The sequence below is a fragment of the Streptomyces sp. NPDC048659 genome (genome assembly GCF_040650575.1).
Classification (GTDB): Bacteria; Actinomycetota; Actinomycetes; order Streptomycetales; family Streptomycetaceae; genus Streptomyces.
Genome location: NZ_JBEZHM010000015.1, coordinates 1 through 113579 on the forward strand (window position 1 = coordinate 1; position 113579 = coordinate 113579).

Genomic DNA, 113579 nt, shown 5'->3' on the forward strand with positions numbered 1-113579 from the left:
TCTGCTCGACGGCCCGGGGGCTCTTCCCGAGCACCACCCCGGCCGCCACGCCCGACGGCCCGGATCCGTTTCCGGATCCGGGCCTTCGGGCTACTGAGTAGCGGGGACAGGATTTGAACCTGCGACCTCTGGGTTATGAGCCCAGCGAGCTACCGAGCTGCTCCACCCCGCGTCGGTGAACACAACCTTACGGGACCGTTCGGAGCAGGGCAAATCAGTAGTCCGGGTGACGGGTGTGGCGCCCGTTACGCCGTGAGCTCCTGGTGCAGCGCCTCGCTCAGCCGCGCCGCCCGCTCCGCGACCTCCGCCGGGCCGAGCTCCACCGCGCGGGCGCACCAGCGGCGCCCCTCGGTGAGCTCCCCGCGCCGCGCCGCGAGCAGGGCGAGGCGCAGCGCGGCCCGGCCGTGCCCGGCGTGCGCCGCGCGCGTCCACCACAGCGCCGCCTCCCGCTCGCCGCCCTCGCGCGCGAGCAGCAGCCCGAGGTTGAAGGCGCCGTTGCGGGAGCCCGCCTCGGCCGCCTCCCGGTACCAGCGGGCGGCCTCGGCGACGTCACCGCGCCCGGCGGCGAGCATCCCGACCCGCACCTGGGCGCGCCGGTGCCCCTGCTGCGCGGCCCGCTCGTACCACTCCTCGCACTCGCTCTTCTCCTCGCGCGGCGCGCCGAGCACCGGCGGGCCGGGCGCCGGGCGGCGCGCGTCGAGGACCGAGGCGAGCCGGAAGGCCGCCTCGGCGCTGCCGCCGCCCGCCGCGCAGCGCAGGTGGCGCTCGGCGCTCTGCTCGTCGCCGTCGCGCAGGCAGGCGATGCCGACCTGGAGCGCGGCCTCGGTGTGCCCGGCGGCGGCGGCCCGCTCGTACCAGCTCAGCGCGGTGCGGTCGTCGTCGCGGCCCGCGTGCAGGATGCCGAGGTTGAAGGCGGCGTCGACGCTGCCGGCCTCGGCCGCCTTGGAGAACCAGGGCTCGGCGCCGCCCGCGTCCCCGGCCTGCAGGAGCAGCACGGCGAGCGCGTTGGCCGCCTCGCGGTGCCCGGCGTAGGCGGCGCGGCGGTACCACTGCTCGGCCTGGGCGGTGCGCTCCTGCGCGGCGCAGAGCAGGCCCAGGTTGTAGGCGCCGTTGACGTCGCCCGCGTCCATGGCGGCCCGGTACCAGCGCTCGGCGGTCTGCTGCTCCCCGCGCGCGGCGTGCAGGGCGCCCAGCGCGTTGGCCGCGTTGCCGTCGCCGTCCTGGGCGGCGCGCAGCCACCACACGGCGGCGCTCTCCTCGTCGCCGGCGTCGCGCAGCAGGAAGCCGAGCGCGCAGGCGGCCTTGGCCTCGCCGTCCTTGGCGGAGGTCAGGTACCAGCGGCCGGCCTCCTTGAGCTCGCCGCGCCGCTCCAGGAGGACGCCCAGGTGCAGGGCGGCCCGCCGGTGGCCGCGTGCGGCGGACTGCCGGAACCACTGCTCGGCCTCGGTGAGCCCGCTCTTGGGCGCGGGCGCCCCGTCCCCGGCGGGTACGGAGCCGTCGGCGGCGGTGCGCAGCCCGGTGGCGGTGTCGTAGGTGTGCGGGCCGCGGACCGGCTCGGTGGCCCGCCGCTCCAGGGAGAGCGCCAGCCGGTAGGCGGCCTCGCGGTGCCCCTGCTCGGCGGCGGCGCGCAGCCAGCGCTCGGCGCCGACGTCGCTGCGGTGCTCCAGCAGGTCGGCGAGGGCGTACGCGCCGAGCGCGTGCCCCTGCTCGGCGGACTGGCGCAGCCAGTACTCGGCGCCGGGCTCGTCGCCGCGCTCGCGGTGGTGGCGCCCGAGGGCGTGCGCGGCGGGCGCGGAGCCGGCGACGGCGGCGACCCGCCACCAGCCGGCGGCCTCGTCCGGGTAGCCGCGCTGGTGCAGCAGGACACCCAGGTTGTTCGCGGCGGCGCGGTCGCCCTCGGCGGTGGCGCCGCGAAGATACGGCTCGGCGGCGTCCAGGTCGCCGCGGCGCAGCAGCAGTGCGCCGAGGACGCTCATCGCGGCGGCGTCGCCGTTCTCGGCGGCACGCCGGTGGCGGGCCTCGGTCTCGGCCTCGGTCTCGTCTGCGGCAGTGGTGTCGACGGCCTCATCGACGGCCCCCGCGGCCTCGATGATCTCGTCTGCGGCGTTTCTCGCGTGCCGCTGCACAAACCGCCCTGTCTCCAACAGAGTTGCCCTGTCCCCCATAAATACCATCGTCGCACCACCCGCAACCCGCGTACACCTGGTATAGCTCAGCCGGTGAGGTCACTTCAGCGTTTTGTCGACATGCCCACAGAGAGACAAGTCAAACACGAATCGCACCAACTCGCCCCCTCCGCACCGCTCTTCGGGGCACGCCGCTCCTCCCTGGACATGACGAAGGCCCGAATCCAGATGGATCCGGGCCTTCCTCTTCAGTAGCGGGGACAGGATTTGAACCTGCGACCTCTGGGTTATGAGCCCAGCGAGCTACCGAGCTGCTCCACCCCGCGTCGGTGAATACAACCTATCACGACGCGGGGGCGGAGCCTTCCGGGGTGTCAGCCGCCCGGACTCGCCGGCGGGGTCGTCGCCGGAGTCGCCGGCGGGCTCGCGGTGGAGCCCGGGGTCGTCTTCGGCGCGGGCTTGGCCCCGGGGGCCGGGGCCTGGAGCTTCGCCCCCGCGTCCGCGGCCCGCTGGAGCGCGTCCTGGAGGGCGTCCTGCGCCTTGCCGTAGGCCGCCCAGTCCTGCTTCTGCAGGGCCGCCTCACCGTCGTCGTACGCCTTCTGGGCGTCCGCGATGGCCTGCTTCAGCGCGGCGTCGTTGCTCGCCGGCGGGGTCGGCTGCGTCGGCTTGGTGGTGCCCGGCGGCTGGGTCGGCGGCGGGGTGTTGCCCTCGACCCCGAAGACCGCGTTCAGCGCCTCCGTGAGGGTGTTCTCGAACACCGTGGTGTCCTTGGTGGTGTCGCCGTCCGGCTGGTCCGCGTCCACATAGGACACCGCGACCTTCTTCAGCAGCGGGTACTGCGCGTTGCGGCCCTGGGCGTACACCGGCTCCACGTACAGGAAGCCGCCGTCGAGCGGCACCGTCAGCAGGTTGCCGTAGAGGATGTCGGAGTCGGCGCCCTTCATGTCCCGTACGAAGGTCGCCACCGACGGGAGGCTGTTGAGCTTGTTCTGCACCTGCTGGGGTCCTGGGACGTCCGAGGTGACTCTCAGCAGCCTTATCTTGCCGTAGTCCTTGCTGTTGGCATCGGCGTCCACCGCCATGAAGGCGCCCAGGTTGGGCCGGCCCGCCGGGGTGAACGTCGTCGTCAGCGAGAACTGCTCGGCCGACTCCCCGGGCATCTTCATGCTCAGGTAGTACGGCGGGACCGCGTTGCCGTCCTTGTTGGTCGGGTCGTCCGGCACCTGCCAGGCGTCCGAGCCGCTGTAGAACTGCGCCGGGTCCTGCACGTGGTAGCGGGTGAGCAGCTCGCGCTGGACCTTGAACATGTCCTGCGGGTAGCGCAGGTGCTTCATCAGGTCCTGGCCGATCTCCGAGCGGTCCTTGACCGTGCCGGGGAACGCCTTCATCCAGGTCTTGAGGACGGGGTCCTTCTCGTCCCACTGGTAGAGCTTCACCGTGCCGTCGTAGGCGTCGACGGTGGCCTTCACGGAGTTGCGGATGTAGTTGACCTGGTTCTGCTGGGCGACGACCGCGCGCTGCTGGTTGCCGACCGTCAGGGAGTCCGCCGTGGTGTCGCCGAGCGTGGTGCGCGAGGCGTACGGGTAGCCGTTGGTGGTCGTGTAGGCGTCGACGATCCACTGGATGCGGCCGTCCACGACCGCCGGGTAGGCGTCGCCGTCGATGGTCAGCCAGGGGGCGACCGCCTCGACGCGCTCCTTCGGCGTGCGGTTGTACAGGATCCGCGAGCCCTCGCCGATGGCCCCCGAGTAGAGGATCTGCGGCTCGCTGAAGGCGACGGCGTAGGCCGCGCGGTTGAACGTGTTGGAGAGGCTGACCCCGCTGTTGCCCTGGTAGCTGGTGGTCTTCTCGCCGTTCTCCTCGTAGTCGAGCTCCTTCTGGGGCCCGCCCACGATCGAGTACTGGTCGGTCTTCTCGCCGTAGTAGATGCGCTGCTCGTACGGGCCGAGCGAGCCCGTGGTCGGCAGCCCGGACTCGGTGAAGACCGGCGAGCCGTTGGCGTCCGTCTGGGTGCCCGCGGCCATGATCGCGCCGTAGCCGTGGGTGTAGGTGAAGTGGTCGTTGATCCAGTTCCGCTTCGGGATGCCCTTGATGTTGAGCTCACGCAGACCGACGACGGTGTCCTTGCCGTCGTAGCGGTCGACGTCCAGGGTCAGCGGGAACTGGTAGTACTTCCGCTTCTGCTCCAGCTGCTGGAAGGTCGGCGACACGACGTTCGGGTCGATCAGCCGGTAGCTGGCGGCCGTGTCGGCGTCCGCGCGGAGCTGGTCCTTGGCCTTGACCGTCGACTTGCCCGAGTAGTTCTCCGGCTCGGTGGTGTCGATGTCGTACGCCTTGCGCGTGGCGTCGATGTTCTTCTGGATGTACGGCGCTTCCTTGGCCTGCTCGTTCGGCTGGACCTGGAACTTCTGCACGATGGCCGGGTACAGGCCGCCGATCAGGATCGCCGAGAGCACCATCAGGCCGAAGCCGATCACCGGCAGCTGCCAGGTGCGCCGCCACAGGGTGGCGAAGAAGAGCAGGGCGCAGATGACCGCGATGCAGAACAGGATCGTCTTCGCCGGAAGGTAGGCGTTGGCGTCCACGTACCGCAGACCGGTCCAGTTGCCGGTGGCCTTGAAGTCGCTGGACTTCACCGCGAGGCCGTACCGGTCCAGCCAGTACGCCACGGCCTTCAGCGACACGAAGACGCCGAGCAGCACCGACAGGTGCCCGGTCGCCGCCGCCGTGGCGCGCGCGCCCGGACTGGTGACCCGCAGGCCGCCGTACAGGTAGTGCGTGAGGGCCGCCGCGATCAGCGAGAGCACCGTGGCGCCGAAGCCGAAGGCGAGCAGGAAGCGGTACCAGGGCAGGTCGAACGCGTAGAACGACACGTCCAGCTGGAACTGCGGGTCCTTCTGTCCGAAGGAGACCCCGTTCACCCACTGGAGCCAGGTGCGCCACTGCCCGGAGGCGGAGGCGCCCGCGATGAGGGCAACCAGGGCCGTGACGGCGAGCAGCACCCACTTCTTGAAGGGGGCCAGTCCCATCCGGTAGCGGTCGAGGCTCTGCTGCTCCAGCGACATCGCGCTCAGCGGCGGCCGCAGCCGGTAGGCCAGCCAGATGTTCAGCCCGACGGCCAGCCCCATGAGCAGGCCGAAGACCAGGAAGAGCCCGATCTTGGTCCACAGCGTGGTGGTGAACACGGACGAGTAGTGGACCGACCGGAACCAGAGCCAGTCCGTCCAGAACCCGGCGAACATCACGAACACCATGGCGAGGACGGCCAGCACGCCCAGCGTCATCAGCAGCGTACGGGCCCGCCGGGACGGCCGGCCGACTCTGATCCTTGGCCCGGACGGGCCTGTGCCGCCTCCGCGGTCCGGCATCTGGAAAGCCAACGTGCGCCCCTCGAGGTTGATGCGTCGATAAGCAGGCTCCGCGATCGTAGAGCCCACTGATGCAACTTACTGAGGCTTTACCGAGTTCCCGCGGGCCCCGGCGTTTCCCACTCCGGGGAAGTCCCGGAGGGATCCGGGGGGTGTCCGGAAGGAGCCCGGGAGGAGTCCGGGCGCCGGAGGAGGCAGGATGTTGCCCATGTCCAACGTTTCCCCCACCGGCCCCCAGATGGCCGCGAGCCCCCTCACCCGGGCCGTCCTCGAGATCGACGAGTACGCCTCGGGCCTCGGCTGGGACCGGCCGGCCCGGCTCTTCGCCCTGGTCGACACCGCCCGGCTGCGCGCCCGGGAGCCCTCGCTCGCCTCCCAGCTCGGGCTCGCCGCCGAGTCCGCCGGCTACACCCCGATCGAGCAGGACGAGGTGCCGACCTCCGTGCCGCTCGACAAGTTCCTCGGCACCGTCGTCTGGCCCGACGCGGTCGCCGGCTGCGCGCTGACCGTGGAGCGGATGATGCTGCCGCCGTCCGCCGAGGCCGCCGTGCCCAAGGACCTGGGCGGCGCCGCGCTCGCCAAGTGGGTGGCCCGGCACCCGGACCGCCAGGAGGTCCGGATGACCGTGGCCGTGCTGCGTGACGGCACGCGCGAGGCGGCCATCCGGCTGCGCGAGAAGGACTCGGCCACCGAGGTGCTCACCGGGCCCGACCTGGTGCCGGGCCTCGCCGAGGCGCTGGCGGCGACCTTCGTCTCCTGAGCCGCCCGCCGGGGTCAGCCCTTGGAGCAGCTGGGCAGGGACGCCGTGTCGCCCTTGCGCAGCAGCTCCAGGGACTTCGTCGCGTCGTCGATGGTGTTCACCTTGATCAGGGTGAGCCCGTCGGGCGTGTCGGCGGCGGCCGCGGCGCAGTTGTCCGCCGGGGTGAGGAAGTACTGGGCGCCCGCGTCGCGCGCGCCGACCAGCTTCATCTCGATGCCGCCGATCGGGCCGACCTTGCCCTTGTCGTCGATGGTGCCGGTGCCGGCGATGAACTTGCCGCCGGTGAGCGACTCCGGGGTGAGCTTGTCGACGATGCCGAGCGCGAACATCAGCCCGGCGCTGGGGCCGCCGACGTCGGCCAGCTTGATGTCGATGGTGAACGGGAAGACGTGGTCGGTGCCGGCCTGGATGCCGACGATGGCCCGGTCGCCCTCCTCCGACTTGGTGGTGGTGAGCACCACCTTCTCGGTCGTCTTCGCCTCCCGGTGGGCCTTCTCGGCCGCCGCCGCCTCCTTGGCGGGGACGATCGTGAACTCGACGTCCTGGCCGGGCTTGCGCTTGGTGACCTGCTTGGCGACGTCGCCGGGCTCCTTGACGGCCACGCCGTCCACCGCGCGGATCACGTCACCGGCGTGCAGCCTGCCCTCGGCGGGGGTGCCCTTGACGACCGTGGCGACGACGACCCGGGTGGTCACCGGGATCCCCAGCTCCGCGAGGGCGGCGACCTTGGCGCTCTCCTGGGACTGGCTGAACTCCTCGGCGTTCTCCTGGCTCGACTGCTCCTCGGTCTTCCCGTCCGGGTAGAGGGTGTCGTGCGGGACGACGACGCTGTCGTGGGCGAGCCAGCCGTAGACCGCCTCGACGGCGTTCATGTTGTAGTCCGCGCCGGTGACGCGCACCGTCGTCATGTTGAGGTGGCCGTCGGTCGGGTAGGTCTTGCGACCCGAGATCTGCAGGACCGGCTCTCCACGGGCCTCGCCGAGGGTGTTCACCGTCGGGCCGGGGCTCATCTCCGAGTACGGCACCGGGATGAGGACGCCCACGCAGAGCAGCGTGATCAGGACCAGGGTGGAGGCGAGCATCGTCGCGGTGCGGCGTGGCATGGAACGACAGTACGGGACCGGCCTGTGAGTGCGCCTTCGGGGCTCAGCCGGTGGTGGTGCCCGTGGCGGGGGTCGGAGCGGCGGCCGCGGGGGCCGGTTCGTGCTCCGGGCGGGACGAAGCGGAGGCGGGGGTGTGGGACCGCTCCATGGCGTCCCTGAACCGCGCGTAGCCCGCGAGCTCGGCGACGTCTCCTATGGTCTTGTTGCGTGAAGCCCAGCTTCCCCATATCGCCGCGCCGACGACTGCGAAAAGCGGAATCAGCAACCAGGCGAGCGCTGCCATCCCGACCTCCCATCCCCAGTGGTCCCCAGTGAGTTGATCAGCAGATTATTCATCCGTGGGACCAACGCTCACGCCTGGGGGACGGTTACGCAAATCGGGGCGTTCGACTACGTGTCGTCGGCGTGGCTCCTTGCGTTCGAGCCGTCACCCCTCGTATGCGCGCCCTTGATTCAGCAAGCGCCGACCCACTCCTCCGTACCGTCCGAGAAGGTCTGGTGCTTCCAGATCGGGACCTCGTGCTTGAGGTCGTCGATGAGCTTGCGGCAGGCCGCGAACGCCTCCGCGCGGTGCGGGCAGGAGACGGCGACGACGACCGCGATGTCACCCACACGGAGGTCACCCACCCGGTGGACGGCGGCCAGCGCGCGCACGGGGTAGTCGGCCACGACCTTCTCGGCGACCCGGCGCAGCTCCGCGTCGGCGGAGGGGTGGCAGGAGTAGCCGAGGCCGTCCACGTCGGCGCCGCCGTCGTGGTTGCGTACCGTGCCCACGAAGAGCGTCATGCCGCCGGCGGCGTCGTCGCCGACCGCGCGGAAGACCTCGTCGACCGAGAGCTCCGTGTCGCGGATCGCCAGCAGCCGGATCGGGTCGTCCGCGCCCAGCTCGCCGGGGTGGTCGCTCGGGAGCGTGTGCGTGTGTGCCATACCGTCCATCGTGCCGCACGGGCCGGACGACACGGAATAGCGTTTTCGCCCGGTCGCGCCGCGCCTCCCTAGGAGGGTCCTACAGGAGCCGCTCCCAGGCGGGCCCGGCGGCGCCTACAGGCCGCGCCGCTTCCGCATCTGCCGGACCAGGGCCGCCGTGCCCAGCAGGGCCACCGTGGCACCGGCCGCGCCCGCCGCCGTCGCGTCCTTGCGCCCGAGCCGGCGCCCGGCGACGGTGTGCCGGCCCTGCACCTCCTCCAGGAGCGCGGCCAGCACCTCCTCGTTGGTCCAGCGCGGCCGCCAGCCCGCGTCGTGCAGCCGCCCGACGCTGACGACCCAGGGGTGCATGGTGTACGCCAGGTCGCCCGCCGGGGACGGGGTGAGCCCGATCCGGTGCAGCCGGGCCGCGGCGCCCAGGGCGACGGCCGAGGGCAGCTCCATGCGCCGGATCCCCGACAGCTCCTCGACCTCCTCCTGCTCCAGCCACCCCTCGCAGCCGACCGCGAACTCCCCGTCGACCTTCTCCAGGGCCGCGTACTCCAGCGCGCTGACCAGGTCGTCGACGTGGCAGAACTGCCAGGTCGGCCGGGACCCGGCGACCACCAGCAGCCGGGGCGACTCGAAATAGCGGGTCAGCGCCGTGTCCGTACCGCCGATGAGCACGGCGGGCCGCACCACGGTCACGTGCAGTCCCGGGTGCGCGCGGGGCGCGCGGCGGCCGAGGCGCTCGATCTCCAGCAGGTCGCCGACGCCGGTGGCCTCGGCGGTGGCGCGCAGCTCGGCGTCCTCGGACAGCGGGATGTCGTTGTCGGGGAGCGCCCCGTAGACCATGGTGGAGGTGCAGAGCACCACCCGGTGCACCCCGGCCGCCGCGGCGGCCGTCAGCACCGTCTGGGTGCCGCGCACGTTGTAGGCGCTCCGGGCGGCCGGATCGGTCTCCAGGTCGAGGTCGACGGCCAGGTGCACGACCACGTCGGCGCCGCGCAGCTTCTCGGCGATGGCCGGATCGCGCACGTCGAGGATGTGCCACTGCGCCTCGGAGACCTCGCCCCGGCGCTCGTCGATGGCGATGACCTGCTTGATCTCCTCGGACGCGGCGAGGCGCCTGGTCAGGAGGTCGCCGACGCCTGTCGCGGCACCGGTGACCGCGACGACGGGCCCGCGCGCGGCGGACCTGGCCGAGTGGTTTCGCGCTGCGCGAACCTGAGGATCTGGGGAACTCACCGGGCGTCTCCAGCGGTTGTCTTCAGTACGTACCCGAATGACGCGTACGTACCAGGTGGCGTCCATCCTGCCGCAGCCCACGGCCCGGCGGAGCATCGAGCCCGGATCCGGCACGGATGTCTACGCTGGTGGTGTGGAGTCGGGGAGGCGAGCCGAGCCGAGAATCCGCCGTCGGACGTGAGACCGGCGGCCCTACGAGCCGAGGAAACCTGTGAGTGACACCCCATTCGGATTCGGCCTTCCGCCGGAGGAGCCGGAGAACGGCGACGAGGGCAAGAAGAAGGACCCCGCCGGAGGTGGCCAGGGGTCCGGTGGCCAGGGCGGAAACCCGTTCGGTTTCGGCGGGCTGCCCGGCATGGGCGGCGCGGGCGGGGACAACCCGTTCGCCGCGATGTTCGGGTCGCTGAACCCGCAGGACCTGGGCGCGGCCTTCCAGCAGCTCGGCCAGATGCTCAGCTACGAGGGCGGTCCGGTCAACTGGGACATGGCCAAGCAGATCGCGCGCCAGGTCGTCGCGCAGGGCACCCCCGACGGCGTCAAGGACGCCAGCGTCGGCCCGTCCGAGAAGGCGGCGGTCGAGGAGGCGGTGCGCCTGGCCGACCTGTGGCTGGACCAGGCGACCTCGCTGCCCTCGGGCGCGAACACGGCGGTGGCCTGGAGCCGCGCCGAGTGGGTCGAGGCGACCCTCCCGGCCTGGCAGCAGCTCGTCGACCCGGTCGCCGAGCGGGTCGGCACGGCCATGGGCGACGTGCTCCCGGAGGAGATGCAGGCCATGGCGGGCCCGCTGATCGGCATGATGCGCTCCATGGGCGGCGCCATGTTCGGCCAGCAGATCGGGCAGGCCGTGGGCGCGCTCGCGGGCGAGGTCGTCGGCTCGACGGACGTCGGGCTGCCGCTCGGCCCGGCCGGCCGCGCCGCGCTGCTCCCGCTGAACGTCGAGGCGTTCGGCAAGGACCTCGGCGTCCCCGCCGAGGAGGTCCGGCTCTACCTGGCCCTGCGCGAGGCCGCCCACCAGCGTCTCTTCGCGCACGTGCCGTGGCTGCGCTCGCACCTGTTCGGCGCGGTCGAGGGCTACGCGCGCGGCATCAAGGTGGACACCTCGAAGCTGGAGGAGGCGGTGGGCCAGCTCGACCCGACCCACCCCGAGCAGCTGCAGGAGGCGCTCCAGCAGGGCATGTTCCAGCCGGAGGACACCCCGGAGCAGAAGGCGGCCCTGGCGCGCCTGGAGACGGCGCTGGCGCTGGTCGAGGGCTGGGTGGACGCGGTGGTCCACGAGGCCGCGAAGTCGCGCCTGACCTCGGCGGACGCGCTGCGCGAGACGCTGCGGCGGCGCCGGGCGACAGGCGGCCCGGCGGAGCAGACCTTCGCGACCCTGATCGGCCTGGAGCTGCGTCCGCGCCGGCTGCGGGACGCGGCGCGGCTGTGGGCCTCGCTGACGGACGCGCGCGGGACGGACGGCCGGGACGCGCTGTGGGAGCACCCGGACATGCTGCCCACGGCGACCGACCTGGACGACCCGGACGGTTTCGTGCACCGCGAGCACCTGGACTTCTCCGAGCTGGACAAGATGCTCGGCGAGGCCGCGAAGGGTGACGCGGAGGGCGGCTCCGAGGGCGACGACAAGGGCAAGGGCGGTTCGTCCGAGTGAGCCTGTACGACGACGCGGTCCTCGTCCTGAAGGGGTACGAGGACCAGCCGGAGCTCCGCGACGTCTATCTGGCGCATCTGGCGGAGCACCCGGACGGCATGTACAAGCCGTGCACGGCCGGTCACCTCACCAGCAGCGCGCTGGTGATCGACCCCTCGCGCGGGCGGGTGCTGCTGACCCTGCACAAGAAGCTGAACATGTGGCTCCAGATGGGCGGCCACTGCGAGCAGGGCGACCCGACGGTCGAGGCGGCGGCGCTGCGCGAGGGGACCGAGGAGTCGGGCATCGCGGGGCTGACGCTGCTGCCGGGCGGTCCGGTGCGGCTGGACCGGCACCCGATCCCGGCGCCGTGCCACTGGCACCTGGACGTGCAGTACGCGGCGCTGGCCCCGGCGGGCGCGGAGGCGGCGATCAGCGACGAGTCGCTGGACCTGCGCTGGTTCGCGTACGACGAGGTGGCGGAGGTGGCGGACACCTCCGTGGTGCGGCTCCTGGAGAGCTCGCTGCGGCGGCTGTGACCCCCGCGCACGGGTAAGGGGCGGTCGCCGTGGCGACCGCCCCTTACCCGTGCCCGTCCGTGCCTCAGCTCCAGGCGTTGTTCTGGTTCTGCCCGTGGGCGCCGTGCTGGCCGACGCCGTACTGGGCGGCGAGGCCCTGGCCGACGGCGGCGTGCTGCGGCGGCATGACCTCGCTCGGCTGGACCAGGGCGAAGCCCTGGCCGAGGAAGCTGAGCTCCCAGCCCTCGCCGGTGCCGCCGCGGCGGCGGCGGACGCCCGAGTTGTGGGTCTGCGCCTGCATCTGGACCCGCAGCCCGGTGGACCAGGCGACGATCGCGTCGGCGTCGACGCTGACGTACTTGTCGGGCGTGACGAGCATCATCAGCGGCTGGCCGGAGGTCATCAGGGCGACCTTGCCCCGGCCGGAGATGTTCAGCTGGTACTTGCCGGTGCCGGAGACGCCGTACTGGCTGTCGACGGCGATGACCTCGGTGTGCAGCGTGGAGTCCAGGGCGAGGACGTACGAGCTGTCGACGGTGAGGCCCTCCTGCTCGACCTCCACGACGTGGATGTCCTGGGCGAGGTTGGCGAAGTAGACCGTGCCCTGGCCGGAGCAGCGCATGAGGTCGAGTCCCTCACCGGTGCGGGCGCGGGCCCGGCGCTGGCCGGAGGACTGGTACTCGCCGTCGAAGTCGACGAGCCCCTGGTAGGCGACCATCGCCCCCTTGCGGGCCAGGATGTCGTCCTGGCCGCCGAGGGTGACCCGCAGGAGCTGCGGGTTCTGGACGACGTACCGCTCCTGGCTCTGCTGTTCGGCGTGGTTGAAAAGCGGGCTCTGCATGGTGTTTTCTCGCTCCCCCTCAGCCCCGGATCCGCATCCGGTCGGTGCTGTCCTCGCTCGGCTGTACGACGACGATGCCCTGGCCCGAAAAGGCCATCTGGTACGCCTCGCCGCTGCCCCGCCCGATGAGGGAGGAGGCTTTGAAGCTGCGCTTGCCCTTGACCTTGAGCGCGGGCGACCAGGCGACGAGCGCGTCCGGGTCGACGTAGGTCTCGTCCTCGCCGCGCCCGCAGTCGACGACGACCGGCGTCCCGCGCGAGGTGAGCGCGACCCAGCCGGTGCCGGCGACCTGGACGTTGAAGAGGCCCTGGCCGGCGAACTTGGCGAGGCCCTTGACCCGCTCGACGCCCCACTGGAGGTGCGCGTCGAAGGCGAGCAGATTGCTGCCGTTCACCGACAGCGCCTCGCCGTCGAGGTTGATGACGACGACGTCGGCGCCGTAGTCGGCGAGGTAGAGCAGTCCGTCGCCGGAGCACTTCATGACGGGGGCGCCCTCGCCGGTGAGCCACTGGGAGGCGACCTGGCGGACGGCGGGCGGGTTGGGCTCGTAGGTGATGAAGCCCTCGTAGGCGACCATCGAGCCGCTGCGCGCGTAGAGGTCCTGGCCGGTGGCCATGGCGACCTTGAGCATGGAGCGGCCGTGGTTCTCCATGCGGGCCGTGACGGGGGTCGGGGCGTAGCCCGCGAGTTGCTGGTTCATGGTTCCGGGCTCCCTCAGACCTCGTAGGGCTGGACGACGATGAAGTTGCCGGGGGCGCCCCGGAACTGCAGGTTCACCGTCTCCCCGCTGTGTCCGGGGTACGCGTTGCGGCGCAGCCGGACCTGGCTGGAGAGGATGACCTGGGAGGCGGCCGACCAGGCGACGACGGCGTTGCAGTCGGCGAAGGTGGTCGGCGTGACGGGCAGCACGACGGGGACGCCGTGGGTCTTCACGACGACGGTGCCGGTGCCCTGGAACTGCATGGTGAACAGGGCGCCGCCGGGGATGCCGTGGCCCTCGATGCGGCGGACCTCGTGGTGGAGCGACTCGTCGAAGGCGAGGACGTTCTCGGCGGAGACGCAGATGCCGTCGCCCTGGAGCTCGATCGGGTGCAGATGGGCGCCGTTCTCGGCGAGGAAGACCTGGCCGCGGCCGGTGCAGCGCATCAGCTGCATCTCCTGGCCGGTGGCGTTGCCGACGATCCGGCCGGCGAAGCCCGCGCCCTTGTAGCCGAAGTCGACCTTGCCCTGGTACATGACCATAGAGCCCTGGCGGGCGAGCACGGGGGCGCCGCCCATGGCGAGGTCCACCCGCATGAGCTGCTGGTTCTGCGGGGTCCAGCGGGCGCCGGTCGCGGCCTCCTTGTACGGCGCGAGCGCGGCGGCGAGCCCGGCACCGGTGGCGGGGGCGCCCTGGGGGACGCCCGGCTGCGGGGCGAATTGCCCGGGGACCTGGCCGAACTGCGGCTGCCCGTACGGGGCGGGGGCCGGCTGCCCGTAGCCGGGCGGCGGGGTCTGGCCGGGGACCTGCCCGTACGGGGCGGAGGGCTGCGGCGGCTGCCCGTACGGCGCGGGGGCCGGGGCGGGCGGAGCGGGCGGGGCCGCGGGCGCCAGCGGCGCGACCATCGTCGGCGCGGTGTGCACCGGGGCGGGCGCGGGCGCCGGGGCGGGCGGCTGCGGGGCGCCGAAGGAGGGCGCGGGAGCGGGGGCCGGGACCGGGGCCGCGGGCGCCGCGGGGACGCCGAAGACGGGCGGGGCGGCGGCCTGCGCGGGCGGGGCGAAGCCGGGGGCGGCGGCCGGGGCCTGCGGCGCGGCGGGCTCCTCCTCGGCGACCTCGCCGCCGAAGTTCCTCAGCAGCGCCTCCAGGCCGCCGTCGAAGCCCTGGCCGACGGCGGCGAAGCGCCAGACGTCCTTCAGGTAGAAGTCGCCGAGCATGACCGCGCGCTCGGTGGAGAACTCCGCGCCGGTGAAGGCGTAGCGCGCGACCTCCTCGCCGCCCGCGACGATCCGGATCCAGCCGGGGCCGACCTGCGACATCTGTCCGGCGCCGTCGATGGTGGCGGTGAAGGACAGCTTGTGGATGTGCGCGGGGATCCGGTCGAGGGTGACGCGGAAGGACTCGGTGTCACCCGCCTGCGCGCCGAGCTGCTGGAGGGACTCCTCGGGCGACTTCGGCTGGTTGAAGAAGACGAAGTACCGGTCGTCCGAGAGCCGCTCGTCCGCGTCGAGGCCGAAGCAGCTGATGTCGAAGGTCAGACCGGGCGCCGCGATCTGCACGCCCACGTACAGATCGGTGCCCGCCGTGAGATCACTGATCTTGGCCTTGTGGCCGCGTTGGAATTCCCTGGCCATATGTGACGACCGTCCCCCATCCCGATGCACGATTGCGTCGCGCCAGGCTAACGGCTGCCCACGACATCCGGCCAAGCCCGAACGCATTCGGTACAGAACCGGAGCACTTCCGGAATCACTCCTCGGGAGCGGTCGGCAGATGCGGCAGCCGACCCGCGGCCACCACGCCCTCCAGATAGCCGCGGGCCCGTTCGGTGCGCGGATACGCCTCCAGGAGGCGCCAGAAGCGGGGCCCGTGACCGGGCACGAGGAGGTGGGCCAGCTCGTGGCAGAGGACGTAGTCGACGACGTACTCGGGCATCCCCTGGAGCCGGTGGGAGAGCCGGATGCTGCCCTCGGAGGGGGTGCAGGAGCCCCAGCGGGTGTTCTGGTTGGTGACCCAGCGGACGGAGCTGGGGCGGGCCCGGCCGCCGAAGTACTGCTCGGCGAGGCGCTCGGCGCGCTCGGTCAGCTCGCGGTCGCCGAGGACGCCGCGGCTCTCCTGGGCCGCCAGCTTGTCCAGCATGACGGTGACCCAGCGCTGCTCCTCGGCCTCCGACATCCGGGCCGGGATGAGCACGATGGTCCGGTCGCCCTCGCGGTACGCGGAGACGGTACGGCTCCGGCGCGAGCTTCTGCGGACCTCGACCGCGCTCGTCCCGGAACCGCGGGGCGGATCGCTCGTCACGCTGCGCTGTGGGTCGGCCGGCACCTGCCCGACGTTACCCGCTGGCGGCGCGGGAAGTCCCGCACCATTCAAATGATTAATGCCACGGGCCTGTGGACAACTTTCCGCGCCGATCGCGCCGCCGGGGCAATCTGACCTCGGAGCCGAAAGGCCCGGCAGGACGAAGAAAGATCATTAAGGATTCTCGGAGGGGGCGGGGACATGCATCCGATGGTCAAACCGGCGCTGCGGCGCGCCTGGCGCGATCTGCAGTACGTGCAGTTCGGGGTGACGCCCGCGCACGCGGTCGTCCTGGGGCCCGTGGACACGACGACCGGGAGCCTGATCGGGCTGTTCGACGGGACCCGCGGGATGGAGCTGCTGCGGGCGGAGGCGCGGGCGCTCGGGCTGCCCGAGGGGCATCTGGAGGCGCTGCTCGGGCGGCTGGCCGCGGCGGGCCTGGTCGCCGACGCCGCGCTCCAGCGGGCGGACCCGGCGCTCGACCCGGTGCGGGCGGACCTGGCCTCGCTCTCCGTGGTGCACCGCGCCCCGGACGGCGCGGCCCGGACGCTGGCGGCGCGGCGGGCGCTGCGGGTGCGGGTCAGAGGTGCCGGGCGGGTCGGCGCGGCGGTGGCGGCGCTGCTGTCGGCGGCGGGGGTGGGCCGGGTGGAGGTGCTGGACGGGGGCGCGGTCACGCCCTGGGAGGTGTCGCCGGGCGGGATGCCCGCCGAGGCGGTCGGCGAGCGGCGCGCGGTGGCGGCCCGGCGGCTGGTGGGCCGCTCGGCGCCGGGCGGCCGGGCGCCGCGGGAGCTTCGTACCGGACCGGGTGACGCGGGCGGCGAGCCGGGACTCTCACTCGTGGTGGTGACACCCCGGGACGGCCTCGGGGCCTATGTGCCGGACCCGCTGCCGGCCGAGGACTGGATCGCCACCGGCACCCCCCATCTGTACGCGGGCGTCCTGGAGGCGACGGGGGTGGTGGGCCCGCTGGTGCTGCCGGGTGCCACCGCGTGCGCGGGGTGCGGGCAGCGGGAGCGGTGCGAGCGGGAGCCGGTCTGGCCCCGGCTGCCCGCGCAGTGGCGGTCCGGGGCGCCGCACGCGCTGCCCGCCTGCGACGTGGCGCTGGCCTCGGCGGTCGCGGGCCTCGCGGCGGCGCACGCCCTGGCGTTCCTGGACGGGGACCCGCCGTCGAGCACCGGGGCCCGCTGGGAGGTGTCGCTGCCGTCGCTGGAGTGGCGGGCGGAGCGGCTGCGGGCCCATCCGGAGTGCCCGTGCGGGGCCTGGCGCGCACGAAGGGCGGAGCCTTCCTCGGCGGCGGGGAGGGCGCAGGACACAATGGCGGGATAGGGCCTGCCCGGCACGGCAGTCTGGGACTTGGAGGGCGCAATGTCTGATCTTCCCCGGAAGGCGGTCACCCGGACCGCCAAGTTGGCCGCGTTGCCGCTGGGCTTCGCGGGCCGGGCCACCTGGGGGCTGGGCAAGAGGATCGGCGGGAAGTCGGCGGAGCTCGTCGCGCGGGAGCTCCAGCAGCGCACGGCCGAGCAGTTGTTCAAGGTGCTCGGGGAGCTCAAGGGCGGGGCGATGAAGTTCGGGCAGGCGCTGTCCGTCTTCGAGTCGGCGCTTCCGGAGGAGGTCGCGGGGCCCTATCGGGCGGCGCTGACCAGGCTCCAGGAGGCGGCGCCGCCGATGCCGACCCGGACGGTGCACGCGGTGCTCGCGGAGCGGCTCGGCGAGGGGTGGCGGGAGCTGTTCCTGGAGTTCGAGGAGAAGCCCTCGGCTGCGGCCTCGATCGGGCAGGTGCACCGGGCGGTGTGGCACGACGGGCGCGAGGTCGCGGTCAAGGTGCAGTATCCGGGGGCGGGGGACGCGCTGCTGTCGGACCTGACCCAGCTCAGCCGCTTCGCCCGGCTGCTCGGCCCGCTGATCCCGGGGATGGACATCAAGCCGCTGATCACGGAGCTGCGCGACCGGGTCGCGGAGGAGCTGGACTACGGGCTGGAGGCGCAGGCGCAGCGGGAGCACGCGGCGGAGTTCGCGGACGACCCGGACGTGGTGGTCCCGGCGGTGGTCCACCAGTCGGAGCAGGTCCTGGTGACGGAGTGGATGGACGGGCTCCCGCTGTCGGAGGTGATCGCGGACGGCACCCCGGAGCAGCGGGACCGGGCCGGGCAGCTGCTGGCCCGCTTCCTCTTCTCCGGTCCCGCGCGCACGGGCCTGCTGCACGCCGATCCGCACCCGGGGAACTTCCGCCTGCTGCCCGGCCCGGCGGGCCCGGCCGACGGCGACGGCCCGGGCGGCGACGACTCGGGCGGCGGGGCCGGGGAGCCCGGGAGCTGGCGACTGGGGGTGCTGGACTTCGGCACGGTGGACCGGCTGCCCGGCGGGCTGCCGGAGACGATCGGGACCTGTCTGCGGATGACCCTGGCCGGCGACGCCGAGACGGTCTACCGGCTGCTGTGCGAGGAGGGCTTCGTGAAGGAGTCCATCGCGCTCGACCCGGACGCGGTCCTGGAGTACCTGCTGCCGATCATCGAGCCGGCCGAGGCGGAGTCCTTCGTCTTCACCCGGGGCTGGATGCGCGCCCAGGCCGCGCGGATCGCCGATCCCCGCTCCCCCGCCCACCAGTTGGGCAAGCAGCTCAATCTGCCGCCGGCCTATCTGCTGATACACCGCGTGACGCTGAGCACGATCGGGGTGCTGTGCCAGCTGAACGCGACGGTCCGGCTGCGGGACGAGCTGGCGGCGTGGCTGCCCGGCTTCGCGGAAGAGGAGGCGGCGGCGGAAGAGGCGGAGGGGTAGGGGTCACCACCAGGCGGAGTCCAGGCGGCCCTCGATGGCCCTGATGTTGGCGCGGGCGCACTCCTCGCAGAAGTACTGGCGGGTGCCGTTCTCCACCGAGCAGGTCCAGGTCAGCGGCAGCTCCCGGGCCGTCCTGCCGCAGCGGACGCACACGTACGGGGCCTCGGGGGTGGGGGCGTCGTTCACCTTCGTGACGATAACCCGACGAGCGGCCTTCGGCGGGGCAACGCACCGCGGGGGCCGGTCCGTTCGGACCGGCCCCCGCGGGAGGTGATTCCTGGCTGCCTGGGTCAGTGCATGACGGCCATGGCGAGCGCGCGGCGGGCGCGCATGGACACGCGCTCGGCGCGCCGCTGCATCCGCCGGGCGGCGACCAGGCGCACGGCCTGGCGTTCCGCGTCGACTTCGCGCAGGCGGTCGTGCATATGGGCACGGGCCAGGGCTTCTGGGATGAGTTGCATCTCACGGGTCCTGTTCTGACGCGAGCGGTTCGCGCCGAGGATCGAAACGTCTGGGGTCGCGGAGCCGGAGGGCTCGTGGGCGGGCGAGGTCATCGGGGCCTGCTTCTGGGGATCGTGCGTGAGGGGGCGGTCGATGGTTCCGGTGACGTTCATGCCGCGACAACCGGGTTCTTGCGCGGACGGCCACGGGGCCGCTTGCGGGCGACGACCACGCCCTGGACGAAGAGCTCGCCACCCCAGACACCCCAGGGCTCACGGCGCTCCTTGGCGCCCGCGAGGCAGGCCGCCATCAGCGGGCAGGTCCGGCAGAGGGACTTGGCGTACTCGACATCGGCCGGGGACTCGGCGAAGAAGACCTCGGGGTCGAAGGAGCGGCAGGGGACGGGCACGCCGAGGTTCTCGATGGCGTCGTCGAGCGCGGTCAGCGCGGTGAGGGGGGTCAAGGTGGAGTCCTCCGTGAGGCCGGGCGGGGGGATCGTTTCGGAAGGCGGTACGGACGGGGCGTGCGCTTCGAGTTGCACGGGGTGTTCTTCCTCGTCTGTCGTTCCGGCCGGTGGGCCGGGATCTCTGCTGGTACCGGTTGCTGCTGGTCCCGAGGCCCCTTCGGTCCGTCGTCCCCGTTCGGGGACAAACAGAAGGGCCGCGGATCCCGGGTGGGGTTCCGCGGCCCTGAAGGCGCCGGCCTGATCGAAGATCAGGCTGGATCACTCCAGGGTTCGAGCCCACGGAAGGCCCACATCAGGTGGTGCTGCGTCGTCTGCTGCTTCGTCTCAAAACCGGCACCGGTCGCCGCAAAGCCATAAGCCGTGGCCTTGCCTGCTACTCCTGCTTCCAGTGCCTTGGTCGGTCGCTCATTGGTCTCAGGCCGCTCGACCAGCAGGTCCGCCATGCCGAGAACGGGCATACCGGTGCCGGGCAGAGTGCTGACCAGGAGAGCCGAGGTCGCGAAGGACGCCGAGGTGCAAAGAGAGCCGGAGACGGACGCGTCGGCGGTGAAGCCGAGAGCGCTGGCGGAGACGACCGAGCGATCGGTCATTTTGGCGGTGCTGGTCTTGATGTTCTCGATGATGCTGATCACTGGAATCGCCTCCCTTCGGCGTCTCGGAGGGCTCGGGGTGAGCCGGACCCTCATGTTTATTTGGACAAGTACAGCACGAAGACAGGGCTTCGAAGAAGCCGCTGTTTCCGTGGTTAAGAACCTATGGGGCTTGACGGGGCGGGCGCAAACTATTTTTCCGACGAGTTTTCCTCAGGTCTCGTCGTCGCTTCGTCCACGGTCCTCACCTGCGCAGATGGCGAGAACGTCGGCCCCGAAGCGGTCGAGCTTGCGGACGCCCACCCCGGGGATCCCGACGAGCTCCCCGCCGGACTCCGGGACCCGCTCGGCGATCGCCATGAGCGTCTTGTCGGTGAACACGCAATAGGCCGGCTGGCCGAGTCGGCCGGCCTGTCCGGCCCGCCAGTCGCGCAGCCGCTCGTACAGCCCCTCGTCCATGTCGGACGGGCAGTCCTCGCAGCGCATCAGCTTCATCTCGCCGGCGTCGGTCAGGGTGGTCCCGCAGACCCGGCAGCGGGCCGGACCGCGCCGCCCGCGCCGCTCGGGGCGGCCCCCGGCGGCGCCGCGCTCGATCCCGCCGCCGCCTCCCGCCCCGGCCGTCCCGCGCGTCCCGGAGCCGGGCCGCAGCCCGGTCAGGAAGCGGGTGGGGCGCCGGGAGGCACGGCCCCCCGGGGAGCGGGAGAGCGCCCAGGAGAGCGTCAGGTGGACCCGGGCCCGGGTGACGCCCACGTAGAGCAGCCGGCGCTCCTCCTCGACCTGCTCGTCGGTCTTGGCGTACGTGATCGGCATCATGCCCTCGGCGAGGCCGACCAGGAAGACGGCGTCCCACTCCAGGCCCTTGGCGGCGTGCAGCGAGGCCAGCGTGACGCCCTGGACGGTGGGCGCGTGCTGGGCGGCGGCCCGCTCGTCGAGCTCGGCGACCAGGTCGGAGAGGGTGGCGCCGGGCCGGGCCCGGGCGAAGTCCTCGGCGAGCCGGACCAGCGCGGCCAGCGACTCCCAGCGGTCCCGGACCGCGCCGGAGCCGGTCGGCGGGCGCTCGGTCCAGCCGGTGCTGGAGAGCACCGCGCGGACCTGGGCGGGCAGGTCGTCGACGTCGTCGAGGAGCGCGTCGTTCCCCCCGGCGCGGGCGGCGCCGCGCAGGGCGACACCCGCCTTGCGGACCTCCTCGCGGTCGAAGAAGCGCTCGGCGCCGCGCAGCTGGTAGGGGACGCCGGCGTCGGCCAGGGCCTGCTCGTAGACCTCGGACTGGGCGTTGATCCGGTAGAGCACGGCGATCTCGCCGGCCGGGACACCCGCGGCGATCAGGTCCCGGATCCGGCGGGCGGTGCCCTCCGCCTCGGCGGGCTCGTCCCCGTACTCCGCGTAGCGGGGCTCGGGGCCCGGGTCGCGCTGGGAGACCAGCTCCAGGCGGTGCTCGGCGGCCCGGCCGCGGGCCTGGCCGAGCAGCCCGTTGGCCAGGTGGACGACCTGGGGGGTGGAGCGGTAGTCGCGGACCAGCTTCACGACCGTCGCCTCCGGGTGGCGGACCCGGAAGTTCAGCAGGTGGTCGGGGGTGGCGCCGGTGAAGGAGTAGATGGTCTGGCTGGCGTCGCCGACCACGCACAGGGTGTCGCGGTCGCCGAGCCACAGGTCGAGCAGGCGCTGCTGGAGCGGCGAGACGTCCTGGTACTCGTCGACCACGAAGTGCTGGTACTGGCGGCGGATCTGGTCGGCGATGTCGTGCCGGTCCTGGAGGATGGCGACGGTGAGCAGCAGCACGTCCTCGAAGTCGATGACGTCCCGGTCCCGCTTGAGCTGCTCGTACATCGCGTAGACCTGGCTGATCTCGGCGGGGTCGCGCGGGGCCTCGCGGACCGACTTGGCGACGGCGGCCGGGTAGTCGGCGGGGACGGTCTGGGTGACCTTGGCCCATTCGATCTCGCTCGTGACGTCCCGCAGCTCGTTGCGGTCGAGGCGGATCCGGCAGCGGGCGGCGGCGTCGGCGACGAGCTGGACCTTCCGCTCCAGCAGCCGGGGCAGCTCTCCGCCGACGGCCTTCGGCCAGAAGTACTGGAGCTGGCGGAGGGCGGCGGAGTGGAAGGTGCGGGCCTGGACGCCGCCCGCGCCGAGCTGGCGGAGCCGGCCGCGCATCTCTCCGGCGGCGCGGTTGGTGAAGGTGACGGCGAGCACGCTCGCGGGCGCCAGGATGCCCGCCCTGACCCCGTAGGCGATGCGGTGGGTGATGGCACGGGTCTTGCCCGTGCCCGCCCCGGCCAGCACGCACACCGGTCCGTGCAGGGCCAGGGCGACCTCGCGCTGCTCGGGGTCGAGCCCGTCGAGCACCGCGTCGGGCGTCTCGGGGACCCGCGGGAAGAGAGTGGGGGGCGTTGCTGCTGTCACTCCGCCATGCTGCCAGGTCCCGTCGGCGCGTGCGGCGGCTCGTCCACAGGGATGTGTCACCGGTCATATGAACGGCGAAGGGGGCCGGATCCGGGAATGGCCGGGTCACCGCGTACGTTCTTCCCTCGGACCCGACCGCGAGAAGAGGAGCGCCAGGCCATGCAGGGCACTGTGACGATGTACAGCACGACGTGGTGCGGCTACTGCCGCCGGCTGAAGAGCCAGATGGACCGCGAGGGCATCGCGTACACGGAGATCAACATCGAGCAGGACCCGGACTCGGCCGCGTTCGTCGAGAAGGCCAACGGGGGCAACCAGACCGTCCCGACCGTCCTGTTCCCGGACGGCTCGACCCTGACGAACCCGTCGCTCGCCCAGGTCAAGCAGAAGATCGGCGCCTGAGCCCGCGGCGCGCCCCTCGGCATGGAACAGCCCCCTCCGGCATGACCGGAGGGGGCTGTTCCATGTTCCGCGGGGCGGGGTCAGAGCACGTCGCCCGGCTTCGGAAGAGGCTTGCCGTACCAGAGCTCGATCAGGCGGGAGGCGATCGAGATGCCGTACGGCGGAAGGACCTCGCCCGACTCGAAGGCGGCGGTCAGGTCCTCGCGGGAGAACCAGCGGGCCTCCTGGATCTCCTCGCCGTCCACCGCGATCTCGGAGGAGGTCGCGCGGGCGAAGAAGCCCAGCATCAGGCTGGACGGGAAGGGCCAGGGCTGGCTGGCCACGTACTCGACCTCGCCGACCGTGACACCCGCCTCCTCGAAGACCTCGCGCGCCACCGACTGCTCGATGGACTCGCCCGGCTCGACGAAGCCGGCCAGGGTCGAGAAGCGGCCCTCCGGCCAGTGCACCTGGCGGCCCAGCAGCGCCCGGTCCTGGTCGTCGGTGACCAGCATGATCACCGCCGGGTCGGTGCGCGGGTAGTGCTCGGCGCCGCACGCCTGGCAGCGGCGGATGTGGCCGGCCGCCGCCACCACGGTCCGCTCCCCGCAGCGCGAGCAGAAGCGGTGCAGCCGCTGCCAGTTCTCCAGCGCCACCGCGTGCACCATCAGGCCCGCGTCGCGCGGCGAGAGCAGCAGCCCCGCCTCGCGGAGGCCGGCCGGGCGGGCGGACTGGTCCATGCGGCCCGGCAGGCTGTCCTTCTGGAGCGCGAAGTACGAGACGCCGTCGGCGTCCGTGCCCAGGAAGTAGCGGTGGGTCTCGGTGACCGGGGCCTCGAAGGCCGGGGTCATCACCAGCTCGGTACGGCCGTCCGGCGTGTCGTCGATCAGCACCTGGCCGCCCGAGACCACGAACACCCGGGTCGTGGGGTGGCTCCAGGCCGCCGCCAGCCACGCCTCGTCCAGGCGGTGGTGGGCGGCGCGGTCGATGCCGCTCGGCGCGGTCAGTCCGATCGGACGGTCCGCGGCCTCGTTACGGAAGGTGCTCACAGGTGCTTCCAACTCCCCCGGATCGGTGGATCAGGCGTTCTGGCGGCTCAAAGGGCGGCGGGCAGGTCGCCCCAGAGGTGCGCGGTGGCCTCGACGCCCTTCATGAGGAGGTCGAGCTCGACCTTCTCGTTCGGGGCGTGCCAGCCGTCGGAGGGCACCGAGATGCCCAGGAACAGGACGGGCGCGCCCAGCACGTCCTGCAGGTCGGCGGCGGGGCCGGAGCCGCCCTCGCGGGTGTAGCGGACCTTGGCGCCGTCGAAGGCCAGGCTCATCGCCCCGGCCACGGCCTTCAGGGCCGGGTGGTCCAGCGGGGTCAGGCACGGCCGGGTCGGGGCGCCGAAGACGATCTCGTACCGCACGCCGGACGGGACCAGGCCCGCCAGCCAGCCGCGGACGGCCTTCTCGATGTGCGCCGGGTCCTGTCCGGCGACCAGCCGGAAGGACAGCTTCAGATGGGCGGCGGCGGGGACGATCGTCTTGCCGCCGGGGCCCTGGTAGCCGCCGCCGATGCCGTTGACCTCGGCCGTCGGGCGGGCCCAGACGCGCTCCAGCGTCGAGAAGCCCGCCTCGCCGAGGGTGCCGTGCGACTTGGCGGTGGTCAGCCAGCCGGCCTCTTCGAAGGGCAGCTCGGCGATGAGCGCCCGCTCCGCGTCGGAGAGCTCGGTCACCCCGTCGTAGAAGCCGGGGATCGCGACCCGCTCGTCCGCGTCGTGCAGGGCGGCGACGATCCGGCCCGCGACGGTGGCCGGGTTCGGCACCGCGCCGCCGAAGGAGCCGGAGTGGATGTCCTGGTCGGGGCCGTACAGGTCGATCTCGCAGTCGGCGACCCCGCGCATCCCGGTGCACACGGTCGGGGTGGTCTCGGACCACATGCCGGTGTCGGAGACGATCACGATGTCGGTCGCCAGGCGCTGCGCGCGCTCCTCCACCAGGACGCGGAAGTGCGGCGAACCGGACTCCTCCTCGCCCTCCACCAGCAGCTTCAGGTTGACCGCGGGCGCGGTGCGGCCGGTCGCGGCGAGGTGGGCGCGGACGCCGAGGGTGTGGAAGAACACCTGGCCCTTGTCGTCGGAGGCGCCCCGCGCGTACATCCGTCCGTCGATCACGGCCGGCTCGAACGGGTCCGTGTGCCAGCCGTCCTCGCGCGCGGCGGGCTGCACGTCGTGGTGGCCGTAGACCAGCACCGTCGGCGCGTCCAGCTCCCCCGACGGCCACTCGGCGAAGACCGCCGGGGCGCCGTCGGTCTCCCAGACCTCCACGGTCGGGAAGCCCGTCCTCGCCAGCCGGTCCGCGAGCCAGTCGGCACTGCGCCGCACGTCGTCCGCGCGCGCCGGCTCCGCCGAGACCGACGGGATGCGCAGCCACTCGGCGAGCTCGTCCAGGAAGGCGGCGCGGTGCTCGGCGACGTACGCGCGGACGGCCTCGGCGCGGGCGGTGTGGACGGGACGGACGGCGTTGTCCGGGGTCTGGCTCATGGCTCCGAGCCTATCCGGCATCGGCGGGCTCCCCGTCCGGGGAGTCCCCGCCCAGCAGCAGCGCCTCCAGGCCGGCGCGTCCGGGCAGCCGCGCGGGGCGCACGACCTCCCCGGTCCGTACGTAGACGAAGGCGGCGGCGACCTCCTCCGGCGCGAGCCCGTGCTGCTCGGCCCAGGCCAGCCGGTAGATCGCGAGCTGGAGCGGGTCGGCGGTGCGCAGGTGGCTGGTCTTCCAGTCGACGATCTCGTACGCGCCGGATTCCGGGTCCCGGTACACGGCGTCGATCCGGCCCCGGACCACCCGCCCCGCGAGGGTGAGGTGGACGGGTATCTCCACCCGGTACGGGGTGCGGTGGGCGTACGGGGTGCGGCCGAACGCCTCCTTGAGCGCCTCCAGGTCCCGCTCGTCCACGATCTCCGGCTCGCCGGCGAACTCCTCGCCGCCGGGCAGCTCCTCCGGGCCGAGGAGCGGCAGCGGCAGCTCCTCGAACCGCGACTCCACCCAGGCGTGGAAGCGGGTGCCGCGGCGCGCGGCGGGCTGCGGCGGCTTCGGCATGGGCCGGGCCAGCTCCTTCGCGAAGCCGTCGGGGTCGGCGGCGAGGCGGAGGACCTGGGAGGCGGAGAGGTAGGCGGGGAGGAGGACCTCCTTGGTGGTGGCGCGGGTGCGGTGGAGCTCCGCGGTGAGGGCGGTCAGGTCCCGGTCCCAGGAGGCGATGGTGCGGGCGTCCTCCAGGGACAGCGGCGGCGTGTCCTCCGGGGACGGCAGCGGCTCGTGCTCCGGGGACCGCGGCGGCTCGGGGCGGTGCCGCTGGGCGGGGAGGTCCGGGTGCGCGGGGGCCGGGGGCCCGTCCCGGCCCGGCTCCCCGTCCCCGTACGGCTCCGGCTCCTCGTCCCACTCCGGCTCCGGCTCCGGCTCCTCCGGGAGCCAGAAATCCTCCGGGTGCGGGTCCTCGGCGGCGGGCGGGCGGACGGGGGCGGGGCCGTGCGCCCACAGGCGGGAGACGACCTGCTCCGCCGCCTCCCGGCGCCGCCGCAGGCTGTCCGCGTCCAGCGGCAGGGGCCAGGCCCGGTCCTGGAGCTCCTGGGCCAGCAGAGGGTTCTCCGCGCCCTCCTCCGGGGCGTCGGCCCACGCCTCGATCTCGCCGTGGCCCGCCGCGCAGTGGGCGTGGAGGGCGTCGAGGAAGTCCGAGGGGCCCCGGGGCTTCTTCTGCGCCGGGCCCCACCAGTGGGCGGAGCCCAGGAGGAGGGAGCGGGGGCGGGTGAAGGTCACGTAGCCGAGGCGGAGCTCCTCGGTGTGCTGGTGGTCGCGCAGGGCGTTCTTGAAGGCGGCCAGGGCCTTGGCGTCCCAGCCGTCGACGGCGGGCAGCGTGGCCGCGTCGCCGCGCAGCGCGTACGGCAGGACCTGGGGCTGCGCGGTCCAGGACTCGCGCGCGCGGGCGGACGGGAACTGTCCCGCGACCAGGCCCGGCACGGCGACGACGTCCCACTCCAGGCCCTTGGACTTGTGCGCGGTCATCACCTTGACGGTGTTCTCGCCGCCGGGCAGCGCGTGGTCCAGGCCCTTCTCGTACTGCGCGGCGGTGCGCAGGAAGCCGAGGAAGGCGAGCAGGGTGGCCTCGCCGTCGAGGGAGGCGAAGCCGGCCGCTATGTCGAGGAAGCCGGACAGGGTCTCGCGGCGCCGGGCGGCCAGGGCGTGCGGGGAGGCGGAGAGCTCGACCTCCAGGCCGGTGGCGTGCAGCACCCGGTGCAGCACGTCCATGAGGGGGTCGGCCAGCGAGGTGCGCAGGGCGCGCAGCTCGGTGGCGAGGCGGGCGAAGCGGACCCGGGCCTCGGCGGAGAAGGGCAGGCCGTCGTCCTGGCCGCCGGAGTCCAGGAAGGTGTCGAGGGCGTCGGCGAGGGAGATCACCTCGGCCGGGTCGACACCCTCGACGGCGGCGGCGAGCCGCTGGTCCGGGTCGTCGGAGCCGTCGCCGGGGCGGTGCACGAGGAACCGGGCGCGGCGGCCGAGGAGGGCCAGGTCGCGGGGGCCGATGCGCCAGCGGGGGCCGGTGAGGAGGCGGACCAGGGAGGCGTTGGCCCCGGGGTCCTGGAGGACCTCGCAGACGGCGACGAGGTCGGCGATCTCGGGGAGGTGGAGCAGCCCGGAGAGGCCGACGACCTCGACGGGGACGTCCCGGGCGACGAGGGCGGCCTGGATCGCGGGGAAGTCGGTGGCGGTGCGGCACAGGACGGCGATCTCGCCGGGGGCGGTGCCGGTGCGGACGAGGTGGGCGAGGGAGTCGGCGAGCCAGTCCATCTCCTCCGCGTGGGTGGGCAGCAGGGCGATCCGGACGCTGCCGTCCCGCTCGGCGCCGGGGGCGGGGCGCAGCGCCTCGACACCCTCGTGGAGGGCGCGCAGGGGGGCCGCGAGCCCGTTGGCGAGGTCGAGGAGGCGTCCGCCGCTGCGCCGGTTCTCGGAGAGGGCGAAGCGGGTGGCGGGGCTGCCGTCGCGGTGGGGGAAGTGCTCGGGGAAGTCGTCGAGGTTGGCGACGGAGGCGCCGCGCCAGCCGTAGATGGCCTGGCAGGGGTCGCCGACGGCGGTCACCGCGTGGCCGGTGCCCTGGCCGAAGAGGCCGGAGAGCAGGAGCCGCTGGGCGACGGAGGTGTCCTGGTACTCGTCGAGGAGGACGACCCGGTACTCGTCCCGGAGGATGGCGCCGGCCTCGGGGCGGGTGGTGGCGAGCTCGGCGGAGCGGGCGATCTGGTCGCCGAAGTCGAGGAGGTCCCGGGAGCGCTTGGCCGCGCGGTAGCGCACGACGAGGTCGAGGAGCTCGCGGCGGGCGGCGGCGGCCTCGGGGACCTTGCGCAGGTCGGCGTTGGTGAGCCGGGCGCGGGTGAGGGTGTCGAGCAGCCCCGTGTCGTGGGCGGCGAGGTCCTGCGGCGCGACGAGGTGTTCGGAGAGCTCGGCGTCGAGCGCGAGGAGGTCGCCGATCAGGGTCGGGAAGGACTTGGTGAGCGCGGGGTACGGGCCGGGGGCCTCGCGCAGCACGCGGGCGGCGAGCTGGTAGCGGGTGGCGTCGGCGAGCAGCCGGGAGGTGGGCTCCAGGCCGATGCGCAGGCCGTGGTCGGTGAGGAGCTGCCCGGCGAAGGCGTGGTACGTGGAGATGCGGGGCTCGCCCGGGGGGTCATCGGGGTCGATGACGTCGGGGTCGGTGACCCCGGCCCGGACGAGCGCGGTGCGGACGCGCTCGGCGAGCTCGCCCGCGGCCTTGTTGGTGAACGTGAGCCCGAGGACCTGCTCGGGGGCGACCTGGCCGGTGCCGACGAGCCAGACGACGCGGGCGGCCATGACCGTCGTCTTGCCGGAGCCGGCTCCGGCCACGATGACCTGCGGGGCGGGCGGCGCGATGATGCAGGCCGTCTGCTCCGGGGTGAACGGGATGCCGAGGAGCTCCTTGAGCTGCTCGGGGTCGGTGATGCGTGCGGTCACTCCAAAGAGGCTAACGGGCACCTCGGACATCCCGGTCCCGGCGAGAGCTCCGTCACGCCGGGGCGGTGCCGCCGCCCTGGTCCAGCTTGGAGAGGTCGACGGTCTCGTCGGCGGGCGGGATCACGACCTTGACCGGCTTGTCGTACGCGGAGAGCACGATGGCGCCGGCCTCCTGGCCGCCGGTCTTGACCGTCTTGAGGATGTACGGCTTGCCGCGCGCGGAGACGGAGACGGTGGTGGTCTCGCCGCCCGCCTTGCGCTTGACGAGGGTGGCGACGGGGGTCCCGTTGACGGTGGCGTCGGGGCCGCGGCTGAGTCCGGTGCGTTCGGCCTTGTCGTTGCCGAGGTCGGCGAGGAGCGACTTCAGGTCGCAGACCCCGCTCAGGTCGCCGCTGCCGGCCTGGCCGGGGGTGATCTTGAGCCAGCGGCCCTTGAGCAGTTCGATGGTGGCGGAGATCTCGGGTTCGGACATGCCCTGGGAGGTCATGGAGGCCCGCCAGAAACGCTCGTCGCCCTTCATGTACGTGATGCCCGCGGACCGGCGGAGTTCGGCGGCGCCGCCCTGGATCCTGACCACGCCGGTGCAGTTGTCGTGGTCGTCCACGGAGAAGTCGACGTCCAGCGGCTGGCCGCCGGAGCTGACCCGGCCGGTCATCCGCAGCGAGGTCGCGGACTGGGTGGCGGCGACGGCCCGGTCGGCGATCTGGTCGGCGCTGAGCCCCCGGAAGGGGTCGGCGGAGGGGGTGGGGGCCGGGGCGGCGGGGGCCGGTGGCGGTGGCTGGGCGGCGGCGAGGGCGGCGGGTCCGCCGCCCGCGATCACGGCGGCGCAGACCGCGCACACGGTGGCGGCGGCGCGGAGCTTGGTGGTGCGGTGGGACGCCATGCGAGCCTCCTCGCGGGTTCACCCCGGTCTTCCAGCCTGCCGGAGCGGCCCGGTCCGCGCGACTTCGCGCGGGAGGGGGCGCCGGGACTCCCGGGCCCCCGCGCGGGGCTCGGCGACACCCGCGCGGGGCACGGCGACGTCCGCGCGGGGGCACGGCGACGCCCGCGCGGGGGCACCGCGACGTCCGCGCGGGGGCACGGCGACGTCCGCGCGGGGGCACGGGTTCGCCCGCGCGGGGGCACGGGTTCGCCCGCGCGGGGGCTACTCCACGATGTGGCGGCCTTCGGGGCGGGCGCTGCAGGAGGCGCGGAAGGAGCAGTTCGCGCAGTGCTGGCCGGTGGTGGGGGCGAAGCGCTCCTCCAGGACGCGGCCGGCCGCGGAGGCGAGCAGTTCGCCGACCCACTCGCCTTCGAGGGGCTGCTGGGCCTGCACCTTCGGGAGGGCGTCGCCGCCCTCCTTCTTGGGCGCGGCCTGGCGGAGCTGGACGAGTTCGGCGCCGCCGGGCTCGGGCGTCCGGCCGCCGAAGACCTCGTCGACGGCGCCCTCGCGGACGGCGAGCTGGTAGACGGCGAGCTGGGGGTGGTGGGCGACCTCGTCCTTGGTGGGCGCGGACTTGCCGGTCTTGAAGTCGACGACGTAGGCGCGGCCCTGCTCGTCGGCCTCGACGCGGTCCATGGAGCCTCGGATGCGGACCTGGTACGCGCCGGCGGCGAGGGTGACGTCGAAGCCGTGCTCGGTGGCGGCGGGGGTGCGGCCGGCCCGGTCCATGACGTGCCAGCGCAGGAAGCGCTCCAGGGCCACGCGCGCGTTCTCCTTCTCCTGCGCGGACTTCCAGGGCGCGTCGAAGGCGAGGGCCTCCCAGACGGAGTCCAGGCGGGCCATCAGCACGTCGAGGTCGGCCGGGGTGCGGCCGGAGGCGACCTCGTCGGCGAGGACGTGGACGACGTTGCCGAAGCCCTGGGCGGCGGTGGCGGGGGCGTCGGCCTTGACCTCGCGGCCCAGGAACCACTGGAGGGCGCAGGTGTTGGCGAGCTGGTCCAGGGCGGAGCCGGAGAGCGCCACCGGCTGCTCCCGGTCGCGCAGCGGGACGCCGCTGCGGGTCGGCTCGGCCAGGCCCCACCAGCGGTCCGGGTGGGCGGCGGGGACGAGCGGGGTGCCCTCCTCGTCGCTGAGGGCGGCGAGCCGGGCGAGCCGGTCGGCGGCGGCGGCGCGCAGCTCCGGGGTGGCGTCGGGGTCGACGGTGGTGGCGCGGAGCTCGGCGACGAGCGCGGCGACGGCGAGCGGGCGGCGGGGGCGGCCGGAGACGTCCTTGGCCTCGGTGCCGAGCTCGGAGAGGAAGCGGGAGGGCTGGTCGCCGTCCTCGGCGGGGGCCTTGACCGCCGTGACGACGAGCCGTTCGCGGGCGCGGGTGACGGCGACGTAGAAGAGGCGGCGCTCCTCGGCGAGGAGGGCGCCGGGGGTCAGCGGCTCGGCGAGGCCGTCGCGGCCGATGCGGTCGGCCTCCAGGAGGGAGCCGCGCCGCCGCAGGTCGGGCCAGAGGCCCTCCTGTACGCCCGCGACGACGACCAGGCGCCACTCCAGGCCCTTGGCGCGGTGCGCGGTCATCAGGCGGACGGCGTCGGGGCGGGTGTGGCGGCGGGTGAGGGTGTCGGCGGCGATGTCCTGGGCGTCGAGCTCCTCCAGGAAGTTGAGCGCGCCGCGCCCGCCGACCCGGTCCTCCGCGCGGGCGGCGGTCTCGAAGAGGGCGCAGACGGCGTCCAGGTCCCGGTCGGCGTTGCGGCCGGCCGGGCCGCCGCGCAGGGAGGACCGTTCGAGCCGGGTGGGCCAGCTGGTGCCGTTCCAGAACAGCCACAGGGCGTCCTCGGCGGTGCCGCCCGCCGCGAGCCGGGCGCGCGCGGTGCGCAGCAGCTCGCCGAGGCGCCTGGCGCCCCCGGCGTACGAGCGGTCGTGCGCGACCAGCCGCTCGGGCTCGGCGAGCGCCCGCGCGAGCAGCACGTCGGAGGGCGCGGGCACGGCGTTGCCCCCGGCCCGCTCCTCGTCCCGCAGCGCCCGCCCGAGGCGGCGCAGATCGGCCGGGTCCATCCCGGCGAGCGGCGAGGCGAGCAGCGAGACGGCGGTCTCGACGTCGAGCCAGGAGGGGGCGGCGGGGTGGACGGCGTCGGCGTCGGCGACGGCGTCGCGGCCCGCGTCGGCATCGGGGCCCGCGTCGGCCTCGGCGTCGGCAGCCGCGTCGGCCTCCCCGTCCCCGTCGGTATCGTCCCCGTCGCCATCGTCCCCGTCGGCCGCGCCGACGCCGGACACGGCCTCGTCGGCCCCGTCGGCACCCACGCCGTCGGCGCGCCCGGCCCCCTCCCCCGTCTCCCCCGTCTCCCCCGACGCCGCCGCGCGCAGCGCCAGCAGCAGCGGGGCCACCGCCGGTTCGTGGCGCAGGGGGGTGTCGGCGGTGTCCGTCTCCACCGGGACGCCCGCCGACGTCAGGGCGCGGCGGAGGGAGGGGAGGTGGGCGGCGGCCCGGGTGAGGACGCCCATCTCGTGCCAGGGGACGCCGTCCTCCAGGTGCGCGCGGCGCAGCAGGTCGGCGATGTTGTCGGTCTCGGTGGAGGCGGTCGGGTACGTGTAGACCTCCACCCGGCCCCCGTCCCGTACCGGTGTCAGGGCGCGGTGGGCGCGCGCCTTGTCGGCGGGGAGCCGGGGCAGCGGCATCCGCTGGGTGAGCAGGCGGGTGGCGGCGAGCAGTCCGGCGCCGGAGCGGCGGGAGGTGCCGAGGACGCGGACCGTGCCGCCGAAGGCCGCCGGGAAGTCGAGGATGCCGTTGACGTCGGCGCCGCGGAAGGCGTAGATCGACTGGTCGGGGTCGCCGAAGGCGAGCACCGTGCGCCCGGCGCCGCCCGCGAGCGCCCGCAGCAGCCGGACCTGGGCCGGGTCGGTGTCCTGGTACTCGTCGACGAAGACCGCGTCGTACCCGGGGAGCGTGCCGGGGGCGGCGGACTCGGCGAGGAGCACCGCGCGGTGGACCAGCTCCGTGTAGTCGAGGACGCCCTGGAGGTCGAGGACGTCGAGGTACTCGGCGAGGAAGCCGGCGGCGGCCCGCCAGTCGGGGCGCCCGACGCGGCGGGCGAACTCCGCCAGGGCCTGGGGGCCGAGCCCCAGCTCGCGGGAGCGGGCGAGGACGGCGCGGACCTCGTCGGCGAAGCCGCGGGTGGTGAGGCAGGCGCGCAGTTCACCGGGCCAGCGGACCCCGCCGAGGCCCGCCTTCTCCAGGTCGATCTGGCCGGCGAGCAGCTCGCGGACGGCGAGGTCCTGCTCGGGCCCGGAGAGCAGCCGCAGCGGTTCGGCGAAGAGCTCGGCGTCCTGGTGGGCGCGGATCAGGGCGTAGCAGTACGAGTGGAAGGTGGTGGCCTGCGGGGGCCGGCGGCCACCGAGCCGGGCGGCCATCCGGTCGCGGAGCTCGACGGCCGCCTTGCGGCTGAAGGTGAGGACGAGGAGCCGCTCGGGGTCGGCGCCCGCCTCCATGCGGGCCGCGACGGCCTCCACCAGCGTCGTCGTCTTGCCGGTGCCGGGTCCGGCGAGGACCAGGAGGGGTCCGCCGTCGTGGTCAACCACCGCGCGCTGCGCTGCGTCCAGCTCAGGGGGCCGCACCGGCGTCGGCAGGGTGCGCACCAGGCGGTACGCGCCGGGGCCCCGCACGGCCGTGAGGGTGGAGGAGGAAGTCACGTGGGTCGCCGGTCCTGCTGGTGGATGGTGGGCGGGGAGCTCGGGGCGCCCGGCGGGGTGCTCGGGTGACGGGCGCGAGCTTCGACGGTACGCGATCCCCGCGGCGACCCGGGGCTCCGTGGCCCGCCCCCGGCTCAGCCGGGCGGGGCCGCGCCGTCCCAGCGCGCCCGGCGCATGTCCAGCCGGATCGGGCCGCCGCCGGGGGGTTGCCGCAGCGGGGTGCCCTCGGCCCGGTAGTGACCAAGGGCACGTCGCTCGTGGCCGGGCAGCGGGGTGCCGTCCGCGCGGACGACGCGCCACCAGGGCACCGGTCCGCCGTGGAGCGCCATGACCCGGCCGACCTGGCGCGGGCCGCCCTCTCCCACGTACTCGGCGACGTCTCCGTAGGTCATCACCCGGCCGGGCGGGATCTCCTCGACGGCCTGAAGGACCCGTTCCGCGTAGTCGGGCAGCTCGGGCAGCTCCTCGTTCTCCATTCGGGTCATCCTGCCGCACCGCACCGACAACCCCCTGATGCCTCCGCGGGGCCCCGCTTCGTGCCACCATCGTGCGGGCGGTGACTGGTGATACGAGAACAAGAACAAGCGACGGCAGGGACGGCGGGGGCCTCGGCGCCCCCGAGAGACGACACGGCGGCACGGTCCGCCACGACACGGCACGCAGAGACGGACATGGTGATGGGGCACGACATCCAGCCTCCGGGGGACTCCCCCGGCCAGGCGCCGTCCAAGCTGCCCGAGCGCGTCTCCGGCGACGAACCGCTGCTCGCCGCGCGGGTCCACCGCCCCTCGGACCTGATGCGCCTGCTCGTGGGCATCCTGGCCATCGCCGTCGTCCTCGCCATCGCCGCCTTCGCCCACGGCACCACCTCCGGCCTGGAGCAGGACATCAACAAGGGCGCCGGCGGCGCCCCCGACGTCTTCGTCAAGATCGCGGGCCTGGTCTCCTCGATCGCGGTGCTGCTCGTGCCGGTCGCCTTCGCGATCGAACGGCTGATCAAACGGGACGGGCTGCGGATCGCCGACGGCGTCCTCGCGGCGGTCCTGGCGCACGGCGTCACCCTCGCCACCGACCTGTGGGTGGCCAACGGGGCGCCCGGCACCATCCAGGACGCGCTGACCCAGCCGCAGTCCGGCGGCGGGCTCACCGACCCCGTGCACAACTACCTCGCGCCGGTCATCGCGTACATGACCGCCGTCGGCATGGCCCGCAGGCCGCGCTGGCGGGTGGTGCTGTGGATGGTGCTGCTGCTCGACGCCTTCACCATGCTGGTCGCCGGCTACACCACCGCCCTCTCGATCATCCTGACCGTGCTGATCGGCTGGACCGTGGCATACGGGACGCTGTACGCGGTCGGCTCCCCCAACGTCCGGCCGACCGGCCAGACGCTCCTCGCGGGCCTGCGCCGGGTCGGCTTCCGGCCGGTGACCGCGCTGCGCGCCGAGGGCGTGCCGGAGGCCGCGGACAGCGGCGACCGGGGCCGCCGCTACATCGTGACCCTGGAGGACGGGCCGCCGCTCGACGTCACCGTCGTCGACCGCGAGCAACAGGCGCACGGCTTCTTCTACCGGGCCTGGCGGCGCATCACCCTGCGCACCATCACCACCCGCCGCTCGATCGTCTCGCTGCGCCAGGCCCTGGAGCAGGAGGCGCTGCTCGCGTACGCGGCCATCGCCGCCGGGGCCAACGCGCCGAAGCTGATCGCCACCTCCGAGCTCGGCCCGGACGCGGTGATGCTGGTCTACGAGCACCTCGGCGGCCGGACCCTCGACTCGCTGGACGACGAGGAGATCACCGACGAGCTGGTGCGCAGCGCCTGGCGCCAGGTGAGGGCGCTCCAGTCGCGGCGGATCGCGCACCGCAGGCTCGCCGGGGACGCGATTCTGGTGGATCGTTCCGGCAAGGTGATCCTGACGGACCTGCGGGGCGGTGAGATCGCCGCCGGGGACCTGGTCCTGCGGATGGACATCGCCCAGCTGCTCACCACCCTCGGGCTGCGGGTGGGCGCCGAGCGGGCGGTCGCCGCGGCCGTCGAGGTGCTCGGCCCCGACACCATCGCCGACTGCCTGCCGCTGCTCCAGCCGATCGCGCTCAGCCGCTCGACCCGCGCGGAGCTGCGGCGGCGGGCCCGGGAGCGTTCCGCGCGGGAGCGCGAAGCGGTGCTCGCCGCCTCCGAGGCGGCCCGGCAGGCCCGCGCGGAGGCGCGCGCCCAGGCCAACCTGGAGCCCGACCGCAAGGTCGCCCGCGCGGAGAAGCAGGCCGACAAGAAGGCCGAGAAGCGGGCGCTGGACGAGGCCCTGGACGAGGCCCGCGAGGAGGACCTGCTCGCGCAGATCCGGCACCAGGTGCTGCGGATCCGGCCGCAGGCGCCGGTGGTGCCGGTCCGCCTGGAGCGGATCAAGCCGCGCACCCTGGTCAGCCTGATCGCGGGCGCCGTCGCCGCGTACTTCCTGCTCTCGCAGATCGCCCGCACCCCGCTGTCCACGGTCAGCGAGGCGGACTGGCGGTGGGTCGCGGCGGCCGTGCTCTTCTCCGGGCTCAGCTATGTGGCGGCGGCGATGAGCCTGCTCGGCTTCGTGCCGGAGCGGGTCGGCTTCTGGCGGACGGTGGTGGCGCAGGTCGCCGGCTCCTTCGTGAAGATCGTCGCCCCGGCGGCGGTCGGCGGCGTGGCCCTGAACACCCGCTTCCTCCAGCGCGCGGGCGTGCGCCCGGGGCTCGCGGTCGCCAGCGTCGGCGCCTCGCAGCTCTTCGGGCTCGGGGCGCACATCCTGCTGCTGCTGTCCTTCGGCTATCTGACCGGTACGGAGAAGTCGCAGTCCTTCACGCCGTCCAGGACCGTCATCGCGGGCCTGCTGACGGTCGCCGTGCTGGTCCTGGTCGTCACGGCGATCCCGTTCATGCGCAAGTTCGTGTCGACGCGGCTGCGCTCGCTGTTCGCGGGTGTGGTGCCGCGCATGCTGGACGTGCTCCAGCGGCCGATGAAGCTGGTCACCGGAATCGGCGGGATGCTGCTGCTGACCGGCGCGTTCGTGTTCTGCCTGGACGCCTCGATCCGCGCCTTCGGGCACGGCGACGTGACGGTCAGCTACGCCAGCGTCGCCGTCGTCTTCCTCGCGGGCAACGCGCTCGGCTCGGCGGCGCCGACCCCCGGCGGCGTCGGCGCGGTCGAGGGCGCGCTGACCTTCGGCCTGGTCGCGGTCGGCCTCCCGATCGAGGTCGCCACCCCCGCGGTGCTGCTCTACCGCCTGCTGACGCTGTGGCTGCCGGTGCTGCCCGGCTGGATCTGCTTCAACTGGCTGAGCAAGCGCGGGGCGCTGTAGGGGACCCGCCGGGACCCGCCCCCGCCACCCGCATGGACCACCTCCCGCGCGGGCCGACCGAGGGCGGATCACGATGGGGTCATGCCGATCTCCGCAGCTCAGCGCGTCGCCCTGCTCACCGCGTCCACCGTGCTCCTCGCCGCCGGATGCTCGGACGGAAACGGCTCCCCGGGGGCCGTCGCGCCCGCGAGCGGCGGGCCCACGGGGCTCGACCGGCTCGCCGCGCAGAAGCCGGAGTGGTCCCCGTGCCTGCCGCCGTCCCCGGCGGAGGGCGGCGGGCCCGCCCCCTCGCCGCTGCCCGACGGCGCGGCCTGGGAGTGCTCCTTCATGACCGCGCCGCTCGACTACGCCAAGCCCGACGGCGACACCGTCGACCTGGCCCTGATCCGGGCCAAGGCCCGCGACCGGAAGCAGCGGATCGGCTCGCTGGTCTTCAACTTCGGCGGGCCCGGCGGCTCCGGCATCACCGGACTGCCCGGCTTCGCCTCCGACTTCGAGTCCCTGCGCTCCCGCTACGACCTGGTCTCCTTCGACCCGCGCGGGGTCGGCCGCAGCGAACCCGTCGAGTGCGCCACCGACAAGGAGCTCGACGCGTACTACGCCCTCGACTTCACGCCCGACGACGCCGAGGAGGAACGCGTCCTCGACGAGGCGCAGAAGAAGTACGCGGCCGGCTGCGAGAAGGACTCGGGCCCCGAGCTCCCGCACGTCGGCACCGAGAACGCCGCCCGGGACATGGACCTGATGCGGCGGGTCCTCGGCGACGACAAGCTGCACTACTTCGGCATCTCGTACGGGACGGAGCTCGGCGGCGTCTACGCACACCTCTTCCCGAAGAACGTCGGGCGCGCCGTCTTCGACGCCGTCGTCGACCCCGCCGCCGGGGTCCTGGAGGGCGCGCTCGGCCAGACCGAGGGCTTCCAGCTCGCGCTCGACAACTTCGCCAAGGACTGCGTCGACCGCGGCGACGCCTGCGCGCTGCCCGGCAACAGCGTCGCCGGGATCGAGGGCTTCATCACCGACCTGCTCGGCCGGCTCGACAAGAAGCCGATCCCCGGCATCGGCGACCGGATGCTCACCCAGACCCAGGCCACCAACGGCATCGCCCAGTCGCTGTACTCCAAGGACTTCTGGCCCTACCTGGAGCAGGGGCTCGACGAGGCCGACGGCGGCAACGGCGCCCTGCTGCTCGCCCTGTCCGACTCCATGAACGGGCGCAACCAGACCGGCAGCTACAGCAACATCCAGGCCGCCAACGCCGCCATCAACTGCGTCGACTTCAAGCAGCGCTACACCCTCGGCCAGGCCAAGGAGCGCGTCCCCGAGTTCCGCAAGTCCTCCGCCGTCTTCGGCGACTACATGGCCTGGGCCCTGTCCAGCTGCGCCCAGTGGCCGGTGCCGGGCTCCTGGGACCACCCGGACGTCTCCGCCCCCGGCTCCGCCCCGATCCTGGTCATCGGCAACACCGGCGACCCGGCCACCCCCTACGAGGGCGCCCGCTCGATGGTGGACGCCCTCGGCCCCGGTGTCGGCGTCGAGCTGACGTACAAGGGACAGGGCCACGGCGCCTACGGCAGCGGCAACGCCTGCGTGAAGCGCGCCACCGACGCGTACCTCCTGGAAGGCAAGGTCCCCGCCGCCGGGACCGTCTGCTCCTGACCCCCGGCCCGCCGCCTACGATGGCGGTCCGGTACGGATCACGGGGGGTCGCTCATGTCGGGTACGGGCGCGCGCACGAAGAGGGGACTCGGGGGTGTGGCGGTCGCGCTGCTGGGGGTGCTCGCCGCCGGGTGCACGAGCCCCGGCGGCGCGCCGGACCCCACGACACAGCCCCCGCCCGCGAAGAGCTCCGCCGCCGCTCCCCCGGGCTCCGGCGACGCCAAGGTCAGCGCGGGCCTGCCCGCCTCGCTCACCGGGCAGCGCCCCGCGTGGAAGCGCTGCGCCGCCCCCGAGGGCGGCGAGGCGCCGGGCTCCGCCTGGCGCTGCGCGGAGGTCCGGGTGCCGCTCGACTACGCGGCGCCGGACGGCGAGACGATCCCGGTCGCGCTGATCCGCAAGGAGGCCACCGACCGGCGGGGGCGCGCCGGTTCGCTGCTCTTCAACTTCGGCGGGCCCGGCGCCTCCGGCGTGGAGATCCTGCCGCGGGCGGCGAGCGAGTACGGCGCCCTCGGCCGCCGCTACGACCTGGTCGGCTTCGACCCGCGCGGGGTCGGCCGCAGCGCCGGGGTGGTCTGCCGGGACGACGCGGAGCAGGACGCCGCCGAGCGCACGGTCGACCACACCCCGGACACGCCCGCCGAGGAGAAGCGGTTCCTCGACGACGCCACCGCCTTCGGCGCCGGCTGCGCCCGCCGCTCCGGCAAGGTCATCCCGCACACCACGACCGCCGACACCGCCCGCGACCTCGACCTGGTCCGCCAGGTCCTCGGCGACGCGCGCCTGAACTACTTCGGGATGTCGTACGGGACGCAGCTCGGCGCCGCCTACGCGCACCTCTTCCCGAAGAACGTCGGGCGGCTCGTCCTCGACGCCGTCGTCGACCCGACCGCCGACAGCGTCGGGCACGCCCGCAACCAGACCATCGGCTTCCAGCGGGCCCTCGACAACTACCTGCGCTCCACCGGGCAGGACCCGAAGGCCGGCACGCGGCGGATCACCCGGCTGCTGGAGCGGCTCGACGGCGCCCCGCTGCCCGTCGGCGACCGGAAGCTGACCGAGTCGCTGGCCCTGACCGGCGTGGTGATGCCGCTCTACTCGCAGGAGAGCTGGCCGCTGCTCACCTCGGCGCTGGCCGCCGCCGAGCGGGGCGACGGCAAGGAACTGCTGCGGCTCGCCGACTGGTACGACGACCGGGACGAGTCCGGCCACTACTCCACCCAGTCGCACTCCCAGCGGGCGATCTCCTGCGCCGACTCGGCCGAGCGGCCGACCCTGGACCAGGCCCGCGCGCTGCTGCCCGAATTCCGCCGCCTCTCCCCGGTGTTCGGCGAGTTCCTGGCCTGGGACACGGCCGGCTGGTGCGCGAACTGGCCGGTGAAGGGGGCGGAGACCCGGCAGGACGCGAGCGCGCCCGGCGCCGCCCCGGTCCTCGTCGTCGGCACCACGGGCGACCCGGCCACCCCGTACGAGGGCGCCGCGCGGATGGCGAAGGCGCTGGGCGCCGGGGTGGGCGTGCTCGTCAGCAACGAGGGCGAGGGGCACGGGGCGTACGGCTCCTCGGCGTGCGTGACGCGGACGGTCGACGCGTACTTCCTGGACGGGAAGGTCCCCGCGTACGGCACCAGGTGCTCCTGACCGGACGGCGGTACGCGGAAGGGCCCGGACCTCGTGCGTACGAGGTCCGGGCCCTTCCGTCGGATCCGGTGCGGTCCTAGTAGACCGGCTTCTCGGGCTCGATCTGGTGGACCCAGCCGATGACGCCGCCGCCGACGTGGACGGCGTCCGCGAAGCCCGCGGCCTTGAGGACGGCGAGGACCTCCGCGCTGCGGACACCCGTCTTGCAGTGCAGGACGATCCGCTTGTCCTGCGGGAGGTCCTGGAGGGCGGTGCCCATCAGGAACTCGTTCTTCGGGATCAGGCGGGCGCCCGGGATCGAGACGATCTCGTACTCGTTCGGCTCGCGGACGTCGATGATGTCGATGTTCTCGCCGTCGTCGATCCACTCCTTGAGCTGCTTGGGAGTGATCGTCGAACCGAGCGCCGCCTCCTGGGCCTCCTCGGACACGACGCCGCAGAACGCCTCGTAGTCGATGAGCTCGGTGACGGTCGGGTTCTCGCCGCAGACCGCGCAGTCGGGGTCCTTGCGGACCTTGACCTGGCGGTACTGCATCTCCAGGGCGTCGTAGATCATCAGGCGGCCGACCAGCGGGTCGCCCACGCCGGCCAGGAGCTTGATGGCCTCGGTGACCTGGATGGAGCCGATGGACGCGCAGAGCACGCCCAGCACGCCGCCCTCGGCGCAGGAGGGGACCATGCCCGGCGGCGGGGGCTCCGGGTAGAGGCAGCGGTAGCAGGGGCCGTGCTCGGACCAGAAGACCGACGCCTGGCCGTCGAAGCGGTAGATCGAGCCCCACACGTACGGCTTGTTGAGCAGCACGGCGGCGTCGTTGACCAGGTACCGGGTCGCGAAGTTGTCCGTGCCGTCGACGATCAGGTCGTACTGGCTGAAGATGTCCATCACGTTCTCGGCTTCGAGCCGCTCTTCGTGGAGGATCACGTTCACGTACGGGTTGATGCCGAGGACCGAGTCCCGCGCGGAAGCCGCCTTGGAGCGGCCGATGTCCGCCTGGCTGTGGATGATCTGGCGCTGCAGGTTCGACTCGTCGACCTCGTCGAACTCCACGATGCCGAGGGTGCCGACGCCGGCCGCGGCCAGGTACATGAGGGCGGGCGAGCCGAGGCCGCCCGCGCCCACACAGAGCACCTTCGCGTTCTTGAGCCGCTTCTGCCCGTCCATCCCGACGTCCGGGATGATCAGGTGGCGGGAGTACCTGCGGACCTCGTCAACGGTGAGCTCGGCAGCCGGCTCGACCAGGGGTGGCAGCGACACGGAGACCTCATCAATACTCTGGTCGGTATTTCACTACGGTGGTGCTGTCGACAACACTGCCACGCCGCTCCTCATTCCGAGACACCCCGTCCGATACGCGAGACGATTTCGTCCCAGTACCCGGGCAGGGTATGGAATTGGTCGGTTTGTCCCGGCCGCCCCAGGCGGTCGGTGAAGAAGACCGTCGCGGCCCCCTGCCAGCGGGCGATCCGCAGGGCCTCCTCCAGATGCGTCCGGGGCACCCCGTGGACCAGGTGCACGAACTTCGCCGCCGGATAGTCCGCCGTCCACTCCGCCACCTGCGACCAGCGGTAGTCCGCCCAGGCCCCGGAGAAGGTGACGAGCTGGTCCGCCGCCTCCGCGTAACCGGGGTACGGGTGGGTGCCGTGGCCCAGCACCAGGTGCGCCCCCCGCCCGCCGCGCTCCCCGTCCAGCAGCGCCTCCAGCGTCGCCGAGAGCCGCCGCACCGCCGGGAGGTCGGCCCGGTCGACGGGCGCCCGGTCCAGGTAGAAGCCGTCCGTGCGGTACCAGTCGAGGAACCGCTGGGCGTCCGAGACCAGTTCCCCGAAGGGCCGGGAGCCGTGCCGCAGGTCGAGGTGGCCGAGCACCCTGACCCCCGCGTTGCGCAGCTTCCCGGCGGCCTCCAGGCAGTGCGGGTCGGGGCGGGCGCCCGGGCCCTCCGCCACGTTGAGGACGGCCCAGTGGAGCGGGGTGCCCGGCCGGGTGAGCTCGGCCCACTCGACCGGGGCGAGCAGCGGGTGGGCGTAGCCGGGGACGCCCACCCCCATCGCCAGCGCCGTCCCGGTGGCGGCTAGATGCGACACGCCGCCTCCATCCAGATGTCCGCCAGCGACTCCTCCAGGTTGATCCGGGGGCGCCAGCCGAGCCGGTCCCGGGCGGTGCGGACGTCGGCCTGCTGCCAGGGCCCGCAGCCGTCGGGGTACGGGAAGGGGGCGGCGGCGAGCTGCTCCGCGATGGTCTCGGTGCGCGGGGCGCCGATGACCGGGCGCGGCGGCGGCCCGTCCAGCTCGTGCAGGGTGCCCGCGAAGCCGGCGACCCGGGCCAGCACGGCGGCGGCGTCGCGGAGCCGGACCGCGCGGCCGGTGCCGATGTTGACGACCCCCTGGGCGGCGGAGAGCGAGGCGGCGTGGACGGCGCGGGCGACGTCGCGGACGTCCACGAAGTCGCGCTGCACGCCCAGTCCGCTGAGCTTGAGCTCGCCGTCGCCGGCCTGCATGGCACGGCGCATGGCCTCGGCGAGCCGGCCGAGCGGGGAGCCCGCCGGGGTGCCGGGGCCGACCGGCGAGAAGACCCGCAGGACGACCGCGTCCAGGCCGGAGCCGAGGACGAGTTCGGTGGCGGCCAGCTTGGACACGCCGTACGGGCCGCCGGGGCGGGGCACGGCGTCCTCGGCGGTGGACGAGCCGGGCTGGCTGGGCCCGTACTCGGAGGCGCAGCCGACCTGGACGAGCCGGGCGCCGCAGCCGCTGCGGCGCAGGGCCTCGCAGACGGTGGCGACGGCGACGGTGTTGTGCCGGGTCAGTTCGCGGGCGCCGCCTCGAGTGGCGCCCGCGCAGTTGACGACGACTCCGGGGTGCACGGCGTCGAGGAACCGGGTGAGGGCTCCGGGACTGCCGGTGGCGAGATCGAACCGTACGTCGGCGTCGTCGCCGCGGCCGAGGGCGGTGAGGTGCACCGCCGGGTCGGCGAGCAGCCGGTCGGCGACGAAGCGGCCGATGAATCCGTTGGCTCCGAGCAGCAGCACCCTCATCGTGCGGCCCCTTCGTGCCGACCGGCCGTGGTGCGGGGTTGGCGCGTCATGTCTGTTGGTTCTCCTTGGGATGGTCCAGGTACGGGGGCGCGCCCGCGGCGTCGGCTCCGCGGGTGCGCCGGGCGGGGCGGTCAGCGGGCGGTGGCGTGCGCCGAGGCCCGGGAGAGGGCGCTGGTGGCGTGGGCCAGGAGGGCGAGGGCCGCGGCGCCGCAGACGACGGCCGGCAGGGCGGCGGGGCCCCAGCCGTCGGCGAGGGCGCGGACGGGGGTTTCGAGGAAGGCGCAGCCCGGCAGCCGGGCGGCGAGGACGAGGGCCGGGGCGAGGGCCAGGACGGCACCGGCGGCGGCGAGGGCGTGGGCGGCGGGCTCGGGCAGGCCGTGCGCGGCGAGCAGGCGGGCGAGCAGCAGCAGGGCGCCGAGGGCGAGCGCGCCGGGGTCGAAGCCGGTGAGGGCGAGGAGCCCGGCGAGCAGGGCCAGCGGCGGGGCGAGGGTGGCGAGGAGCAGCGGCCGGGCGCCGGCGGCGAAGGCGTCCAGGCCGCGGCTGGCGGCGAGGCGGCGACGGGCGCGGACGGCGAAGAGCCGGGCGCACCAGGCGGCGGGCGCGACGGTCAGGGCGAGGGCGAGCGGCGGCCCGGTGTCGAGGAGCCAGCCGCCGTCGGGGCCGTCGGCGGGGCCGCCGGGGGTGACAAGGTGCCAGGTGCCGTCGGGGCCGCCGGAGAGGAGCTGGGCGAGGAGGCCGTCGCCGAGGACCGTGTAGCCGAGCAGCCAGAGGGTCCACAGGGCGGTGGCGGGGGTGGTGCGGGCGGCGGCGCGCAGCGGGCCGCGGCGGACGGCGAGGTGGAGGGCCCCGGCGAGGCCGAGGGCGCCGAGGACGCCGACGGCGGCGCGGGCCGGGCCGCCGGTGAGGGCGAGCCCGGCGGCGGCGAGGGCGGCGACGGCGCCGGGGGCGCAGGCGGCGAGGGCCCAGGCGGCGGTGGAGCCGGGGGCGGGCCGCTCGGGCGCGGGGCGGGCGGGCGGGGTGTCGCCGCGGGGCACCCGGGCGTAGAGCTCCTCGGCGAGCGAGAAGACGTCGCGGTGCCGGTAGCGGGCGGCGGTGCGGTCGGTGACGCCGTGCGCCTCCAGTCCGGCGGCGATCTCCAGGGGGTCGACGGCCCGTTCGCAGAGCGCGCGGTGGCGGTGCATCAGGGCCTTGACCGGGTCGGCGGTGGCGCGCCGGGGGGCGCGGGGGCCGAGCGCGGGGGCGACGGCGGTCGCGGTGGCCCGGGGCGGGGCCTCGGAGCGGGGGTCCCAGGGGCCCGGGCTGGTGGGTGCGGCGGGGCCGCGCATGGGGGTGCCTCCTTCAGGCATCGGTCTCTCCCGTACCGGCCGAGGCGGTGACCGGCTGGTCCGCCCAGCTGCCCGGCACGTACGCCTCGGCGGGGTGCGCGAAGGGGACGGCCCGGGCGGCGGTGCGGCGTACCGGCGCGTGGGAGAGGAGTTCGAGGTAGATGCCGCGGAACGCGGTGAGGTTCTGTTCGACGGTGAACAGCTCCAGGGCGCGGGCGCGGGCGGCGGCGCCGAGGCGGTGGCGGCGGCCGGGGTCGCGGAGCAGGGCGAGGCAGGCGTCGGCGAGCGCCTTGGGGTTGCGCGGCGGGACGACGAGTCCGGTGCCGCCGATGACCTCGACGACCGCGCCGACGTCGGTGGAGACGGTGGCGCGGGCGCAGAACATGGCCTCGACGAGGCTGACGGGGAAGCCTTCGACGACGCTGGAGAGGACGACGACGGCGCTGGAGGCGTACGCCTCCTCCAGGGTGGGGGCCTCGGGGCCGCCGAGCTCCTCGAAGGAGACGGGGTTCTCGCCGACGGCGTGCGCGCCGGTGGCCTCGTCGGGGAAGAGCTGTTCGGCGAGGTTGCGGCAGTGCGCGAGGTACGCGGCGGAGCCGGGCTCGCGGCTCGGCGCGGCGATGATCCGCAGCCTCGCGTCGGGCTGGCGGCGGCGCACGTCGGCGAAGGCGTGCAGCAGGGCGACGAGGTCCTTGGCGGGTTCGGCGCGGCCGATCCAGGTGAGGGTGGCGGGGTCGCCGCTCTCCTCGTCCTCGCCGGTCTCGGCGAAGCGCTCGGCGGGCATCCCGGGGTGGACGGTGCGGAGTTTGGCGCGGTCGGCGCCGCAGCGCTCCTGCCAGCGGCGGGCGTGGGCGTTGCCGGGGGTGAGGAGGGCGGCCTGGTGGTAGACCTCGGCGGCGAGCCGGCCGTGGAAGGCGGCGAGCAGGGCGCGGACCGGGGTGGCGAGCGGGGTGTCGGCGGCGGCGAGGTAGTGGGCGCGGAGCTGGACGCCGTACTCGGTGACGAGCAGCGGGGTGCCGAAGAAGCGTTTGGCCAGCAGGCCGGGGAGGGCCGCGGCGCCCGCCGTGGCGGCGTGGCAGAGGTCGGCTCCGGCGAGCCCCGGGCCCTCCTCGTCGTACCAGTCGAGGGAGAGCGGGCGCAGGGCGCGCTCCAGCCGGCCGAGGAAGGCGAGCTGGTCGGGGACGGTGGCGGCGGCGAGGCCGCGGCGGGCGCCGGGGGCGCGGCTCGCGGCCTCCAGCGCGCGCAGGGCGGGCTCGGAGCGGAGCACGGCGCGCAGCCCGCCGTGGGCGCGGGCGAGTTCGGCGAGCCCGTAGAGCCCGTCGGCGAACCGCTCGGCGGCCTCGCCGCGACCGGGCCCGGCGGCCCGGCCGGCGCCCCCTCCGGCCCCGGCGGCCCCCGCTCCCCCGGCAGGCGCCGCCGCGGCCCGCCCGGCCGCCGGGCCCGCCGCCCCCTCCCCCGCGCCCTCCGCGCAGAGCCCGGCCGCGAGCTCGCGGAACGCGGCCTCGAAGCGGCGGCGCTCGCGGCGGCCGGGGGCGCGCCCGTCGTCCTCGGGGGTGCCGAGCCAGGCGGTGCGAAGCCCGCGGACGTTGGCCGGCAGGGGCGGGAGGGCCGGGCGGGCGGCGCCGTCCGGGCGGGCGGCGGGGCTGAGGGCGTAGACGTCGAACTCGTGCGGGGCGAGGCCGCGGACGAGCCGCTCGCACCAGAGCCCGGACTCACCCGGGGCATGGGGGTAGCCACCCTCCGTGAGCAGTCCGATCCGCATGAGCACACCCCCGTTCTCCCGTCACGCGGGCACCTTTCGGCGCGGTGACCCGCAGCGGGAAGAACGTAAGCGGATATGCCGGTGGCGCGATGGACGGTTGTCCATCGCGCCACCGGAAGGGGTGAATGCACGTAACTTTCCCACCCCGGCGGCGTTTCGTGGCGCTACGGGGCCGGGAGGTCACCCTGGGTCAGGCCGCGGCCGGCTCCTCGCGGAGGCTCCCGCGCCGCTCGCGGCGCTCGGCGGCGAGCACCGGGTCGAGCGAGGGGACGGCCGCCAGGAGCCGCCGGGTGTACGGGTCGCGGGGGCTGCCGTAGACCTCCTCGACGGGGCCCTGTTCGACGATCCGGCCGCCGCGCATGACGGCGACCCGGTCGCTGACCTGGCGCACCACGGACAGGTCGTGGGCGATGAAGACGAGCGCCAGGCCGAGCTCGGCCTGGAGGCCGGCGAGCAGCGCGGTGACCTGGGCCTGGGTGGTGACGTCGAGGGCCGACACGGGTTCGTCGCAGACGATCAGGCGCGGCTCGGCGGCGAGCGCGCGGGCGATGCCGACGCGCTGGCGCTGGCCGCCGCTGAACTCGTGCGGATAGGCGTCGTGCCGGTCGGGGTCGAGCCCCACCCGGTCGAGCAGCTCGCGGACCCGGGCCCGGATCCCGGTGTCGTCCAGGACGCCGGCCACCCGCAGCGGGTCGGCGATGGACTCGCCCACCGAGCGGCGCGGGTTGAGCGAGGAGACGGGGTCCTGGAAGACCATCTGGAGCTCGCGCCGCAGCGGGCGCAGCTCCTTCTCGGACGCGCCGCCGATCTCCGTACCCCCGTAACGGAGTCCGCCGGACGTCGGGTCGAGGAGCCGGACCAGCATCCGGCCCAGGGTGGTCTTGCCGCTGCCGGACTCGCCGACGACGCCGAGGGTCTCGCCGGCGCGCACGGTCAGCGACACGTCGTCGACGGCGGTGACCCGGCCCTTGCCGCGCCCGAACTCCCGCCGCAGGTCGACGGCTTCGAGCAGGACGTCACCCGGAGGCGGGGCGGCGGGGCCAGGGACCAAGGCGGCCGGGCGGGTGCGCGGCGGGCCGTCGAGCCGGGGCACGGCGGCGAGGAGTTCGCGGGTGTACGGCTTCGCGGGCGCGCCCAGCACCCGGGCGACCGGGCCGCGTTCGACCTCGCGTCCGGCGCGCATCACGAGCACGTCGTCGACGCTCTCGGCGGCCACGCCGACGTCGTGGGTGACGAGGAGCAGGCCGGTGCCGGTCTCGCGGCGCAGGTCGTGGAGGAGGTCGAGGATCTGGGCCTGGACGGTGACGTCGAGGGCGGTGGTCGGCTCGTCGGCGACGAGGAGCCGGGGCGCGCAGGCGAGGGCCATGGCGATGAGGGCGCGCTGGCGCATCCCGCCGCTGAACTCGTGCGGGCGGGAGCGGGCGCGGCGGGCCGCGTCGGGGATGCCGACCCGGTCGAGGACCTCGACGGCGCGGGCGCGGGCGGCCTTGCGGGAGCCGGGGTGGTGGATCCGGTACACCTCGGCGATCTGGTCGCCGATGGCGTAGTACGGGTCGAGGGCGGAGAGCGGGTCCTGGAAGACCATGGCGGCGACTCCGCCGCGCAGCCTGCGCAGTTCGGCCGGTCCGGCGGCGCCGACGTCGATGCCGCCGACGGTGACGCGGCCCTCGACGGTGGCGCCGGTGCCGTGGTGGAGGCCGAGGAGGGCGCCGGCGACGGTGGACTTGCCGCTGCCGGACTCGCCGACGAGGGCGAGGGCGCGGCCGGGCTCCAGGGTGAAGGACAGGTCGTCCACGGCCCGGACGCCGCCGTCGAACGCGACACTGAGGCCCTCGACGGTGACGAGCGGGGCGCCGCCGGGAGCGTGCTGTTCGGGGACGCTCATGTCAGGGCCACCCTTCGGTCGGCGAGTGCGTAGAGGAGGTCGGCGACGACGTTGGCGACGACGACGGCGGCGCCCATGAGGAGGACGACGCCGACGACGACCGGCAGGTCGATGTGGCGGACGGAGTCGATCAGGGTCTTGCCGAGGCCGGGGATGCCGAAGAGCGACTCGGTGAGGACGGCGCCGCCGAACATGGTGCCGAGGTCGAGGGCGCTGAGCGCGATCACGGGCGGCACGGCGCCGCGCAGGGCGTGCCGGGTGACGACGGCCCGCTCCCCCACGCCGTACGCGCGGAAGGTGCGGATGTGGTCCTCGGCGAGCGTCTCCAGGGTCGAACTGCGGGTCATCCGGGCGTATTTGGCGGACTCGAAGAAGCCGAGGGTGAGCCAGGGCAGCAGCATGTTCCAGGCCCACTGCTCGGGGTCCTCGCCGAGCGGCACGTAGCTCGGGAAGGGCAGCCACTGGAGGTAGGCGCAGACCACCATGAGCATCAGCAGGCCGAGGATGAAGACGGGGGTGCCGGTGCCGGCGAGGGTGAGCACGGTGAGGGTGCGCTCGGTGAGCCCGCCGCGGCGCAGCGCGGAGAGCAGTCCGGTGCCGACGCCGATGACGAGCCAGATGACCATGGCGCCGAGCGCGAGGGAGGCGGTGGCGGGCAGCCGCTCCAGGAGGAGCCGGGTGACCTGCTGGTCGTTCTGGTACGAGAGGCCGAGGCAGGGCGCGTCGCAGTGGGTGACGCCGGTGCCGGTGGAGTAGTCGCGGCCGGTCACGAGCCCCTGGAGGAAGTGCAGGTACTGCGTGAACACGCCGTCGTTCAGGCCGAGTTGCTCGCGGACCTGGGCGATCTGCCGCGGGTTGCAGCGTTCGCCGCAGGCGAGCCGGGCGGGGTCGCCGGGCAGCAGGTAGAACAGCCCGTAGACGAGGGCCGAGAGCACGAGCAGGACGAGCGCGGCGCCCGCGAGCCGCTTCAGGAGGTAGCGGGTCATGAGGTCTTCTCCTTGCGGGCCCGCTTGGCGCGGGCGGTGCCCACGGCGAGGCGGCTGGCCTCGCGCGGGTCCAGGGCCGTCCGGACGGCGTCGCCGAGCACGGTGAAGGCGAGCACGGTCGTGAAGAGCAGTCCGGCGGGCAGCAGGACGTACGCCGGGTCGGCGCGGAACCAGGTCTGCGCGGTGGACAGCATCTGCCCCCAGGACGGGGTGGGCGGGGTGACGCCCACGCCGAGGAAGGAGAGCGACGCCTCGACGACGATGTTGGTCGGGACGAGGATCGCCGCGTACGTGATGACGGGCGCGGCGAGCGAGGGGACGAGCTCGCGCCGGGCGGTGCGGGCGCGTCCGGAGCCGGCCAGGCGCGAGGCGGCGACGAAGTCGAGGCTCTTGAGGGTGAGGGTCTGGGCGCGCACGATCCGGGAGGTGCCGGCCCAGCCGAGCAGGCCGATGACGAGGATCAGCAGCAGCGGGCGGGGGAAGTCGCGGGGCACCACGGCGGTGAGCGCGATGGCCAGGACGAGGAACGGCAGGGCGACGAACACGTCGGTGACCCGGCTCAGGAGGCCGTCGACCCAGCGGCTGCCGAGCCCGGCGGCGAGGCCGACGAGGACGCCGATGAGGATCTGCACGGCGGTGGCGCCGACGGCGACGAGCAGCGAGATCCGGGCGCCGTAGAGGAGCCGGACGAACAGGTCGCGGCCGGTGCCGGGTTCGACGCCGAGCCAGTGGTCGGCGCTGATCCCGCCGAAGGAGCCGTACGGGACGCCGCCGCGGGCGGAGTCGACGAGGTCGTCGTGGTAGGTGTGCGGGTCCTGGCCGGCGAGGGCGGCGAGCAGCGGGGCGGCGAGGGCGAGGAGGACGAGCAGGGCGAGCACGGAGGCGGCGGCGACGGCGGAGGGCCGGGTCCGCAGCCTGCGCCACACCTGCCGGGCGGCGCCCGTGGCGGGGGTGACCGCCGCGGGCGCCGACACGTCGGACGGGGAGCCGGGCGGGGTCACTTGACCGCGACCTGCGAGACGTCGAGGACACCGGTCCAGTCGCTGATGACGACGTTCTTGACGTCCTTGCCGACCAGGCGCTTGTAGACCGGGTGGAAGAGCGGCACGTCGAGCGCCTGCTCGCCGATCTTCTTGTCCAGGGCGCCCCAGCGGACGGCGGCGGCCTTGAGGTCGGTGAGCTTGTTGATCTCGTCGATCTCGGCGTTGACGGCCGGGTCGTTCAGCTGCGCGTGGTTGTAGTTGGAGCCGTTGGTGACGATCTGGCGGCCGTCGAAGATCGGCGCGAGGAACGGGCCGCCGGCCGGCCAGTCGGCGCCCCAGCGGGAGAGGAAGAAGCCGGGGGCGTCCTTGACGCTCCAGCGCTTCTCGTTGAAGGAGTTGGGCTCCTGGCCGTCGAGCTTGACGGTGATGCCGGCCTTGGCGAGGGCCTCCTGGACGGCGGTGGCGACCTCGGGGCTGGTGGCGCGGTTCTGGGCGGTGGAGTGCAGCAGGGTGACGGTCAGGCCGTTCGGGTAGCCGGCCTCCTTGAGGACCTGCTTCGCCTTCTCCGGGTCGCCGGTCTTGCCGGCCGGGAAGTGGTCGTAGGGGGTGTAGCCGAAGGACTTCTGCTCGGGCAGGAAGGTGGTGGCGGCCTCGGCGAGCGCGGAGCCGCCGGCGGCGTTGACGACGCTGGTGCGGTTGATGGCGTAGGAGATCGCCTGGCGCACCTTCGGGTTGTCGAAGGGCTTCACCTTCGGGTTGAAGGCGAGGTAGTTGGTGTAGCCGAAGTGGCCGGTGCCGACGCGGGCGGCGAGCTCCTTGTCGGAGGAGACCTGGGCGAGCTCGGCCGGGCCGAGGTTGGTGTCGGTGGTGACGGCGGCGGCGTCGGCGCCCGCGGAGGTGGAGAGCCGCTGGTTGATGACGGCCTCGTCCAGGCCCGACTTGACGTCGATCGTGTCGGGGTACGCCTTGCGCTCTTCGTCGGTCTTGGGGTCCCAGTGCGGGTTGCGCTCCAGGAGCAGGCGCTGGCCGTCGTTCTCGTTCTTGACGACCTTGTACGGGCCGGAGGAGACGGGGTGCTCCTCGTACTTCGCGCCGGTGTCCTTGGCCTTGGGGACGGGGGCGAACTGGGTCTGGGTGGCGACGAAGGGGAACTCGCCCTCGGGCTTGCGCAGCTTGAAGACGATGGTCTTCGCGTCGGGGGTGACGATCGACGCGAGGCCGTTCTTGTCCTTGTAGGGGCCCTGGTAGGTGTCGCCGCCGACGAGCCAGTCGCGCAGGTAGGGGGCGCCGCCGGAGAGTTCGGCGGCGAAGGAGCGCTCGATGCCGTACTTGATGTCGGCGGTGGTGATGGGCGTGCCGTCCTCGAACTTCAGCCCGTCCTTGAGGGTGTACGTCCACTCGGTGGCGTCCTTGTTGGGGCGCCCGGTGTCGGTGGCGAGGTCGGGGACGACCTGGGCGCCGGCGGCGCCCGCCTCGCGGTTGCGGGTGGTGAGGGTGCGGAAGACGAGGGAGGGGACGTTGCCGCCGCCGGAGGTGTAGAGGCGGGCGGGGTCGAAGTCCTCCTGCGCCTCGGCGTTGAGGACGGTGAGGGTGCCGCCCTTCTGGGGGCCGCCCGCGGTCTTGCCGGAGGCGCCCTTGCCGCCGGCGTCCTGCGGTCCGGCGCAGGCGGCGGCGCCCGTGGCCAGGACGAGACTGACGGCGACCGCTGCCGAGCGGCGCGAGATGACGGACGGTTGACGCATGGGAAGGAGACCTCTCGAAGAATGCCGCGGTGAACCGCCGGAGGCGGCAGGGGATGTCCGCGGGCGCACGGCACAGCCGTCGCCGAGAGAGGTCTCGGGGAAGGGGAACGCGCGCCTACGGGGCTGGAACGGCCCGGGCGCGGGAAAAGGGGACGGCTTTACGAAGGAAGGCCGACGAGCGCGCGGGCTGCGTCAGCTACAGAGAATGTCGGCGACCGCGTGTCCGGTCACGCCGAAGAGCGCCAGCTCAAGGGCGGCGCGATCGGAAACGGCGTGGCGGGGCGACATGCCGAGAAATATGGACGAACGCCTGATCGATGTCAACGCGCATCCCGGCATTTATGAGACGCCCGTCTCACATCCCGGACACCTCTCGGAGAGTCCGCCCCGACCCCCCGTCAACTCCCGGGATGCACCCACGGGTTGGGGCGGCACTTGATGCCGTCGATGTCCAGCGACTTCGTCTGCTGCTGCATCACGGGCGCGAGCGCGCCCGGCGTGCGGCAACTCACATGGCTGTGCCCGAGCCGGTGCCCGACCTCGTGGTTGATGAGCATCTGGCGGTACGCGTGCATCGCCTTCGGCCCGAAGGTCACCGAGCCCTGCGCCCACCGGAAGGCGTTGATCATCACCCGCTGGGTGGAGGCCGAGTCGCAGGACACGTTGTCGATGGTGGTGTCCAGGCCGGACTTGCGGCACCACTCGCCGGTCGTCCCGGGACTGGCCAGGGTGATGACGAACTCCGGGTCCCCGCTGGAGATCCGCTCGAAGGTCATCTCCCCGTCGCCCGCCCAGCTCCGCCGGTCGTTGAGGGTCCGCTGCACCGCCTGCGCGAAGAGCGCCCCGTCCAGGCCGAGGTCCTTCTCGACGTCCACCCGGTAGCGGATCTTGCGCCCCTTGCCGGGCGCCCGGTCGAAGCCGGGCACCGCCTGGAACTCCGCCGGACCCTTCAGCTTCGGGTCGATGGGGAACCGCTCGGCCATCAACTGCTCGTACGTGGGCGCCGCGGACGGCGGCGCGACCGGCTCCGCCGGGGTGTCCCGCGCGTCCGAGCGGGACGCCTGGTGCGCCCCGTCGGCGCGGTCCACGGCGTCCTCGGCCGAACGGGACTGCGGCGTCCCGTTCTTCTCGCGCTCGGCGACCTGCCCGGCCACCACGATCGCCAGGACGGTGGTGATCGCGGCGGCGGCTATGCCGGTGAGGGTGCGCCCGAGCCCGCCGGCCCGGACGGCCTGCCGCCTGCGCGCCCGCCCGCCCGGCGCGGCCTGGACGGCGGCGCGCCCGTCCGGCTCCGGAGCGCCCGGCGCCTCGCGGCGCGGCGCGGGGATGTGCGGGGCCGCGGGCGCGGCCTGGTGGTACGGATAGCGCGCGGCCGGCGCGGACCGCTCCTCGTGGTCCGGGTGCCCGCCGCGGACACCGGGCCCGGCGGCCGGGCCGTACGGGTCGTGGTGGAGCGGGGTGCCGTGCGCGGGCGTGTCGGACCCCGGGTGTCCCGGGTGTCCCGGGTGCCCCTCGGCCCGCCTGCGCCGTCCCGTCCCCGGGCCCTGGCCCGCGGCCTCGCCCCGGCCGGTGTCGGTCACCGGCGCGGCGGGCCCCTTGCGGCTGTGTCGTCCCACGGTCCGGTTCAGCTCCCGCCCTCGGCCGGCGCCGCGTCGGCGGCGGCGATCAGCTCCCGCACCGCGGTGGCGACCGTCTCCGGATACTCCATCATCGCCACGTGCCCGGCGTCCGGGAGCGTGAGCAGCCGGGAGCCGCGGAAGGCGGCGGCGGCCCGGCGCGCCATCCGGTACGAGACGAGCCGGTCGCGCCCGCCGTAGACGAGCAGCGTCGGGGCGAGCACCCGCTCCGCCTGCCGCCACAGCCCGTGCTGGCCGCCGAGGGTGTAGGCGTCGACGATGCCGCGCGAGGAGCGGGCCATCGCGTCCCAGAAGTACGGCAGCTCCAGCCGCCGCTCCATCTCCTCGACGGCGTGCCGGAAGCCCTCGTCGGTGACCCGGCCGGGGTCCCCGTAACAGAGCGACAGCACCCCGCGGACCCGCTGCTCGGCGGTCCAGTCGCGGGAGAGGCGGGCGAACAGCGCGGCGACGCCCGGCAGCGCGATCAGCGCGGTCGGCCAGGCGGTCTTCTGGGCGCGCAGCTCCGGCAGCGCCGGGGAGATCAGCGTCAGGGTGCGCACGAGGTCGGGCCGGACCGCGGCGACCCGGGTGGAGACCGCGCCGCCCAGCGAGTTGCCGACGAGGTGGACCGGGCCGCGGCCGGCGGCGTCCAGGTACCGGATCACGGCGCGGGCGTGGCCGGTCACGGAGTAGTCGCCGTCGTCCGGCGGCGGCGAGTCGCCGAAGCCGGGCAGGTCGAGCGCCTCGCCGTCCACGAGGTCGGCGAGCAGCGGCATCATGGCCGACCAGTTCTGCGAGGAGCCGCCGAGCCCGTGCACGTACAGCGCGGGCGGCAGGTCGGGCGCCGTGCCGGGCCGGGCGCGCACGGTGAGGGTGAGTCCGGGCAGCGAGACGGAGCGCAGCTCCTCGCCGTCGGCGACCCGCACGGTGCGCGACCGGGTCGCGGGCGGTGCGGCGGTCCGGGTTTCCGGCAGCTCGGTCGAGGACATGGCAGTGATATTACGAGACGATCACGCCCGGGCGCGTGTGCGTGGCGTCACAGGATCGGGTGCGGTGTGCGGAAGGAGCTCCTACGCTCGAAGGAGAGGGCTTCCGGCCCCACGGAAAGAGGACCGGAGCGGCCCTTCGACCCGGGCCCGAGGCCCCGCGGACCCCACGCGTGCCGGAAGGACGGAAGGAATCGCATGACTGCCGACCCGACCGAGCCGGACACATTCGCCTGGACCTCCGAGAACGCAGAGAACCCCGAGAACGCCGGGAACACCGGGAAAGGGGATGTCGTGCTCGACGAGGAGGTCCCGGAGGCCGACGCCGCCGAACAGCACACCGATCTGCAGCAGCGCGAGGACGAGCCGCTGCCGCGCCTGGCGCCCGATTCGGCGAATGACGCCGACGCCGTCGAACAGGCCCGGGTGGTCGCCCTCGACGAGGACGACTACCGCTGACCTGCGCGGGAAAACCGCCCGAAACGGCGCGGCGACGGGCGGAACGTCGCTGCCGTGTTCGTTTTTCCCGCGCATTCTCCGCGTATTCGCCCTCGCCCTGGGCGTCCGGTCCGTGAAATTCTGCGTGCGCACCGCGCACAGCCGGGTTACCCAAAAGTACGATGGCGGCGCGACGCCAATGCGTTGCATGGATCGATCTTTGGAGGCGGCGTGAGCGCCATCGAGCAGACAGAGGCAGCACGCCCCCGGGGCACGCGCCTGCCGCGCCGTGCCCGACGCAACCAGCTTCTCGGCGCGGCCCAGGAGGTGTTCGTCGCCCAGGGGTACCACTCGGCCGCCATGGACGACATCGCCGAGCGGGCCGGGGTCAGCAAGCCGGTGCTGTACCAGCACTTCCCGGGCAAGCTGGAGCTCTACCTGGCCCTGCTCGACCAGCACTGCGAGTCCCTGCTCCAGTCGGTCCGCACGGCCCTGGCCTCCACCTCGGACAACAAGCTCCGGGTGGCCGCCACCATGGACGCCTACTTCGCGTACGTGGAGGACGAGGGCGGCGCCTTCCGGCTCGTCTTCGAGTCGGACCTCACCAACGAGCCGGCCGTGCGCGAGCGCGTCGACCGGGTGAGCCTGCAGTGCGCCGAGGCGATCTCGGACGTCATCGCCGAGGACACCGGCCTGGCCAAGGACGAGTCGATGCTGCTGGCCGTCGGGCTCGGCGGCGTCTCCCAGGTCGTCGCCCGCTACTGGCTCTCCAGCGAGTCCCCGGTCCCCCGCGACAAGGCGGTGGCGCTGCTGACCTCGCTCGCCTGGCGCGGTATCGCGGGCTTCCCGCTGCACGCGGTGGACGGGCTGCTGGCGGCCGAGGGCCACTGACCCCGGGCCGGACCCCCGCGCTGTTCGCTCCTGGCGTGCGGCGACGGGCCGTCCGCGTCCCCTCACCGGGCTAATGTGTGCAGCGTACGGCGCGCGTCGACGCGCACAGCTGAGCGTTCGGAGGGACATAGCCGTGGAGGTCAAGATCGGCGTGCAGAACACGCCGCGGGAGATCGTTCTGGAGAGCGGGCAGTCCGCCGACGAGGTCCAGAGCGCGGTGGCCGACGCGCTCGGCGGCGAGTCGAAGCTGCTCAGCCTGACGGACGAGAAGGGCCGCAAGGTCCTGGTGCCGGCCGACAAGATCGCGTACGTCGAGATCGGCGAGCCTGAGGTGCGCAAGGTGGGCTTCGGCGCGCTCTGAGCGACGCCCGAGCGACACCCGAGCGATCCCGAGCACGAGGGAAGGCCCGGTGGACCTTGGTCCGCCGGGCCTTTCGCGTTCCCCCGTATGCCCACGTCAGCGGGTGTAAGGAGGATTGTCTTCCGGGTCGGCCGGGTAGGACGGCTGTGACCGAACTGCCCGCCCCGCACCGCACGCGAGGTGATCCGCCGTGTTCCTGGAAGCTCTCGGTTCCGCCCTGCTCGGCTTCGCCCTGGCCTGGGCCGCCGTGCTCCGGCTGCCCGACCGCCTCCCCGCCCGGGGCGCCGTCCTCAGCACGGGCGCGCTCGGCGCCGTGTTCGGCGCCCTGGTGACCCACGGGGCGCTGGGCCCCGGCCACTTCCTCGCCACCCTGACCGGCGCGGTCGCGGTGGCGGCGGTGCTGCTGTCGCTGCTGGTGCGCCCCGCCTCGCGACGGCTGCGCCGATCAGCCGCGGCGGGCTGACCGGGGCCGGAGCCCCGGCCCGGGTCCGCGCCCGCGGCCGAGTCCGTCACCGCTTCCGCTTCCGCCTCCGCTTTCGCTTTCGCGGTCAGGCCGCCAGGCCCAGGGCGGCCATCCGCTTGGTGTGCGCCTCGGTGATCCGGGAGAACATCCGGCCGACCTCGGCGAGGTCGAAGCCCGCGGCCATCCCGTCCACGCCGCCGACCAGCATCGTCGACAGCGCGTCGCGCTCGGCCACCACCCGCTGGGCCTGCGAGAGCGCCTCGCCCATCAGCCGGCGGGCCCACAGCGCGAGCCGGCCGCCGACGCGCGGGTCGGCGTCGATCGCGGCGCGGACCTTCTCGACGGCGAAGTTGCCGTGGCCCGTGTCGTCGAGGACGGAGAGCACCAGGCCGCGGGTGTCGGAGTCCAGGCGGACGGCCACCTCGCGGTAGAAGTCGCTCGCGATGGAGTCGCCCACGTACGCCTTGACCAGGCCCTCCAGCCAGTCCGACGGGGCGGTCAGGCGGTGGAACTCGTCCAGCGGCTTGGCGAAGGGCTCCATCGCGCCGGTCGGCTCGGCGTCCACGGCGGCCAGCCGGTCGCGCAGCCGCTCGAAGTGGTGGAACTCGGCGGAGGCCATCTTCGCCAGCTCCGCCTTGTCCGCGAGGCCGGGCGCCAGCTTGGCGTCCTCGGCCAGCCGCTCGAAGGCGGCCAGCTCACCGTAGGCGAGGGCGCCGAGCAGGTCGATCACGGCGGCGCGGTACTGCGGCACGGCGGAGGCCGTGGCCCAGTCCTGGGCGGCGATACCGGTGGGGGTGGCGTTGTCGGGCGTCTCCATGAAGCGCACAATAGCCCGCCCCCGCCCGCCTCCCGGGCCCCGGCCGCCGACTGTGACCGTGGCCTCGTCGGGAATTCTCCCAACACACATGCGCGATTCCGGGGTACAGTGGTAATGCGCCTGCTGAGTATGCGGACATGCTTTCGCACGTTCGGACGTACCCGGTGGGCCGACGCATGAATGAGGATGCCCGGTCGGTGGCCCGATCGGCTCCGGCCCGACAGCCCTTCCGGCGCACCCGCCCGAGGGGTTCCCTCAGCGGCACGACGCTCGAGCGACGGCAGTGGTCCCGCGCCACCCGGTCACGGCCCGACAGGCCGGCCCGGAAGTGATCCGGCACGGTACGACCCCCCAGCGTTCGCCTCGCGCCGCGTCTCACAGAAGAGGCAGTTCCCTGACTACGTTCCGAGAACTCGGGATTCTTCCCGAGACCGCCGAGGCCCTGGAAGCCGTCGGCATCGTTTCCCCCTTCCCGATCCAGGAGATGACCCTGCCGGTCGCCCTCTCGGGCACCGACGTCATCGGCCAGGCCAAGACCGGCACGGGCAAGACCCTCGGTTTCGGCCTCCCCATCCTGGAGCGCGTGACGGTCCCCGCGGACGTCGAGGCCGGCCGGGCCACGCCCGAGCAGCTCACCGACGCCCCGCAGGCGCTCGTCGTCGTCCCCACCCGCGAGCTCTGCCAGCAGGTCACCAACGACCTGCTCACCGCCGGCAAGGTGCGCAACGTGCGCGTCCTCGCCATCTACGGCGGCCGGGCCTACGAGCCCCAGGTCGAGGCGCTGCAGAAGGGCGTCGACGTCATCGTCGGCACCCCCGGCCGCCTGCTCGACCTGGCCGGCCAGCGCAAGCTGGACCTCTCCCACATCAAGGCCCTCGTCCTCGACGAGGCCGACGAGATGCTCGACCTGGGCTTCCTGCCCGACGTCGAGAAGATCATCAACATGCTGCCGGCCGGCCGCCAGACGATGCTGTTCTCGGCCACCATGCCGGGCGCCGTCATCGGCCTCGCCCGCCGCTATATGTCGAGGCCCACGCACATCCGCGCCACCGAGCCGGACGACCAGGGCGCGACCCACAAGAACATCACGCAGCGCGTCTACCGCGCCCACTCCATGGACAAGCCGGAGATGGTCTCGCGCATCCTGCAGGCCCGGGGCCGCGGACTCGCGATGATCTTCTGCCGTACGAAGCGCACGGCGGCCGACATCGCCGAGCAGCTGGAGCGGCGCGGCTTCGCCTCCGGCGCGGTCCACGGCGACCTCGGCCAGGGCGCCCGCGAGCAGGCGCTGCGCGCCTTCCGCAACGGCAAGGTCGACGTCCTCGTCGCCACCGACGTGGCCGCCCGGGGCATCGACGTCGAGGGCGTCACGCACGTCATCAACTACCAGTCCCCCGAGGACGAGAAGACCTACCTGCACCGCATCGGCCGCACCGGCCGCGCGGGCGCGAGCGGTACGGCGATCACGCTGGTCGACTGGGACGACATCCCGCGCTGGCAGCTGATCAACAAGGCGCTCGAACTGGACTTCAACGACCCGGTCGAGACCTACTCCAGCTCCCCGCACCTCTACACCGAGCTGGACATCCCCGAGGGCACCAAGGGCATCCTGCCCCGCGCCGAGCGCACCCGCGCGGGCCTCGACGCCGAGGTCCTGGAGGACCTGGGCGAGCCGGGCGGCCGCCGGTCCCGCGGCCCGCGCCAGGACAGGCAGGAGAAGACCGAGGAGCGCCCCGCGCGCACCCGCACCCCGCGCCAGCGCCGCCGCACCCGCGCCGGGGAGACCACCGCCGCGCCCGTCGAGGCGACGGCCGCCACGGCCGCCGGCTCCACCGCGCCGGCCGTCGAGTCCCCCGAGGGCGAGGCGTCCGCCGAGGCCACCGCGCCGCGCACCCCGCGCCGCCGCCGTCGCACCCGCACGCCCGGCCAGACCGGTGTGCCGGTCGCCGGTGCCGCCGCCCCGGTGACGGAGGCCGCCGCCGAGGAGCCGAAGGCCGTCGAGCGGCCCGAGGCCACCGAGCCCGTCACGCAGCCGAAGGCCGAGGCCCCGGCGCGGGCCGCCCGCACCCGGTCGGTCCCGGCCGCGGAGTTCCGCGCCGCCGAGCCCCGTACCCCCGAGGCCCGCACCGCCGAGCCCCGCAAGGCCGAGCCCCGTAAGGCCGCCGCTCCGGCGGCGGAGGCCGCCGAGGCGCCCGCCGAGAGCCGGCCGCGTCGCCGCCGCGCCCGTGGCGGACGCCCCGAGGGTGCCGCTCCGGCGCCCGCCGTCGCCCCGGTCGAGGCCCCGGCCGTCGCCCCGCGCCGGCGCCGGGTCCGGCGTCCGGCCGAGGACACGGTGAGCTTCCAGACGGTCGAGACGGCCGCCGCCGCGCTCGCCGCCGACCGCCGGACCGCCTCGGTCCCGGCCCAGCCGGCGCAGCCCGTCGCCGAGCCCGCGGCGCCCGCCGCCGAGGAGCCGAAGGCGGCCCGCCGCCGGGTGACCCGCAAGGCCACCGCCTCGGTGGAGACCGCGGTCCCGGCCCAGGCCGCCGAGCCGGTCGTCGCCGCCGCCCCCGTGGCGGAGGCTCCGGCCGTCCCCGCGCAGGGCTCCCCCGCCCCCCGGGCCCGCCGCCGCGCCACCCGGCCGGCCAGCAGCCCGGGCGCGCTGCCCGCCGAGGCCCCCGCGGCTCCCGTCGAGGAGGCCCCGGCCGCCCCCGTCGAGGAGGCGCCGGCCGCCCGCCCGCGTCGCCGCGCCACCCGCAAGGCGTCCAGCCCGGTCACGACCACCCCGGTGGCCGAGGCCGTCCTGGTCATCGAGAACCCGAAGGCGAAGGCCGTCGAGGCCCCGGCCGCCGAGGCGCCGGTCGCCGAGGCGCCGAAGGCCCCGCGCAAGCGGGCCGCCAAGAAGGCCGCCGTGGTCGCCGAGGCTCCGGCCGAGGCCCCCGCGGAAGCCCCCGCCGAGGCCCCGAAGACGCCGCGCAAGCGGACCGTCAAGAAGGCCGTCGCGGTCGCCGAGGCCCCGGCCGAGGCGCCCGCCGAGGCCCCCAAGGCGCCCCGCAAGCGGACCGTCAAGAAGGCCGTCGCGGTGACCGAGGCTCCGGCCGAGGCTCCCGTCGAGGCCCCCAAGGCGCCGCGCAAGCGGACCGTCAAGAAGGCCGTCGCCGCCGTGGCGCCGGACGCCTCGGAGCCGAAGACGCCCACCCGCCGGCGCACGACGAAGAAGGCGGCCGAGGCCGCCGACGCCGTCGCCGCCGAGGCCCCGAAGACGCCGCGCAAGCGGGCGGTCAAGAAGGCCGTCGCCGAGCCCGAGGCGTAAAGGCACAACGACACGCATCGACGCGTCGAGCGGAACGCGACCGCGGCCCGGTCCCTCCTGGTGAGGGGCCGGGCCGCGGTGTCTTCCGGACACGGAGGGCTACAGTCCCTGTATGAGCAAGCCCCGCTCCCTGGCACCGCCGCCCCGGACCCGTGCCTACCGCCTGGTCACCGCGCGCGGCTCCTTCGCCGTCCTCGACACGGCCCCCGTCGGCGCCCCGCGCGGCACCGCGCTGCTGCTGCCCGGCTTCACCGGCAGCAAGGAGGACTTCCTGGCGCTGCTCGGCCCGCTCAGCGAGGCCGGCTACCGCGCGGTGGCCGTCGACGGCCGGGGCCAGCACGAGAGCCCGGGCCCGCGCGGCCGGGCCGCGTACCGGCGCAAGGCGCTCGCGCTGGACACGGTCGCGCAGGCGGCGGCGCTCGGCGACGGCCCGGTGCACCTGCTGGGCCACTCGTTCGGCGGCCTGGTGGCCCGCGCGGCGGCCGGCCTGGCCCCGGAGGCGTTCCGTTCGCTGACCCTGCTGTCCTCGGGCCCCGGCCGGGTCGCGCGCTCCCAGCGGGTGCGGCTGCGGGCGCTGCGGGCCGCGCTGGCGGTGCTGTCGAAGGAGCGGGTGTGGCGGGCGACCCGGTGGCTGGACAGCCGGGGCGAGGAGCCGGGCGCGGGGGACCCCCCGGAGATCGTGAGCTTCCTGCGCCGCCGCTGGATGCGGACCCGGATCGCGCAGCTCGCGGGCGCGGGCCGGCTGCTGGCCGGGGACCCGGACGGCACGGCGGCGCTGGCCGCGCTGCCGCTGCCGCTGCACCTGGCGTACGGCGACCAGGAGTCGGTCTGGCCGGTGCCGGAGCTGGCCGAGGCGGCGGCCCGCACGGGCGCGCACCACACGGTGGTGGCGGGCGCGGGCCACTCCCCCAACGTGTCGCACCCCCAGGAGCTGGCCGACCGGCTGACCGCGTTCTGGGACCGGGCCGGGCGGCTCGACGCGGTCAGTACCGGGTCTGCAACTGCTGCCAGAAGCCGTCGCGCAGCGCCCGGCGCAGCCCGGCGTGGCCCCGCAGCGAGCGGCTGAGCAACCGTTCCGCCACGACCAGCAGCTCCTGGTCCACGGGCCCCGGCAGGTAGGGGTAGCCGGGGAGGAGTTCGGCGAGCTGGTCGCGGCCCCGCTCGGCGAACCAGGTGGCGGCGATCTGGGCGCCGGTGAAGCGCACCTCCTCGCGCGAGGGCGGCGGCTCGCCCTCGTTCTCGTACATCGTGACCGGCTTGCGGGTGACGTACGGGCGGCAGAAGTCGAGCTCGAAGGTGCGCTGGCTGTCCACCTCCCACAGCAGCGCCTCGGCCTGGTTGCGGCCCTCGGCGGCCTCGATGCCCCAGAGGTGGACGCGGGCGCCGTAGCCCTGGGCGGCCTCGACGGCGGAGACCAGGTCCTCGTCGCCGCCGACGAGGGCGGCGTCGCTGATGGCGCGGTGCCGGGCGAGGGACTCCAGGTCGGAGCGGATGAGGGAGTCGACGCCCTTCTGCTGGTTGTTGGCGTTGAGGTTGCCGAGCCGGACCTTGACGTCGGGGAGCTCGGCGATGGTCTGCTGCTCGGGGGTGTGGATGCGGCGCCGGGCGCCGTCGTACCAGTAGACGCGGAGCAGCCTGCTGTCCGCGAAGATCGTGCGCGCGGTGTCGATGAGGGCCTCGATGAGCCCCTCGGCGTCCAGGTCGAAGGAGCGCCGGTCCTCGGTGCCCGCCACCAGCAATCCGGCCGAAGCATAGACGTAACCGGCGTCGACGAAGATGGCATGGGTCGAGGGGGTCTTCGCCACCTCGGCGAGCATCCGCCGGAGGAGGTCGTCGATGTGCTCCAGACGGGCTTCGACGCCGTCCGTCCGGTCCGTCCCGGCCTTCCCCGCCGGCACGTAGTTAGTCATCCGAAAAATTTCCTTAGCGTAGGGAATGTTTGCAGGATGCACGTCGTTGTACAGGTACGTAAGACAGTTCTCCTCCAGGAGGAACACCTCAGACGAAGGGAGAAGCCCATGCGCTTCGAAATCCTGCGACTCGACGACATCGACGGTACGCCCGTCGACCGGACCGTCGTGGACGCCGCCTCCGTCAACCGGATCGTGCAGCAGGCCGCCGCAATCGGTCAGCGCATCTGGATCCGCCCGGCCGAGACCTCGGCCTCGTAACCCGTAGAGCGCACCGCGCCCCCGCATGGACTCCGCAGAGCGGAATCCGTACGGGGGCGCAGTGGTGTCCGGGGTCCGGGGCCGGTCAGGTGCCCTGGATGACCTGGGTGACGCCGTTGATGATCTGCTGCACGGCGATGGCCGAGAGCATCATGCCGGCGAGCCGGGTCACCAGCACCACGCCGCCGTCCTTGATGACCCGGATGATCAGCAGCGAGTAGCGCATGGTCAGCCAGAGCACGACGTGCATGGCGGCGATGGCGGCCCAGACGGAGACCTGGGAGGCCACGGTGTCGGCGTGCTGCACGGCGAGGATGACCGACACGATGGCGCCGGGCCCGGCGAGCAGCGGCATCCCCAGCGGTACGAGGGCGACGTTGACGTCCTTGGTCTGCTTGGGCTCGTCGGTCTTGCCGGTGAGCAGGTCGAGCGCGATCAGCAGCAGGAGCAGACCGCCCGCGATCATCAGCGCGGGGACGGAGACGTGCAGATAGGCCAGGATCTGCTGGCCGAGGATGCCGAAGACGGTGATGACGCCGAAGGCGACGGCCACCGCCTGCCAGGCCATCCGGCGCTGCACCTTGGCGGCGCGGCCGGAGGTGAGCGCGAGGAAGATCGGTGTGATCCCGGGGGGATCCATGATCACGAAGAGGGTGAGGAAGAGCGAGCCGAAGACGGCGACGTCGAACACGGTGATGGGCCTTGCGGGATGGGGGCGTACAAGAACATCCGGAACTGGGGGTTCCGGTGACAGGGCAGGAAGATGCCGTACGGGGCCGGGGTCGCGGCCTGAGCGGGGTCCGGGGCCCGAGCCGGGGCCCGAGCCGTCCGTGACCGGAGCGGGGCAGGGCCCGGCGGGTCCGGGACCAGACGGGTCCGGGACCGGGGCCGGGGGCCGGGGAAGGGGCTAGGGCCTGTCTGACAATTCGCGTCGGATCAGGCCGGGTCGTCCGGTGCGTGCGATCGGCGTGCGGCCGGGGCGCCCTCGTAGCGGAGCTACTTGGGCGTTTCGGCCGTGCGGCGAGCGCGCGTGCCGGGCGGGCCGGACCCGACGGGAATTGTCAGACAGGCCCTAGGCGGGTCCGCCCGCGCCCGGGACCGGGAAGGCCCCGGTGGCGCGGCGGGTGATCTCGCCGTAGATCTCGGGGTCGGTCGTGCAGTCGCCGAGACCACAGGTCTTGCGGCTGCCGTGGTAGTCGCTGGAGCCGGTGGCCAGCAGCCTGAGCTCGCCCGCCAGGCCGCGCAGCCGCGCCCGGGTGGGCAGGTCGTGGTCCATGTGGTCGACCTCGATGCCGTCCAGGCCGGCCTCGGCGAGCCGCGCGATCGCGGACTCCGGCACGCACTCGCCGCGCTTGACCGCGAGCGGGTGGGCGAAGACGGTGACCCCGCCGGCCGCCTTGACCAGGCGTATCGCCTCGACCGGGTCCAGCTCGTGCTTGTCGACGTGGGCCCGGCCGCCGTCGGCCAGCCAGTCGGAGGTGAAGGCGCCGGAGACGTCGGGCACGACACCCAGCTCGACCAGGGCCTCGGCGACGTGCGGGCGGCCCACGGAGCCGTCGCCCGCGATCCGGGCGACCTGCTCCCAGGTGACCGGGACGCCGAGCTCCCGGAGCTTGCCGACCATCGCCCGCGCGCGCGGCACCCGGTCGTCGCGCACCAGCTCGCGCTCGGCGGCGAAGGCGGGCTCGTCGGGGTCGAAGAGGTAGGCGAGCATGTGGAGGCTGACGCCGTCGAGCCGGCAGGACAGCTCGGCGCCGGTGACGAGGGTCAGCCCCTCGGGCAGGGCGGCGATCGCCTCCGCGTACCCGCGCGTGGTGTCGTGGTCGGTCAGCGCGACCACGTCGAGCCCGGCGGCGGCCGCGTTGCGCACGAGCTCGGCCGGGGAGTCCGTACCGTCGGACGCCGTGGAGTGGGTGTGCAGATCGATGCGCACGACGCGTGACTCCAGGGACTCGGGCGGACGGACGGAGCGGACGCTCAAGGATAGCGGGCGATTCGAACAATTCCGTACGGAGTCGGGAAAGCCGTCACCCCTTACGCGAGGGGATCGCGGGCGGGGTCGCGGGCGCGGGCGCGCGCGTCCGGCGCGGCGGCCTCGCCGCGCCTCCGGGCCCGCCGGGACGGGCCCTAGCTGAGCAGCCTGGGTGTCAGCGCGCCGCAGGGCAGCAGCTCCACCTCGGAGCCCGCGTCCCGCAGGTCGGTCAGGACCAGCTCGTCGTACATCAGCAGCCCCGACTGCTCGGGCCAGACGATGGCCCACAGCCACAGCCCGCGCGCCTCGCCCGCGAAGACCGCCCGGTCCTGCGGGGCGCCGCTGACGTGCCAGAGCGGGGTCGGGCGGCCGGCGGCGAGCACCTTGACCTGGGGCGGCTTGTCGATCGCCATCCCGGCTCCGGGGTCGGGGCCGTCGATGCCCGCGTACCGCGCGCCGAGTCCGACGCCGAGCTCCTCGGCGACGAGCAGCAGCTCGCCGATGCCGCCGAGCGGGCCGGGTCCGGAGCAGGCGACGGCGGTCGCGCGTCCGCCGCTGCGGTCGTCACCGGCGTACGCGACTCCGGTGAACAGCCAGCCGACGGGCAGGGGCCACGGCATCCAGACCGGCACGTGGGCCCGGTGCACCACGACACCGAGGGCCTCGACGCTGGGCGGGATCACGGGCTGCAGCGGGTGCACCGAGCCGTGCACGTCGCACTGCCAGGAGTCGGCAAAGAGACCGGGCGCCCTGACCCGGCCACCGCACTTCGGGCAACTGGGTTCGCCCCTCATAGGGCTCAACGGTCCTACCACCCGGGCCCCGCGTCAAGGACGATCACCGACGATCACCCGTCCGGCCCGGGGCGTCACCCCCGGCCGGACCCGGTGCCCGTGACGGGGCCGGTCCCGCGCGCCGGACACGGCCGGACCCGACGCCTGCCCGGCGCGCGCACGGCCCGACCCGCGCCCCGCGCCCCGCTGCCCCGCCGCCCCACCACCCCCGGCTCAGTCCAGCGCCACCGACACCCGCAGCGGATCGCGCAGGTCGGTCCCCCGGGCCAGCCAGCGCTCCTCCAGCGCCTGCGCCCCGTGCACCCGCTTCCACGCCGCCTCGTTCGCGGTCATCGGCAGCAGCGGCAGGAAGCGGACCGGGTCCAGCGGCTCGTCCAGCTCCAGGTCCCCTACCAGGCCGCCCGGTTCGGCGACCAGGACCGAGCTGAAGGGGGCGCCCGGCCACAGCGGCTCGCCCACGTCGAGCGAGGCGCCGGGGGCCACGACCACGCCCTCGACCTGCGGGGTGGCGGCCAGCACCGCGAGCGGGCGGAGCAGCTTGTCGGTGTCGGCGAGCCCGCCCCGTACCGACAGGACCAGCTCGGCGCGCGGGCCCTTCACCGGGTCGGCGAGCACGGCGGTCGGGTCGGCCATCGGCCGGGCCGACATGCCGAGGGTCGCGTAGCGCACGAACCCCGCCGCCGCGTCGACGAAGCGGAGGACCTCGATGCGGTCGGTGCCGAGGAAGGTCACCGCGGCGCGCGCGTCCGGCTCGCCGAGGGCGGTGCGGAGCCGGGCCTCGACCAGAGCGAGAATTTCTTCCATGCGGCGAGCATAAAGCGCGTATGGAACGGGCAAAGTAAGGGATTGACCCTCAGTCGGCTGATAGTCTTGGCCACTGGTCGGGATACCCGACTGCTCGTCACACGTCATCCCTCACGAGGGACCGGCCGGAGGAGGTGGGACTGCGATGGACCGAAGTCGATCGGGCAGTACCAACCGCTCTTCCGCCCCGCACCCCAGCCCGGTGCGTTCGTCCCTCCGGTGACGCGGGCCCCGTCAGGGCCCCTCCTCTCCGGCATCTCGCTCGACGGAAGAGCACGTCTCTCTCTGGCTGTCTGTAGCGAACGCCGTCACCGCGACCCTTCGGTGCCGCCCGCTTTGTGGACGACGTACCACCACGTCCCCATTCCGGGCTGCGCCATGCTCGCCGACGGCCTCTCCGTGAAGAGGAGTATGCCCATGTCGATGATCCGCGACCTGCGTGCCGCCGTCCGCCCCTCCCTGCGGCACCCCCTGCGCAAGCCCAACACCGCCTCCCCGTACGCCAACTACGACGCCACCCGCGACCCCACGGCCGCCACCGCCGTCGTCGACTGCGCCGTCTACCGCGACGGGCGCCGGGTCGACGACCGCGCGTGCCTGTCCCCGCGCGGCGCGATGCGCCAGGTCCGGGACGGCGGCGGCTTCGCCTGGATCGGCCTGCACGAGCCGACGGAGGCCGAATTCGCCGGTATCGCGGCCGAGTTCGGGCTGCACCCGCTCGCCGTCGAGGACGCCGTCCACGCCCACCAGCGGCCCAAGCTGGAGCGGTACGACGACACCCTCTTCACCGTCTTCAAGACCATCCACTACGTCGAGCACGCCGAACTCACCGCGACCAGCGAGGTCGTCGAGTCCGGCGAGCTCATGTGCTTCACCGGCCCCGACTTCGTCATCACCGTCCGGCACGGCGGCCAGGGCTCGCTGCGCAACCTCCGCCACCGCCTCCAGGGCGAGCCGGAGCTGCTCGCCAAGGGCCCCTCGGCCGTGCTGCACGCCATCGCCGACCACGTCGTCGACGGCTACATCGCGGTCGCCGACGCCGTCGAACTCGACATCGACCAGATCGAGATCGACGTCTTCTCGCCGCCCGCCAAGGGCTCCACCCGCGGCGCCGACACCGGCCGGATCTACCAGCTCAAGCGCGAGGTCCTGGAGTTCAAGCGGGCCGTCACGCCGCTGCTGCGCCCGATGCAGCTGCTGAGCGAGCGCCCGATGCGGCTGGTCGACCCCGACATCCAGAAGTACTTCCGGGACGTCGCCGACCACCTCGCCCGGGTCCAGGAGCAGGTCGTCGGCTTCGACGAGCTGCTCAACTCGATCCTCCAGGCCAACCTGGCGCAGGCGACCGTCGCCCAGAACGAGGACATGCGCAAGATCACCTCCTGGGCGGCGATCGTCGCCGTCCCGACGGCGGTCTGCGGCGTGTACGGCATGAACTTCGACCACATGCCGGAGCTCCACTGGAAGTACGGCTACCCGATGGTGCTCGTCGGCATCGCCGCCATCTGCTTCACCATCCACCGCACCCTCAAGCGCAACGGCTGGCTCTAGGGTCGGACCGCGCTCGATAGGCTGCGGGGCATGACAGACGCGCTGCTCGGGTCCGCCCTCGTCGAGGAGGCCACCAAGAAGTCCGGCCTCATCTGGGTACGGGGCGACGCCCCGGCCGCCCGCGCGCTCTGGCACGTCTGGCTCGACGGCGCCGCGCTCGTCGTCGGCGACGGCCCCGGCGAGCAGCCGCTGCCCGGCCTGGCGGACGGCGGCACGGCCGAGGTCACCGTCCGCAGCAAGGACAAGGGCGGCCGGATCGTCGCCTGGACCGCCGCCGTGCGCGAGCTCGCCCCGCGCGGCGAGGAGTGGGAGACCGCGGTCGCCGAGCTCAAGGGCAAGCGGCTGAACGCGCGCGACGGCGAGGCGATGCCCGAGCGCTGGGCGCGCGAGTGCCGGGTGGTGCGCCTGGAGCCCCGCTCCTCGACCACCGACCTGCCGGATGGCGCGCTGGCCGCCGTACCGCTGCCGTCCCCGGCGCTCACCCGCCGACCGGTCCCGGCGGCCCTGCCGAAGCTGCTCCTGAAGCGCCGCGGGCGCCAGGGCTGAGCCAGGGCCTGCCCGGTGGAATCAGGTTCGCGACCCCGGCCATGGCCCACCAGACAGGCCCTAGGTGCGCGGCAACTGCTTGCCGTAGTCCAGGGTCTGGCTCTGCGAGGGCGCGGCGAGCGGGAAGTCCTTGTCCCACTCGGAGAGCATCACCACACCCGCGCCGCCGCCGCGCGCGAAGCGCAGCGGGAACGGGGTGCCCTCCAGGGACACGTCGAGCGTGCCGCCCTCCGCGTTCTCGCCGCCCTTGACGCCGACCGTGCGGAGGCCGCCGATCTTGTCCCGGTCGCCCTTCACGGCCTCCCCGTGCAGCCCGATCAGCCCGTCGAGCAGCAGGTCCATGTCGGTGAAGCCGCGCAGCTGCTTGTACGCCGGGTCGTCCTGCGGCACCTTCACGTACATGTCGTCGAGCTTGTCGGCCGCCTCGGAGCCGGCGTCCGAGGGCGGCTCGGTGGAGGCGTCTTCGTGCGTCCAGAAGCCGGCGTCGGCCTTCATGTAGAGCGCGTCGCCGACCCGCAGCAGCTCGAAGGTGCTGCTCTTCGTCGTCACGGAGCCGGTGGCGCCGTCCTGCTTGAGCCGCATGTTCAGCTTGTACGTGCCGCCCTTGCTGACCAGGGTGCCCGCGAGGCGCACCGCCTTGGCGCCGTCGGCGGCCGACTTCGCCTTCTCCTCGATGGCGGTCGCGGACAGCTTGCCGACGCCGTTGGTGCCCTCGTCCGGGTCGGCGGCGCAGGCGGCCAGCGGGGCCGCGAGGCCCGCGCAGAGCGCCAGCGGCAGGGCGGCCCTGCGGATCCGCGAGTACGGTCGGGAAGCGGTCACCGGGGCTGCCTCTCGGGTCGGTGGGGGGGGTACGGGCGCGTGGGCACCGGGTGCCGGTGGGGGACGGCAGTCCGCAGCGTACCCGGGCCGGGTGGCGGGCCCGCGGGCAGCCGGACGGGCGCTCCCCCGAAGCGGCCCACGACGGCACGGGCTAGCCTGAACCCGGCATAGCTGGAAAACGACCCGAATCGTGCGGCACCCAGGAGGCGCGTGGCATGGCGGCAGGCGCCCCCCGGATCTTCGTCTCGCATCTCGCCGGCGTCCCCGTCTTCGACCCCGTGGGCGACCAGGTCGGCCGGGTCAGCGACCTGGTCGCGATGCTGCGGGTGGGCCGGCGCCCGCCTCGGCTGCTCGGCATGGTCGTGGAGGTGCTGTCCCGGCGCCGGGTGTTCGTGCCGATGACCCGGATCACCGGGGTCGAGTCCGGGCAGGTGATCACGACCGGCGTGGTCAACATGCGCCGCTTCGAGCAGCGCCCGACCGAGCGGCTGGTCCTCGGAGAGCTGCTGGACCGGCGGGTGCGGCTGGTCGGTCCGGGCGGCGAGGAGGGCGAGGAGGTCACCGTCCTCGACATCGCCATCCAGCAGCTGCCGGCCCGCCGCGACTGGGAGATCGACAAGGTCTTCGTGCGGCGCGGCAAGGGCGGGGCGCTGCGCCGCAAGGGCGAGACGCTGACGGTGGAGTGGTCGGCGGTGACCGGCTTCTCGCTGGAGGAGCACGGGCAGGGCGCCGAGAACCTGGTGGCGACGTTCGAGAAGCTGCGCCCGGCCGACCTCGCCAACGTGCTGCACCACCTGACGCCGAAGCGCCGCGCGGAGGTCGCCGCGGCCCTCGACGACGACCGGCTGGCCGACGTCCTGGAGGAGCTGCCGGAGGACGACCAGATCGAGATCCTCGGCAAGCTGAAGGAGGAGCGGGCCGCCGACGTCCTGGAGGCGATGGACCCGGACGACGCGGCCGACCTGCTCTCGGAGCTGCCGGAGGAGGACAAGGAGCGGCTGCTGACGCTGATGCAGCCGGACGACGCGGCGGACGTGCGCCGGCTCATGGCGTACGAGGAGCGGACCGCGGGCGGTCTGATGACGACGGAGCCGATCGTGCTGCGGCCGGACGCCACGGTCGCGGACGCGCTGGCCCGGGTGCGGCAGCAGGACCTGTCGCCGGCGCTGGCGGCGCAGGTGTACGTGTGCCGGCCGCCGGACGAGACGCCGACGGGCAAGTACCTGGGCACGGTGCACTTCCAGCGGCTGCTGCGGGACCCGCCGTTCACGCTGGTCAGCTCGCTGGTGGACAGCGATCTGCCGCCGCTCGGCCCGGACACCCCGCTGCCGGCCGTCACGAGCTACTTCGCCGCGTACAACCTGGTCGCGGCGCCGGTGGTGGACGAGAGCGGTTCGCTGCTGGGGGCGGTGACCGTGGACGACGTGCTCGACCACCTGCTGCCGGACGACTGGCGGGAGACCGAGTTCCACGAGGAGGGGATGCACCATGGCTGAGCGCACACAGGAGCGCGAGCGGGACCGGGACCGGGAGCGTCCGCTGCCCCGGATCCGGCTCGACCAGCCGCGGGTGCGGCGGCCCCGGTTCCTGCCGGAGTACGACCCCGAGGCGTTCGGGCGCATGTCGGAGCGGATCGCGCGCTTCCTGGGGACGGGGCGGTTCATCGTCTGGATGACGGTGATCATCATCGCCTGGGTGGTGTGGAACGTCTCGGTGCCCGAGCCGCTGCGCTTCGACACGTACCCGTTCATCTTCCTGACGCTGATGCTGTCGCTCCAGGCGTCGTACGCGGCGCCGCTGATCCTGCTCGCGCAGAACCGGCAGGACGACCGGGACCGGGTCAACCTCGAACAGGACCGCAAGCAGAACGAGCGGTCGATCGCGGACACCGAGTACCTGACCCGGGAGATCGCGGCGTTGCGGATGGGCCTGGGCGAGGTGGCGACCCGGGACTGGATGCGTTCGGAGCTCCAGGACCTGCTCAAGGAGCTGGAGGACCGCCCCGCGCGCGGCGATGGGGAGCGGCGCGATCTATTCCCGGGGGACGGCCCGCGCGGGAGTGACGTACCCGACCGTTGACAGGGCTTTCATGGGCCGGTGGTCGTCGCCGTACCATCTGTTCTATGGCTACGGAAGACGCGGTGCTTGAGGCACTGGCGACGGTGAACGACCCCGAGATCAACAAACCGATCACCGAGCTCGGCATGGTGAAGTCGGTGGAGATCGGATCCGACGGCAGGGTCGCCGTCACGGTCTATCTCACGGTCTCCGGCTGCCCGATGCGCGACACCATCACCCAGCGCGTGACGGACGCCGTCTCCCGCGTCGAGGGCGTCTCGGGCGTCGACGTCACGCTGGACGTGATGAGCGACGAGCAGCGCAAGGAGCTGGCCTCCGCGCTGCGCGGCACCACCGCCGAGCGCGAGGTCCCGTTCGCCAAGCCCGGCTCGCTGACCCGGGTGTACGCGGTCGCCTCCGGCAAGGGCGGCGTCGGCAAGTCCTCCGTGACGGTCAACCTGGCGGCGGCGATGGCGGCCGACGGGCTGAAGGTCGGTGTCGTGGACGCCGACATCTACGGCCACAGCGTGCCGCGGATGCTGGGCGCGGACGGACGGCCGACCCAGGTCGAGAACATGATCATGCCGCCGTCGGCGCACGGCGTGAAGGTCATCTCCATCGGCATGTTCACCCCGGGCAACGCCCCGGTGGTGTGGCGCGGCCCGATGCTGCACCGCGCGCTCCAGCAGTTCCTCGCGGACGTGTACTGGGGCGACCTGGACGTCCTGCTGCTCGACCTGCCGCCGGGCACCGGCGACATCGCGATCTCCGTCGCGCAGTTGGTGCCGAACGCGGAGATCCTGGTCGTCACCACCCCGCAGCAGGCGGCGGCGGAGGTCGCCGAGCGGGCCGGCTCGATCGCGGTGCAGACCCACCAGAAGATCGTCGGCGTCGTCGAGAACATGGCGGGCCTGCCGTGTCCGCACTGCGACGAGATGGTCGACGTGTTCGGCACGGGCGGCGGCCAGAAGGTCGCGGACGGGCTGACCCAGACCACCGGCGCGACCGTCCCGGTGCTCGGCTCGATCCCGATCGACGTGCGGCTGCGCGAGGGCGGCGACGACGGCCGGCCGGTCGTGCTCTCCGACCCGGACTCCCCCGCGGGCGCCGCCCTGCGGGCCATCGCGGGCAAGCTGGGCGGGCGTCAGCGCGGCCTGTCGGGCATGAGCCTGGGGATCACCCCGCGCAACAAGTTCTGAGCCGCGTACGAGCGGAGGGCGCCCCGCGGGGCGCCCTTTCGCGTATCCGGGGGCCTAGGCCGGGAGTCCGGGGCCCGTCAGGCGTAGAGGCCCAGGTCCTTCACGGCGGCGAAGCCGAGGCCGTACGCGCTCATCCCCCGCCCGTACGCGCCGATGTGCACCCCGGTCGCCGAGCCGGCCAGCACCCAGCCGAACTCGGACTCGCGGTAGTGGAAGGGCACCGGGACCCCGTCGACCGGCAGCGAGAGCGCCGACCAGGCCGGGCCCTCCAGGTCGTCGGCGAGCTCGAAGGCCGTCTCCGTCTGCTGGTCGAGCCAGTGGTCGCGGCGGGTGTGGTCGAGGTTGGCGGGCCAGGTGTGGGCGAGCAGCCCCGAGCCGGCCAGCCAGGCGGCGGAGGAGACCGTGGTGGCCTCCAGGACGCCGGTGCCGTCGCCGGTGCGGCGCACCGGGTTCGCGGCGACGGTCACGACGACGGCGAAGCGCTCCTTCTCGGCGCCCGCGGCCTCCGTCTTTATGGTCGGCTCGTCGCCGTGGCCCAGCGAGCCGTACTGGACGGTGCCGTCCGCCGCCGTGCCGATCTGCATCAGCCGGCGCGGGCCGGTGAACGCCTCGTCGAGCCCGTACCAGGCGAAGGGCGCGCGCAGAAAGCCCTCGGCTTCCACCCGACTCGTCGTCTTCATCTCGGCCGCCTCCTCGTCACGCTTCAACAGAGGGAGGATAGCCACCGCGCCGCCACGGCACGGTGACAGGCCGTCGTCAGGTGGCGTCGGAGTCGTACGGAGGGCGCTCGCCCGCGTCCGGCTTGTCCTGCTTCTTCAGGAGGTCCGGCGTGCCGGCGGATCCGTTGACGGCCGTGGGCGTGGCGGGCGCGGTCTCGCGTCCGTGCACGGCGTCGGCGACCTCGTTCATCTCCTTCTTCAGGTCGAAGCTGGAGCGGAGCTCGTTGAGCTCCTTGAAGTCCTCGTTCTCCGCGAGCTGCTTGCGGATGAAGTTCTTCGGGTTGAGGTCCTCGAACTCGAAGTCCTTGAACTCCGGGCCGAGCTCGCTGCGGATGTCCGCCTTGGCGCCGTCCGAGAACTCGCGGATCTTGCGGATGACGCGGGAGACGTCCTGGATCATCTTCGGCAGCTTCTCGGGGCCGAAGATGAGCACGGCGAGCACCACGAGCGTCACCAGCTCGAGTGCGCCTATGTCGCTGAACACCCTGTAGCTCCTTCACGCCGGTCCCGGGCCCGGTCCACCGTACCCGCCGAGACTGTCCGGCGGGTACCTCGTGGTGTCCTCCACATGGCGTCTAGGCGCCCGCGGAGGAGCCGAGCGTCAAGGTCTTTGTCTGCTCTTTGCCGTCGCGGGTCAGCGTGAGCTTCAGGCGGTCGCCCGGACGGTGGGCGCGGATCTTCACGATGAGCTCCTCGCCGCTGTGCACGCGCTGCCCGTCGACCTTGGTGATGACGTCGCCGGGCTTGATCCCGGCGCGGGCGGCGGGGCCGTCGGGGGTGACGGAGGAGGTGCCGTCCTTGCCCTTGGCGCCGACCCGGGCGCCGTCGCCCTCGTACTGCATGTCGAGGCTGACGCCGATGACCGGGTGGGTGGCCTTGCCGGTGTTGATGAGCTCCTCGGCGACCCGCTTGCCCTGGTTGACCGGGATGGCGAAGCCGAGGCCGATGGAGCCGGCCTGGCCGCCGCCGCTCTCGCCCGAGCCGCCGCTGGCGGCGCGGATGGCGCTGTTGATGCCGATGACGCGGCCCTGGGAGTCGAGGAGCGGGCCGCCGGAGTTGCCCGGGTTGATGGGGGCGTCGGTCTGGAGGGCGTCGACGTAGCTGATGTCGGTGCCGTCGCCCTTCTCGCCGCCCGCGGTGATCGGGCGCTCCTTGGCGCTGATGATGCCGGAGGTGACCGTGTTGGAGAGGTCGAAGGGGGCGCCGATGGCGACGACCGGGTCGCCGACGCGGACGGCGTCGGAGTTGCCCAGCGGCAGCGGCTTGAGCCCCGAGACGCCGGAGACCCGGATCACGGCCAGGTCGTAGCCGGTGTCGCGGCCGATGAGCTTGGCGCGGGCGGACTCGCCGTTGCTGAAGGTCACGGAGATCTCGCCGGAGGAGGCGGCGGCGTCGACGACGTGGTTGTTGGTGAGGATGTTGCCGCGGCTGTCGAGCACGAAGCCGGTGCCGGTGCCGGAGGAGCCGCCGCCGCTGACGTGGATGGTGACGACGCCGGGGAGCGCCCCGGCGGCGATCCCGGCGACGCTGTCGGGGGCGCGGCCCGAGGACTCGGGGCCCGCCTGGGGCAGCTCCACGGTGGTGAGCCCGCCGTTGCGCTCGATGTACGCGCCGACGCCGCCGCCGATGACGCCGGTGACCAGCGCGAAGACGAGGGCGCCCGCGAGGGCGAGGCCGCGCCGCGACTTCTTCGGCTTCCCCGGCACGAACGGGACGACGGCAGGACCGGCGGCGAGCGGGGCGGTGGCCGCCCACGGGTCGTAGGCGGGCGCGACGGCGAGCGGCCGCTGCACGGGCGGCGCGGGCGCCCACGGCCCCGGCTCGCCGTAGGGCGGCGTCCGGTAGGGATCCGGCGCGTGCAGCGGCGCCTGAGCGGGCGCCTGCGCCGACGGTACGGGGGCGGGGGCGGGCTCGGGCGCGGGCTCGGGCCCTGCGGGGGCCTGGACCGGGAGCAGGGCGGTGACGGGCTCGGCGGCGGGCGGCTCGGGCGCCGACTCCGGCGCCGGGTCGGCGGCGGGGGCCGGGTCGGCGGCGGCCGGTGACTCGGGCGCCTGGGCCGCCGGGCCGTCCGCGACGGGCGGCTCCGCGCGGCGGGGGTCGGTGGACTCGGGTGCCGGTGCCGTGCCCTGCTCCGGGACCGGGGCGGGGGCCTGCCCGTGGACCGGGGCGTGGGCCTGCTCCGGCACCGGGGCGGGAACGGGGGCCTGACCCGGCTCCGGCGCCTGCTCGCGCGCGGGCACCGGCTCCGGCGCCTGGGCCGGGGCCGGGACGGGGGCCGGCGCCGCGAGGGTGAAGTCCGCGTCCCCCGCCGCGTCCGAGGACGCGGCCGGGGGGTGTTCAGGCGGCGGGATGGGTGTCGTCGACGGACGGCTCCACCAGGTCGGCTTCCCGTTCTTCATGCTCTCCCCGCACCAGATGACCTGTCCGCGCCCACCGGTCAGCCGGGCGCGCCCCTGCCCCTGGATTCAACCAGGTCACCGTCAGCGGGGGGAGGGGCTGGGGGCGGGACTGGCCGTGGGGGCCGATCCCGGTGCGTAGGAGAGCCGGAGCGCGGGGGCCGCCGGGCGGATGAACGGGGACAGTTCCAGGCGGGCCGGCACCACGGTGGGGGCCGCCTCCTCCTGGGGCGCCTCGCGGCGGGAGCCCGAGGCGAAGGTCGCCGGGGCCCGCAGCGGGGTGACGTTGCTTCCGGTGCCCTGGCCGCGCGGGGTGTCGAGCGGCAGCGTGCCGCCGAGCGCGATCGCGGCGAAGGAGACCGCGCTGGCCGCCGCGAAGGCGAACCGGCGGCCCCGCCCCGGGGAGCGCTCGCCGACCTCGTGGATCCGGAAGCCGGAGTACGGGGTGACCGGCGCGGCCGTCGCGAAGCCGTCGGACCGCAGCCCGCCGCCCCGCATCAGGTCGTCGAAAGGTCCCCCCTGGTCATCCGGTCCCCCCGGCAGCCCCTGGAGCCGCGCGAGCAGCCCCTCCGAGGGGGGCGGGGGCGCGCTGGCCGCGAAGACGCTCTTCAGGCTGCGCTGCGCGTCCGCCTCGGCCTTGCACTTGGGGCAGGTGGCCAGGTGGGCGAGGACCCGCTCCCGGGCGTCGTGGCCCAGCTCGCCGTCGACGAGCGCGGCGAGCCGGTCGCCGAGGTGCTGGTCCGCGAGCTTCTGCCCGGCGAGGTGCCGCTCCGCCGGGGACGGTGACGGACGGGTGCCGCTCACGCCGATCCGCCCTCCCAGCCGACTGTGGCGAGGGCCCGCTCCGCGCGCGCCTCGGGCGAGCGGTGCTTGAGCGCCTTGCGCAGGTGGGAGCGGCCGCGGTGGATGCGGCTGCGGACGGTGCCGAGCTTCACGCCGAGGGTCGCGGCGATCTCCTCGTAGGAGAGGCCCTCGATGTCGCAGAGGACGACGGCGGCGCGGAACTCGGGCGCCAGGGTGTCCAGGGCCTGCTGCACGTCGGCGTCGAAGTGGGTGTCGTTGAACGCCTGCTGCGGGGACGGCTCGCGGCTGGGCAGCCGCTCGGCGGCGTCGTCGGCGAGCGCGTCGAAGCGGATGCGCTGCTTGCGGCGGACCATGTCCAGGAACAGGTTGGTCGTGATGCGGTGCAGCCAGCCCTCGAAGGTGCCGGGGGTGTAGGACGACAGCGAGCGGAAGACCCGGACGAAGACCTCCTGGGTCAGGTCCTCGGCGTCGTGCTGGTTGCCCGTCAGACGGTACGCGAGACGGTAGACCCGGCCGCTGTGCGTGCTGACGATCTCCTCCCAGCTGGGCGGAGTCCACGCCTGCGCTTCCGCATCCGATGCGAAGGTCGCGGTGGTGGGTGCGGAGTCGGCGGTGCGGGAACGGTCAGCGGTGTCGGTCACGGATTTCGGCTCACCCGCTGATCCGAGAAGGCGGCGCAGCCTCCCTCTCCGATCCACAGGCGCAGCCGCACCTCCCCTGTCGGCTCTGGTGGTGTCCAGTGGAGCCCCTACCATAGCCACCTCGCCCGTTAGCTCCGGATAAGAATCTTTACGCGAATTTGGGACCGGCTCGTTCCGCCGCCCGCGCTCGCTTCCTGTCTGTAGGAACGCGCGGTCCCATCTGCGGGTTCCCGCGCGCAGCGGATACAGTCGACGCCTGCGTCAACTACGGGGACAGGCACGGGGACAGGAGAGGGCCATTACCGCCAACCGGCAGACGAGCTGGGCGTTCGCCGACGCCTTTGTCGCCGAGGACGAAGCGCTGCGCTGGGCCCGCGACCGGGCCCGGGAGGCAGGCTTTCCCTCGGTGTCGCCGGGCACCGGGGCGGCCCTGCGCCTGCTGGCCGCCACGGCGGACGCCAAGGCGGTGGCGGAGATCGGCACGGGCACCGGCGTGTCGGGGATCTACCTGCTGCTGGGGATGCGCCCGGACGGGGTGCTGACCACGGTGGACCTGGAGCCGGAGCGGCAGGCGCACGCGAAGGCGGCGTTCCGCGCGGCGGGCTTCGCGGGCAACCGGGCCCGGTTCATCCCGGGCCGCGCCCTGGACGTGCTGCCCCGGCTCGCGGACGGCGGGTACGACCTGGTGTTCTGCGACGGGGACCGCACGGAGTCCCTGGACTATCTCGCTGAATCGTTGCGCCTGCTGCGGCCGGGCGGCCTGGTCTGCTTCGAGGGCGTCTTCGCGGACGGCCGCACGGTGGACTCCGCGGCCCAGCCGGCCGAGGTGCTGCGGATACGCGAGCTGCTGCGCACGGTGCGGGAGAGCCCGGCGCTGCTGCCGACCGTGCTGCCGGTCGGCGACGGCCTGCTCTGCGCCGTCCGCCGCGGCGGACCGCACCAGATCTGAGCCCGGAGACGGCCCCGGCGGCAACCGCCGGCACCTTCGGGCACCCCGCGCCCCGACGCGCCGCTGCCCCGGCACGGTGGGAACCGTACCGGGGCAGCGGAGGAAAATCCTTGGCAGGGGCGCGTCAGCCGACGACGTCCTTCAGTGCGTCGCCGAGCGCCTTCGCCTCGTCCGGGGTCAGCTCGACGACGAGCCGGCCGCCGCCTTCGAGCGGAACGCGCATGACGATGCCCCGCCCCTCCTTTGTCACCTCGAGCGGGCCGTCACCCGTCCGCGGCTTCATGGCCGCCATGCTCGTTCCCCTTCCTGAAACCAGCTCATCGTCAGCATCGAACACGATTGCTTCAGGGTCATTATCCCGCATCACAGGACCCGATGACCAACATCAGCCGGCATCGCTTCCGCAACGCGCTTTCACAAAACCGCATATTTCGCCGATCCACCTGCGATACTTCGCCGCCGTGGGTCCGAACCGGGGCATCGATTCTTTGACGCAGGTCACATGCGCGGGTCCGGTGATCTCCGCCATGCTGGGCGGGTCAATCGACGCAATGAGGCGAAGGGACCCCCGCGATGGCCGACACGGTGCTGTACGAGGTGAGCGACGGGCTCGCCACCATCACCCTCAACCGCCCCGAGGCCATGAACGCGATGAACGTGGCGGCGAAGGTCGCGCTGCGCGAGGCGGTGGAGACGGCCGCGGCGGACCCGGCGGTCCGCGCGGTGCTGCTGACCGCCGCCGGTGACCGGGCCTTCTGCGTGGGCCAGGACCTGAAGGAGCACGTCGGGCTGCTGCTCCAGGACCAGGAGTCCGGCACCCGGGAGACCATGAACACGGTCCGCGAGCACTACAACCCGATCGTCCGGGCGCTCACCGGGATGGCGAAGCCCGTCGTCGCGGCCGTGAACGGGGTCGCGGCCGGCGCGGGCTTCGGCTTCGCGCTGGCGGCGGACTACCGGCTGGCCTCGGAGACGGCCGCCTTCAACACCTCCTTCGCCGGGGTCGCCCTGACCGCCGACTCGGGCATGTCCTGGACGCTCCCCCGCCTGATCGGCCACGGCCGGGCGGCCGACCTGCTGCTCTTCCCGCGCTCGATCGGCGCCCGGGAGGCGTACGAGCTGGGCGTCGTGAACCGTCTCGTACCGGCCGGGGAGCTCGCCGAGGAGGCGCTGAAGGTCGCCCGCGCGCTGGCCGAGGGCCCGACCGTCGCCTACGCGGCGCTGAAGGAGTCCCTGGCGTACGGGGCGGACCACTCGCTCGCCGAGGCGCTGGAGAAGGAGGACGAGCTCCAGACCAGGGCGGGCGCCTCCGAGGACCACACGGCCGCCGTGCGGGCCTTCGTCGCCAAGGAGAAGCTCACCTTCGTCGGCCGCTGAGCCGCCGGGGCGCGGCGCGGGCCGCTCAGCGGCCGGCGCCGCGCGCCACGCACCCGGCGACGTGGTCGTCGACCAGGCCGCACGCCTGCATCAGCGCGTACGCCGTGGTGGGGCCGATGAAGCGCAGGCCGCGCTTCTTCAGCGCCTTGGACAGGGCCGTGGACTCCTCGGTCACGGCGGGCACGTCGCCGGTGCCGGCCGGGGCCGGGCGGGTCGCCGGGTCCGGGGCGTGCGACCAGATCAGCTCGTCCAGCTCGCCGGGGGCCCAGGTCGCCAGCGTCTTGGCGTTCGCGATCGTGGCGTCGACCTTGGCGCGGTTGCGGATGATCCCCTCGTCGGCGAGCAGCCGCTCCCGGTCCGTGTCGGTGAAGCGGGCCACCTCGGAGATCCGGAAGCCCGCGAAGGCCGCGCGGAAGCCCTCGCGGCGGCGCAGGATCGTGATCCAGGAGAGGCCGGACTGGAACGCCTCCAGGCACAGGCGCTCGAACAGCGCGTCGTCGCCGTGGACCGGGCGGCCCCACTCCTCGTCGTGGTAGGCCAGATAGTCCTCGGTGGACAGGCCCCACGGGCAGCGCGGGCGCCCGTCGGGCCCCGGGACCGCCCCGCCGCCGCTCACGCGCCGGCCTCCCCGTCGTACCCGTCGTGACCGTCGCGCCCGGCGGTGTCCGCCGGGCCGGCCCCCGCCAGGGCGCTCTCCAGCTCCGCGATGCGGGCGTCCCGCTCGGCGAGCTCGGCGCCGAGGCGGCCGAGGACGTCGTCGACGTCCGCCATCCGGTACCCCCGGACGGCGACGGGCAGGCGCAGCGCCTCGACGTCGGCCTGGCCGACCGGGCGGGTCTCCGGCAGCGGGTCCACCAGCTGCTCGGGGGCCGCGTCGGGCAGCACCTCGCTGTCGCCGCCGCCGACCACCGCCAGGGTGACCGCCGCGACGACCACGACCATCGTGATCAGCAGAAACCAGAACACCAGCGCGCCTCTCCCCGTCCGTGGAAAACGTCCGGTGCCGATCGTGCCATGCGGCACCGACAGTTAGGGTCGCAGACGATGCGGCGACCGGTCGCAAGGGAGGACATAAGGGATGCTGCGCTTGGGACCGCGGGAATTCGGGCCGCACGAGCCGGTGATCATGGCGATCGTGAACCGGACCCCGGACTCCTTCTACGACCAGGGGGCGACCTTCACCGACGAGCCCGCCCTCGCCCGGGTGGAGCAGGCCGTCGCCGAGGGCGCCGCGATCATCGACATCGGCGGGGTGAAGGCGGGCCCCGGCGAGGAGGTCACGGCCGAGGAGGAGGCGCGGCGCACGGTCGGCTTCGTGGCCGAGGTGCGGCGGCGCCACCCGTCCGTGGTGATCAGCGTGGACACCTGGCGGGCGGAGGTCGGCGAGGCGGTGTGCGAGGCCGGCGCGGACGTCCTGAACGACGCGTGGGGCGGCTTCGACCCGCGGCTGGCGGAGGTCGCCGCGAAGTACGGCGCGGGGCTGGTCTGCACCCACGCGGGCGGCGTGGAGCCGCGGACCCGGCCGCACCGCACGGAGTACGCGGACGTCATGGCCGACATCCTCGACGTGACGGTCGGGCTGGCCGAGCGGGCGCTGGCGCTGGGGGTGCGGCGCGACGGGATCATGATCGACCCGGGCCACGACTTCGGGAAGAACACCCGGCACAGCCTGGAGGCGACCCGGCGGCTCGGCGAGATGGCGGAGACGGGCTGGCCGGTGCTGGTGTCGCTGTCCAACAAGGACTTCGTGGGCGAGACCCTGGACCGGCCGGTGAAGGAACGGGTCCTCGGGACGCTGGCGACGACCGCGGTCTCGGCGTGGCTCGGGGCCCGGGTGTACCGGGTGCACGAGGTCGCCGAGACGAAGCAGGTGCTGGACATGGTGGCGTCGATCGCCGGGCACCGCCCGCCCGCGGTCGCGCGGCGCGGGCTGGCGTAGCCGGGGCGGGTGCGGGAAGGGAAGGAGCGGGCGCCTGCGGCGGGCTTCTCCCCCGCCCCGCCCCTTCCCGAAACCGGGGCTCCGCCCCGGACCCCGGTCCTCAAACGCCGGACGGGCTGGATTTCTAGCGCCCGACCTCCTTCGTCACCAGCGCGACCGCCTCTTCCACGTCGTCCGTGACGTGGAAGAGGAGCAGGTCGTGCTCGGACGCCTTGCCGCCGGCGACGACCGAGTCGCGCAGCCAGTCGACCAGGCCCTTCCAGTACTCCGTGCCGAAGAGCACGATCGGGAAGCGGGTGACCTTGCGGGTCTGGACCAGGGTCAGCGCCTCGAAGAGCTCGTCGAGGGTGCCCAGGCCGCCCGGCAGGACGACGAAGCCCTGCGCGTACTTCACGAACATCGTCTTGCGGACGAAGAAGTAGCGGAAGTTCACGCCGATGTCGACGTGCTGGTTGAGCCCCTGCTCGAAGGGGAGCTCGATGCCGAGGCCGACGGAGACGCCCTTGGCCTCGCGGGCGCCCTTGTTGGCCGCCTCCATGGCGCCGGGGCCGCCGCCCGTGATGACCGCGAAGCCCGCCTCGACGAGCGCGTGCCCGATCCGCACCCCGGCCTCGTACTCGGGCGAGTCGGGCTTGGTGCGGGCCGAGCCGAAGACGCTGATGGCGCTCGGCAGTTCGGCGAGGGCGCCGAAGCCCTCGACGAACTCGGACTGGATGCGCATGACCCGCCAGGGGTCGGTGTGCACCCACTCCGAGTCGCCCTCGGTGTCGAGCAGGCGCTGGTCCGTGGTGCCGGGCTGGATCTGATCACGGCGCCTGAGCACCGGTCCCAGCCTCTGCTCCTCCGGCTTCTTCGGCTCCTCGGGGACACCCATGGCCTGCTCCTTTCACCGTTCCACTGATCTTCCGGTCCGGTCAGGGTAGGTCCACAGAGATGACGAAAAGCGAAATTCCGGGAATCAGTCGGTCAGCCAGTCGCGGAGCCTTGCCTCACAGTGGTGGATCTTCTCCACGTGCACGTGCTCGTCGCGCTTGTGCGCGTAGATGGGGTCGCCGGGGCCGTAGTTGACGGCGGGGACGCCCAGCGCGCTGAAGCGGGCGACGTCGGTCCAGCCGAACTTGGGGTGGGCGCTGCCGCCGACCGCCTTCATGAAGGCCGCGGCGGCGGGGTGGGAGAGGCCGGGCAGCGCGCCGCCGCTCTCGTCGTCGATCTCGAACTCGGCGACGCCGCAGTCCGCGAAGACCTCGCGGACGTGGGCCACGGCCTGCTCCGGGGAGAGGTCGGGGGCGTAGCGGTAGTTGACGGTGACCACGCAGACGTCGGGGATGACGTTGGTGGCGACGCCGCCCTCGATGCCGACGGCGTTGAGGCCCTCGTGGAACTCCAGGCCGTCGATGACCGGCCGGCGCGGCTCGTACGCGGCGAGGCGGGCGAGGATGGGGGCGGCGGCGTGGATGGCGTTGGAGCCCATCCAGGAGCGCGCGGAGTGCGCCCGCTCGCCCGCCGTGTGCAGCTTGACCCGCAGGGTGCCCTGGCAACCGCCCTCGACCTCGCCGAAGGAGGGCTCCAGGAGAACGGCGAAGTCGCCTTCGAGCCAGTCCGGGTGGGCGTCCGCGATCTTGCCGAGGCCGTTGAGGTGCGCGGCGACCTCCTCGTTGTCGTAGAAGACGAAGGTGAGGTCGCGGTTGGGCGCGGGGACGGTGGCGGCGATCCGCAGCTGCACGGCGACACCCGACTTCATGTCGGAGGTGCCGCAGCCCCACAGGATGCCGTCCTCGTCGAGCCGGGAGGGCACGTTGTCCGCGATGGGCACGGTGTCGATGTGCCCGGCGAGGACGACGCGCTCGCCGCGGCCGAGGTGCGTGCGGGCGACGACGTTGTTGCCGTACCGGTCGACGGTCAGGTGCGGGAGCCCGCGCAGGGCGGCCTCGATCGCGTCGGCGAGCGGCTTCTCCGTGCCGCTGACGGACGGGAAGTCGACGAGGGCCGCGGTCAGCGCGGCGCCGTCGAGCGCGAGGTCCAGCGGGGTCTCTCCAGAAGCGGTGTCAGCCATGTGCCGACCCTAACGCGGCCTCCAGTACGGTGGGGCGCGTGTCCGAGCCCACCCGTCCCCCCAGCCCCAGGCGTCGCGGCCGTCCCGCCCGGTTCGCCGCCGCGTTCGCCGTGCTCCTCGGCCTGGTCGCGTACGTGGCCGTGCACTACGTCACCGGGAGCAAGGGCGCGCCGCGGTGCAGCATCGGCTCCGGGACGAACCGGTACGAGTTCACCCCGGAGCAGGCGTCCAACGCGGCGACGATCGCGGCCGTGGGCACCAGCCGGGGGATGCCGGAGCGGGCGGTGACGATCGCGCTCGCGACGGCGCTCCAGGAGTCGGCGCTCTACAACATCGAGCACGGCGACCGGGACTCGCTGGGCCTGTTCCAGCAGCGCCCCTCGCAGGGCTGGGGCACTCCGGCGCAGATCCAGGACCCGGTGTACTCGGCGGGGAAGTTCTACGAGGGCCTGGCGAAGGTCCCGGGGTATTCGCGGCTGCCGCTGACGGTGGCGGCGCAGAAGGTGCAGCGCAGCGGCTTCCCGCAGGCGTACGCGAAGCACGAGCCGGACGCGGCGCTGCTGTCGGCGGCGCTGACCGGCCGGACGCCGGCGGCCCTCACGTGCACGGCGGACGTGTCGGCGGGCCGGCCGGGCGATCCCGCGCGGGTGCGCGCCGAGGTGGTGCGGGCGTTCGGCGAGCGGACGGCGCCCCGGGAGGCCGGGGGCGGGTCCGGCGCGGCGGCGGGCGCCGTCGAGCTGTCGGTGCCGGTGCGGGCCGTGACGGGGACGCGGGAGCAGCGCGGCTGGGAGCTGGCCCAGTGGGCGGTGGCGCGCGCGGACGAGCTGCGCGTGGCCGAGGTGGCGTACGGGGACCGGGTCTGGCGGGCGGACGACTCCGGGGGCGGCTGGGACCCGGCGAAGGGCGCGCGCGGCGCGGCCGGGGCCCCGGCGGACGGCACGGGCACGGACGGGTCCTGGGTGCGGCTGCGGCTCACCGCCGGATAGCGCCGCTCTCCATTTCGGCCCGCGCGGGCCTTCCGGCTCGCCTGGGCCTTTCCGGCCCGTCGAGCTCCCTCACGGGCAGTCGTGCGGATTGTCCCCCGGACGTGTCATCCGGCGCGCGCGGCGGCGCGCGCTCCGGGCAGCTTTCCCGCGCCGTGTCATGTCACCGCAATCCCCTTGCGCCGCAAGGGAAGTGACGGTTCGGCAGCGGACGGCGCATTGACGCGTTCGTCCGCTTTCCTCCCCACCCGACAATACGACGCATTACCGAGTCTTTACCTTCGGCGTCCGCAACCTCCCCCCGCCCACGGCCGGTTGTCACTGCGTCCAACCGCAAACGCCCCCTCCGCTGAAGGAGCACCATGTCCCTCCCCCTGACCCGTCGGATCGCCCGCGCCGCCCTGCTCGTCGCGGCCGGAGCAGCCCCGGTGGTGGTCGGTGCGGCCGGCTCCGCGAGCGCCGTGGACCAGTCCCTCGCCCCGACCGGCGCCCTGACGGGTCTGACCCAGCTCGACGGCGCCACCACCGGCGCCACCCTCGACACCGCCTCCCGGACCACCACCGAGGTCGTCGGCGAGACCGGCGGCAAGGCCGTCGGCACGGCCGTCCCGGCCGCCGGCAAGACCGTGGGCACCGCGGGCCGGACCGCCACCCCGGCCGTCCAGCAGGTCGCGGGCGAGGCCGCGGGCAGCGCGGGCGAGGTCGTCGGCCAGACCGCGGGCACCGCCGCCGAGAGCGCCGCGAACGCCCCGGCCGGCGGCACGCTGGGCGGCCTGCCCACCAAGGGCGTGCCCGCGCCGACCCTGCCGCTCGGCGGCGGGCTGCCGCTCGGCGGCTGACCTCCGCCGCACGCACGTGAGGGCCCGGGGAGCACCGCCCCCCGGGCCCTCACCCGTGTCCGCGCGCCGTCCGAGGCACGCCGCCCGGCCGCGCCCGCCCGGCCGCGTCAGTCCGGCGCGTCAGCCCGGCCGCGTCAGTCCGGCCGCCTCAGCCGAGCCGCTTGACCGCCGCCTCGACCCGCTCGTCGGTCGCCGTGAAGGCCACCCGCACGAAGCGCTCGCCCGCCTCGCCGTAGAAGTCGCCCGGCGCCACCAGGATGCCCTTCTCCGCGAGGTAGGCCACCGTGTCCCAGCAGGGCTCGTCGCGGGTCGCCCACAGGTAGAGGCAGGCCTCGCTGTGCTCGATCCGGAAGCCGTGCGCCTCCAGGGCCCCGCGCAGGGCGGCGCGCCGGGCCGCGTACCGCGCGCGCTGCTCGGCCACGTGCGCGTCGTCGCCGAGCGCCGCGACCGTGGCCGCCTGGACCGGGGCGGCGGTCATCATGCCGCCGTGCTTGCGGATCAGCAGCAGCTCGCCCAGGACGGCCGGGTCGCCCGCGATGAACGCGGCCCGGTAGCCGGCCAGGTTGGAGCGCTTGGAGAGCGAGTGGACGGCGACGATGCCCTCGTACGAGCCGCCGCAGACGTCCGGGTGCAGCACCGAGACCGGGTCGGCCTCCCAGCCCAGCTCCAGGTAGCACTCGTCGGAGAAGACGAGGACGCCGTGCTCGCGCGCCCAGGCCACGATCCGGGTCAGCTCGTCCTTGCCGAGGACCTCGCCGGTCGGGTTGGACGGGGAGTTGAGCCACAGCAGCTTCAGGCCGGCCGGGTCGAGCTCGGTCGGGTCGTCGTAGACGACGGGCTCCGCGCCGCACAGCCGGGCGCCCACCTCGTAGGTCGGGTAGGCCAGCCGCGGGTAGGCGACCCGGTCGCCCGCGCCGAGGCCGAGCTGGGTCGGCAGCCAGGCGACGAGCTCCTTGGAGCCGACGACCGGCAGCACGTTCTCGTGGGCGAAGCCGGTGGCGCCCAGGCGCCGCCCGCACCAGTCGGTGAGCGCGTCCCGCAGCTCCTTGGTGCCCCACACCGTGGGATAGCCCGGCGAGTCCGCCGCCGCCACGAGGGCGTCCTGGACCAGCGCGGGGACCGGGTCGACCGGGGTGCCCACGGAGAGGTCCACGATGCCGTCCGGGTGGGCCGTCGCCGTCTTCTTGTACGGCTCCAGCTTGTCCCAGGGGAAGACGGGCAGGCGCGAAGAGACTGCGCTCACGGGTTGGCTCACTTCCTCGTTGCGTACGCGGGAGATGCGTCGGCGTCTGCGTCGGCAAACGCGACGGTCCCGTACGGCGGACGACGCCGTACGGGACCGAAAGCGGATGATCAGCCGTTCTGCGGCGGCAGGGCGGCGATGAAGGGGTGGTCCCGCTCGATCAGGCCCAGCTTGGAGGCACCACCGGGCGAACCGAGCTCGTCGAAGAACTCGACGTTCGCCTTGTAGTAGTCCTTCCACTCGTCCGGGGTGTCGTCCTCGTAGAAGATCGCCTCGACCGGGCAGACCGGCTCACAGGCCCCGCAGTCGACGCATTCGTCCGGGTGGATGTACAAGGACCGCTGGCCCTCGTAGATGCAGTCGACGGGGCACTCCTCGATGCACGCCTTGTCCTTCACGTCGACACAAGGCTGCGCGATGACGTAGGTCACGCTGTCGTTCCTCCTCGATAGGGCTGGTCTGCGCGGGAGCGCGGCGTCGTCGATGCCCGCCCCTAGTATCTCCGTTCTCGGGAGCGATCCGAACAGGAGGGGCCAAGAAGCTGTGGAAATCGCCGGTGGAGCACGTCTCGAAGTCCGAATTACCGGCTCTGACGTGGGGAAACGGGTCTCTGTTCGGTACGTGACGGACTCGGGTGCGCCGGGTGAGAGGTTCACCGACGCGGTCGGCGTTCTCACATCGTGGGAATCCGGTGTGCTGCTGATCACACGCAGGACCGGCGAGACCGTCCGGATCGCGGAATCCGCCCTCGTCGCGGGCAAGACCGTCCCCGCCGCCCCGGCCCGGCGGCGCGGCCCGGCCGCCACCTTCGCCGAGCTCGCCCGGGCCACCGCCCGCGCCTGGCCGCCGGTGGAGAGCGAGGCGCTCGGGGAGTGGACGCTGCGCGCCTCCGGCGGATTCACCCGGCGGGCCAACTCCGCGCTCCCGCTGGGCGATCCCGGACTGCCCCTGGACACGGCCCTCGGCCGCGTACGGGACTGGTACGCGGCCCGGGCCCTGCCCGCCTACGTGCAGACCGCCACGGGCGCGGAGGGGGCCCAGGAGCCGCTCTGCGCCGAACTGGAGCGCCGGGACTGGCGCCGTGAGGTCTCCGCCGAGGTGCGGATCGCGGCGCTCGCCCCGATCGGCGACCTCGGCGCGGACATCGGCACGGTCCGGCTGGCCCGCTCCTTCGACGAGGAGTGGCTGCGCCGCTACCAGCGCTCCGGCGAGCCCGGCCCGCACGTCCTGAAGGTGCTCGGCGGCGGCCCCGGCGTGTGGTTCGCCTCCGTGCCGGGCACGGGAGACATACCGGCGGCGATCGGCCGCTGCGTGGTGGACGGGCGCTGGGCCGGCTTCATGGCGGTCGAGGTCGACCCGGAGCAGCGCCGCCGCGGCCTCGCCACGGCCGTCATGACGGCGCTCGCCCGCCGCGCGCTCGACGAGGGCGCCTCGGCCGCCTGGCTCCAGGTGGAGGCGGGCAACGACGGTGCCAGGGCGCTGTACGAGGGGATGGGCTTCGCGGTCCACCACCACTACCACCACTACCGATGGACGGGCGCATGACCGACTGGCGGCGGGAGTTCGCGGAGGAGGCCCGGGCCGAGCAGCCCGACCTCGCCCGCCTCTGCCTGCTGGTCGGCGCGGTCGCCGACCCCTCGGTCGGCCAGGCGGACCTGGACGCGGCCGAGATCGAACTGGACCGGCTCGCCGGGCTCGTGCCGTACGGGACGCGGGACGCCGACGCGTGGGTGGCGGCGCTCTCGGAGCTGCTGGGCCGCCGCGAGGGCTTCCAGGGCGGGCCCGCCGACTACCAGCGGCTGGAGTCCTCGCTGCTGCACGAGGTGCTGCGGCGGCGGCGCGGGCTGCCGATCCTGCTGTCGGTGGTGTGGATGGAGGTGGCCCGGCGGGCCGGGGCGCACGTCTACGGGCTCGGGCTGCCCGGCCACTTCGTCGTCGGCTTCGGCGACCCCGGGGAGCTGCGGCTGGCGGACCCCTTCGCCGGCGGCCGGGCGATGACCGGGACGGACGCCGAGCTGCTGGTCGCGGGGGCCACCGGGGAGGCGCTGGACCCCTCGATGCTGCGGCCCGCCTCGCCGACCTCGATCGTGCTGCGGATCCTGAACAACATCCGCGTCTGGGCCACCGGCCGCCCCGAGCGCGCGGACGTGGCGCTGTGGGCGGTGGACCTGTCCCTGACGCTGCCCTCGCACCCGGCCAGGCTGCGCTACGAGCGCGCCGAGCTGCTGGTGCAGCGCGGCGACTTCCTCACCGGGGCCGCCGAGATGGAGGCGTACGCGACCGTCATGGACGCGGTGGAGCCGAGCGCCGCCGAGGCGATCCGGCAGCGCGCGAAGGCGGCCCGGGCGCGGCTCAACTGAGGCCGGGCGGTGCCGGTGACGGCGCCGTCGGGCGTGTACCGCGCGGGCGCGGGCCGGAGCGGGCCAGGGTGGGGACACACGGTCACACCGAGCGGAGGCGCGCGATGGAAACCCCCCACGGTCCCGGCAGCTTCGTCGCCCACACGGGCACCGACGTCTACGGACCCGGCAAGGTCATCGGGGTGGACGGACGGCACCGGCGGGTGCGGTTCACGCACTACACGGCGACCGTCCGGGCGGAGGACCTGCGGCCCGCCTCGCCGGGCGAGACCCGGGAGATCCAGGCATGGCTGCGGGCCAGGAAGGCGCGGTACGGGGGCGAGTGGTAGCCCCTCCCCCGTACCGGCGGCGTCCTCCGGCGGGGCTCAGCCCTCGCCGTCGAGGGCGATCGTCTTGGTGCGCTCGGCCGTGCCCTTGCCGCGCAGCGCCTCGCCCATCACGAAGGCCACGTCGTCGGCGGAGACCTGGTGCTTGGTGCCGTCGCCCTTGGTGATCATGATCCCGTCGAAGACGCCGTCGAGGAGCTCCGTGATCGCCTTCTTGTCGTAGACCTCGACGAGCTTCCCGTCGACGGCCTTCATCGACAGGATCTTCGGCAGCGAGCGGGCCGGACCGAAGTCGATCTTCTTCCCGCCCGCCTTGATCGTGATCAGGCCGGACATCGCGGGCTCCGCGAAGTCCTTCATCGCCCGGTCGAGCTCCGCCTTGCTGACGGTGGGCTCCCGAGTGACGACCGGGAGGGCCACGGTCTTCGCCGCGCCCGTCTCGACCTGGGCGCGGTACGCGTCGCGGACGGCGACCATCGAGCGCCGCACGTCCAGGCCCTTGCCCGGCTTGCCCTCGACGGCGGTGACCTTGCCGGGCGAGAACACGATGGTGCCCTCGGTGGCGGAGCCGGAGCTGCCGGCCAGGTCGGTGAGGGCGACGCCCAGCTTCTCCTCGTCGACCGGGAAGACGGGCGGGGCGACCCGCTCGCCGCCGAAGAGGGAGCCGATGACCGACACCGGGTTGTAGTCGCTGCCCGCGGCGGCGCGCACGGTCCCCTGGGTGTCCAGGGCGAGGCCCGCCTTGTCGGGGGCCAGCTCGGTCTTCCGGCCGCCGACGTCGAGCTGGATGGGGGCGTGGGCGCGCTTGCCGAGGGCCGCCTCCAGCTTGTTGACGGCCTCCTCCTTGGTGCCGCCGCCGATGTCCACGCCGAGCACGGTGGTGCCCTTGGGGACGTCGGAGTGGTTCAGCAGGAGCCCGGCGCCGTACGCGATCCCGACGAGGGTGACGACGCCGACGCCGGCGAGGACCAGCTTGGAGCGGCCCTTCTTGGCGGGCGCGGCGGGGGGCGCGGACCGGCGGGGGGCCGGGGCGGGCGCGGGCGCCGGCTCGTCGGACCGCTCGTCGGCGAAGGGCGCGGCCTGGCGGGCGCCGCTGTTCAGGGTGGCCCCCGAGACGTGCCCGGCGGGGCCCTGCGGGCCGCCCGCGGGGGCGGGGCTCTGCGGGGTCAGCACCGCGGTGTCGTCCGACATGCGCAGCCCGCCGGTCATCCCGGGCATGCCGGTCGCCCCTGCGGCGGGCGCACCGGGGGCGCCGGGGGCACCCGGGGCGCCGAAGGGCGTGCCGGGGCCGGTGACCGTGCTGGTGCCGGTGACCCCGGTGGTCGGCCCGCTGGGCGGGGTCACGACCGGCAGGCCGCCCGCGGGGGTGTGCCCGGGGCCGGCGTCGTAGCGCGGGATGCCGCCGGCCGGGGTCCCGTCGTAGAGCGGGGTGCCGCCGGCGGGAGTGCCGTCGTACAGCGGCGTGCCGCCCGCCGGGGTCCCGTCGTACAGCGGGGTGCCACCGGCGGGAGTGCCGTCGTACAGCGGCGTGCCCCCGGCCGGGGTGCCGTCGTACAGCGGCGTGCCGCCCGGCGGGGTGTGGCCCGGGGTGCCGGGGGCCGGCTGGTGGGCCGGGCCGGAGGCGTACAAGGGGTTGCCCGCGCCCGGGTCGAAGACCGGGGTGCCGCCCGCGGGCGTGTGGCCGGGGCCGCCGCTCAGGGGCGTGACGATCGCCATGCTCTGGGTGGTGCTCGCGGGCACGCCGTCGCCGGCGGCGCCGCCCGCGAATCCGGGCGCGGCCGGCGCGGCGGGCCCGACCTGGGCCTGCGGCGGGGCCGGCGCGGCGGCGGGCTTCGGCGCCGGGGCCGGGGCAGCGGCGGCGGACGGCTTGCGCGGCGCGAACCAGTCGTTGGCGGGCTTCTCCTCCGCCCGGGGCGGCTCGGCCTGGACGACCGGCTCCGGCTCGGGCGGGAGCACCGGCTCCGGCTCGGGCTCGGGCGCCGGGGCCTGGGCGGGCTCGGGGGCGGCCTCGGCGACGGTCTTGCGGACGACCACGGGCGGGATCGGACGCGAACCCGGGATGTTGATCCGGATACGGGTCGTCAGCGTGGTCTCGGTCTTGGGCTCCTCGGGCGGCGCGGAGGCCGCCGGGGCCTCCTCCCTCGCCTCCTGGCCCGGGCGGAGCCCGTACGGAGGGGTGCCCGAGGGGTACGCGGCCCCGCCGCGCGCCTGGGCGCCGGAGGACGAACTGTCAGTCTCTCGACCAGTTTCACGACTCAAAGCAGGATCTCCCGGTTGGCTCCGCCGCCCGCTCTGGCTGACGCTCAAGGTGATCGGGGCGGTCGACGGCGCGCACCACCATACTGGCCGCCGCCGCCCCGTACCCGACCCGGCGTGGATCGGCCAGGGCCGATCCGGCCGAAGTCGGGCCGTACCGGCGGATGTCCGGCCTGCTGGGCGGCGTGCGGCCGGATCTTCCGGGGCTGTTCAGGCCACCGGTCGGGAAAGTCTGCCCATCGTGGCGCACATCACAGCGATCGCCATGCCGCCGAGGAGGAAGACCATCTCCCCGAGGCCGCCGCCGAACAGGCCGTCGCCCTCCGGGCGTCCGAAACTGAGCAGCACGATGGCGACCAGCCAGCCGCCGCCGGAGGCGGCGACGCCGAGCTGGCCGCCGGTGGCGATCCGGCCGCCGTAGAACACGGCGGCGGAGGCGAGCAGCGCCAGCAGCAACCCGGCGGGGAACCAGGCGGCTTGGACCAGCGAGCCGGCGGTGCCGACCAGGGCGCCGAGGACGACCAGGATCACGTACCAGAGGTGACGGGCCTTCACGGGGCGACCCCGGCGAAGAGGTCGGTCTCGCGTTCGCCCGCGGGCGCGCCGGACGCGCCGTGGACCAGCTCGTAGTACTCGGTGGTGAAGATCGGCTGTCCCAGGTCGTTGGAGAGGGCGAAGAAGGGGCCGTCGACGGCGATCTGGGTGACGTGGGCGGCCATGGCGGCGGTCTTGCGGGCCGCGTGGGCGCCGTCGCCGTCGATCTCGGCGGTGATCCGGCTCTCGTCGACGACCCCGGGCAGGTCGCCGATCTCGGCGTCCGCCGGGAAGACGGAGCCCTCGGCGCGCAGCCGCGCGAAGCCCGCCTCGACGACCGGGCGGGGCAGCCTGTTCCAGTAGATCTTGGCGATCGCGTGGGCGGGGCCGAGCTCCGGCCGGTACGCCGGGTCGGCGGCCAGCTCGGCGGCGCGGGTGGCGACCCGGTGGGCCTGGATGTGGTCGGGGTGCCCGTAGCCCCCGTCGGGGTCGTACGTGACGAGGACCTGCGGCCGGGTCTCGCGGATCACCTCCACGAGGTACCGCGCGGCCTCGTCGACCGGCGTGTTCCAGAAGGCGCCCGGCCGGGTGTTCTGCTCGGCGCCCATCATCCCGGAGTCGCGGAAGCGCCCCGGGCCGCCGAGGAAGCGGTGGTCGGCGACCCCCAGCTCCTTCATGGCCGCGTCGAGTTCGCCCAGCCGGAACGGGCCCAGCCGGTCCTCCCGGTCGGGCGCGAGGTGGGCGAGCTCGGGCGGGATGACCTCGCCCTCCTCGCCCAGGGTGCAGGTCACCAGGGTGACCTGGGCGCCCTCGGCCGCGTACCTGGCCATGGTGGCGCCGTTGTTGATCGACTCGTCGTCCGGGTGGGCATGCACCAGGAGCAGACGACGGGCAGGGAGAACCGTCATGGCCCCAGCCTACGAGGCGGGGCCGACACGGCGGCGGCAGGTCAGAACTTGAGCCCGCCGATCATGCTCGCCACGTTGGTGGTGAGCGTGCTGATGGAGGGGGCGATGGAGCTGCTCGCGAGGTAGAACCCGAGGAGCGCGCAGATCGCCGCGTGCCCGGCCTTGAGCCCTGATTTCCGGATGAGCAGGAAGACGACGATCGCCAGCAGCACAACCACCGAAATCGAGAGTGCCACGGCGGTTCACCTCCATACTTCTTCGGGTCGGACCTTCAGTTGGCATGTGCCAGGAGAGGCATACCCACCTAGCGCTACGGATCATAACTATCCGTGCGATCGCATCGATCGGTGTACGGGGGCATGAGGGGGCGCACGGACGCTAGTTTCGGTCACATGACGTCGTCACGAGACTCCCTTCCCCAACCGTCCTTCCCCCGCCTCTCCGCGCGCACGCAGCGCTTCACGCTCGGCGCCCCGCGCGGGTTCACGGTCTCGCCCGACGGCGAGCGGGTGGTGTTCGTCCGCTCCGCCTCCGGCACGGACCGGACGCACGCGCTGTGGGTGCTGGACCCGGCCACCGGCGCCGAGCGCCCGGCGGCCGACCCGCGGGCGCTGCTGGCGGGCGCGGAGGAGGAGCTGCCGGCCGAGGAGCGGGCGCGCCGGGAGCGCAGCCGGGAGGGCTCGGGCGGCATCGTGGGCTACGCCGTGGACGGGGCCGTGGAGTCGGCGGCGTTCGCGCTGTCCGGGCGGCTGTTCACGGCGGACCTGCGCGCCGGGAAGGCCCGGGAGCTGCCGGTGCCGGGGCCGGTGGTCGACCCCCGGCCCTCGCCGGACGGGCGCTTCGTGGCCTACGCGGCGGGCGGGGCGCTGCGCGTGACGGACGCCGGGGGCGGCGCCGACCGGGCGCTGGCCGAGCCGGAGGCGGAGGGTGTCACGTACGGCCTCGCGGAGTTCGCCGCCTCCGAGGAGATGGGGCGGAGCCGGGGCTTCTGGTGGGCGCCGTCCTCGGACCGGCTGCTGGTGGCGCGGGTGGACGAACGGCCGGTGCGGCGCTGGTGGATCGCGGACCCGGCGCACCCGGACCGGGCGCCGCGGCCGGTGGCCTACCCGGCGGCGGGCACGCCCAACGCGGAGGTCGGGCTGTGGCTGGCGGACCTCGCCGGGGCCCGTACGGAGGTGGTGTGGAACCGGGCGGCCTACCCGTACCTGGCCCGCGCGCACTGGTCGGCGGCGGGGGCGCCGCTGCTCCTGGTGCAGGCCAGGGACCAGCGGGCGCAGGCGTATCTGGAGGTGGACCCGGACTCGGGGGCGACCCGGGTGCTGCGGCGGGACGAGGACCCGGTGTGGCTGGAGCTGCTCTCCGGGGTCCCGGCGCGGACCCCGGACGGGCGGCTGGTGCGGATCGTGGACACCGGCGGCGCGCGGGCGCTGGCGGTCGGCGACCGGGTGCTGACGGACGCCTCGCTGCACGTGCGGGCGGTGCTCGACGTAGGCGCCGAAGATGTCCTGATCTCGGCGTCGGCCGGTGAGGCGGCGGAGGCTCCTGAGATCGGTGAGGTCCATGTGTACCGGGTGGGTGACACGGGCGCGGTGCGCGTCTCGGCGGGGGCCGGAGTGCACGGAGCGGTGCGTTCCGGCGCGGTGACGGTGCTGTCCTCGGCGCGCCCGGACACCCCCGGGAGCGTGGCCCGGGTGCTGCGGGACGGGCGCCCGGTGGCCGAGGTCGTCTCGTACGCCGAGACGCCGCCGCTGACCGCCGGGGCGCGGCTCGTCGAGGCGGGCGAGCGGCGGATCCCGTGCGCCGTGCTGCTCCCGTCGGGCTGGTCGGCGGGCGACGGGCCGCTGCCGGTGCTCATGGACCCGTACGGCGGGCCGCACGGGCAGCGGGTGCTCGCCGCCCACAACCCGTACCTGGCCTCGCGCTGGTTCGCCGAGCAGGGCTTCGCCGTGGTCGTCGCCGACGGGCGCGGGACGCCGGGCCGCTCCCCCGCCTGGGAGAAGGCGGTCGCCGGGGACCTGGCCGGGACCCTCGACGACCAGATCGAGGCGCTGCACGCGCTCGCCGGGGAGTTCCCGCTGGACCTCGGCCGGGTGGCGATCCGCGGCTGGTCCTTCGGCGGCTATCTGGCCGGGCTCGCGGCGCTGCGCCGGCCGGACGTGTTCCACGCGGCGGTGGTCGGCGCCCCGGTGGCCGACTGGCGGCTGTACGACACCCACTACACCGAGCGCTACCTGGGGCACCCGGACGAGGCACCCGCCGTGTACGCGGCGAACTCGCTGGTCACCGATGAGGGGCTGAGCGGGGCGGCCGGCCCGGCCCGGCCGATGCTGCTGGTCCACGGGCTCGCCGACGACAACGTGGTGGCGGCGCACACCCTGCGGCTGTCCTCGGCGCTGCTGGCGGCGGGCCGGCCGCACGAGGTGCTGCCGCTGTCGGGCGTCACCCACATGACGCCGCAGGAACAGGTGGCGGAGAACCTGCTGCTGCTCCAGGTGGACTTCCTGCGCCGGGCGCTGGGGCTCGGGCCGGCCTGACCGGCGGGCGGGCGGGAGTCACCAGCCGGGCGGGCGGCGGGCGGGCGGGGCCGGGGGCAGCGCGGCGACGGGCCGGTAGGGGGCCGGTCGGGGCTCCCCCGGCCGGGCCAGCAGCACCAGGACGGCGGCCCCGGCGAACACGCCGAAGACCGAGGTGGCGAGGGAGAGCCGGGCGTCGCCCTCCAGCCGGGCGAAGGCGGCGAACCAGCCGGCGTTCAGCGCGGTGGCCACGCCGCCGGTGCCCCAGCCGGCCAGCAGCAGCCCGGCGAGCAGGCCGACCGGGCGGGCGTGCCGGGCGCGGGCGAGGGCGCTGAACGCGGCGGCGGACAGCAGCAGGATCAGCACGACGGCCAGCCAGCCGGGCGGGACGGCGAGCACGGGCAGCAGCAGGGAGCGCCCGCCGGTGAACCGGTCGACGGTGAACTCGACCGGCAGCGCGGTCGCCCAGTGCACCTCCCAGGCCGTCCAGACCAGGGCGGCCGACCCGCACAGCGCCCCGGCGGCGACGGCGGGCCCGCGGCGCGGCCGGGCGGGTCCGCCGGGCTCCCCGGGGCGCCCGGGCTCGTAGGTGTCGCGGCGCCCGGCGGCGGCGGTGACGACGAGTCCGGCGCCGAGGGCGAGCGTCAGCAGGGTGGTGACGAGGGCGTCGACGCCGGAGGCCCACAGTCCGGGCAGCCGCAGCGCGAGGGTGGTGAGCCCGGTGGCGGCGAGCGCGGGCCCGGCCAGCGAGGAGCGCAGGGCGGCGAGCGCGGTGGCCGCGTAGGCGAGCAGCAGCAGCGGGTCGACGAGCGAGGTGGCGGCCCGGCGCCTGAGCAGGAAGTCCCGGTCCCCCGCCCAGTACCAGAGCAGGTCGGCGGGCGAGCGGAAGGCGGCCAGGTCGCTCAGCAGCCAGACGACGATGACGAGGGCGAGCGCGGCGCAGAGGGCGGCGCCGGTGAGACGTGCCGTTCGTGTCACAGTCACGGGGCCGATACTCACGGTCGCGAACGGCCGAAACAAGCGGTTCGGCGAATGCGGCGGGATGGTGCGTCAAGTCGGCCGCCGGAGTGACCGGCCGGGGCGACATGGCGCGCCCCGGCCGGTACGACGGCACCCGCACGGCCGTACGAGACCGAGCGTGCCGTGTCCGTATATCGGATCCGATTCGGCGGGGTTGCCCGGAGGTTAAGCCTCCGGCGGGGTCTCCGGGGGCTCCGGGGGCTCCGGAGCGGCGGCGTCGTTCCGGGCGCCGTTCTGGCTGCCGTTCTGATTGCCGTTCTCCGGGGGCACCACCTGCTTCTCCTCGGCGAAGTGGCAGGCCGAGTCGTGCTTGGCCGGGGTGTCGGTGAGCCGGAAGACCGCCGGGACGGCGAGCAGCGGGACCTCCAGGGAGCAGCGCTCCTGGGCCTTCCAGCAGCGGGTGCGGAAGCGGCAGCCGGAGGGGACGTTCGCCGGGGAGGGCACGTCGCCGGCGAGGATGATCCGCTCGCGGTGCTCGCGCGCGTCGGGGTCGGGCACCGGCACGGCGGAGAGCAGCGCCTGGGTGTAGGGGTGGGTGGGATGGTCGTAGATCTCGGCGTCGGAGCCGATCTCCACGATCCGGCCGAGGTACATGACGCCGATCCGGTCGGAGATGTGCCGGACGATCGACAGGTCGTGCGCGATGAAGACGTAGGACAGGCTGAACTCGTTCTGGAGCCGTTCCAGCAGGTTGACCACCTGTGCCTGGACGGACACGTCGAGGGCGGAGACCGGCTCGTCGGCCACGATGATCTCGGGCTGGAGGGCGAGCCCGCGGGCGATGCCGATGCGCTGGCGCTGGCCGCCGGAGAACTGGTGCGGATAGCGGTTGATGTACTCCGGGTTGAGGCCGACGACGTCGAGCAGGTCCTGGACCTTGCGGCGCCGGTCGCCCTTGGGCGCGACCTCGGGGTGGATCTCGTACGGCTCCCCGATGATGTCGCCGACCGTCATGCGCGGGTTCAGCGAGGTGTACGGGTCCTGGAAGACCATCTGGATGTTGCGGCGCACGGCCTTGAGGGCGCGCGGGGACATGGCGGTGATGTCCTCGCCCTTGTACGAGATGGAGCCGGCGGTCGGGCGCTCCAGGTTGACCAGCATCTTGGCGACGGTCGACTTGCCGCAGCCGGACTCCCCGACGATGCCGAGGGTCTCGCCCGCGGCGAGGTCGAAGTCCACGCCGTCGACCGCCTTGACCGCGCCGACCTGCTTCTTGAAGAGGACGCCCCGGGTCAGCGGATAGTGCTTGACCAGGTCGCGGACCTGGAGAATCGCCTCAGCCATGGAGGCACTCCTTCCAGAAGTGGCAGGCGCTCGACCTCGGTACGGGCGATTCGGTGACCTCGTACAGCGGCGGTACGTCGGTGCGGCACACGTCCTGGGCCAGCGGGCAGCGCGGGTTGAAGGCGCAGCCGGAGGGGATGGCGAGCAGGTTGGGCGGCAGCCCCTTGATCGCGTAGAGCTCCTGGCCCTTCTGGTCCAGGCGCGGGATGGAGTCGAGCAGGCCGCGCGTGTAGGGGTGGGCGGGGGCCTTGTAGATCTGGTGGACGGGGGCCTGTTCGACGATCCGGCCCGCGTACATCACGGCGATCTTGTCGGCGACGTCCGCGACGACGCCGAGGTCGTGGGTGATGAGGATGAGCCCCATGTTGAGCTCGCGCTGGAGCTCGGCGAGCAGGTCCATGACCTGGGCCTGGACGGTGACGTCGAGGGCGGTGGTCGGCTCGTCCGCGATGATCAGCTCGGGTTCGAGGGCCAGCGCCATCGCGATCATGATGCGCTGGCGCATGCCGCCGGAGAACTGGTGCGGGTACTGCCCGACGCGTTCCTTGGCGGCGGGGATGCGGACCCGGTCCATCAGCTCGACGGCCTTGGCCCGGGAGTCCTTCTTGGACATGCCCCGGTGGACCTGGAACATCTCGCCGAGCTGTTCGCCGACGCTGACCACCGGGTTGAGGGAGGACAGCGCGTCCTGGAAGACCATCGCCATCTTGGCGCCGCGGATCTTCCGGCGCTCCTCCTCCTTCAGCTTGAGCAGGTCCTGCCCCTGGAAGAGGATCTCGCCGCCGCTGATCTTGCCGGGGGGCATGTCGAGGATGCCCATGACGGCCTGGGCGGTGACGGACTTGCCGGAGCCGGACTCGCCGAGCACGGCGAGCGTCTCCCCGGCGTCCACCGAGTAGTTGACGCCGTTGACCGCCTTGGCCACCCCGTCCCGGGTGTGGAACTCCACGTGCAGGTCGCGCACTTCGAGCAGCATGGTCGGCTACCTCAGCTTGGGGTCGAGGGCGTCGCGCACCGCGTCGCCGAGCATGATGAAGGCGAGCACCGTGACGGCGAGCGCGCCGGCCGGCCAGAGCAGCATGTGCGGGGCGTTGCGGATGTACTGCGAGGCCGAGGAGATGTCGATGCCCCAGGACACGGTCGGCGGCTTCAGGCCGACGCCCAGGTAGGAGAGGGTCGCCTCCAGGGCGATGTAGGTGCCGAGCGCGATGGTCGCGACGACGATCACGGGGGCGATCGCGTTGGGCGCGATGTGCCGCAGCAGCATCCGGGAGTTGGAGGCGCCGAGCGCGCGGGCGGCCTGGACGTAGTCGTTCTGTTTGGCCGTGATGACGGAGCCTCGGGCGATCCGGGAGAGCTGGGGCCAGCCGAGCAGCACCATGAAGCCGATCACGGGCCAGACGGTGGCGCTGGTGACCACGGACAGCAGCACCAGGCCGCCGAGGACGACGGGGATGGCGAAGAAGACGTCGGTGATCCGGGAGAGCACGCCGTCCCAGGCGCCGCCGAAGAAGCCGGCGAGGCCGCCGAGGACGCCGCCGAGGAGGGCGACGCCGAGGGTGGCGAGGACGCCGACGGTGACGGAGGTCCGGGCGCCGTAGACGACCCGGGTGTAGACGTCGCAGCCCTGCCCGTTGAAGCCGAAGGGGTGGCCGGGCTGGGAGCCCTCCTGGGCCTTGGAGAGGTCGCAGTCGAGGGGGTCCCCGGAGGCGATCAGCGAGGGCCAGATGGAGATGACCACCAGGAAGAGGATGACGAGCGCCGAGACGATGAAGACGGGGTTGCGGCGCAGGTCGTGCCAGGCGTCGGACCACAGGGAGCGGGCCTTCTTGTCGGCGCCGGTGCCCTCGGGGCCGCCGGGGCCGCCGGGGCCGCCCTCCAGGGTCTCCGCCTCGGCCGTGGCGAGGTCGGCCGCGCCGCCGGCGCCGGTGGAGGCGATGGCCCGGCCCTCTTCGCCGTACGACTCGAGGGGCTCAAACGGTTCGCGCGGCTCAGGCATAGCGAATCCTCGGGTCAAGGACGGCGTACAGGAGGTCGACCAGGAGGTTGGCCAGCAGGAAGACCAGGACGAGGACGGTCACGAAGCCGACCACGGTCTGGGTGTTCTGGCGGACGATGCCCTGGTAGAGCTGGTAGCCGACGCCGTGGATGTTGAAGATCCGTTCGGTGACGATGGCGCCGCCCATCAGCGCGCCGACGTCGGCGCCGATGAAGGTGACCACCGGGATCAGGCTGTTGCGCAGCAGGTGGCGGGTGATGACCCGGCGGCGCGGGAGGCCCTTGGCGATCGCGGTGCGGACGTAGTCGGCGCGCCGGTTCTCGGCGATCGAGGTCCGGGTGAGCCGGGTGACGTACGCGAGCGAGACGGAGGCGAGGACCAGTCCGGGGACGATCAGCTCGCTGAAGGGCGCCTCGGGCGAAACCGCGGGTTTGATCCAGCCCCATTTCACGCCGAGCAGCAGCTGGATCAGCAGGCCGGTGACGAAGGTGGGGACGGAGAGGACGACCAGGGTCAGCAGCAGCACGGTGGTGTCGACGGGCCGGCCGCGCTTGAGGCCGGTGAGGACGCCGAGGCTGATGCCGATGACGATCTCGAAGAGGATCGCGACGATGGTGAGCCGGATGGTGACCGGGAAGGCGCTGGCCATCAGCTCGGTGACGGGCTGCCCGTTGAAGGCGGTGCCGAAGTCGCCGGTGAAGACGTTGCCCATGTAGATCAGGTATTGCTGCCAGACCGGCTTGTCGAGTCCGAACTCCTTCTTCAGCTGGGCGGCGGTGGCCGGGTCGCACGCCCGGTCGCCGCAGAGTCCGGCGATGGGGTCGCCCATCACGTTCACCATCAGGAAGATCAACAGCGTGGCGCCGAAGAAGACCGGGATCATCTGCAGCAGCCGCCGGATCACATAGCGACCCATGGAAGCCTCCGGAGCGGGGGGAGGTGGGCGGGTGGGCGGGCGTCGGGAGCGCGTACGGCCCGGCGCGGAGGTCCGCGGGCCGGGCCGAACGCAGCCGACCTGCTACGAGGTCACTTGACCTTGATCTGGTCGTAGACCGGGACGCTGAACGGGTTGAGCATCACGTTCTCGACCCGGTCCGAGTAGCCGGCGCTGCCGTTCTGGTACCAGAGCGGGATGGCGCCCATGTCGTTCTTCAGGACCGTCTCGGCCTGCTGGAAGAGCCCGACGGCCTTGGTGGTGTCGGTCTCGGCGTTGGCCTGGTTCACCAGCTTGTCGAACTCGGGGTTGGTGTACTTGCCGTCGTTCGAGGAGGCGCCGGTGTAGTACAGCGGCTGGAGGAAGTTCTGGATGAGCGGGTAGTCCATCTGCCAGCCGGCCCGGAAGGGGCCGTTGAGCTTCCCCTGGGTGACCTGGTTGCGGTAGTCGGCGAAGGTGCCGACCGGGTTGCCGACGCAGGCCGTGTTGTTGCCGAGCGCCCGGTTGATGGAGTTGCAGACGGCGTCCACCCACTCCTTGTGGGAGCCGGTGTCGGCGTTGTACGAGATCTTCATCGTGCCGCCGGGGATGCCGCCGCCCTCGGCGACCAGCTTCTTCGCCTCGGTGGGGTTGTAGACGCAGGAGTCGCCGCAGATGTCCTTGAAGCCGCCCTTCTCGCCGAGCACCGGCGAGGTCCAGTCCTGGGCGGGTGTGCGGGTCTTCTGGAAGATCGTCTCGGTGATCTGCTTGCGGTCGATCGCCATCGACAGGCCGGTGCGCATCTTCTCCTGGCCGGGCTTGTTCCACGCCGGGTCGTAGAAGGGGAAGGAGAGCGTCTGGATGATGCCGGCGGGGGTGTTGATGTACCGGTCGCCGAGGTCGGCGGAGACGTTCTTGAGCTGCGAGGCGGGCACGTCGTCGACGAGGTCGAGGTTGCCGGCCGTCAGGTCGGTGTAGGCGGTGTTGTTGTCGGTGTAGACCTTGAGGGTGATGCCGCCGTTCTGGGCCTTGTCGGCGCCGGGGTAGCCGTCCCACTTCTTGAGGACCATCTGGGAGCCCTTGGAGTAGGAGTCCACGGTGTACGGGCCGTTGCCGACCGGCTTGGAGAGCCAGGCGGCGTGGTCGTCGTAGAACGCCTTGGGCAGCGGGGCGAAGGCGGCGTAGCCGAGCGTGTCGGGGAAGGTGGAGAACTTCTGCGACAGCTTGACGGTGAAGGTCTTGTCGTCGACGACCTTGAGGCCCGACATGGTCTGGGCGGTCGGCTCGCCCTTGTCGGGGTGGACCTGGCTGTAGCCGTCGATGTAGCCGAAGAAGTAGGCGTTCTTCTGGTTGTTCTTCAGGTTGGCGCCGTAGTTCCAGGCGTCGACGAAGGACTTCGCGGTGACCTTCTCGCCGTTGGAGAAGGTCCAGCCGTCCTTGAGGGTGATGGTGAAGTTGGTCGAGTCGGTGGTCTCGATCTTGTCGGCCAGCATGTTGTTCGCCGCGCCGGTCTTCGGGTCGTACTGCTTGAGCCCCCGGAAGATCATGGAGAGGACCTTGCCGCCCTGCACCTCGTTGGTGTTCGACGGCTCCAGCGGGTTCTGCGGGTCGCCCCAGGACGAGCTCACGGTGCCCCCGGCCCCGCCGCCGCCGCTGTCGCCGCCCCCGCCGCAGGCGGTCGCCGCGAGGGCGACGGCGGTGGCCAGAGCGGCCCACTTGGCGTGCGTGGCTCCACGCATGGAGTGCCTCCCGAATGTCCTCAGTCTGACTTAGGCCCCAATATCACCCGATATTGACGGGAGTGCACTTTTACGGCGTCCGGATGAACGGGCCCGGCCGGCGGCCCGCCGGGCGCGGGCGGACCCGGGCTCGGGCGCGGGCGGACCCGGGCTCGGGCACGCGAAGGCCCCCGGCGCCCTTGCGGGTGCCGGGGGCCTCGTACGCCCGGGGGGATCAGACGGAGAGGACCGTCTTCTCCTCGGCGAAGTGGCACGCGGACTCGTGCGCGGCCGGGGTGTCCACCCCGCGGAAGCGCGCCGGGACGGCGAGCAGCGGGATCTCGGAGCTGCAGCGCTCCTCGGCCTTCCAGCAGCGGGTGCGGAAGCGGCAGCCCGACGGCGGGTTGGCCGGCGAGGGCACGTCACCGGTGAGGATGATCCGCTCGCGGTTCGCGCGGGCCTCGGGGTCCGGCACCGGCACCGCGGAGAGCAGCGCCTGCGTGTACGGGTGGGTCGGGTGCTCGTAGATCTCGGTGTCCGTGCCGATCTCGGCGAGCTTGCCGAGGTACATCACGCCGACCCGGTCGGAGATGTGCCGGACGATCGACAGGTCGTGCGCGATGAAGATGTAGGACAGGTTGAACTCGTCCTGCAGCTTCTCCATCAGGTTGATGACCTGCGCCTGGACGGAGACGTCCAGGGCGGAGACCGGCTCGTCGCAGATGATGATCTCGGGGTTGAGCGCGAGACCGCGGGCGATGCCGATGCGCTGGCGCTGGCCGCCGGAGAACTGGTGCGGGTACCGGTTGATGTACTCCGGGTTCAGACCGACGACGTCCAGCAGGTCCTGCACCTTGCGGCGCCGGTCGCCCTTCGGGGCCACCTCGGGGTGGATGTCGAAGGGCTCGCCGATGATGTCGCCGACCGTCATGCGCGGGTTCAGCGAGGTGTACGGGTCCTGGAAGACCATCTGGATGTTGCGGCGCACGGTCTTCAGGGCGCGGCCGGACAGCTTGGTGATGTCCTGGCCCTTGTAGAAGACCTCGCCCGCGGTGGCCCGCTCCAGGTTCATCAGCAGCTTGGCGACGGTGGACTTGCCACAGCCGGACTCGCCGACGATGCCGAGGGTCTCGCCCTGGTAGAGGTCGAAGGAGACCCCGTCCACGGCCTTGACCGCGCCGACCTGCTTCTTGAAGAGGATGCCCTGGGTCAGCGGGAAGTGCTTCTGCAGGTTGCGCACCTGGAGGATCGGCTCACCGCGCTCGACGGGGGCGTCGAGGGCCGCGACCACGGCCTCGTCGTTCGTGCTGGGCTCAGCCATGGATCGTCTCCTTCCAGAAGTGGCAGGCGCTCTTGCGGCCCGGCAGATCGGTGCCGTCCTGCTCGGTGACCGGCGCCAGGGCCGGGATCTCCGTACGGCAGATGTCCGTGGCCTTCGGGCAGCGCGGGTTGAAGGCGCAGCCGGTGGGGACGCGGAGCAGGTTGGGCGGCAGGCCCTTGATCGCGTAGAGCTCCTGGCCCTTCTGGTCCAGGCGCGGGATCGAGTCCAGCAGGCCGCGGGTGTACGGGTGGGCCGGGCGCTTGTAGAGCTCGCCCACCGGGGCCTGCTCGACGATCCGGCCCGCGTACATGACCGCGATCTTGTCCGCGACGTCGGCGACGACGCCGAGGTCGTGGGTGATCAGGATCAGGCCCATGTTGAACTCGCGCTGGAGCTCCGCGAGCAGGTCCATGACCTGGGCCTGGACGGTCACGTCGAGCGCCGTGGTGGGCTCGTCCGCGATGATCAGGTCCGGCTCCAGGGCCAGCGCCATGGCGATCATGATGCGCTGGCGCATACCGCCGGAGAACTGGTGGGGGTAGTCGGAGACCCGCGCCTTGGCGGCGGGGATCTTGACCCGGTCCATCAGCTCGATGGCCTTGAGCTTGGCGTCCTTCTTGGAGAGCCCGTGGTGCACGCGGAACATCTCGCCGAGCTGGTAGCCGACGGAGAGGACCGGGTTGAGGGAGGACAGCGCGTCCTGGAAGATCATCGCGATCTTCCGGCCGCGGATCTGCCGGCGCTCCTCGTTGGACATCTTGAGCATGTCCTGGCCGCGGAACAGGATCTCGCCCTGCGGGATCTTGCCGGGCGGCATGTCGAGGATGCCCATGATGGCCTGGGCGGTCACGGACTTGCCGGAGCCGGACTCGCCGAGCACGGCCAGCGTCTCCCCGGCGTTCACCGAGTAGTTGACGCCGTTGACCGCCTTGGCCACACCGTCGCGGGTGTGGAACTCGACGTGCAGGTCACGGACTTCGAGCAGCGGACCGGTCTGGTCGCCGCCACGCGGCGCGGGGACCGTCGCGGGATTGTCGATGATGGTCACTACGCCCTCCTCAGCGCATCTTCGGGTCGAGGGCGTTGCGGACCGCTTCGCCGAGCATGATGAATGCCAGCACGGTGATGCTCAGCATGATCGAGGGCCACAGCAGGATGTGCGGGGCCACTCGGATCTGGTCGACGGCGGTGGAGATGTCGACGCCCCAGGAGACGGTCGGGGAGGCGAGGCCCAGACCCAGGTAGGACAGGGTCGCCTCGGCGGAGATGTAACCGCCGAGCGAGATGGTGGCGACGACGATCAGCGGGGCCATGGCGTTCGGCAGGATGTGCCGGAACAGGATCCGCGTGGTGCCGGCGCCGAGCGCCGTGGCGGCGTGGACGTAGTCGGCCTGCTTGACCGTGATCACGGCGCCGCGCATGACGCGGGCCATCTGGGTCCAGCCGAGGAAGGCCAGCGCTCCGACGACGACCCAGACGGTGCGCTCGGTGAAGGACTGGAGCACGACCATGGCGCCGAGCAGGAACGGGATGCCGAAGAAGATGTCGGTGATCCGGGAGAGGACCGCGTCGGTCACGCCGCCGAAGTAACCGGCGATCATGCCCATCAGGCCGCCGAAGATCGTGACGATCAGGGTGACGCAGACGCCGACGATGATCGAGGCGCGGGTGCCGTGGATCAGGCGGGCGTACACGGACCGGCCCTGGCCGTCGTAACCGAACCACTCGGGCGAGCCGATGTGGCCCAGCTCGGGCTTGCCGAGGAAGTGCTTCACCAGGTCGCCGCTGGTCGGCGAGGCGCTGGTGAAGAGGCCCGGGAAGACGGCGATCAGCAGCAGGAAGAAGATCATCACCGCGGAGACGATGAAGTACGGGTTGCGGCGCAGGTCGGTCCACGCGTCGCCCCAGAGGCTGCGCGTCTTCTCGGCCTTCGCCGGCGCCGGCGCGGCTGCGTCGGCAGAGGGGGAGGCGACGCCGCCGTCGACGGGGGCCGCGGTCTTGGTCACGTCAGGCATAACGGATCCTCGGGTCCAGGACCGCGTACAGCAGGTCGATGAAAAGGCTGGTGAGGAGGTAGACGATCACCAGGATCGTCACGAGGCCGACCAGGGTGCCGCCTTCGCGACGGGAGATCGACTCGGCGATCAGACCACCGACGCCCTTGATGTTGAAGATCTTCTCGGTGACGACCGCACCGCCCATGAGCGCGCCGATGTCGGTGCCCAGGAAGGTGATGACCGGGATCATCGAGTTGCGCATCAGGTGGACACCGATGATGCGGCGCTTCGGCAGGCCCTTCGCGACGGCCGTGCGCATGTAGTCGGCGCGCAGGTTCTCCGCCATCGTGGTCCGGGTCAGCCGGGTCACGTACGCGAGGGACAGACCGCCGAGGACGATCGCCGGGGCGATCATCTCGGACCACAGAGCGTCGTTGCTGACGTTCGGGTCGATCCAGTGCAGGTTGTCGGCGAAGACCATCTTGATGAAGAAGCCGAGCACGAAGACCGGGATCGAGATGATCAGCAGGGTGAAGATCAGGATCGAGTTGTCCGCGAGCTTGCCCGCCTTCAGACCACCGATGATGCCGAGACCGATGCCGAAGATGAGCTCGAACGCGAAGGCCAGCGTGGCCAGCTGGAGCGTGACGGGGAACGCGGCCCCGAGAACCTCGGTGACCGGGCGACCATTGCGGATCTGGGTACCGAAGTCGAAATGCAGGAGCATGTCCCGCATATAGACGAAGTACTGCTCCGGCAGTGACTTGTCGAGACCCAGCTCATGGCGCTTCGCGGCGAGGGTCGCGGGATCCGCGCCCTTGTCACCGAACATCGCCAGCACGGGGTCACCGGGCAGGGCGTGCACCATGAGGAAGATCAGCAGGGTTGTCCCGAAGAAAACCGGGATCATCTGGAGCAGTCGTCGTGCGACATAGCGCCCCATCATGCCTCCGTTGAGATGTGACGGCCGCAGCCGACGGGCCCTCCCCCGACAGCCTGCCCGCGTTCGGGCATGCTGATGTCGCGGAAGGGCCCCCCAGCCACTGCGTAAGGCACCGAGGCGGGGCTGACGATTCGTCAGCCCCGCGCTGCGGCGAGCGGACTACGCTTGGGTGATTACTTCTTGACCTCGACGCCGGTCAGGATCGGGTCGCCGTCCTGGCCGTAGGCCACGCCGGTGACCTTCTCCGAGTAACCCGCGTTGACCTTGTAGTACCAGAGCGGGATCGACGGCATGTAGTTGACCAGGTCCTTCTCGATGGCCTGGTACGCCTTGACGGACTCGTCGAGGGTCTTGACCGAGTCGGCCGCCGCGATCTTGGCGTCCAGCTCCTTGTTGGAGAAGTCACCCTGGTTGCCGCCCGCACCCGTGCGGAACAGGTCCGAGATGAAGTTGGCGTTCACCGGGTAGTCGAGCACCCAGCCGGAGCGGTACAGGGACTTGACCTGCTTCGTCTTACGAGCGGTCAGGTCGGCCTGGAAGTCCGGCTTGCCGTCGCCGACGCACTGGACATTGGTGGCCTGGGTGATGCTGTTGCAGACCGCCTCCACCCACTCCTTGTGCCCACCGTCGGCGTTGTACTGGATGGAGATCTTGTTGCCGGGGACGCCGCCGCCGGCCGCGATGAGCTCCTTGGCCTTGGCCGGGTCGAACTTGGTGACCTCGACCGCGTTCGGCTGGTAGCCGAGCACGCCCTTGGCGACCCAGCCGGTCGCCGGCTCACGGGTGCCGTTGAGCACCGTCTTCGTGATGGTGGCGCGGTCGATCGCCATCGAGAGGCCCTGGATGACCTTCGGGTCGACCGGCTTCGGCTTCTTCCACTGGTCGGCGTAGAAGGCGACGGCGATCGTCTGGATCGCGGAGTACGCCTGGTCGACCGCGCGGTCGCCGAGGTCCTGGCGGTAGACCGGCAGGTCCTTCGGGGCGAGCTGACGCAGGACGTCGACGTTGCCCGACTTCAGGTCCTCGTACGCGGCCTCGAGGGTGGTGTAGTTCTTGAAGACCACACCGCCGTTCTTCGCCTTGTTCGGGCCCTTGTAGCCGTCGAAGCGGGTGATCTCGATCTGCTTCTTGTGGTCCCACGACTTGAACTTGTAGGGACCGTTGCCGACCGGCTTCTCGCCGCCGGCCTTCGGGTCCTTGTAGAAGGACTGCGGCAGCGGCGCGAAGACGATGTACGCCAGCTTGTGCGCGAAGTACGGAACCGGCTTCTTGAGCTCGATGGTGAAGGTGTTGTCGTCGACGACCTTCAGACCGTCCATCTTGTCCGAGGTGGGCTTGGCGCCCTCACCCTCGGGGTGGACCTTGTCGTAGCCGACGAAGTCCTCGAACCAGGACGAGAGGCCCTGGGCGTTCTTGACGTTGGCGTTCCAGTTCCACGCGTCCACGAAGGACTTCGAGGTCACCGGGGTGCCGTCGTGGAAGGTCCAGCCCGGCTTGAGCTTGACGGTCCAGGTCTTCGAGTCCGTCGTGGTGACCGACTCGGCGTTGATCATCTCCAGCGAGCCGTCGGGCTTGTAGTCGACCAGGGTCGAGAACAGGCCGGCCATGACGGCGGAGCCGTTCGACTCCATCGTGTCGCCGGTGAGCAGGGGCTTCTCAGGCTCGCCCAGCTCGATGGAGAAGATGCCGTTCGGGTCAACAGCGCCCTTGGCGTCGCTGCCGCCGTCGCTCTTACCCCCGCCACAGGCGGTCGCTGCCAGGGCGACGACGATCGCGCCCGCTACCCACTTGGCGCTCTTGGCACCGCGCATGGGTTCCTCCTCATGAGTCCACTTGTCACTACAAGAGGGACACTCCGAGCGCTGCCGACACCCCTGACGGCGTTGCACTCAAGTGTCCCGAGTGTGCTCGTGAGTCGGCACTCCCCACAGTGCGTGACCCATTGACCCGAGCTCAATGGAGCCAACTATTAAGTACGTCCGGGCCGTAAACCACACTTAAGTGGTCTCGTTTTGACAACATCGCCAAGCCACCGAAGACCGAAATCCGGACAAAGCGAGCACAGACAGACACCGACGAAACGGACTGTTAACACATGTTCCGGAGAGCGACGACCGATATCCGGACAGTGGGGTTCCGTAATGAACTTGACTAAACGTTGAAAAAGGGCCCGGCCCCCGCCTCTTCAGGCGGGGGCCGGGCCCTTCGGAGCGTCACGCGCGCGGGTGCGCACGTGACACTCGCGACACCGGCGCTTGGCGTCAGCCGTTCTTGGCGCGCGAGGAGGCGCGGCCACGCGCGTTCTGGTCCAGGATGACCTTGCGGATGCGCACGGCCTCCGGGGTCACCTCGACGCACTCGTCGTCGCGGCAGAACTCCAGGGACTGCTCCAGGGACAGCTTGCGGGGCGGGACGATCGCCTCGAAGGAGTCGGCGGAGGCGGAGCGCATGTTGGTGAGCTTCTTCTCCTTGGTGATGTTCACGTCCATGTCGTCGGAGCGCGAGTTCTCGCCGACGATCATGCCCTCGTACACCTCGGTGCCGGGGTCGGTGAACAGCACGCCGCGCTCCTGCAGGTTCGTCATCGCGAAGGCGGTGACGGCACCGGCGCGGTCGGCGACCAGGGAGCCGTTGTTACGGGTGGTCAGGGTGCCGAACCACGGCTCGTGGCCCTCGTGGATCGAGTGGGCGATGCCCGTGCCGCGGGTGTTGGTCAGGAACTCCGTACGGAAGCCGATGAGGCCGCGGGACGGAACGACGAACTCCATGCGGACCCAGCCGGAGCCGTGGTTCGACATGTTGTCCATGCGGCCCTTGCGGACGCCCATGAGCTGCGTGACGGCGCCCATGTGCTCCTCGGGCACGTCGACCGTGAGGCGCTCGACGGGCTCGTGCACCTTGCCGTCGACCTCCTTGGTGACGACCTGGGGCTTGCCGATGGTGAGCTCGAAGCCCTCGCGGCGCATCTGCTCGACCAGGATGGCGAGCGCGAGCTCACCACGGCCCTGGACCTCCCAGGCGTCCGGACGCTCGGTGTCGAGGACGCGGAGCGAGACGTTGCCGATCAGCTCGCGGTCGAGGCGGTCCTTGACCTGGCGGGCGGTGACCTTGCGCTGCTTGACCGCGGACTTGGCGTCCGCGCCCTTGCCGGTGCCGCCGCGGCCGACGAGCGGCGAGGTGTTGGTGCCGATGGTCATGGAGATCGCCGGCTGGTCGACCGTGATCAGCGGCAGCGCGATCGGGTTCTCCGGGTCGGCCAGCGTCTCGCCGATCATGATGTCCGGGATACCGGCGACGGCGCAGATGTCGCCGGGGCCGGCCACCTCGGCGGGCTTGCGGGTGAGCGCCTCGGTCATCATCAGCTCGGTGATGCGGACGTTGGAGATGCTGCCGTCCCGCTTGATCCACGCGACCGTCTGGCCCTTGCGCAGCTCGCCCTGCTCGACGCGGAGCAGCGCGATGCGGCCGAGGAAGTTGTCGGCGTCCAGGTTGGTGACGTGGGCCTGGAGGGGGGCCTCCTCGTCGTACACCGGGGCCGGGACGTGCTCCAGGATGGCGTTGAAGAACGGCTCCAGGTTGTCGCTGTCCGCGGGGACCGTGCCGTTCTCCGGCTTGGTCAGCGAGGCGATGCCGTCACGGCCGCAGGCGTAGACGATCGGGAACTCGATCTGGTCCTCGTCCGCGTCCAGGTCGAGGAAGAGGTCGTAGGTCTCGTTGACGACCTCGTCGATCCGGGAGTCCGGGCGGTCCGTCTTGTTGATGCAGAGGATGACGGGCTTGCGCTGCTGGAGGGCCTTGCGCAGCACGAAGCGGGTCTGCGGGAGCGGACCCTCGGAGGCGTCCACCAGGAGGACGACCGCGTCCACCATCGAGAGACCGCGCTCGACCTCGCCACCGAAGTCGGCGTGGCCGGGGGTGTCGATGATGTTGATCGTGATCGGGGCCCCGCCGTCCTTGGGGTGATACTTCACCGCCGTGTTCTTGGCGAGGATCGTGATGCCCTTCTCACGCTCCAGGTCGTTCGAGTCCATCATGCGGTCGTCGAGCTGCTGGTGGGCGGCGAAGGCACCGGCCTGCTTGAGCATGGCGTCGACGATGGTCGTCTTGCCATGGTCGACGTGGGCGACGATGGCGACGTTACGGATGTCGTGGCGCGTGGGCATGGGTGCTTGCGCTTCTCTCGGATCGTGGGATGCGGCGTCAGTTCCTCTTACGCCCGCCGGGCGGACGCGCCACGGCTATGTCCTATGGTACGGGGCTGCCGTGCAAGGGGCTTCCCCACCCGGGATCCGAGGGGTTCTACTGGGGGGTTCCGCGGGCGTCGGGGGCACCTGGAGCGGAGGCGTCCCGCCGCGTGGACGTACGGCGGGGAGCGTGGTGAGAAGGCGTGCGGCCGGGTCAAGGGGCCGATGCGATCCTGCCCGCCGGGGTCACCGGCGGGCAAGGAACTTGAGCTGCTTCTGAGCTTGCGACTTGGACTTTCGGCGGCTTTAGGGTAATGCGCTCACTTGCGGGTGTTGCGCTCCGCTCCGCGTGCGGACGCGGGCTTCTTGTAGCCGATGTCCTGGTAGCGGGGGGCGGCCAGGCCCCAGGCGCCGGCGTTCACCAGGTCGGTCCTGGCGGCGACCAGCTGGGGGCGCTGGTAGAGCGGGATGGAGCCGGCGGCGGCCCAGATCCGGGCGTCGGCCTGGCGGACCAGGTCGCGGGACTCGTCCTCGTCGAGGGTGGCCACCGCCTGGTCGAACAGTTGATCGATACGGTCGGTGCCGACCCGGGCGTAGTTCTGCTCGACCAGCAGCGAGCCGTCCGAGGCGGGCTCCGGCTTGGCGAAGATCGGCCGGGCGTCGGTGGCCGGGAAGGCGCTGGCGGGCCAGGAGTAGAGGGCCAGGTCGTAGTCGCCGGAGGCGATGTGGTCCTTGAAGAAGCTGTCGTCGGAGACCTTCGTCACCGAGGTGCGGATGCCCACCGCGTCGAGCATCCGGACGATCCGGTCGCCCACCGCCCGCAGCGACTCCGAGCCCGGCCCCGAGGGCAGGACGAAGCGGAGGCTGAGCGGCTTGCCGTCCTTGCCCAGCGCCTGGGCGGCGGCGGTCCCCGCGTCGACGGCCGCCGGGGCGGCGGAGCCGCGCGGGGCGTAGGCGCCCGCCGCGCCCTTGGCCTCGGCCGCGCCCGCGCCGGTGCCGGTCTCCAACGCCTCGGCCTGGCGCAGCAGGGCCGCGCTCTGGAGGGCGGCGACGGGGGCGGGGGCGAGGATGTTGGTGCCGTTCTCGGGACCGCCCGCGCCGATCAGCGGGGCGGCCCGGCGCGCGCCGGGCTTGTCGTCGCCGACGATGTAGAGCCCGTCGTCGGAGGCCGTGTCCGCGTCCTTGCGGCCCGCGGCCTTCTCGTCCGTCTTCTCGGAGGTCTTCTCGGCGGCCTTCTCCCCGCCCTCCTTCGCCGCGTCCTTCGCGGCCTTCTCGGCGGCGCTGCCCGCCTTCGCCCCGGCCGGCTTCTTCAACGCGCCGCCGGGCACCCAGCCCGCGTCGGCGAGGAGCGCCCGCGCCTCCTGGGTGTCCTGGTCGCCCAGGGCGTCGCTGCTGTCCGCGTACGCGGCCTGCCCGGCGAGCGCCAGGTGGCTGCCGGGCGGGGTGGCGGGCAGGCCCAGCGGCTTCAGCACGGTGTCGGCGAGCTCCTGGCGGTTGATCGCGCGGGCCACCGCCCGGCGGACCCGCTCGTCGGACAGCGCGCCGGACTCCCCGTTGAGGGAGAGCTGGGTGTAGGCGGGCTCCAGGGACTTGCGCACGACGAACCGGGCCAGGCCGTCCTGCTCGGCCGCGTACCGGGCGATGGCCTGCTGGTTCTTCTCCCGGGCGGCCTGCACCTCGGCGGCCTTCTCCTCGTCGGAGCCGTGCGCCAGGGCCCAGGAGCGCAGGGCGGCGGCGGGGGTGATCCCGGCGCCGGGGCCGTGGGTGAGGGCCTGCCCGCCGGAGCGGCCGGCTTGGGCGTCCCGGACCGCGAGCGCGATCCGCTCGGCGGCGGAGCGGTCGACGTCGGCGAGGTCGAGCGTCCCGGCGGCGAGCGCGGCGGCCCGGTCGGCGCGGGGGACGGCCTTGAGGACGAGGGTGTCGAGCTTGGCGGTCTGCCCCCACCAGCGCGGGTTGCGCGCGAGGGTGACGTCGCCGCTCTTGCGGTCCACCGCCTTCAGCAGGAACGGTCCCGCGGTGGCCTTGAGGTCGGTGCGCGCCCCGTCGTTGAAGGCGTTCGGGGAGCCCATCACCTGCTTCGGGTACAGCGGGGTGAAGAGCGAGCGCCAGTCGGCGTACGGCTTGCCGAAGGTGACCCGCACCTCCAGGTCGTTCTTGCCGCGCTCGATCTTCTCGATCCGCTCGTAGCCCGCGTTGCGCGCGGTCCAGTACGCGGTGTCCCGGCCGCTCAGCGCGCGCCACTGGGCGACGAAGTCGGCGGCGCCGATCTCGCGCCCGTCGCTCCAGACCGCCTGCTGGTTGAGCTTGTAGAGGACGACCTGCTTGGGCTCGGTCTCGACGACCTGGGCGGTTTCCAGGTAGTCGGGGTTGAGCTGCGGCCGGCCGCGGCCGTCCAGGGTGTAGAGGGCGGGTAGCACGGCGGCAGCGATCCGGTTGGTGGCGCCGTCCGCGTCGGCCTGGAAGGCGTTGAGGGTGGTGGGCAGCGCGTCGACGGCCCAGCGCAGGGTGCCTCCGTCCGCGACCTGCTCGCGGCCGGCGGGAGCGTTGTCCTGGGCGGCGCCGGGGGTCTCGTCGGCGCCGTCGCCGGAGCTGCATCCGGCCAGCACGGCGAGGGCGAGCACGGCACTGCTGAGGGTGGCCACGGAGCGGAGCGTGCGGGAGCGGGGGCTCCTGGAGCATGTCCTCCCGCGAGGGGCGCCGACCTGGGACATGACTTATACCCCTTAATCCAGTTCGTCCATTTTTATGCCATTTGGAGATGATCACACCTACTGCTCATCCACTGAAAAGGACGGACCGGATCCGGCCACGCCGACACGGCGGCGCGGCCGGCGAACCCCACTCGTGCGGCCCAATCGCCCCGCGCGCGCCGGGCTCCGCGTGCCCCCGGATTCCGGTGCACGCGCCTTCCCAACCGGGGTGTGACGCGCGACACTCTCCCCAGCCGCCCTCAGCCACCCGAAGGCCGCGCTGAGCCACCGTCAGCCGCCGTCAGCCGCCCGAAGGCCGAGCCGAGGGCCAGGGAGCACGCGACCGCCCGCGCCGTAGAGCCGAGGAGGCTCCGTTGGCCACAGGTACCGAACCCCCGCCGAGGACCGCCGTCGCCACCGGCGTGCGCTCC

The 113579-nt window shown here is 73.4% G+C and carries 100 protein-coding genes and 2 tRNA genes (1 of these 102 running past the window's edge); 31 read left to right on the forward strand and 71 right to left on the reverse strand.

What is annotated here, in order from left to right; translation table 11 throughout:
* Nucleotides 1-98: 98 nt before the first annotated feature.
* The 4 genes from AB0C99_RS14080 to AB0C99_RS14095 form a co-directional block, all read right to left on the reverse strand.
* A tRNA-Met gene (locus tag AB0C99_RS14080) sits at nt 99-172 on the reverse strand.
* Nucleotides 173-245: 73 nt separating this feature from the next.
* On the reverse strand, nt 246-2174 hold the full coding sequence (locus AB0C99_RS14085) for a tetratricopeptide repeat protein (RefSeq protein ID WP_362474292.1): 1929 nt from the start codon (nt 2172-2174) through the stop codon (nt 246-248).
* 204 nt (nt 2175-2378) lie between these two features.
* A tRNA-Met gene (locus AB0C99_RS14090) sits at nt 2379-2452 on the reverse strand.
* A 48-nt stretch (nt 2453-2500) separates the two neighbouring features.
* Nucleotides 2501-5494, reverse strand: coding sequence for a UPF0182 family protein (locus tag AB0C99_RS14095; protein WP_362474295.1), 2994 nt, complete (start codon nt 5492-5494; stop codon nt 2501-2503).
* Between the two features lie 208 nt (nt 5495-5702).
* On the opposite strand from AB0C99_RS14095, the gene AB0C99_RS14100 reads away from it, so the two are divergent.
* On the forward strand, nt 5703-6254 hold the full coding sequence (locus AB0C99_RS14100) for a PPA1309 family protein (protein ID WP_362474297.1): 552 nt from the start codon (nt 5703-5705) through the stop codon (nt 6252-6254).
* A 14-nt stretch (nt 6255-6268) separates the two neighbouring features.
* On the opposite strand, the gene AB0C99_RS14105 is transcribed toward AB0C99_RS14100, so the two are convergent.
* The 4 genes from AB0C99_RS14105 to AB0C99_RS14120 all read right to left on the reverse strand — a co-directional run bounded on the left by AB0C99_RS14105 (nt 6269) and on the right by AB0C99_RS14120 (nt 9508).
* Nucleotides 6269-7357: a PDZ domain-containing protein gene (locus tag AB0C99_RS14105; protein WP_362474299.1), complete on the reverse strand. Its 1089-nt coding sequence runs from the start codon at nt 7355-7357 to the stop codon at nt 6269-6271.
* Between the two features lie 43 nt (nt 7358-7400).
* Nucleotides 7401-7622: a hypothetical protein gene (locus tag AB0C99_RS14110; protein WP_362474628.1), complete on the reverse strand. Its 222-nt coding sequence runs from the start codon at nt 7620-7622 to the stop codon at nt 7401-7403.
* A gap of 188 nt (nt 7623-7810) precedes the next feature.
* Nucleotides 7811-8284: a molybdenum cofactor biosynthesis protein MoaE gene (locus AB0C99_RS14115; RefSeq protein WP_362474302.1), complete on the reverse strand. Its 474-nt coding sequence runs from the start codon at nt 8282-8284 to the stop codon at nt 7811-7813.
* Nucleotides 8285-8398: 114 nt separating this feature from the next.
* Nucleotides 8399-9508 carry an SDR family oxidoreductase gene (locus AB0C99_RS14120; RefSeq protein ID WP_362474304.1) on the reverse strand — a complete coding sequence of 370 codons (1110 nt, stop codon included), beginning with the start codon at nt 9506-9508 and terminating at the stop codon, nt 8399-8401.
* Between the two features lie 211 nt (nt 9509-9719).
* Here AB0C99_RS14120 and AB0C99_RS14125 point away from each other — a divergent pair, with 211 nt between their 5' ends.
* Entirely contained in the window at nt 9720-11156 is a 1437-nt protein-coding gene (locus AB0C99_RS14125) for a zinc-dependent metalloprotease (RefSeq protein WP_362474307.1), read from the forward strand.
* Nucleotides 11153-11674, forward strand: a complete 522-nt coding sequence (locus tag AB0C99_RS14130; RefSeq protein WP_362474309.1) for an NUDIX hydrolase — start codon at nt 11153-11155, stop codon at nt 11672-11674. The genes AB0C99_RS14125 and AB0C99_RS14130 overlap by 4 nt, the downstream gene beginning before the upstream one ends.
* A gap of 64 nt (nt 11675-11738) precedes the next feature.
* Here AB0C99_RS14130 and AB0C99_RS14135 read toward each other — a convergent pair whose 3' ends face one another.
* The 4 genes from AB0C99_RS14135 to AB0C99_RS14150 all read right to left on the reverse strand — a co-directional run bounded on the left by AB0C99_RS14135 (nt 11739) and on the right by AB0C99_RS14150 (nt 15516).
* A complete protein-coding gene (locus AB0C99_RS14135) occupies nt 11739-12494 on the reverse strand; it encodes an AIM24 family protein (protein ID WP_362474312.1) in 756 nt (251 codons plus the stop codon).
* 19 nt (nt 12495-12513) lie between these two features.
* Nucleotides 12514-13194: an AIM24 family protein gene (locus tag AB0C99_RS14140; RefSeq protein ID WP_362474314.1), complete on the reverse strand. Its 681-nt coding sequence runs from the start codon at nt 13192-13194 to the stop codon at nt 12514-12516.
* 14 nt (nt 13195-13208) lie between these two features.
* Nucleotides 13209-14825, reverse strand: a complete 1617-nt coding sequence (locus AB0C99_RS14145; protein WP_362474317.1) for a TerD family protein — start codon at nt 14823-14825, stop codon at nt 13209-13211.
* 115 nt (nt 14826-14940) lie between these two features.
* Nucleotides 14941-15516, reverse strand: a complete 576-nt coding sequence (locus tag AB0C99_RS14150) for a M48 family metallopeptidase (RefSeq protein ID WP_362474319.1) — start codon at nt 15514-15516, stop codon at nt 14941-14943.
* A gap of 177 nt (nt 15517-15693) precedes the next feature.
* On the opposite strand from AB0C99_RS14150, the gene AB0C99_RS14155 reads away from it, so the two are divergent.
* The gene (locus tag AB0C99_RS14155) at nt 15694-16818 is read left to right on the forward strand and encodes a ThiF family adenylyltransferase (protein ID WP_362474322.1); all 1125 of its coding nucleotides are present in this window, start codon (nt 15694-15696) and stop codon (nt 16816-16818) included.
* A gap of 39 nt (nt 16819-16857) precedes the next feature.
* A complete protein-coding gene (locus AB0C99_RS14160) occupies nt 16858-18270 on the forward strand; it encodes an AarF/ABC1/UbiB kinase family protein (protein WP_362474325.1) in 1413 nt (470 codons plus the stop codon).
* A 3-nt stretch (nt 18271-18273) separates the two neighbouring features.
* Here AB0C99_RS14160 and AB0C99_RS14165 read toward each other — a convergent pair whose 3' ends face one another.
* From AB0C99_RS14165 to AB0C99_RS14185, 5 genes are all read right to left on the reverse strand, one after another.
* Nucleotides 18274-18456 carry a hypothetical protein gene (locus AB0C99_RS14165; protein WP_362474328.1) on the reverse strand — a complete coding sequence of 61 codons (183 nt, stop codon included), beginning with the start codon at nt 18454-18456 and terminating at the stop codon, nt 18274-18276.
* Nucleotides 18457-18560: 104 nt separating this feature from the next.
* Complete coding sequence (locus AB0C99_RS14170) at nt 18561-18884, reverse strand: hypothetical protein (protein WP_362474331.1); 324 nt, start codon at nt 18882-18884, stop codon at nt 18561-18563.
* Entirely contained in the window at nt 18881-19252 is a 372-nt protein-coding gene (locus tag AB0C99_RS14175; RefSeq protein ID WP_362474334.1) for a WhiB family transcriptional regulator, read from the reverse strand. Before AB0C99_RS14175 ends, AB0C99_RS14170 begins: the two co-directional genes overlap by 4 nt.
* A gap of 173 nt (nt 19253-19425) precedes the next feature.
* Nucleotides 19426-19809: a hypothetical protein gene (locus AB0C99_RS14180; RefSeq protein WP_362474337.1), complete on the reverse strand. Its 384-nt coding sequence runs from the start codon at nt 19807-19809 to the stop codon at nt 19426-19428.
* 171 nt (nt 19810-19980) lie between these two features.
* Nucleotides 19981-22167, reverse strand: coding sequence for an ATP-dependent DNA helicase UvrD2 (locus AB0C99_RS14185; protein ID WP_362474339.1), 2187 nt, complete (start codon nt 22165-22167; stop codon nt 19981-19983).
* Between the two features lie 159 nt (nt 22168-22326).
* Between AB0C99_RS14185 and AB0C99_RS14190 the strand changes: the two genes are divergently transcribed.
* Nucleotides 22327-22569 (forward strand): mycoredoxin, encoded by a 243-nt coding sequence (locus AB0C99_RS14190; protein ID WP_062752343.1) that lies wholly within the window; start codon nt 22327-22329, stop codon nt 22567-22569.
* 80 nt (nt 22570-22649) lie between these two features.
* Here the strand turns inward: AB0C99_RS14190 and nudC are convergent, their stop codons facing one another.
* The 6 genes from nudC to AB0C99_RS14220 all read right to left on the reverse strand — a co-directional run bounded on the left by nudC (nt 22650) and on the right by AB0C99_RS14220 (nt 33614).
* Entirely contained in the window at nt 22650-23597 is a 948-nt protein-coding gene (gene nudC, locus AB0C99_RS14195; RefSeq protein ID WP_362474343.1) for an NAD(+) diphosphatase, read from the reverse strand.
* A 47-nt stretch (nt 23598-23644) separates the two neighbouring features.
* The gene (locus AB0C99_RS14200) at nt 23645-25072 is read right to left on the reverse strand and encodes a dipeptidase (protein WP_362474346.1); all 1428 of its coding nucleotides are present in this window, start codon (nt 25070-25072) and stop codon (nt 23645-23647) included.
* Between the two features lie 10 nt (nt 25073-25082).
* On the reverse strand, nt 25083-28541 hold the full coding sequence (locus tag AB0C99_RS14205; protein WP_362474348.1) for an ATP-dependent DNA helicase: 3459 nt from the start codon (nt 28539-28541) through the stop codon (nt 25083-25085).
* Nucleotides 28542-28593: 52 nt separating this feature from the next.
* On the reverse strand, nt 28594-29424 hold the full coding sequence (locus AB0C99_RS14210) for a hypothetical protein (protein ID WP_362474351.1): 831 nt from the start codon (nt 29422-29424) through the stop codon (nt 28594-28596).
* Between the two features lie 261 nt (nt 29425-29685).
* A complete protein-coding gene (locus AB0C99_RS14215) occupies nt 29686-33063 on the reverse strand; it encodes an ATP-dependent DNA helicase (RefSeq protein ID WP_362474605.1) in 3378 nt (1125 codons plus the stop codon).
* Between the two features lie 209 nt (nt 33064-33272).
* A complete protein-coding gene (locus tag AB0C99_RS14220; protein ID WP_362474608.1) occupies nt 33273-33614 on the reverse strand; it encodes an MGMT family protein in 342 nt (113 codons plus the stop codon).
* Between the two features lie 201 nt (nt 33615-33815).
* Between AB0C99_RS14220 and AB0C99_RS14225 the strand changes: the two genes are divergently transcribed.
* From AB0C99_RS14225 to AB0C99_RS14235, 3 genes are all read left to right on the forward strand, one after another.
* Nucleotides 33816-36458: a lysylphosphatidylglycerol synthase transmembrane domain-containing protein gene (locus tag AB0C99_RS14225; protein ID WP_362474354.1), complete on the forward strand. Its 2643-nt coding sequence runs from the start codon at nt 33816-33818 to the stop codon at nt 36456-36458.
* Between the two features lie 81 nt (nt 36459-36539).
* A complete protein-coding gene (locus tag AB0C99_RS14230) occupies nt 36540-38117 on the forward strand; it encodes an alpha/beta hydrolase (RefSeq protein ID WP_362474357.1) in 1578 nt (525 codons plus the stop codon).
* Nucleotides 38118-38213: 96 nt separating this feature from the next.
* On the forward strand, nt 38214-39752 hold the full coding sequence (locus tag AB0C99_RS14235; protein WP_362474360.1) for an alpha/beta hydrolase: 1539 nt from the start codon (nt 38214-38216) through the stop codon (nt 39750-39752).
* A 76-nt stretch (nt 39753-39828) separates the two neighbouring features.
* Here the strand turns inward: AB0C99_RS14235 and moeZ are convergent, their stop codons facing one another.
* The 12 genes from moeZ to AB0C99_RS14295 all read right to left on the reverse strand — a co-directional run bounded on the left by moeZ (nt 39829) and on the right by AB0C99_RS14295 (nt 54066).
* Nucleotides 39829-41007: an adenylyltransferase/sulfurtransferase MoeZ gene (moeZ, locus tag AB0C99_RS14240; RefSeq protein ID WP_362474363.1), complete on the reverse strand. Its 1179-nt coding sequence runs from the start codon at nt 41005-41007 to the stop codon at nt 39829-39831.
* A 71-nt stretch (nt 41008-41078) separates the two neighbouring features.
* Entirely contained in the window at nt 41079-41795 is a 717-nt protein-coding gene (locus AB0C99_RS14245) for a spherulation-specific family 4 protein (RefSeq protein WP_362474611.1), read from the reverse strand.
* A gap of 23 nt (nt 41796-41818) precedes the next feature.
* On the reverse strand, nt 41819-42778 hold the full coding sequence (locus tag AB0C99_RS14250; RefSeq protein ID WP_046910969.1) for an NAD-dependent epimerase/dehydratase family protein: 960 nt from the start codon (nt 42776-42778) through the stop codon (nt 41819-41821).
* Between the two features lie 131 nt (nt 42779-42909).
* Complete coding sequence (locus AB0C99_RS14255) at nt 42910-44103, reverse strand: hypothetical protein (protein ID WP_362474366.1); 1194 nt, start codon at nt 44101-44103, stop codon at nt 42910-42912.
* A 13-nt stretch (nt 44104-44116) separates the two neighbouring features.
* A complete protein-coding gene (locus tag AB0C99_RS14260; RefSeq protein ID WP_362474369.1) occupies nt 44117-45865 on the reverse strand; it encodes a DUF3492 domain-containing protein in 1749 nt (582 codons plus the stop codon).
* Nucleotides 45866-46055: 190 nt separating this feature from the next.
* A complete protein-coding gene (locus tag AB0C99_RS14265) occupies nt 46056-47750 on the reverse strand; it encodes an ABC transporter ATP-binding protein (protein WP_362474372.1) in 1695 nt (564 codons plus the stop codon).
* Nucleotides 47747-48736 (reverse strand): ABC transporter permease, encoded by a 990-nt coding sequence (locus AB0C99_RS14270; protein ID WP_362474375.1) that lies wholly within the window; start codon nt 48734-48736, stop codon nt 47747-47749. The genes AB0C99_RS14265 and AB0C99_RS14270 overlap by 4 nt, the downstream gene beginning before the upstream one ends.
* On the reverse strand, nt 48733-49662 hold the full coding sequence (locus AB0C99_RS14275) for an ABC transporter permease (RefSeq protein ID WP_362474614.1): 930 nt from the start codon (nt 49660-49662) through the stop codon (nt 48733-48735). Before AB0C99_RS14275 ends, AB0C99_RS14270 begins: the two co-directional genes overlap by 4 nt.
* A gap of 71 nt (nt 49663-49733) precedes the next feature.
* Nucleotides 49734-51461, reverse strand: a complete 1728-nt coding sequence (locus tag AB0C99_RS14280; protein WP_362474378.1) for an ABC transporter substrate-binding protein — start codon at nt 51459-51461, stop codon at nt 49734-49736.
* 192 nt (nt 51462-51653) lie between these two features.
* Nucleotides 51654-51749 (reverse strand): Ms4533A family Cys-rich leader peptide, encoded by a 96-nt coding sequence (locus AB0C99_RS14285; RefSeq protein ID WP_338058652.1) that lies wholly within the window; start codon nt 51747-51749, stop codon nt 51654-51656.
* Nucleotides 51750-51859: 110 nt separating this feature from the next.
* Nucleotides 51860-53077: a DUF3152 domain-containing protein gene (locus AB0C99_RS14290; RefSeq protein WP_362474381.1), complete on the reverse strand. Its 1218-nt coding sequence runs from the start codon at nt 53075-53077 to the stop codon at nt 51860-51862.
* 8 nt (nt 53078-53085) lie between these two features.
* The gene (locus AB0C99_RS14295) at nt 53086-54066 is read right to left on the reverse strand and encodes an alpha/beta hydrolase (RefSeq protein ID WP_362474384.1); all 981 of its coding nucleotides are present in this window, start codon (nt 54064-54066) and stop codon (nt 53086-53088) included.
* Between the two features lie 195 nt (nt 54067-54261).
* Between AB0C99_RS14295 and AB0C99_RS14300 the strand changes: the two genes are divergently transcribed.
* The 4 genes from AB0C99_RS14300 (at nt 54262) to AB0C99_RS14315 (ending at nt 56216) form a co-directional block, all read left to right on the forward strand.
* Nucleotides 54262-54522, forward strand: a complete 261-nt coding sequence (locus tag AB0C99_RS14300; RefSeq protein ID WP_362474387.1) for a hypothetical protein — start codon at nt 54262-54264, stop codon at nt 54520-54522.
* A gap of 210 nt (nt 54523-54732) precedes the next feature.
* Nucleotides 54733-55392, forward strand: a complete 660-nt coding sequence (locus tag AB0C99_RS14305) for a TetR/AcrR family transcriptional regulator (RefSeq protein ID WP_362474390.1) — start codon at nt 54733-54735, stop codon at nt 55390-55392.
* Between the two features lie 133 nt (nt 55393-55525).
* The gene (locus AB0C99_RS14310) at nt 55526-55753 is read left to right on the forward strand and encodes a DUF3107 domain-containing protein (RefSeq protein WP_362474393.1); all 228 of its coding nucleotides are present in this window, start codon (nt 55526-55528) and stop codon (nt 55751-55753) included.
* Between the two features lie 190 nt (nt 55754-55943).
* The gene (locus AB0C99_RS14315; protein ID WP_362474396.1) at nt 55944-56216 is read left to right on the forward strand and encodes a hypothetical protein; all 273 of its coding nucleotides are present in this window, start codon (nt 55944-55946) and stop codon (nt 56214-56216) included.
* Between the two features lie 85 nt (nt 56217-56301).
* On the opposite strand, the gene AB0C99_RS14320 is transcribed toward AB0C99_RS14315, so the two are convergent.
* On the reverse strand, nt 56302-57033 hold the full coding sequence (locus AB0C99_RS14320) for a ferritin-like fold-containing protein (protein WP_362474399.1): 732 nt from the start codon (nt 57031-57033) through the stop codon (nt 56302-56304).
* A 484-nt stretch (nt 57034-57517) separates the two neighbouring features.
* Between AB0C99_RS14320 and AB0C99_RS14325 the strand changes: the two genes are divergently transcribed.
* Together AB0C99_RS14325 and AB0C99_RS14330 are read left to right on the forward strand one after the other, a co-directional pair.
* A complete protein-coding gene (locus AB0C99_RS14325) occupies nt 57518-60325 on the forward strand; it encodes a DEAD/DEAH box helicase (RefSeq protein WP_362474402.1) in 2808 nt (935 codons plus the stop codon).
* Between the two features lie 112 nt (nt 60326-60437).
* Nucleotides 60438-61391 carry an alpha/beta hydrolase gene (locus AB0C99_RS14330; RefSeq protein WP_362474405.1) on the forward strand — a complete coding sequence of 318 codons (954 nt, stop codon included), beginning with the start codon at nt 60438-60440 and terminating at the stop codon, nt 61389-61391.
* Here the strand turns inward: AB0C99_RS14330 and AB0C99_RS14335 are convergent.
* Nucleotides 61309-62235: an NYN domain-containing protein gene (locus AB0C99_RS14335; RefSeq protein WP_362474408.1), complete on the reverse strand. Its 927-nt coding sequence runs from the start codon at nt 62233-62235 to the stop codon at nt 61309-61311. The two genes, AB0C99_RS14330 and AB0C99_RS14335, sit on opposite strands and share 83 nt — an antisense overlap.
* A gap of 108 nt (nt 62236-62343) precedes the next feature.
* Here AB0C99_RS14335 and AB0C99_RS14340 point away from each other — a divergent pair, with 108 nt between their 5' ends.
* Complete coding sequence (locus AB0C99_RS14340) at nt 62344-62496, forward strand: hypothetical protein (RefSeq protein WP_086823662.1); 153 nt, start codon at nt 62344-62346, stop codon at nt 62494-62496.
* 85 nt (nt 62497-62581) lie between these two features.
* Here the strand turns inward: AB0C99_RS14340 and AB0C99_RS14345 are convergent, their stop codons facing one another.
* From AB0C99_RS14345 to AB0C99_RS14360, 4 genes are all read right to left on the reverse strand, one after another.
* A complete protein-coding gene (locus AB0C99_RS14345; RefSeq protein ID WP_362474411.1) occupies nt 62582-63187 on the reverse strand; it encodes a MarC family protein in 606 nt (201 codons plus the stop codon).
* Between the two features lie 381 nt (nt 63188-63568).
* Nucleotides 63569-64429, reverse strand: a complete 861-nt coding sequence (locus AB0C99_RS14350) for a PHP domain-containing protein (RefSeq protein ID WP_362474414.1) — start codon at nt 64427-64429, stop codon at nt 63569-63571.
* 194 nt (nt 64430-64623) lie between these two features.
* A complete protein-coding gene (locus AB0C99_RS14355) occupies nt 64624-65262 on the reverse strand; it encodes a DUF6758 family protein (protein WP_362474416.1) in 639 nt (212 codons plus the stop codon).
* Between the two features lie 213 nt (nt 65263-65475).
* Entirely contained in the window at nt 65476-66066 is a 591-nt protein-coding gene (locus AB0C99_RS14360) for a suppressor of fused domain protein (protein WP_362474419.1), read from the reverse strand.
* 417 nt (nt 66067-66483) lie between these two features.
* Between AB0C99_RS14360 and AB0C99_RS14365 the strand changes: the two genes are divergently transcribed.
* Nucleotides 66484-67617, forward strand: coding sequence for a magnesium and cobalt transport protein CorA (locus tag AB0C99_RS14365; protein ID WP_362474422.1), 1134 nt, complete (start codon nt 66484-66486; stop codon nt 67615-67617).
* Between the two features lie 30 nt (nt 67618-67647).
* Nucleotides 67648-68163 (forward strand): hypothetical protein, encoded by a 516-nt coding sequence (locus tag AB0C99_RS14370; RefSeq protein WP_362474425.1) that lies wholly within the window; start codon nt 67648-67650, stop codon nt 68161-68163.
* 60 nt (nt 68164-68223) lie between these two features.
* On the opposite strand, the gene AB0C99_RS14375 is transcribed toward AB0C99_RS14370, so the two are convergent.
* A complete protein-coding gene (locus AB0C99_RS14375) occupies nt 68224-68982 on the reverse strand; it encodes a hypothetical protein (RefSeq protein WP_362474428.1) in 759 nt (252 codons plus the stop codon).
* A 215-nt stretch (nt 68983-69197) separates the two neighbouring features.
* On the opposite strand from AB0C99_RS14375, the gene AB0C99_RS14380 reads away from it, so the two are divergent.
* From AB0C99_RS14380 to AB0C99_RS14390, 3 genes are read left to right on the forward strand one after another with little or no spacing between them, the layout of a single operon-like run.
* Nucleotides 69198-70478 (forward strand): CBS domain-containing protein, encoded by a 1281-nt coding sequence (locus tag AB0C99_RS14380; protein ID WP_362474431.1) that lies wholly within the window; start codon nt 69198-69200, stop codon nt 70476-70478.
* Nucleotides 70471-71061 (forward strand): DUF1003 domain-containing protein, encoded by a 591-nt coding sequence (locus AB0C99_RS14385; protein WP_362474434.1) that lies wholly within the window; start codon nt 70471-70473, stop codon nt 71059-71061. The genes AB0C99_RS14380 and AB0C99_RS14385 overlap by 8 nt, the downstream gene beginning before the upstream one ends.
* Nucleotides 71062-71105: 44 nt before the next feature.
* On the forward strand, nt 71106-72239 hold the full coding sequence (locus AB0C99_RS14390) for an Mrp/NBP35 family ATP-binding protein (RefSeq protein ID WP_362474437.1): 1134 nt from the start codon (nt 71106-71108) through the stop codon (nt 72237-72239).
* 77 nt (nt 72240-72316) lie between these two features.
* Here AB0C99_RS14390 and AB0C99_RS14395 read toward each other — a convergent pair whose 3' ends face one another.
* The 5 genes from AB0C99_RS14395 to sigE form a co-directional block, all read right to left on the reverse strand.
* The gene (locus tag AB0C99_RS14395; protein WP_362474617.1) at nt 72317-72919 is read right to left on the reverse strand and encodes a hypothetical protein; all 603 of its coding nucleotides are present in this window, start codon (nt 72917-72919) and stop codon (nt 72317-72319) included.
* Between the two features lie 76 nt (nt 72920-72995).
* Nucleotides 72996-73442, reverse strand: coding sequence for a sec-independent translocase (locus tag AB0C99_RS14400; protein ID WP_362474440.1), 447 nt, complete (start codon nt 73440-73442; stop codon nt 72996-72998).
* Nucleotides 73443-73533: 91 nt separating this feature from the next.
* The gene (locus tag AB0C99_RS14405; protein WP_362474442.1) at nt 73534-75357 is read right to left on the reverse strand and encodes a trypsin-like peptidase domain-containing protein; all 1824 of its coding nucleotides are present in this window, start codon (nt 75355-75357) and stop codon (nt 73534-73536) included.
* A gap of 81 nt (nt 75358-75438) precedes the next feature.
* Nucleotides 75439-76158, reverse strand: coding sequence for a zf-HC2 domain-containing protein (locus AB0C99_RS14410; protein WP_362474445.1), 720 nt, complete (start codon nt 76156-76158; stop codon nt 75439-75441).
* Nucleotides 76155-76913, reverse strand: a complete 759-nt coding sequence (gene sigE / locus AB0C99_RS14415) for an RNA polymerase sigma factor SigE (protein WP_362474447.1) — start codon at nt 76911-76913, stop codon at nt 76155-76157. Before sigE ends, AB0C99_RS14410 begins: the two co-directional genes overlap by 4 nt.
* 142 nt (nt 76914-77055) lie before the next feature.
* Between sigE and AB0C99_RS14420 the strand changes: the two genes are divergently transcribed.
* Entirely contained in the window at nt 77056-77748 is a 693-nt protein-coding gene (locus tag AB0C99_RS14420) for a class I SAM-dependent methyltransferase (RefSeq protein ID WP_362474619.1), read from the forward strand.
* Nucleotides 77749-77872: 124 nt separating this feature from the next.
* On the opposite strand, the gene AB0C99_RS14425 is transcribed toward AB0C99_RS14420, so the two are convergent.
* Nucleotides 77873-78040: a DUF3117 domain-containing protein gene (locus AB0C99_RS14425; RefSeq protein ID WP_205628308.1), complete on the reverse strand. Its 168-nt coding sequence runs from the start codon at nt 78038-78040 to the stop codon at nt 77873-77875.
* Between the two features lie 281 nt (nt 78041-78321).
* Between AB0C99_RS14425 and AB0C99_RS14430 the strand changes: the two genes are divergently transcribed.
* Nucleotides 78322-79125 carry an enoyl-CoA hydratase-related protein gene (locus tag AB0C99_RS14430; protein ID WP_362474450.1) on the forward strand — a complete coding sequence of 268 codons (804 nt, stop codon included), beginning with the start codon at nt 78322-78324 and terminating at the stop codon, nt 79123-79125.
* 25 nt (nt 79126-79150) lie between these two features.
* On the opposite strand, the gene AB0C99_RS14435 is transcribed toward AB0C99_RS14430, so the two are convergent.
* Together AB0C99_RS14435 and AB0C99_RS14440 are read right to left on the reverse strand one after the other, a co-directional pair.
* Entirely contained in the window at nt 79151-79741 is a 591-nt protein-coding gene (locus AB0C99_RS14435) for a DNA-3-methyladenine glycosylase I (RefSeq protein WP_362474453.1), read from the reverse strand.
* The gene (locus AB0C99_RS14440; RefSeq protein ID WP_362474455.1) at nt 79738-80091 is read right to left on the reverse strand and encodes a DivIVA domain-containing protein; all 354 of its coding nucleotides are present in this window, start codon (nt 80089-80091) and stop codon (nt 79738-79740) included. Before AB0C99_RS14440 ends, AB0C99_RS14435 begins: the two co-directional genes overlap by 4 nt.
* A 112-nt stretch (nt 80092-80203) precedes the next feature.
* Between AB0C99_RS14440 and folP the strand changes: the two genes are divergently transcribed.
* Nucleotides 80204-81064 (forward strand): dihydropteroate synthase, encoded by an 861-nt coding sequence (gene folP / locus AB0C99_RS14445; protein WP_362474458.1) that lies wholly within the window; start codon nt 80204-80206, stop codon nt 81062-81064.
* 124 nt (nt 81065-81188) lie between these two features.
* Here folP and AB0C99_RS14450 read toward each other — a convergent pair whose 3' ends face one another.
* Both AB0C99_RS14450 and dapE read right to left on the reverse strand, forming a co-directional pair.
* Nucleotides 81189-81938, reverse strand: a complete 750-nt coding sequence (locus AB0C99_RS14450; protein WP_362474461.1) for a TIGR00730 family Rossman fold protein — start codon at nt 81936-81938, stop codon at nt 81189-81191.
* An 84-nt stretch (nt 81939-82022) separates the two neighbouring features.
* Nucleotides 82023-83117, reverse strand: coding sequence for a succinyl-diaminopimelate desuccinylase (gene dapE / locus AB0C99_RS14455; protein ID WP_362474464.1), 1095 nt, complete (start codon nt 83115-83117; stop codon nt 82023-82025).
* Between the two features lie 38 nt (nt 83118-83155).
* Between dapE and AB0C99_RS14460 the strand changes: the two genes are divergently transcribed.
* Both AB0C99_RS14460 and AB0C99_RS14465 read left to right on the forward strand, forming a co-directional pair.
* A complete protein-coding gene (locus AB0C99_RS14460) occupies nt 83156-84103 on the forward strand; it encodes a hypothetical protein (RefSeq protein WP_362474467.1) in 948 nt (315 codons plus the stop codon).
* A gap of 359 nt (nt 84104-84462) precedes the next feature.
* Nucleotides 84463-84939: an ATP-binding protein gene (locus AB0C99_RS14465; RefSeq protein ID WP_362474470.1), complete on the forward strand. Its 477-nt coding sequence runs from the start codon at nt 84463-84465 to the stop codon at nt 84937-84939.
* A gap of 148 nt (nt 84940-85087) precedes the next feature.
* On the opposite strand, the gene AB0C99_RS14470 is transcribed toward AB0C99_RS14465, so the two are convergent.
* Nucleotides 85088-86182 (reverse strand): bifunctional succinyldiaminopimelate transaminase/glutamate-prephenate aminotransferase, encoded by a 1095-nt coding sequence (locus AB0C99_RS14470; RefSeq protein ID WP_362474472.1) that lies wholly within the window; start codon nt 86180-86182, stop codon nt 85088-85090.
* A 110-nt stretch (nt 86183-86292) separates the two neighbouring features.
* Nucleotides 86293-86613, reverse strand: a complete 321-nt coding sequence (fdxA, locus tag AB0C99_RS14475) for a ferredoxin (protein WP_046911647.1) — start codon at nt 86611-86613, stop codon at nt 86293-86295.
* Nucleotides 86614-86725: 112 nt separating this feature from the next.
* Here fdxA and AB0C99_RS14480 point away from each other — a divergent pair, with 112 nt between their 5' ends.
* From AB0C99_RS14480 to AB0C99_RS14490, 3 genes are all read left to right on the forward strand, one after another.
* A complete protein-coding gene (locus AB0C99_RS14480; protein ID WP_362474475.1) occupies nt 86726-87727 on the forward strand; it encodes a GNAT family N-acetyltransferase in 1002 nt (333 codons plus the stop codon).
* Nucleotides 87724-88542, forward strand: coding sequence for a transglutaminase-like domain-containing protein (locus AB0C99_RS14485; RefSeq protein ID WP_362474478.1), 819 nt, complete (start codon nt 87724-87726; stop codon nt 88540-88542). The genes AB0C99_RS14480 and AB0C99_RS14485 overlap by 4 nt, the downstream gene beginning before the upstream one ends.
* A 104-nt stretch (nt 88543-88646) precedes the next feature.
* Nucleotides 88647-88871, forward strand: coding sequence for a hypothetical protein (locus tag AB0C99_RS14490; RefSeq protein WP_362474481.1), 225 nt, complete (start codon nt 88647-88649; stop codon nt 88869-88871).
* A 36-nt stretch (nt 88872-88907) separates the two neighbouring features.
* Here the strand turns inward: AB0C99_RS14490 and AB0C99_RS14495 are convergent, their stop codons facing one another.
* From AB0C99_RS14495 to AB0C99_RS14510, 4 genes are all read right to left on the reverse strand, one after another.
* Entirely contained in the window at nt 88908-91127 is a 2220-nt protein-coding gene (locus AB0C99_RS14495; RefSeq protein WP_362474484.1) for a hypothetical protein, read from the reverse strand.
* A gap of 207 nt (nt 91128-91334) precedes the next feature.
* A complete protein-coding gene (locus AB0C99_RS14500) occupies nt 91335-91679 on the reverse strand; it encodes a DUF6113 family protein (protein ID WP_362474487.1) in 345 nt (114 codons plus the stop codon).
* On the reverse strand, nt 91676-92566 hold the full coding sequence (gene mshB, locus AB0C99_RS14505; protein ID WP_362474490.1) for an N-acetyl-1-D-myo-inositol-2-amino-2-deoxy-alpha-D-glucopyranoside deacetylase: 891 nt from the start codon (nt 92564-92566) through the stop codon (nt 91676-91678). The genes AB0C99_RS14500 and mshB overlap by 4 nt, the downstream gene beginning before the upstream one ends.
* Nucleotides 92567-92607: 41 nt before the next feature.
* Nucleotides 92608-92802: a hypothetical protein gene (locus tag AB0C99_RS14510; protein ID WP_046911704.1), complete on the reverse strand. Its 195-nt coding sequence runs from the start codon at nt 92800-92802 to the stop codon at nt 92608-92610.
* Nucleotides 92803-92958: 156 nt separating this feature from the next.
* Here AB0C99_RS14510 and AB0C99_RS14515 point away from each other — a divergent pair, with 156 nt between their 5' ends.
* The gene (locus tag AB0C99_RS14515) at nt 92959-95100 is read left to right on the forward strand and encodes a prolyl oligopeptidase family serine peptidase (RefSeq protein ID WP_362474493.1); all 2142 of its coding nucleotides are present in this window, start codon (nt 92959-92961) and stop codon (nt 95098-95100) included.
* 18 nt (nt 95101-95118) lie between these two features.
* Here the strand turns inward: AB0C99_RS14515 and AB0C99_RS14520 are convergent, their stop codons facing one another.
* The 13 genes from AB0C99_RS14520 to AB0C99_RS14580 form a co-directional block, all read right to left on the reverse strand.
* Nucleotides 95119-96063, reverse strand: coding sequence for a hypothetical protein (locus AB0C99_RS14520; RefSeq protein WP_362474496.1), 945 nt, complete (start codon nt 96061-96063; stop codon nt 95119-95121).
* Between the two features lie 201 nt (nt 96064-96264).
* Nucleotides 96265-97383, reverse strand: a complete 1119-nt coding sequence (locus AB0C99_RS14525) for a dipeptide ABC transporter ATP-binding protein (RefSeq protein WP_362474498.1) — start codon at nt 97381-97383, stop codon at nt 96265-96267.
* Nucleotides 97376-98359, reverse strand: a complete 984-nt coding sequence (locus AB0C99_RS14530; RefSeq protein ID WP_362474500.1) for an ABC transporter ATP-binding protein — start codon at nt 98357-98359, stop codon at nt 97376-97378. The genes AB0C99_RS14525 and AB0C99_RS14530 overlap by 8 nt, the downstream gene beginning before the upstream one ends.
* Nucleotides 98360-98365: 6 nt before the next feature.
* A complete protein-coding gene (locus tag AB0C99_RS14535) occupies nt 98366-99382 on the reverse strand; it encodes an ABC transporter permease (protein WP_362474502.1) in 1017 nt (338 codons plus the stop codon).
* Entirely contained in the window at nt 99375-100298 is a 924-nt protein-coding gene (locus AB0C99_RS14540) for an ABC transporter permease (RefSeq protein WP_362474505.1), read from the reverse strand. The genes AB0C99_RS14535 and AB0C99_RS14540 overlap by 8 nt, the downstream gene beginning before the upstream one ends.
* 110 nt (nt 100299-100408) lie before the next feature.
* Entirely contained in the window at nt 100409-102034 is a 1626-nt protein-coding gene (locus AB0C99_RS14545; RefSeq protein ID WP_362474508.1) for an ABC transporter substrate-binding protein, read from the reverse strand.
* 214 nt (nt 102035-102248) lie between these two features.
* A complete protein-coding gene (locus tag AB0C99_RS14550) occupies nt 102249-103334 on the reverse strand; it encodes a dipeptide ABC transporter ATP-binding protein (protein ID WP_362474511.1) in 1086 nt (361 codons plus the stop codon).
* The gene (locus tag AB0C99_RS14555; RefSeq protein ID WP_362474514.1) at nt 103327-104382 is read right to left on the reverse strand and encodes an ABC transporter ATP-binding protein; all 1056 of its coding nucleotides are present in this window, start codon (nt 104380-104382) and stop codon (nt 103327-103329) included. The genes AB0C99_RS14550 and AB0C99_RS14555 overlap by 8 nt, the downstream gene beginning before the upstream one ends.
* Before the next feature lie 10 nt (nt 104383-104392).
* The gene (locus AB0C99_RS14560; RefSeq protein ID WP_362474517.1) at nt 104393-105349 is read right to left on the reverse strand and encodes an ABC transporter permease; all 957 of its coding nucleotides are present in this window, start codon (nt 105347-105349) and stop codon (nt 104393-104395) included.
* A complete protein-coding gene (locus tag AB0C99_RS14565) occupies nt 105342-106274 on the reverse strand; it encodes an ABC transporter permease (protein ID WP_362474622.1) in 933 nt (310 codons plus the stop codon). Before AB0C99_RS14565 ends, AB0C99_RS14560 begins: the two co-directional genes overlap by 8 nt.
* A gap of 173 nt (nt 106275-106447) precedes the next feature.
* The gene (locus AB0C99_RS14570; RefSeq protein WP_362474520.1) at nt 106448-108085 is read right to left on the reverse strand and encodes an ABC transporter substrate-binding protein; all 1638 of its coding nucleotides are present in this window, start codon (nt 108083-108085) and stop codon (nt 106448-106450) included.
* Between the two features lie 450 nt (nt 108086-108535).
* Nucleotides 108536-110437, reverse strand: coding sequence for a translational GTPase TypA (typA, locus tag AB0C99_RS14575; RefSeq protein WP_362474523.1), 1902 nt, complete (start codon nt 110435-110437; stop codon nt 108536-108538).
* A 341-nt stretch (nt 110438-110778) separates the two neighbouring features.
* Nucleotides 110779-113169, reverse strand: coding sequence for an ABC transporter family substrate-binding protein (locus tag AB0C99_RS14580; protein WP_362474525.1), 2391 nt, complete (start codon nt 113167-113169; stop codon nt 110779-110781).
* A gap of 353 nt (nt 113170-113522) precedes the next feature.
* On the opposite strand from AB0C99_RS14580, the gene AB0C99_RS14585 reads away from it, so the two are divergent.
* Nucleotides 113523-113579: the 5' end (the start) of a hypothetical protein gene (locus tag AB0C99_RS14585; protein ID WP_362474527.1), read on the forward strand. Its footprint extends 774 nt past the window's final position; only the first 57 of its 831 coding nucleotides appear in the window; its start codon is at nt 113523-113525; the stop codon falls past the right edge of the window.

Bases quoted from the DNA above. Each gene is read 5' to 3' on its own strand.
- AB0C99_RS14465 (WP_362474470.1), top strand. From the start codon at position 84,463: ATGTCCCTCCCCCTGACCCGTCGGATCGCCCGCGCCGCCCTGCTCGTC.
- AB0C99_RS14370 (WP_362474425.1), top strand. From the start codon at position 67,648: ATGACAGACGCGCTGCTCGGGTCCGCCCTCGTCGAGGAGGCCACCAAG.
- AB0C99_RS14265 (WP_362474372.1), bottom strand. From the start codon at position 47,750: ATGAGCGTCCCCGAACAGCACGCTCCCGGCGGCGCCCCGCTCGTCACC.
- AB0C99_RS14560 (WP_362474517.1), bottom strand. From the start codon at position 105,349: ATGCCTGACGTGACCAAGACCGCGGCCCCCGTCGACGGCGGCGTCGCC.
- AB0C99_RS14340 (WP_086823662.1), top strand. From the start codon at position 62,344: ATGCGCTTCGAAATCCTGCGACTCGACGACATCGACGGTACGCCCGTC.
- AB0C99_RS14270 (WP_362474375.1), bottom strand. From the start codon at position 48,736: ATGACCCGCTACCTCCTGAAGCGGCTCGCGGGCGCCGCGCTCGTCCTG.
- AB0C99_RS14580 (WP_362474525.1), bottom strand. From the start codon at position 113,169: ATGTCCCAGGTCGGCGCCCCTCGCGGGAGGACATGCTCCAGGAGCCCC.
- AB0C99_RS14230 (WP_362474357.1), top strand. From the start codon at position 36,540: ATGCCGATCTCCGCAGCTCAGCGCGTCGCCCTGCTCACCGCGTCCACC.
- AB0C99_RS14540 (WP_362474505.1), bottom strand. From the start codon at position 100,298: ATGGGTCGCTATGTGATCCGGCGGCTGCTGCAGATGATCCCGGTCTTC.
- AB0C99_RS14170 (WP_362474331.1), bottom strand. From the start codon at position 18,884: ATGAACGTCACCGGAACCATCGACCGCCCCCTCACGCACGATCCCCAG.
- AB0C99_RS14405 (WP_362474442.1), bottom strand. From the start codon at position 75,357: ATGAAGAACGGGAAGCCGACCTGGTGGAGCCGTCCGTCGACGACACCC.
- AB0C99_RS14395 (WP_362474617.1), bottom strand. From the start codon at position 72,919: ATGAAGACGACGAGTCGGGTGGAAGCCGAGGGCTTTCTGCGCGCGCCC.
- dapE (WP_362474464.1), bottom strand. From the start codon at position 83,117: ATGGCTGACACCGCTTCTGGAGAGACCCCGCTGGACCTCGCGCTCGAC.
- AB0C99_RS14450 (WP_362474461.1), bottom strand. From the start codon at position 81,938: ATGGGTGTCCCCGAGGAGCCGAAGAAGCCGGAGGAGCAGAGGCTGGGA.
- AB0C99_RS14355 (WP_362474416.1), bottom strand. From the start codon at position 65,262: ATGAGGGGCGAACCCAGTTGCCCGAAGTGCGGTGGCCGGGTCAGGGCG.
- AB0C99_RS14335 (WP_362474408.1), bottom strand. From the start codon at position 62,235: ATGACTAACTACGTGCCGGCGGGGAAGGCCGGGACGGACCGGACGGAC.
- AB0C99_RS14390 (WP_362474437.1), top strand. From the start codon at position 71,106: ATGGCTACGGAAGACGCGGTGCTTGAGGCACTGGCGACGGTGAACGAC.
- AB0C99_RS14100 (WP_362474297.1), top strand. From the start codon at position 5,703: ATGTCCAACGTTTCCCCCACCGGCCCCCAGATGGCCGCGAGCCCCCTC.
- AB0C99_RS14545 (WP_362474508.1), bottom strand. From the start codon at position 102,034: ATGCGTGGAGCCACGCACGCCAAGTGGGCCGCTCTGGCCACCGCCGTC.
- typA (WP_362474523.1), bottom strand. From the start codon at position 110,437: ATGCCCACGCGCCACGACATCCGTAACGTCGCCATCGTCGCCCACGTC.
- AB0C99_RS14425 (WP_205628308.1), bottom strand. From the start codon at position 78,040: ATGGCGGCCATGAAGCCGCGGACGGGTGACGGCCCGCTCGAGGTGACA.
- AB0C99_RS14320 (WP_362474399.1), bottom strand. From the start codon at position 57,033: ATGGAGACGCCCGACAACGCCACCCCCACCGGTATCGCCGCCCAGGAC.
- AB0C99_RS14245 (WP_362474611.1), bottom strand. From the start codon at position 41,795: ATGGGGGTGGGCGTCCCCGGCTACGCCCACCCGCTGCTCGCCCCGGTC.
- AB0C99_RS14550 (WP_362474511.1), bottom strand. From the start codon at position 103,334: ATGGCTGAGCCCAGCACGAACGACGAGGCCGTGGTCGCGGCCCTCGAC.
- AB0C99_RS14260 (WP_362474369.1), bottom strand. From the start codon at position 45,865: ATGCGGATCGGACTGCTCACGGAGGGTGGCTACCCCCATGCCCCGGGT.
- AB0C99_RS14530 (WP_362474500.1), bottom strand. From the start codon at position 98,359: ATGCTGCTCGAAGTGCGCGACCTGCACGTGGAGTTCCACACCCGGGAC.
- AB0C99_RS14115 (WP_362474302.1), bottom strand. From the start codon at position 8,284: ATGGCACACACGCACACGCTCCCGAGCGACCACCCCGGCGAGCTGGGC.
- mshB (WP_362474490.1), bottom strand. From the start codon at position 92,566: ATGACGGTTCTCCCTGCCCGTCGTCTGCTCCTGGTGCATGCCCACCCG.
- AB0C99_RS14280 (WP_362474378.1), bottom strand. From the start codon at position 51,461: ATGCGTCAACCGTCCGTCATCTCGCGCCGCTCGGCAGCGGTCGCCGTC.
- AB0C99_RS14360 (WP_362474419.1), bottom strand. From the start codon at position 66,066: ATGGAAGAAATTCTCGCTCTGGTCGAGGCCCGGCTCCGCACCGCCCTC.
- AB0C99_RS14525 (WP_362474498.1), bottom strand. From the start codon at position 97,383: ATGGCTGAGGCGATTCTCCAGGTCCGCGACCTGGTCAAGCACTATCCG.
- AB0C99_RS14190 (WP_062752343.1), top strand. From the start codon at position 22,327: ATGCAGGGCACTGTGACGATGTACAGCACGACGTGGTGCGGCTACTGC.
- AB0C99_RS14095 (WP_362474295.1), bottom strand. From the start codon at position 5,494: ATGCCGGACCGCGGAGGCGGCACAGGCCCGTCCGGGCCAAGGATCAGA.
- AB0C99_RS14145 (WP_362474317.1), bottom strand. From the start codon at position 14,825: ATGGCCAGGGAATTCCAACGCGGCCACAAGGCCAAGATCAGTGATCTC.
- AB0C99_RS14160 (WP_362474325.1), top strand. From the start codon at position 16,858: ATGTCTGATCTTCCCCGGAAGGCGGTCACCCGGACCGCCAAGTTGGCC.
- AB0C99_RS14430 (WP_362474450.1), top strand. From the start codon at position 78,322: ATGGCCGACACGGTGCTGTACGAGGTGAGCGACGGGCTCGCCACCATC.
- AB0C99_RS14255 (WP_362474366.1), bottom strand. From the start codon at position 44,103: ATGCGCGGCCCCGCCGCACCCACCAGCCCGGGCCCCTGGGACCCCCGC.
- AB0C99_RS14535 (WP_362474502.1), bottom strand. From the start codon at position 99,382: ATGCCTGAGCCGCGCGAACCGTTTGAGCCCCTCGAGTCGTACGGCGAA.
- AB0C99_RS14210 (WP_362474351.1), bottom strand. From the start codon at position 29,424: ATGGCGTCCCACCGCACCACCAAGCTCCGCGCCGCCGCCACCGTGTGC.
- folP (WP_362474458.1), top strand. From the start codon at position 80,204: ATGCTGCGCTTGGGACCGCGGGAATTCGGGCCGCACGAGCCGGTGATC.
- AB0C99_RS14220 (WP_362474608.1), bottom strand. From the start codon at position 33,614: ATGGAGAACGAGGAGCTGCCCGAGCTGCCCGACTACGCGGAACGGGTC.
- AB0C99_RS14385 (WP_362474434.1), top strand. From the start codon at position 70,471: ATGGCTGAGCGCACACAGGAGCGCGAGCGGGACCGGGACCGGGAGCGT.
- AB0C99_RS14565 (WP_362474622.1), bottom strand. From the start codon at position 106,274: ATGGGGCGCTATGTCGCACGACGACTGCTCCAGATGATCCCGGTTTTC.
- AB0C99_RS14140 (WP_362474314.1), bottom strand. From the start codon at position 13,194: ATGAACCAGCAACTCGCGGGCTACGCCCCGACCCCCGTCACGGCCCGC.
- AB0C99_RS14200 (WP_362474346.1), bottom strand. From the start codon at position 25,072: ATGAGCCAGACCCCGGACAACGCCGTCCGTCCCGTCCACACCGCCCGC.
- AB0C99_RS14365 (WP_362474422.1), top strand. From the start codon at position 66,484: ATGTCGATGATCCGCGACCTGCGTGCCGCCGTCCGCCCCTCCCTGCGG.
- AB0C99_RS14515 (WP_362474493.1), top strand. From the start codon at position 92,959: ATGACGTCGTCACGAGACTCCCTTCCCCAACCGTCCTTCCCCCGCCTC.
- AB0C99_RS14300 (WP_362474387.1), top strand. From the start codon at position 54,262: ATGACTGCCGACCCGACCGAGCCGGACACATTCGCCTGGACCTCCGAG.
- AB0C99_RS14490 (WP_362474481.1), top strand. From the start codon at position 88,647: ATGGAAACCCCCCACGGTCCCGGCAGCTTCGTCGCCCACACGGGCACC.
- AB0C99_RS14085 (WP_362474292.1), bottom strand. From the start codon at position 2,174: ATGGTATTTATGGGGGACAGGGCAACTCTGTTGGAGACAGGGCGGTTT.
- AB0C99_RS14225 (WP_362474354.1), top strand. From the start codon at position 33,816: ATGGGGCACGACATCCAGCCTCCGGGGGACTCCCCCGGCCAGGCGCCG.
- AB0C99_RS14250 (WP_046910969.1), bottom strand. From the start codon at position 42,778: ATGAGGGTGCTGCTGCTCGGAGCCAACGGATTCATCGGCCGCTTCGTC.
- AB0C99_RS14330 (WP_362474405.1), top strand. From the start codon at position 60,438: ATGAGCAAGCCCCGCTCCCTGGCACCGCCGCCCCGGACCCGTGCCTAC.
- AB0C99_RS14155 (WP_362474322.1), top strand. From the start codon at position 15,694: ATGCATCCGATGGTCAAACCGGCGCTGCGGCGCGCCTGGCGCGATCTG.
- AB0C99_RS14135 (WP_362474312.1), bottom strand. From the start codon at position 12,494: ATGCAGAGCCCGCTTTTCAACCACGCCGAACAGCAGAGCCAGGAGCGG.
- AB0C99_RS14570 (WP_362474520.1), bottom strand. From the start codon at position 108,085: ATGCGCGGTGCCAAGAGCGCCAAGTGGGTAGCGGGCGCGATCGTCGTC.
- AB0C99_RS14380 (WP_362474431.1), top strand. From the start codon at position 69,198: ATGGCGGCAGGCGCCCCCCGGATCTTCGTCTCGCATCTCGCCGGCGTC.
- AB0C99_RS14295 (WP_362474384.1), bottom strand. From the start codon at position 54,066: ATGTCCTCGACCGAGCTGCCGGAAACCCGGACCGCCGCACCGCCCGCG.
- AB0C99_RS14105 (WP_362474299.1), bottom strand. From the start codon at position 7,357: ATGCCACGCCGCACCGCGACGATGCTCGCCTCCACCCTGGTCCTGATC.
- sigE (WP_362474447.1), bottom strand. From the start codon at position 76,913: ATGGTAGGGGCTCCACTGGACACCACCAGAGCCGACAGGGGAGGTGCG.
- AB0C99_RS14485 (WP_362474478.1), top strand. From the start codon at position 87,724: ATGACCGACTGGCGGCGGGAGTTCGCGGAGGAGGCCCGGGCCGAGCAG.
- AB0C99_RS14285 (WP_338058652.1), bottom strand. From the start codon at position 51,749: ATGTCGCCCCGCCACGCCGTTTCCGATCGCGCCGCCCTTGAGCTGGCG.
- AB0C99_RS14325 (WP_362474402.1), top strand. From the start codon at position 57,518: ATGACCCTGCCGGTCGCCCTCTCGGGCACCGACGTCATCGGCCAGGCC.